The 115,343-nt window shown below is 71.6% G+C and carries 97 protein-coding genes and 2 pseudogenes (2 of these 99 running past the window's edge); 54 read left to right on the forward strand and 45 right to left on the reverse strand.

Annotation, left to right across the window (positions count from 1 at the left end; all coding sequences use genetic code 11):
- The 3 genes in view from AB0B86_RS10185 to adhE are tightly spaced (at most 40 nt apart) and all read right to left on the reverse strand, a layout consistent with a single transcriptional unit that may run on beyond the window.
- Window positions 1-113 carry the beginning of a nitroreductase family protein gene (locus AB0B86_RS10185; protein ID WP_357402258.1) on the reverse strand. 841 nt of this gene lie to the left of the window's left edge, so the window shows 113 of its 954 coding nt (coding positions 1-113); it begins with the start codon at window positions 111-113; the stop codon falls past the left edge of the window.
- A complete protein-coding gene (locus AB0B86_RS10190; protein WP_357417329.1) occupies window positions 110-670 on the reverse strand; it encodes an SRPBCC family protein in 561 nt (186 codons plus the stop codon). The genes AB0B86_RS10185 and AB0B86_RS10190 overlap by 4 nt, the downstream gene beginning before the upstream one ends.
- Window positions 671-710: 40 nt before the next feature.
- Window positions 711-3,275 carry a bifunctional acetaldehyde-CoA/alcohol dehydrogenase gene (adhE, locus tag AB0B86_RS10195; RefSeq protein WP_357402254.1) on the reverse strand — a complete coding sequence of 855 codons (2,565 nt, stop codon included), beginning with the start codon at window positions 3,273-3,275 and terminating at the stop codon, window positions 711-713.
- Between the two features lie 168 nt (window positions 3,276-3,443).
- On the opposite strand from adhE, the gene AB0B86_RS10200 reads away from it, so the two are divergent.
- The 10 genes from AB0B86_RS10200 to AB0B86_RS10245 all read left to right on the forward strand — a co-directional run bounded on the left by AB0B86_RS10200 (window position 3,444) and on the right by AB0B86_RS10245 (window position 18,535).
- On the forward strand, window positions 3,444-3,596 hold the full coding sequence (locus AB0B86_RS10200; protein ID WP_357417331.1) for a hypothetical protein: 153 nt from the start codon (window positions 3,444-3,446) through the stop codon (window positions 3,594-3,596).
- A 212-nt stretch (window positions 3,597-3,808) separates the two neighbouring features.
- Complete coding sequence (locus AB0B86_RS10205; RefSeq protein ID WP_357417333.1) at window positions 3,809-5,287, forward strand: endo-1,4-beta-xylanase; 1,479 nt, start codon at window positions 3,809-3,811, stop codon at window positions 5,285-5,287.
- A gap of 142 nt (window positions 5,288-5,429) precedes the next feature.
- A complete protein-coding gene (locus AB0B86_RS10210) occupies window positions 5,430-6,677 on the forward strand; it encodes an NAD(P)/FAD-dependent oxidoreductase (RefSeq protein ID WP_357402248.1) in 1,248 nt (415 codons plus the stop codon).
- 8 nt (window positions 6,678-6,685) lie between these two features.
- On the forward strand, window positions 6,686-7,165 hold the full coding sequence (locus AB0B86_RS10215) for a MarR family transcriptional regulator (protein WP_357402246.1): 480 nt from the start codon (window positions 6,686-6,688) through the stop codon (window positions 7,163-7,165).
- An 84-nt stretch (window positions 7,166-7,249) separates the two neighbouring features.
- A complete protein-coding gene (locus AB0B86_RS10220; protein ID WP_357402244.1) occupies window positions 7,250-8,224 on the forward strand; it encodes a GNAT family N-acetyltransferase in 975 nt (324 codons plus the stop codon).
- 99 nt (window positions 8,225-8,323) lie between these two features.
- Window positions 8,324-8,593, forward strand: a complete 270-nt coding sequence (locus AB0B86_RS10225; RefSeq protein ID WP_357402242.1) for a hypothetical protein — start codon at window positions 8,324-8,326, stop codon at window positions 8,591-8,593.
- A 94-nt stretch (window positions 8,594-8,687) separates the two neighbouring features.
- A complete protein-coding gene (locus AB0B86_RS10230) occupies window positions 8,688-8,942 on the forward strand; it encodes a hypothetical protein (RefSeq protein WP_357402240.1) in 255 nt (84 codons plus the stop codon).
- A gap of 189 nt (window positions 8,943-9,131) precedes the next feature.
- Complete coding sequence (locus AB0B86_RS10235) at window positions 9,132-12,086, forward strand: AAA family ATPase (RefSeq protein ID WP_357417336.1); 2,955 nt, start codon at window positions 9,132-9,134, stop codon at window positions 12,084-12,086.
- 99 nt (window positions 12,087-12,185) lie between these two features.
- Window positions 12,186-12,332, forward strand: coding sequence for a hypothetical protein (locus AB0B86_RS10240; protein ID WP_357417339.1), 147 nt, complete (start codon window positions 12,186-12,188; stop codon window positions 12,330-12,332).
- 14 nt (window positions 12,333-12,346) lie between these two features.
- Window positions 12,347-18,535: a S8 family serine peptidase gene (locus AB0B86_RS10245; protein WP_357417341.1), complete on the forward strand. Its 6,189-nt coding sequence runs from the start codon at window positions 12,347-12,349 to the stop codon at window positions 18,533-18,535.
- An 86-nt stretch (window positions 18,536-18,621) separates the two neighbouring features.
- On the opposite strand, the gene AB0B86_RS10250 is transcribed toward AB0B86_RS10245, so the two are convergent.
- The 5 genes from AB0B86_RS10250 to AB0B86_RS10270 are packed head-to-tail and all read right to left on the reverse strand — an operon-like array spanning window position 18,622 to window position 23,171.
- Entirely contained in the window at window positions 18,622-19,341 is a 720-nt protein-coding gene (locus tag AB0B86_RS10250; RefSeq protein WP_357417344.1) for a hypothetical protein, read from the reverse strand.
- Complete coding sequence (locus AB0B86_RS10255) at window positions 19,329-20,933, reverse strand: hypothetical protein (protein ID WP_357417346.1); 1,605 nt, start codon at window positions 20,931-20,933, stop codon at window positions 19,329-19,331. The genes AB0B86_RS10250 and AB0B86_RS10255 overlap by 13 nt, the downstream gene beginning before the upstream one ends.
- Complete coding sequence (locus tag AB0B86_RS10260) at window positions 20,930-21,808, reverse strand: ABC transporter ATP-binding protein (RefSeq protein WP_357402228.1); 879 nt, start codon at window positions 21,806-21,808, stop codon at window positions 20,930-20,932. The genes AB0B86_RS10255 and AB0B86_RS10260 overlap by 4 nt, the downstream gene beginning before the upstream one ends.
- Window positions 21,805-22,632, reverse strand: coding sequence for a hypothetical protein (locus tag AB0B86_RS10265; protein WP_357402226.1), 828 nt, complete (start codon window positions 22,630-22,632; stop codon window positions 21,805-21,807). The genes AB0B86_RS10260 and AB0B86_RS10265 overlap by 4 nt, the downstream gene beginning before the upstream one ends.
- Window positions 22,629-23,171, reverse strand: coding sequence for an RNA polymerase sigma factor (locus AB0B86_RS10270; protein ID WP_357402224.1), 543 nt, complete (start codon window positions 23,169-23,171; stop codon window positions 22,629-22,631). The genes AB0B86_RS10265 and AB0B86_RS10270 overlap by 4 nt, the downstream gene beginning before the upstream one ends.
- A gap of 85 nt (window positions 23,172-23,256) precedes the next feature.
- On the opposite strand from AB0B86_RS10270, the gene AB0B86_RS10275 reads away from it, so the two are divergent.
- Window positions 23,257-24,357 (forward strand): NADAR family protein, encoded by a 1,101-nt coding sequence (locus tag AB0B86_RS10275; protein ID WP_357402222.1) that lies wholly within the window; start codon window positions 23,257-23,259, stop codon window positions 24,355-24,357.
- A gap of 69 nt (window positions 24,358-24,426) precedes the next feature.
- Here the strand turns inward: AB0B86_RS10275 and AB0B86_RS10280 are convergent, their stop codons facing one another.
- The 3 genes from AB0B86_RS10280 to AB0B86_RS10290 all read right to left on the reverse strand — a co-directional run bounded on the left by AB0B86_RS10280 (window position 24,427) and on the right by AB0B86_RS10290 (window position 27,836).
- Window positions 24,427-25,767, reverse strand: a complete 1,341-nt coding sequence (locus AB0B86_RS10280; protein WP_357402220.1) for a glycosyl hydrolase family 18 protein — start codon at window positions 25,765-25,767, stop codon at window positions 24,427-24,429.
- 64 nt (window positions 25,768-25,831) lie between these two features.
- Window positions 25,832-26,047 (reverse strand): hypothetical protein, encoded by a 216-nt coding sequence (locus AB0B86_RS10285; protein WP_357417349.1) that lies wholly within the window; start codon window positions 26,045-26,047, stop codon window positions 25,832-25,834.
- 391 nt (window positions 26,048-26,438) lie between these two features.
- Window positions 26,439-27,836 (reverse strand): ricin-type beta-trefoil lectin domain protein, encoded by a 1,398-nt coding sequence (locus AB0B86_RS10290; RefSeq protein ID WP_357402218.1) that lies wholly within the window; start codon window positions 27,834-27,836, stop codon window positions 26,439-26,441.
- A 433-nt stretch (window positions 27,837-28,269) separates the two neighbouring features.
- Between AB0B86_RS10290 and AB0B86_RS10295 the strand changes: the two genes are divergently transcribed.
- The 3 genes from AB0B86_RS10295 to AB0B86_RS10305 all read left to right on the forward strand — a co-directional run bounded on the left by AB0B86_RS10295 (window position 28,270) and on the right by AB0B86_RS10305 (window position 30,096).
- Complete coding sequence (locus tag AB0B86_RS10295) at window positions 28,270-28,398, forward strand: hypothetical protein (RefSeq protein WP_357402216.1); 129 nt, start codon at window positions 28,270-28,272, stop codon at window positions 28,396-28,398.
- A 263-nt stretch (window positions 28,399-28,661) separates the two neighbouring features.
- Complete coding sequence (locus AB0B86_RS10300; RefSeq protein WP_357402214.1) at window positions 28,662-29,456, forward strand: methyltransferase domain-containing protein; 795 nt, start codon at window positions 28,662-28,664, stop codon at window positions 29,454-29,456.
- 19 nt (window positions 29,457-29,475) lie between these two features.
- Entirely contained in the window at window positions 29,476-30,096 is a 621-nt protein-coding gene (locus AB0B86_RS10305; RefSeq protein WP_357402212.1) for a hypothetical protein, read from the forward strand.
- A 100-nt stretch (window positions 30,097-30,196) separates the two neighbouring features.
- Here AB0B86_RS10305 and AB0B86_RS10310 read toward each other — a convergent pair whose 3' ends face one another.
- On the reverse strand, window positions 30,197-31,498 hold the full coding sequence (locus tag AB0B86_RS10310; protein ID WP_357402411.1) for a ricin-type beta-trefoil lectin domain protein: 1,302 nt from the start codon (window positions 31,496-31,498) through the stop codon (window positions 30,197-30,199).
- Window positions 31,499-31,973: 475 nt separating this feature from the next.
- Window positions 31,974-32,987, reverse strand: coding sequence for an aldo/keto reductase (locus AB0B86_RS10315; RefSeq protein WP_357402210.1), 1,014 nt, complete (start codon window positions 32,985-32,987; stop codon window positions 31,974-31,976).
- A 91-nt stretch (window positions 32,988-33,078) separates the two neighbouring features.
- Here AB0B86_RS10315 and AB0B86_RS10320 point away from each other — a divergent pair, with 91 nt between their 5' ends.
- Together AB0B86_RS10320 and AB0B86_RS10325 are read left to right on the forward strand one after the other, a co-directional pair.
- Window positions 33,079-33,660 (forward strand): helix-turn-helix domain-containing protein, encoded by a 582-nt coding sequence (locus AB0B86_RS10320; protein ID WP_357402409.1) that lies wholly within the window; start codon window positions 33,079-33,081, stop codon window positions 33,658-33,660.
- A gap of 130 nt (window positions 33,661-33,790) precedes the next feature.
- Window positions 33,791-34,459: a GntR family transcriptional regulator gene (locus AB0B86_RS10325; protein WP_357402208.1), complete on the forward strand. Its 669-nt coding sequence runs from the start codon at window positions 33,791-33,793 to the stop codon at window positions 34,457-34,459.
- A 102-nt stretch (window positions 34,460-34,561) separates the two neighbouring features.
- On the opposite strand, the gene AB0B86_RS10330 is transcribed toward AB0B86_RS10325, so the two are convergent.
- The 6 genes from AB0B86_RS10330 to AB0B86_RS10355 form a co-directional block, all read right to left on the reverse strand.
- Window positions 34,562-35,455, reverse strand: a complete 894-nt coding sequence (locus AB0B86_RS10330; protein ID WP_357402206.1) for a hypothetical protein — start codon at window positions 35,453-35,455, stop codon at window positions 34,562-34,564.
- Window positions 35,452-36,555 carry a hypothetical protein gene (locus AB0B86_RS10335; protein ID WP_357402204.1) on the reverse strand — a complete coding sequence of 368 codons (1,104 nt, stop codon included), beginning with the start codon at window positions 36,553-36,555 and terminating at the stop codon, window positions 35,452-35,454. Before AB0B86_RS10335 ends, AB0B86_RS10330 begins: the two co-directional genes overlap by 4 nt.
- Window positions 36,552-36,998, reverse strand: a complete 447-nt coding sequence (locus tag AB0B86_RS10340; protein WP_357402202.1) for a DUF4188 domain-containing protein — start codon at window positions 36,996-36,998, stop codon at window positions 36,552-36,554. Before AB0B86_RS10340 ends, AB0B86_RS10335 begins: the two co-directional genes overlap by 4 nt.
- The gene (locus tag AB0B86_RS10345) at window positions 36,995-38,536 is read right to left on the reverse strand and encodes a phenylacetate--CoA ligase family protein (protein WP_357402200.1); all 1,542 of its coding nucleotides are present in this window, start codon (window positions 38,534-38,536) and stop codon (window positions 36,995-36,997) included. Before AB0B86_RS10345 ends, AB0B86_RS10340 begins: the two co-directional genes overlap by 4 nt.
- 164 nt (window positions 38,537-38,700) lie before the next feature.
- On the reverse strand, window positions 38,701-39,261 hold the full coding sequence (locus AB0B86_RS10350; RefSeq protein ID WP_357402198.1) for a hypothetical protein: 561 nt from the start codon (window positions 39,259-39,261) through the stop codon (window positions 38,701-38,703).
- Between the two features lie 28 nt (window positions 39,262-39,289).
- Window positions 39,290-40,540 carry a S1 family peptidase gene (locus AB0B86_RS10355; RefSeq protein WP_357402196.1) on the reverse strand — a complete coding sequence of 417 codons (1,251 nt, stop codon included), beginning with the start codon at window positions 40,538-40,540 and terminating at the stop codon, window positions 39,290-39,292.
- A 264-nt stretch (window positions 40,541-40,804) separates the two neighbouring features.
- On the opposite strand from AB0B86_RS10355, the gene atzF reads away from it, so the two are divergent.
- Genes atzF through AB0B86_RS10380 form a run of 5 tightly spaced genes read left to right on the forward strand, consistent with a single transcriptional unit; the run spans window position 40,805 to window position 46,145 of the window.
- On the forward strand, window positions 40,805-42,607 hold the full coding sequence (atzF, locus tag AB0B86_RS10360) for an allophanate hydrolase (protein WP_357402194.1): 1,803 nt from the start codon (window positions 40,805-40,807) through the stop codon (window positions 42,605-42,607).
- Between the two features lie 39 nt (window positions 42,608-42,646).
- Window positions 42,647-43,336: an isochorismatase family cysteine hydrolase gene (locus tag AB0B86_RS10365; protein ID WP_357402192.1), complete on the forward strand. Its 690-nt coding sequence runs from the start codon at window positions 42,647-42,649 to the stop codon at window positions 43,334-43,336.
- Between the two features lie 9 nt (window positions 43,337-43,345).
- Complete coding sequence (locus AB0B86_RS10370) at window positions 43,346-44,038, forward strand: cysteine hydrolase (protein WP_357402190.1); 693 nt, start codon at window positions 43,346-43,348, stop codon at window positions 44,036-44,038.
- Between the two features lie 12 nt (window positions 44,039-44,050).
- Window positions 44,051-45,685, forward strand: coding sequence for a regulator (locus AB0B86_RS10375; protein ID WP_357402188.1), 1,635 nt, complete (start codon window positions 44,051-44,053; stop codon window positions 45,683-45,685).
- On the forward strand, window positions 45,678-46,145 hold the full coding sequence (locus AB0B86_RS10380) for an AtzH-like domain-containing protein (protein ID WP_357402186.1): 468 nt from the start codon (window positions 45,678-45,680) through the stop codon (window positions 46,143-46,145). Before AB0B86_RS10375 ends, AB0B86_RS10380 begins: the two co-directional genes overlap by 8 nt.
- 52 nt (window positions 46,146-46,197) lie before the next feature.
- Here AB0B86_RS10380 and AB0B86_RS10385 read toward each other — a convergent pair whose 3' ends face one another.
- Window positions 46,198-46,716: a DM13 domain-containing protein gene (locus AB0B86_RS10385; protein ID WP_357402407.1), complete on the reverse strand. Its 519-nt coding sequence runs from the start codon at window positions 46,714-46,716 to the stop codon at window positions 46,198-46,200.
- A gap of 213 nt (window positions 46,717-46,929) precedes the next feature.
- Between AB0B86_RS10385 and AB0B86_RS10390 the strand changes: the two genes are divergently transcribed.
- From AB0B86_RS10390 to AB0B86_RS10425, 8 genes are all read left to right on the forward strand, one after another.
- Window positions 46,930-47,355, forward strand: a complete 426-nt coding sequence (locus AB0B86_RS10390; protein WP_357402184.1) for a hypothetical protein — start codon at window positions 46,930-46,932, stop codon at window positions 47,353-47,355.
- A 546-nt stretch (window positions 47,356-47,901) separates the two neighbouring features.
- Entirely contained in the window at window positions 47,902-50,769 is a 2,868-nt protein-coding gene (locus tag AB0B86_RS10395; RefSeq protein ID WP_357417357.1) for an AAA family ATPase, read from the forward strand.
- A gap of 139 nt (window positions 50,770-50,908) precedes the next feature.
- On the forward strand, window positions 50,909-51,946 hold the full coding sequence (locus tag AB0B86_RS10400; RefSeq protein ID WP_357402180.1) for a hypothetical protein: 1,038 nt from the start codon (window positions 50,909-50,911) through the stop codon (window positions 51,944-51,946).
- A 176-nt stretch (window positions 51,947-52,122) separates the two neighbouring features.
- Window positions 52,123-54,399, forward strand: a complete 2,277-nt coding sequence (locus tag AB0B86_RS10405) for a TOMM precursor leader peptide-binding protein (protein WP_357417360.1) — start codon at window positions 52,123-52,125, stop codon at window positions 54,397-54,399.
- Window positions 54,400-54,450: 51 nt separating this feature from the next.
- Window positions 54,451-55,914 carry a SagB family peptide dehydrogenase gene (locus AB0B86_RS10410; protein ID WP_357402176.1) on the forward strand — a complete coding sequence of 488 codons (1,464 nt, stop codon included), beginning with the start codon at window positions 54,451-54,453 and terminating at the stop codon, window positions 55,912-55,914.
- Complete coding sequence (locus AB0B86_RS10415) at window positions 55,911-56,720, forward strand: hypothetical protein (RefSeq protein ID WP_357402174.1); 810 nt, start codon at window positions 55,911-55,913, stop codon at window positions 56,718-56,720. Before AB0B86_RS10410 ends, AB0B86_RS10415 begins: the two co-directional genes overlap by 4 nt.
- The gene (locus AB0B86_RS10420; protein ID WP_357417363.1) at window positions 56,717-58,897 is read left to right on the forward strand and encodes an NHLP family bacteriocin export ABC transporter peptidase/permease/ATPase subunit; all 2,181 of its coding nucleotides are present in this window, start codon (window positions 56,717-56,719) and stop codon (window positions 58,895-58,897) included. The genes AB0B86_RS10415 and AB0B86_RS10420 overlap by 4 nt, the downstream gene beginning before the upstream one ends.
- 24 nt (window positions 58,898-58,921) lie before the next feature.
- Window positions 58,922-61,954: an ATP-binding cassette domain-containing protein gene (locus AB0B86_RS10425; RefSeq protein WP_357417365.1), complete on the forward strand. Its 3,033-nt coding sequence runs from the start codon at window positions 58,922-58,924 to the stop codon at window positions 61,952-61,954.
- A gap of 8 nt (window positions 61,955-61,962) precedes the next feature.
- Here the strand turns inward: AB0B86_RS10425 and AB0B86_RS10430 are convergent, their stop codons facing one another.
- Window positions 61,963-62,709 carry a MerR family transcriptional regulator gene (locus tag AB0B86_RS10430; RefSeq protein WP_357402168.1) on the reverse strand — a complete coding sequence of 249 codons (747 nt, stop codon included), beginning with the start codon at window positions 62,707-62,709 and terminating at the stop codon, window positions 61,963-61,965.
- A 357-nt stretch (window positions 62,710-63,066) separates the two neighbouring features.
- On the opposite strand from AB0B86_RS10430, the gene AB0B86_RS10435 reads away from it, so the two are divergent.
- The 5 genes from AB0B86_RS10435 to AB0B86_RS10455 all read left to right on the forward strand — a co-directional run bounded on the left by AB0B86_RS10435 (window position 63,067) and on the right by AB0B86_RS10455 (window position 68,667).
- Window positions 63,067-63,429, forward strand: a complete 363-nt coding sequence (locus AB0B86_RS10435; RefSeq protein WP_357402166.1) for a hypothetical protein — start codon at window positions 63,067-63,069, stop codon at window positions 63,427-63,429.
- A gap of 148 nt (window positions 63,430-63,577) precedes the next feature.
- A complete protein-coding gene (locus AB0B86_RS10440) occupies window positions 63,578-63,952 on the forward strand; it encodes a hypothetical protein (RefSeq protein WP_357402164.1) in 375 nt (124 codons plus the stop codon).
- A 27-nt stretch (window positions 63,953-63,979) separates the two neighbouring features.
- On the forward strand, window positions 63,980-65,146 hold the full coding sequence (locus AB0B86_RS10445; protein WP_357417368.1) for a YcaO-like family protein: 1,167 nt from the start codon (window positions 63,980-63,982) through the stop codon (window positions 65,144-65,146).
- The gene (locus AB0B86_RS10450; RefSeq protein ID WP_357402160.1) at window positions 65,139-66,536 is read left to right on the forward strand and encodes a TfuA-like protein; all 1,398 of its coding nucleotides are present in this window, start codon (window positions 65,139-65,141) and stop codon (window positions 66,534-66,536) included. Before AB0B86_RS10445 ends, AB0B86_RS10450 begins: the two co-directional genes overlap by 8 nt.
- Window positions 66,537-66,546: 10 nt before the next feature.
- Window positions 66,547-68,667, forward strand: a complete 2,121-nt coding sequence (locus tag AB0B86_RS10455) for a radical SAM protein (protein ID WP_357402158.1) — start codon at window positions 66,547-66,549, stop codon at window positions 68,665-68,667.
- 44 nt (window positions 68,668-68,711) lie between these two features.
- Here the strand turns inward: AB0B86_RS10455 and AB0B86_RS10460 are convergent, their stop codons facing one another.
- Entirely contained in the window at window positions 68,712-69,863 is a 1,152-nt protein-coding gene (locus AB0B86_RS10460; protein WP_357402156.1) for a PEP/pyruvate-binding domain-containing protein, read from the reverse strand.
- A gap of 111 nt (window positions 69,864-69,974) precedes the next feature.
- On the opposite strand from AB0B86_RS10460, the gene AB0B86_RS10465 reads away from it, so the two are divergent.
- Together AB0B86_RS10465 and AB0B86_RS10470 are read left to right on the forward strand one after the other, a co-directional pair.
- Window positions 69,975-70,619, forward strand: a complete 645-nt coding sequence (locus AB0B86_RS10465) for a transcriptional regulator (protein ID WP_357402154.1) — start codon at window positions 69,975-69,977, stop codon at window positions 70,617-70,619.
- A 9-nt stretch (window positions 70,620-70,628) separates the two neighbouring features.
- Window positions 70,629-71,231 carry a histidine phosphatase family protein gene (locus tag AB0B86_RS10470; protein WP_357402152.1) on the forward strand — a complete coding sequence of 201 codons (603 nt, stop codon included), beginning with the start codon at window positions 70,629-70,631 and terminating at the stop codon, window positions 71,229-71,231.
- A gap of 24 nt (window positions 71,232-71,255) precedes the next feature.
- Here the strand turns inward: AB0B86_RS10470 and AB0B86_RS10475 are convergent, their stop codons facing one another.
- From AB0B86_RS10475 to AB0B86_RS10500, 6 genes are read right to left on the reverse strand one after another with little or no spacing between them, the layout of a single operon-like run.
- Window positions 71,256-72,098 carry an S-methyl-5'-thioadenosine phosphorylase gene (locus tag AB0B86_RS10475; RefSeq protein ID WP_357402150.1) on the reverse strand — a complete coding sequence of 281 codons (843 nt, stop codon included), beginning with the start codon at window positions 72,096-72,098 and terminating at the stop codon, window positions 71,256-71,258.
- Complete coding sequence (locus AB0B86_RS10480; protein WP_357402148.1) at window positions 72,085-72,534, reverse strand: hypothetical protein; 450 nt, start codon at window positions 72,532-72,534, stop codon at window positions 72,085-72,087. Before AB0B86_RS10480 ends, AB0B86_RS10475 begins: the two co-directional genes overlap by 14 nt.
- Window positions 72,531-73,679: a molybdopterin-dependent oxidoreductase gene (locus AB0B86_RS10485; protein WP_357402146.1), complete on the reverse strand. Its 1,149-nt coding sequence runs from the start codon at window positions 73,677-73,679 to the stop codon at window positions 72,531-72,533. The genes AB0B86_RS10480 and AB0B86_RS10485 overlap by 4 nt, the downstream gene beginning before the upstream one ends.
- The gene (locus tag AB0B86_RS10490) at window positions 73,676-74,389 is read right to left on the reverse strand and encodes a methyltransferase domain-containing protein (RefSeq protein WP_357417374.1); all 714 of its coding nucleotides are present in this window, start codon (window positions 74,387-74,389) and stop codon (window positions 73,676-73,678) included. Before AB0B86_RS10490 ends, AB0B86_RS10485 begins: the two co-directional genes overlap by 4 nt.
- Entirely contained in the window at window positions 74,386-75,066 is a 681-nt protein-coding gene (locus tag AB0B86_RS10495) for a DUF2064 domain-containing protein (protein WP_357402142.1), read from the reverse strand. Before AB0B86_RS10495 ends, AB0B86_RS10490 begins: the two co-directional genes overlap by 4 nt.
- Window positions 75,063-75,740 (reverse strand): glycosyltransferase family 2 protein, encoded by a 678-nt coding sequence (locus AB0B86_RS10500; RefSeq protein WP_357417376.1) that lies wholly within the window; start codon window positions 75,738-75,740, stop codon window positions 75,063-75,065. The genes AB0B86_RS10495 and AB0B86_RS10500 overlap by 4 nt, the downstream gene beginning before the upstream one ends.
- Before the next feature lie 156 nt (window positions 75,741-75,896).
- Between AB0B86_RS10500 and AB0B86_RS10505 the strand changes: the two genes are divergently transcribed.
- Window positions 75,897-77,243 carry a hypothetical protein gene (locus AB0B86_RS10505; protein WP_357402138.1) on the forward strand — a complete coding sequence of 449 codons (1,347 nt, stop codon included), beginning with the start codon at window positions 75,897-75,899 and terminating at the stop codon, window positions 77,241-77,243.
- On the opposite strand, the gene AB0B86_RS10510 is transcribed toward AB0B86_RS10505, so the two are convergent.
- Window positions 77,215-78,294 carry an NAD-dependent epimerase/dehydratase family protein gene (locus tag AB0B86_RS10510; RefSeq protein ID WP_357402136.1) on the reverse strand — a complete coding sequence of 360 codons (1,080 nt, stop codon included), beginning with the start codon at window positions 78,292-78,294 and terminating at the stop codon, window positions 77,215-77,217. The two genes, AB0B86_RS10505 and AB0B86_RS10510, sit on opposite strands and share 29 nt — an antisense overlap.
- 149 nt (window positions 78,295-78,443) lie before the next feature.
- Between AB0B86_RS10510 and AB0B86_RS10515 the strand changes: the two genes are divergently transcribed.
- Both AB0B86_RS10515 and AB0B86_RS10520 read left to right on the forward strand, forming a co-directional pair.
- A complete protein-coding gene (locus AB0B86_RS10515; RefSeq protein ID WP_357402134.1) occupies window positions 78,444-79,139 on the forward strand; it encodes a response regulator transcription factor in 696 nt (231 codons plus the stop codon).
- The gene (locus tag AB0B86_RS10520; protein WP_357402132.1) at window positions 79,132-80,148 is read left to right on the forward strand and encodes an ATP-binding protein; all 1,017 of its coding nucleotides are present in this window, start codon (window positions 79,132-79,134) and stop codon (window positions 80,146-80,148) included. The genes AB0B86_RS10515 and AB0B86_RS10520 overlap by 8 nt, the downstream gene beginning before the upstream one ends.
- A 9-nt stretch (window positions 80,149-80,157) precedes the next feature.
- Here the strand turns inward: AB0B86_RS10520 and AB0B86_RS10525 are convergent, their stop codons facing one another.
- Together AB0B86_RS10525 and AB0B86_RS10530 are read right to left on the reverse strand one after the other, a co-directional pair.
- Entirely contained in the window at window positions 80,158-80,910 is a 753-nt protein-coding gene (locus AB0B86_RS10525; RefSeq protein ID WP_357402130.1) for a hypothetical protein, read from the reverse strand.
- Window positions 80,911-80,993: 83 nt separating this feature from the next.
- The gene (locus AB0B86_RS10530; RefSeq protein WP_357402128.1) at window positions 80,994-82,031 is read right to left on the reverse strand and encodes an NADPH:quinone reductase; all 1,038 of its coding nucleotides are present in this window, start codon (window positions 82,029-82,031) and stop codon (window positions 80,994-80,996) included.
- 98 nt (window positions 82,032-82,129) lie between these two features.
- On the opposite strand from AB0B86_RS10530, the gene AB0B86_RS10535 reads away from it, so the two are divergent.
- The gene (locus AB0B86_RS10535) at window positions 82,130-82,471 is read left to right on the forward strand and encodes a metalloregulator ArsR/SmtB family transcription factor (protein WP_357402126.1); all 342 of its coding nucleotides are present in this window, start codon (window positions 82,130-82,132) and stop codon (window positions 82,469-82,471) included.
- A 52-nt stretch (window positions 82,472-82,523) separates the two neighbouring features.
- On the opposite strand, the gene AB0B86_RS10540 is transcribed toward AB0B86_RS10535, so the two are convergent.
- Window positions 82,524-83,054: a GNAT family N-acetyltransferase gene (locus tag AB0B86_RS10540; RefSeq protein WP_357402124.1), complete on the reverse strand. Its 531-nt coding sequence runs from the start codon at window positions 83,052-83,054 to the stop codon at window positions 82,524-82,526.
- Between the two features lie 44 nt (window positions 83,055-83,098).
- Window positions 83,099-83,626: a MarR family winged helix-turn-helix transcriptional regulator gene (locus AB0B86_RS10545; RefSeq protein ID WP_357402122.1), complete on the reverse strand. Its 528-nt coding sequence runs from the start codon at window positions 83,624-83,626 to the stop codon at window positions 83,099-83,101.
- Window positions 83,627-83,665: 39 nt separating this feature from the next.
- Between AB0B86_RS10545 and AB0B86_RS10550 the strand changes: the two genes are divergently transcribed.
- From AB0B86_RS10550 to AB0B86_RS10585, 8 genes are all read left to right on the forward strand, one after another.
- On the forward strand, window positions 83,666-84,292 hold the full coding sequence (locus tag AB0B86_RS10550) for a disulfide bond formation protein DsbA (protein WP_357402405.1): 627 nt from the start codon (window positions 83,666-83,668) through the stop codon (window positions 84,290-84,292).
- 135 nt (window positions 84,293-84,427) lie between these two features.
- Window positions 84,428-85,303 (forward strand): endonuclease/exonuclease/phosphatase family protein, encoded by an 876-nt coding sequence (locus AB0B86_RS10555; protein ID WP_357402120.1) that lies wholly within the window; start codon window positions 84,428-84,430, stop codon window positions 85,301-85,303.
- A 320-nt stretch (window positions 85,304-85,623) separates the two neighbouring features.
- Complete coding sequence (locus AB0B86_RS10560) at window positions 85,624-87,069, forward strand: family 43 glycosylhydrolase (protein ID WP_357417383.1); 1,446 nt, start codon at window positions 85,624-85,626, stop codon at window positions 87,067-87,069.
- Window positions 87,070-87,105: 36 nt separating this feature from the next.
- Window positions 87,106-88,545 (forward strand): glycoside hydrolase family 43 protein, encoded by a 1,440-nt coding sequence (locus AB0B86_RS10565; protein WP_357402116.1) that lies wholly within the window; start codon window positions 87,106-87,108, stop codon window positions 88,543-88,545.
- 53 nt (window positions 88,546-88,598) lie between these two features.
- On the forward strand, window positions 88,599-90,086 hold the full coding sequence (locus AB0B86_RS10570; protein WP_357402114.1) for an RICIN domain-containing protein: 1,488 nt from the start codon (window positions 88,599-88,601) through the stop codon (window positions 90,084-90,086).
- A gap of 265 nt (window positions 90,087-90,351) precedes the next feature.
- On the forward strand, window positions 90,352-91,053 hold the full coding sequence (locus AB0B86_RS10575; RefSeq protein WP_357402112.1) for a ThuA domain-containing protein: 702 nt from the start codon (window positions 90,352-90,354) through the stop codon (window positions 91,051-91,053).
- Window positions 91,032-92,150, forward strand: coding sequence for a Gfo/Idh/MocA family oxidoreductase (locus AB0B86_RS10580; protein WP_357402109.1), 1,119 nt, complete (start codon window positions 91,032-91,034; stop codon window positions 92,148-92,150). Before AB0B86_RS10575 ends, AB0B86_RS10580 begins: the two co-directional genes overlap by 22 nt.
- Window positions 92,151-92,282: 132 nt before the next feature.
- Window positions 92,283-93,737 (forward strand): alkaline phosphatase PhoX, encoded by a 1,455-nt coding sequence (locus tag AB0B86_RS10585; protein WP_357402107.1) that lies wholly within the window; start codon window positions 92,283-92,285, stop codon window positions 93,735-93,737.
- An 87-nt stretch (window positions 93,738-93,824) separates the two neighbouring features.
- Here the strand turns inward: AB0B86_RS10585 and AB0B86_RS10590 are convergent.
- Together AB0B86_RS10590 and AB0B86_RS10595 are read right to left on the reverse strand one after the other, a co-directional pair.
- Window positions 93,825-94,247 (reverse strand): annotated as a pseudogene (locus AB0B86_RS10590) (RICIN domain-containing protein); the annotation flags it as partial.
- Window positions 94,248-94,289: 42 nt separating this feature from the next.
- Window positions 94,290-95,699: pseudogene (locus AB0B86_RS10595) on the reverse strand (cellulose-binding protein); the annotation flags it as partial.
- 264 nt (window positions 95,700-95,963) lie between these two features.
- Here AB0B86_RS10595 and lanKC point away from each other — a divergent pair.
- The 4 genes from lanKC to AB0B86_RS10615 all read left to right on the forward strand — a co-directional run bounded on the left by lanKC (window position 95,964) and on the right by AB0B86_RS10615 (window position 102,263).
- Window positions 95,964-98,630 (forward strand): class III lanthionine synthetase LanKC, encoded by a 2,667-nt coding sequence (gene lanKC, locus AB0B86_RS10600; protein WP_357417387.1) that lies wholly within the window; start codon window positions 95,964-95,966, stop codon window positions 98,628-98,630.
- Window positions 98,599-98,688, forward strand: coding sequence for a SapB/AmfS family lanthipeptide (locus AB0B86_RS10605; RefSeq protein WP_247670285.1), 90 nt, complete (start codon window positions 98,599-98,601; stop codon window positions 98,686-98,688). Before lanKC ends, AB0B86_RS10605 begins: the two co-directional genes overlap by 32 nt.
- A 75-nt stretch (window positions 98,689-98,763) precedes the next feature.
- Entirely contained in the window at window positions 98,764-100,488 is a 1,725-nt protein-coding gene (locus tag AB0B86_RS10610; RefSeq protein WP_357402103.1) for an ABC transporter ATP-binding protein, read from the forward strand.
- Window positions 100,485-102,263: an ABC transporter ATP-binding protein gene (locus AB0B86_RS10615; protein WP_357402101.1), complete on the forward strand. Its 1,779-nt coding sequence runs from the start codon at window positions 100,485-100,487 to the stop codon at window positions 102,261-102,263. Before AB0B86_RS10610 ends, AB0B86_RS10615 begins: the two co-directional genes overlap by 4 nt.
- 27 nt (window positions 102,264-102,290) lie before the next feature.
- Here AB0B86_RS10615 and AB0B86_RS10620 read toward each other — a convergent pair whose 3' ends face one another.
- The 3 genes from AB0B86_RS10620 to AB0B86_RS10630 all read right to left on the reverse strand — a co-directional run bounded on the left by AB0B86_RS10620 (window position 102,291) and on the right by AB0B86_RS10630 (window position 105,019).
- Window positions 102,291-102,890 (reverse strand): response regulator transcription factor, encoded by a 600-nt coding sequence (locus tag AB0B86_RS10620; RefSeq protein ID WP_357402099.1) that lies wholly within the window; start codon window positions 102,888-102,890, stop codon window positions 102,291-102,293.
- A 102-nt stretch (window positions 102,891-102,992) separates the two neighbouring features.
- A complete protein-coding gene (locus AB0B86_RS10625; RefSeq protein WP_357402097.1) occupies window positions 102,993-103,598 on the reverse strand; it encodes a response regulator transcription factor in 606 nt (201 codons plus the stop codon).
- A gap of 200 nt (window positions 103,599-103,798) precedes the next feature.
- Window positions 103,799-105,019: a hypothetical protein gene (locus AB0B86_RS10630; protein WP_357417390.1), complete on the reverse strand. Its 1,221-nt coding sequence runs from the start codon at window positions 105,017-105,019 to the stop codon at window positions 103,799-103,801.
- A gap of 337 nt (window positions 105,020-105,356) precedes the next feature.
- On the opposite strand from AB0B86_RS10630, the gene AB0B86_RS10635 reads away from it, so the two are divergent.
- A complete protein-coding gene (locus AB0B86_RS10635) occupies window positions 105,357-106,652 on the forward strand; it encodes a GAF domain-containing protein (protein ID WP_357402093.1) in 1,296 nt (431 codons plus the stop codon).
- A 124-nt stretch (window positions 106,653-106,776) separates the two neighbouring features.
- A complete protein-coding gene (locus AB0B86_RS10640; protein ID WP_357402091.1) occupies window positions 106,777-107,211 on the forward strand; it encodes a glutaredoxin domain-containing protein in 435 nt (144 codons plus the stop codon).
- Window positions 107,212-107,386: 175 nt separating this feature from the next.
- Here the strand turns inward: AB0B86_RS10640 and AB0B86_RS10645 are convergent, their stop codons facing one another.
- From AB0B86_RS10645 to AB0B86_RS10675, 7 genes are all read right to left on the reverse strand, one after another.
- Window positions 107,387-109,408 (reverse strand): hypothetical protein, encoded by a 2,022-nt coding sequence (locus AB0B86_RS10645; RefSeq protein ID WP_357417393.1) that lies wholly within the window; start codon window positions 109,406-109,408, stop codon window positions 107,387-107,389.
- Between the two features lie 72 nt (window positions 109,409-109,480).
- Window positions 109,481-110,671, reverse strand: coding sequence for an LLM class flavin-dependent oxidoreductase (locus tag AB0B86_RS10650; RefSeq protein ID WP_357402087.1), 1,191 nt, complete (start codon window positions 110,669-110,671; stop codon window positions 109,481-109,483).
- The gene (locus AB0B86_RS10655) at window positions 110,668-111,732 is read right to left on the reverse strand and encodes an aldo/keto reductase (RefSeq protein WP_357417395.1); all 1,065 of its coding nucleotides are present in this window, start codon (window positions 111,730-111,732) and stop codon (window positions 110,668-110,670) included. Before AB0B86_RS10655 ends, AB0B86_RS10650 begins: the two co-directional genes overlap by 4 nt.
- Before the next feature lie 20 nt (window positions 111,733-111,752).
- The gene (locus tag AB0B86_RS10660) at window positions 111,753-113,084 is read right to left on the reverse strand and encodes an LLM class flavin-dependent oxidoreductase (protein WP_357417398.1); all 1,332 of its coding nucleotides are present in this window, start codon (window positions 113,082-113,084) and stop codon (window positions 111,753-111,755) included.
- Window positions 113,085-113,086: 2 nt separating this feature from the next.
- Complete coding sequence (locus AB0B86_RS10665) at window positions 113,087-113,824, reverse strand: ABC transporter ATP-binding protein (protein WP_357417401.1); 738 nt, start codon at window positions 113,822-113,824, stop codon at window positions 113,087-113,089.
- Window positions 113,800-114,633 carry an ABC transporter permease gene (locus tag AB0B86_RS10670; RefSeq protein ID WP_357402079.1) on the reverse strand — a complete coding sequence of 278 codons (834 nt, stop codon included), beginning with the start codon at window positions 114,631-114,633 and terminating at the stop codon, window positions 113,800-113,802. The genes AB0B86_RS10665 and AB0B86_RS10670 overlap by 25 nt, the downstream gene beginning before the upstream one ends.
- Window positions 114,630-115,343, reverse strand: partial view of an ABC transporter substrate-binding protein gene (locus AB0B86_RS10675; protein ID WP_357417404.1) — the 3' portion only. Its footprint extends 351 nt past the window's final position; only the last 714 of its 1,065 coding nucleotides appear in the window; its start codon lies beyond the right edge, outside the window — the gene reads right to left on this strand; it ends in the stop codon at window positions 114,630-114,632. Before AB0B86_RS10675 ends, AB0B86_RS10670 begins: the two co-directional genes overlap by 4 nt.

Consider the following 115,343-nt stretch of genomic DNA (forward strand, 5'->3'; position numbering starts at 1 on the left):
CGGTCCGCGTACACCCGCACGTCCCGGCCGGTGACCCGGAAGCGCCAGGGCTGGCTGTTGTGCAGCGAAGGCGCGAGCGTTGCCGCTGCCACGCACCGGGCGAGCACGTTCATGACGCGCCTTCCGCGCGCTGCTTGACACCCAACAGCATCCGACGCTCCATGATCAGACTGCCCGGTTCCATCACCAGGCGGTACGCGGTCCGACCTGGCCCCGCGCGGAGCGCCAGGGCGATCCGGTTACGGCTGATCAGCCGGGTGCCCGCCCCGTCCCGCCGCAGGTGGAAGCCCCACACCCAGGTGCCGTCGACGGACCGGAACACCAGCGTCCGCTCCGGGTCGAGGACCTCGACCCGCATGGCCGGCCCGTTCCTGCCGAGCGGTAGTTCGTCGCCGCCGGCGAGGTGCTGGAACTGCGGGAGAATCTCGTCGGCGCTGTGCATGTCGAGCCCGAACAGGTTCTCGATCCAGTCGTAGGTGTAGGCGCCACCGCGACCGCTGCCCATCTGCACGAGCCAGGGCCAGACCGCCTCGGGTGGCGCGTCGATGGTGACTGCCCGGGTGGAGACGATGTCCGGCTCGGGGAGGAACTCGTCGCCGGGCAGCGTGGCCCGCACCTCGGCTGCGGTGGCTCCCCACGTGAGCGACCGTTGGAGCACTGTTCCCTTCATGGCCTTCTCCTTCCTGAGCGAAGTGGCCCTCCCGGCCGGGTCAGCCGGCGGTCGCCGGTCCGAAGTACGCGGCGCGCATCAGTTGCTGCATGTCGTCGAGCATCGGCATCCGGGGATTGGCCGGCGCGCACTGGTCCTCGTAGGCGTTCAGTGCCTGTTGCGGCAGCGCCGCGAGGAAGGCCCGCTCGTCCACGCCGATGGCCGCGAACGACGGTTCGATGCCGACCTCGTCGCGCAGGCGCTCGATCGCCGTCGCCAGAGCTTCGACCGCTTCGGCGTCGGTCGCCGCGGGCAGCCCGAGGGTGCGGGCGATGTCGGCGAAGCGTTGCGGCGCCCGGTAGGCCTCGTACTTCGGCCAGCCGGTGAGCTTGCTCGGCACGGTGCCGTTGTAGCGGATCACGTGCGGGAGCAGGATCGCGTTGGTGCGCCCGTGTGCGACGTGGAAGGTCGCCCCCAGGGTGTGCGACATGGCGTGCACGATGCCGAGGAAGGCGCTGCCGAACGCCATGCCGGCGATCGTCCCGGCGTTGTGCATCTTCTCGCGGGCCACCGGGTCCGCGGCACCCTGATGTACGGCCCGCGCGAGGTTGCCGAAGATGAGCCGGATGGCGTGCAGGGCCAGACCGTCGGTGAAGTCGCTGGCGTAGACGGACACGTACGACTCGATCGCGTGGGTGAGCGCGTCGAAGCCGCTGTCCGCCGTGACCACCGCCGGCAGGTCGGCGGCCAGGACCGGGTCGACGATCGCCACGCTCGGCGTGAGGGCGTAGTCGGCGAGCGGGTACTTCTTTCCGGACGCGGTATCGGTGATGACGGCGAACGGGGTGACCTCGGCCCCGGTGCCGGAGGTGGTCGGGATGCACACGAGTTGGGCCAGGGCACCGAGGGTGGGGAACTTGAAGGCGCGTTTGCGGATGTCGAAGAACTTCTCCCGCAGATCGGCGAAGACCACCTCCGGGTGCTCGTAGCGCAGCCACATGACCTTGGCGGCGTCCATCGCCGAACCTCCGCCGAGCGCGATGATGGTGTCCGGGCGGAACGAACGCATGACCTCGGCGCCCCGGTCGACGGTGCGTACGCTGGGCTCCGGTTCGACGTCGTCGATGATCTGCAGAGCCACCTGCTCACGCCGGCGGTGCAGCACGGACAGCACACGGTCCACGTACCCCAGCTTGGTCATGGTGTGGTCGGTGACCACCGTGACCCGGTGCACGTCGGGCATGTCGGCGAGGTAGCGGATCGCGTTCGGCTCGAAGTAGATCTTCGGGGGAACCTTGAACCACTGCAGATTGTTCGTCCGCCGGGCGACCCGCTTGATGTTGATGAGGTCGACCGCGGTCACGTTGTGCGACACCGAGTTGTGGCCATAGCTGCCACAGCCCAGCGTCAGCGACGGCAGGAAGGCGTTGTACATGTCGCCGATGCCGCCCTGCGAGGCCGGTGCGTTCCAGATGATCCGGACGGCCTTGACGCGGCGGCCGTACGCCTCGGCCAGACCGGCGTCCCGCGTGTGGATGACGGCGCTGTGGCCCAGACCGTCGAACTCGACCATCTGCTCGGCGTACCCGAACGCCTGGTCGGGACCGGTGGCGGGCAGCAGGGCGAGCACCGGGCAGAGCTTCTCCCCGGTCAGCGGTTCGGCCGGGCCGACCCGGTCCACCGGGGCCAGGATGATCGACGTGTCCGGGGCTACCGGAAAACCGGCGTGTTCGGCGATCCAGGTCGCCGGCTGCCCGACCACGTCGGGGTTGAGCTTCCCGGAGCCGAAGAGCAGTTTCTCCAGCAGCGCCTTCTCCTCCGGCGTCGCGACGTGGGCGTGCAGTCGCCGGAACTCGGCGACAGCGGCCGGCCGGATCGCGTCGTCGATGATGACTGCCTGCTCGGAGGCGCAGATCATGCCGTTGTCGAACGACTTGGACAGCACCACGTCGTTGACCGCGCGGGCCACGTCGGCCGAAGCCTCGAGGTAGGCGGGGACGTTGCCGGCGCCGACGCCGAGCGCGGGTTTGCCGGTGGAGTAGGCGGCGCGGACCATCGCGTTGCCGCCGGTCGCCAGGACCACCGAGACACCGGGATGCTGCATCAGTTCGTTCGTCGCGGCCACCGACGGTTCCTCGATCCACTGGACGCAGTGTTCCGGGGCGCCGGCGGCGACGGCGGCGTCGCGGACCGTCCGGGCCGCTTCCGCGCTGCAGCGTTGCGCCGACGGGTGGAAGGCGAAGATCACCGGGTTGCGGGTCTTGAGGGCCAGCAGCGCCTTGAAGATGGTGGTCGAGGTCGGGTTGGTCACCGGCGTCACCGCGGCCACCACCCCGACCGGCTCGGCGATCTGGGTGATCCCGGTGATGTCGTCCTGGGCGATCACCCCGACCGTACGGATGTCGGCCATGTGGTTGGTGACGTGCTCGCAGGCGAAGATGTTCTTCACCGCCTTGTCCTCGAACACGCCGCGGCCGGTCTCCTCGACCGCCAGCATGGCGAGTTCGGCGTGCCGGCTGAGCGCGGCCACCGACGCCTTCTTCACGATCTCGTCGATCTGTTCCTGGCCGTAGGAGTCGTAGCTGGCCAACGCCTTGAGACCGTTCTCAACCAAGGTCCCGATCATGCTTCCGCCCTCCGCCGTTCCGTCCTTTCGAACGTAGGTCCGCGGTGACCGAAGCCGGCACGGCCGATGGACTCCCGAGCCCGGGACTCCCGGCCCGGGACCCTGCGGCCCATGGCCCGGACCGCAGTCGACACGTCTGATGTTTGTGCTTGCACTCTGCTGGCCTCAGTGGCTGTTCGGTCGACCGGGTCGACGGAGAACGTCAATGGATTCGGCCTGGACTCCCCGCCGACGTCGCTGGGCGCCTACGACGTCGTCGTCCACCGGGTCGCGCCGATCGTGCAGGCCACCGCCCTGGAGTCGGCTCTCGGAATTCGCTGAGACCCCGCATCGCCACCCTGCGGCGATCGCGTCGACATCACGATCGACGGCCGACGCGTCGACACGATCGGCGACTGGACACGCAAATCGAATTGATTCGATATAGCATCGCGGCAGGGCAGGGTCACTCCGCACGGGCGTACGACGCCTGTGCATTTCATCCACCGGGCGATCCGGGCAGCGGCCGGTGGTCACACCGAGGAGAAACGCAGATGAACGACGTACCCGCTCGACCGAAACACCGCACCAGGGGTGCCACCCGGCTCCTGCTGGGCGGGGCCTGCGCCCTGGCGGTCGTCGTGGCCTCGATGGCCATGGCACCCTTCGCCCGAGCCGATCTCAGTGGCCCGCCCGGCACCACGCTCCAGGCCGCCGCTGAGCGCAGTGGCCGGTACTTCGGTGCTGCCATGGGGGCGGACCGTCTCAACGACTCGGGCTTCCTGGCCATCGCCGACCGCGAGTTCGACATGATGACCGCCGTCAACGAGATGAAGCCCGACGCGACCGAACCCAACCCCGGTCAGTTCGACTTCCGTAACGGCGACGCGATCTACAACTGGGCCACCCAGCACGGCATGCGGTTCCGGGGCCACACCCTGGCCTGGCACGCCCAGCAGCCGAGATTCTGGGGGAGCCTCGGCGGCAGCGCCCTGCGGACCGCGATGATCAGCCACATCAACGGCGTCATGGCGCACTACAAGGGCAAGTTCGCCTACTGGGACGTGGTGAACGAGGCCTTCGCCGAGAACGGCAGCCGACGCTCATCGAACCTGCAGTCCACCGGGAACGACTGGATCGAGGTGGCGTTCCGGACCGCACGCGCGGCGGACCCGAGCGTGAAGCTGTGCTACAACGACTACAACATCGAGAACTGGACCTACGGCAAGACGCAGGGCGTCTACAACATGATCCGGGACTTCAAGGCCCGCGGCGTCCCGATCGACTGCGTCGGTCTCCAGACCCACTTCACCGGTGGCAGTTCACTGCCGGGCAACTTCCAGCAGACGCTGTCGAGCTTCGCGGAGCTCGGGGTTGACGTGGCGTTGACCGAGGCCGACGTCACGAACGCCTCGACCAGCCAGTACCAGGGCCTGACCCAGGCCTGCATGAACGTTCCCCGCTGCGTCGGGATCACCACGTGGGGGATCCGGGACAGCGACTCCTGGCGGGGCAACGAGAGTCCGCTGCTGTTCGACCGCAACAGCAACCCGAAGGCGGCGTACACCGCAGTCCTCAACGCTCTCAACGCCGCCTCCACCACGGTGCCCGGCACCCAGCCGACGACCCCGCCGCCGACGACGCCTCCGCCGACCACTCCGCCGCCGACCACTCCGCCGCCGACCACCCCTCCCCCGACCACTCCGCCGCCGACGACCCCGCCGCCGACGGGTGCCTGTAGCGCGACGTACCGCATGGTGAACTACTGGGGCGGGGGCTTCCAGGGCGAGGTCACCGTGGCCAACAACGGGTCCGCCACGCTCAGCGGCTGGACGGTACGGATGACGTTGGCAAGTGGGCAGACCATCGCCAACGTCTGGAACGGCATCAACACCGGCACCAGCGGGACGGTGAGCGTTCGTAACGCCGACTACAACGGATCTCTCGGCGCGAACGCCTCGACCACCTTCGGCTTCCTGGTCAACGGCAGCAGCAACGCCGCCCCCGGCAGCCTCTCCTGCACCAGCCCCTGATCGGCGACAGGTACCCACCCGCTGCCTCGGGACGCTGACCCGGGCCCGGAGCCACCGGCTCCGGGCCCGGAGCCACGTGGAGCGCGCCAGCGTCTCGGCTGGTGGTCTTGCCCAATTCATCTTAGTCATTAAGATAATTCCCATGGGCACATCGACTGACTTCTCGGTGGCAATCGCCGGCGCCGGCCTCTCCGGGCTCTGCCTCGCCCAGTACCTGATCCGCGCCGGCATCGACGTGCACGTCTACGAGCGGGACCCGAGCCCCTTCGTCCGACGGCAGGGCTACCGGATCATCCTCGACCGGTACGGCTTGGCGGCGCTGCGGGAGAGCCTGCCCCGCCAGCTGTACAACCTGGCGCTCACCACCGGCGACGAGCCCGGCGGGCACCTGCGCTTCACCGACAGTCGACTGCGCGACGCGTTCACCATCACCTTCAAGGACGAGCCGCACGCGACCCGCCAGGTCGACCGGCTCACCCTGCGCTCGATCCTGTTGTCCGGGTTGGACGGACGCATCCACTACGGCAAGGACGCGGTGGCGGTGGACAGCGGCGGCCCGGCAGGACTACGGCTGCGGTTCTCCGACGGCGGCTCCGCCGCGGCAACCGTCGTCGTGGGCGCGGACGGAGTCGGCTCGGCGCTGCGCGCCCAGCTCATGCCGGACGCGGACCCGGCGAACACCTCGATGGCGGGCATCTACGGCCGGTCGCCGCTGTGGCGCAACGGCATGAGCATGATCCCGGACGCGCTGCGCACCAGCGGGGTCCTGGCCATCGCCGACCGGCCGGGTCGCGCCTTCTTCTTCACGTCCATGCGGTTCGGCGAGAGCCCGCCGGAGGCGTTCGCGCGCCTGGCACCGGGCAGCTACGCGCCCAGCGGCTACGACTACGTCATGTGGGGTCTTTTGCTCCGGCAGGAGGAGGTGCCCGTCGGCGTGCGCGGGGACCTCTTGGCGCTGTGGAGACTGGCCTCCCGGATGAGTGCGGATTTCCACCCGGTCATCCGGCGGCTGGTCGGCACTGCCGAGCTGGATGCCACGGTGCTCAACCTCTTCGCCACCGGCCGCCGCCCGCGCCGGTGGACGGTGCCCCGGGCGACGATGATAGGCGACGCCGTGCACGTCATGCCGCCGTTCGGCGCGCACGGCGGCAACACCGCGCTCCGCGACGCCGCCCTGCTCGGCCACCGGTTGGTCGAGGCCCGGGCCAACGGCACGCCGGTGGAGGAGGCGATCGCCGGCTACCAGAACGAGATGGTGCCCTACGCCTTCCGCGCGGTCGACACCGCCGCCGGGCTGATGCGTCGCCTCACCGGAGGCGCGTCGGCACCGCACTGGGTGCTGACCCGCGTGTTACCTCGGCTGCACCGGGTCACCGTACCGGAGGCATGATTACCGTCGTGTCCCACGACTCTGCCCGCGCGTCCGCGCTCGCCGACCTCATGCGCGCCGGGCGGGAGACGTCGCGGCTGTCCATGGTGTTCCGGTACGCCATCGCGGAGCGGCTCGGCCTCACCGTGACCGACCTGGAGTGCCTGGACTACCTGACGGACGTCGGATCCGCCACCGCGGGGCAGGTCGCCGAGCGGACCAACCTCACCACCGGGGCGGTGACCAGCATGCTCCGCCGGCTCCAGCAGGCGGGCTACGTGACGGCCACGCGCGACCCGGCGGACCGGCGGCGGGTGATCGTCACCCTGCGACCGGAGCGGATCGCCGAGCTGAGGCGACCGTACGAGCGGTTCGCCGAGCGGGCCGAGCGGCTCATCGGGGGCTACCGCGCCGAGGAGGTCACGCTGCTGGTCCGGCACTTCGGCCTCATGCAGGCGATGTACCTCGCCGAGTTGGACCGGCTCCGCAGCGGCGACACCGCGCAGTGACCTGCCTGCGGCCGGCGGGAGGGCTGCCCTCCGCGCGGGCGACAGGTCCCCGCGCGCGGCGCCCACCCCCTACCATCACCGTCGATGATGATCGAGCTTTGGAATTCCGCAGCGCCAACCGATGCGGTGCCGCTGGCTGCCCTGTTCCGGCGAGTCGAGGCGGTCGCACCCGTTGGCCTGGAGCAGCATGCCGACGACGTGGCCACACGACTGGCGGCCCTCGGGCCGGACCTCACGGCGAATACCCGGGTCGGCCGCGACGACGACGGGGATGTCGCCGCCTACGGTGAGGTCGCGGAAATGGGGGTGGTCGACGGCGTGCTCCGGATCCGGCTGGCACATGTGGTCCGACCCGATGCCGGGAGCGACGTGCGGGCGGAGTTGTCGCGCTGGCTCCTCGCGCGGGCGGAGCAGGTGCGGCAGACCCACGGAACGGCGCAGGCAGCAGTCCTCGGCACCCGGTGCGCCGAGGACGATCACACCGGGCGCGAACTGCTGATCCGGCAGGGCTTCGAACTGGTCCGGCACGAGCGGGAGTTGGTCCTGTCGCTGTCGGAGCCGCCGCCCGTCGAGGTGCTGCCGCCCGGCCTGGTGTCGGGCCCCGTCGAGGAGCGTTACCAGGAGCTGGCGCGGCTGGCCCACAACGAGGCGTACGCCGACAGCCCTTCCGCCATCCAACCGGACCAGCGCAGCTGGCCGTCGCACGCCGTCGGGCACCCCCGGTTCCTACCCGAGCTGTCCTGCCTGGTGCTCGCGGAGGTGGCCGAGGCGGAAAACCCGGTGGCCGGCTTCCTGTTCGCGCTCGCCGACGACGACGAGGAATCCACAGCGGTGCTGCACTGTCTGGGCAGCCGAGTGCCCTGGCGACGCCGCGGCCTCGCTACCGCCATGATCACCCGCGCGCTCCGGCGGGCCCGGTCCGCGGGCTTTCATCAGGTACGCCTGCGGGTGAGTGACACCAACCAGGCGGCCCTCGCGCTCTACCGCACGCTCGGCTTCGTCAGCTCGGGGCGGGGGCACCCGGTGCTGATGCGGCCCCTCGGCCCCGACGCCAGCTGACGACGCGTCGCTCGACCGGCATGAGCACCGGCGAGGCGAGGCGGGTGCTCCGCTCGCCAGCGACGACCAGAGAAACCGTTGTACTACAGGGAGGTAGGCATGACCGAGCAGGCACCGACCCGGGTGGCGTTGTATTCCTTCGCCCAGCACACCAACCGGCGGGTGGCCGAGTTCCGCTGGCAACCGGGTCAGCCGGTGTCACTCGACATCCTCGACCCGCAGTGGGGTGCGCTGGCGCGGGACTTCTACGACAACGGCGTGCCGGCCGGCCCGGATCGTGTGCTGCCGCAGTCCGGCCCGGACTTCATGCGGGCCCTGCTCCAGCGGTTCCGGATGAGCTACTACAAGTTCGTGGACGAGAGCGACTGAGCCGTCGACCGCTGCTCCGGTCGCCACGGGCCCGGCAGCTGTCGACATCAGTGGTCGGGTCACGACCGCCGGCCGCTACGCGGACAATGGCGGGATGAAGCGAGACGTACGTCTGATGCGATTGACAGGTACGCGCGCCGACGGCGCGGTGGCCACCGGCGCGCGGGCCGCTGGCGCGGCCTCGGTCGGTGCCCTCGCCGTGGGGGCCCTGGCCGTCGGGGCCGTGGCTGTCGGGGCGCTGGTCATCGGGCGGCTGGCGATTCGCCGCGCGGTGGTGCGGGAGCTACGCGTCGGCCGGTTGGAGATCGACGAGCTGGTGGTACGCAGCCGACCCACTGCTGAGGGATGACCCAGTCCCGCGCCGGGCTCGGCCGCTGACCGTCGGGACCGAGCGGGTCCAGCCCGCGCCGATCGCTCGCCTCGTCGTCGCCACCGACGAGCCGGCCACGCCGACGACGCGCACTCCGGCTGCGGGTGACGGCAGCCCGGGTCGCCGCCGGTACTTGCGTCCGAGCAGCGAGAAGCGAGATCATCACGCATGCTCGACCCCTCGCCCGAGGACGCCGGAACCGCACCGACGGTCTCTGCGCCGCGTTTCGTGGGACGCGATCGGGAACTGGCAGCGCTCCGGGGCGCGGTGGCCCGGCCACCGGCGATCGTGCTCGTGGAGGGCGAGGCGGGGATCGGCAAGAGCCGACTGCTGCGGGAGTGGTTGGCGGCGCCGGACCGGCGCACCGCACTGGTCTCGGTGTGCCCACCGCTGCGCGAGTCGCTGACCCTGGGGCCGATCGTCGACGCGTTCCGTGGGATCGACAGCCCGGTGTCGCGACTGCCGCTCACCGCCCTCGCTGGCGCGTTACGGCCCCTGTTCCCCGAATGGTCCGCGGACCTGCCGCCCGCGCTCCAGGCCCTGGACGACGCCAAGGCGGCGCGGCACCGCCTGTTCCGGGCCCTTGACGAGCTGCTGCGGGCGCTTCGGGTCGACGTCCTCGTGCTCGAGGACGCCCACTGGGCCGACGAGATGACGTTGGAGTTCCTGCTGTTCGTCTCCTCCCGGCAGCACACCGACGGGCCGAGCCTGGTGGTCTCCTATCGGCCCGAGGAGGTGGACGACGGGTCGCTGTTGCTGCGGTTGACGTCCCGGTTGCCGGCCGGCGTGACCCAGCTGCGGATCGCCCTGGCGCCGATGCGACCCGACGACACGGCGGCGTTGATGTCGTCGATGTTGGCCGGCAACCAGATATCGCAGGAGTTCGCGACGTTCATGCACGAGCGGACCGGCGGCGTTCCGCTGGTGCTTGAGGAGTCGGTTCGCCTCATGTGCGACCGCGCCGACCTCGTCTTCCGCGACGGGCAGTGGGTCCGGCTGAAGCTGCGCGAGCTGCGGGTGCCGCCAACCGTGCGCGACTCCACCCGGGAGCGGGTGGGCCGACTGTCCCCGCCGGCACAGCAGGTGTTGCGGGCCGCCGCCACGTTGGCTGAGCGGTCGTCGGTGGCCACCATCGCGGTGACCGCGGGTCTGTCACCCGCCGAGTGTCGCGGCGGCATCTCGGAAGCGGCGGACGCCGGCGTCCTGGACGCGGACGACCGCGGTCGGTGGCGATTCCGGCACGTGCTGGCCGCCACCGCCGTCTACGAGGCGATCCCGTTGACCGAACGCAGACAGTTCCACCTGCTGGCCGGCCGGGCCCTGGAGGACATCCACCCGCCGCCCGTCGCACGCCTTGCCCAGCACTTCCGTGAGGCGGGCGAGACGCGGTCCTGGGCGCGGTACGCCGAGCAGGGTGCCGAGCTGGCGATGGCGTCGGGTGACCACACCAGGGCGGTCGACACGCTCGTCGACCTGATGTCGCGGGCGGTGCTGCCGCCGGCGGATCGGGCCCGGATAGCGCGCATCGCCGGAGTGGCCGCACTGGGCCGTCGAGAACGGGTCGATCAGGTCCACCACCGGGTGATCCGTACGCTGCGCTCGGTGCTCGACACCCCCGGTCTCTCCGCCCGGCAGCAGGCCGAGATCCGCAACCCCCTCGGTCGGCTCCTGATCACCGCGGGGCAGGCGCAGGCCGCGCTCGGCGAGCTCGAGCAGGCGGTGGCGAACCTCGACCATGACCCGGTCGAGGCGGCTCGGGCGATGACCTACCTCGGCTGGGCGTACGCGGGACCGTGGCCGGCGTCGACCCATCGGCGTTGGCTGGATCGGGCCGCTGAGCTCACCACCGCGTTCGACTCTCCGGCGGAGCGGCTGAACCTCGCCGGTAACCGGGCCGCCGCGTTGCTCATGCTCGGCGAAGAGGAGGCCTGGGACGTCGTCGCCGGCCTGCCCATCGACGGCGCGACCTCGGCGGAGCGCCTCGACGTGGCCCGCATCCACGCGAACGTCGGCACCGGCGCGGTGATCTGGGGCCGGTACGCCGACGCGGACCGACACCTCGCCGTGGCCATGCACCTTGCCGAGACCGAGCAGGCGTCCCGGTTGCACCACAACGTGCGACTCGAACAGGCCAACCTGGCGTGGCTCACCGGACGGTGGGAGGGTCGCGCCGAGCAGAGCGCGGCACTCGCCGACGCCGACCGGGACCGGCCGGCGCACTACCTCGGCAGCATCCGGCTCGCGGCCCGGCTGGCGGCCGCGGCCGGACGGCGGCGCGCAGCGGAGGAGCAGTTCCGCCTGGTCCTTGAGGAGTCCACCCGTCTCGGCGCGGCCGACGACACGATGGAGGCGGCCGCCGCGCTGGCCAGACTGTGGCTGGCGGACGGAAACAGCGGCCGGGCGCTGCAGATCACGAACGAGCCGATGGACACCATCCGGCGAAAGGGCATCTGGATCTGGGCGACCGACCTCGTCCCCGCCCAGATCGAGGCCCACCTCGCCGCGGGTGACGTCAAGAGCGCGACCCGCCTCGGCGAGCAGCTCGCCCGAGGGCTGCGTGGCCGTACGGCGCCCGCATCCCGTGCCGCGCTCGCGGTCTGCCGTGCCCTGCTGCTCGCCGCGAACGGAGACCACGCCCGCGCGGCGGCGGCCTACGATCGGGCGGCGCGCGCCTGGAGCGCGTTGCCGCGTCCCTACGACGCCATGCTGGCCCGGGAGCGGCAAGCCGAGGCGCTCATCGCGCTGGGCCGGATCGACCACGGCCGAGAGCTGCTTGCCGCACAGTACGAGCAGTTGTTCAGGCTCGGTGCCCGTGGTGACGCGGACCGGGTCGCACAGCGGCTGCGCGAACACGGGGCCGAGGTCCCGCGACTGTGGCGCGGCGGCCGACGAGGGTACGGCGACCAGCTCTCGCCGCGTGAGCTCGACGTGGTCCAGCTGGTTGTCGCCGGCAAGACCAACCGGGAGATCAGCCGGATCCTGGCCAAGTCACCGGCCACAGTGGATCAGCAGTTGCGGGCGGCGATGCGCAAGTTGAAGGTGACCTCCCGGACCGCGCTCGCGGTCAAGGCGGTGGAGGCCGGCGTGTTCGCGGAAGAGGACTCTCTGCACGGCTCGTCGTGAAAATTGACGTATCCGCTGGATAGCGACGGGGACTGCGCCACCCCGAGCATGGCTTGATGATCCATAGCCAGTGGGCGATACGTGCCTGAGCGACACGTCGTGCGTGACGACGCCGCCGCCATCGAACACCCGCCACCCCGCCAGCTGCCCCGCGAGCCGCCCGTCAGCGCCCCCGCCCCCGGTGACCCCGACGGTGGTGACGGTGCCGACGACCACCAGAACCACGACCCCTATCAACCCCTGTAGGTCGAAGGATTCTCATGAGACTCAAAGCCCTCGCGGCTTCGCTGGCCACAGTGGTAGGCCTGAGCCTGATCCAGGCGCCACCGGCCGCCGCCGCCGAACCGGATCCGAGCGCCGCCGCCAACAAGATCGCCTCGAACCTGAAGGACCGCTTCCGCACGTCGCCGGAGTCCGACTTCTGGATCACGTTCGACGCCAAGGCCGACCTCGAACCGACGAAGAAGATCACCGACTGGGCCGCGCGCGGTCAGTTCGTCTACGACGCGCTGGCCGCGGCGGCGAAGGACTCCCTGGCGTCCGTCTCCACCGACCTTGACCGGGCCGGGGTCACATACACCTCCTACCCGATCGCCAACGCCGTGCTCGTCAAGGGGGGCAACGAGAAGCTCGCCCTGCGGGTGGCCGCGAAGGTGCAGGTCGCCGAGATCCACGCGACGCCGCAGGTCGCGCTGGTCGAGCCCGTCGAGGAGAAGGTCCCCGCCGACCAGGCGGCCCGCCCCGCCGCCCCGAAGGCCGGCGTCCAGGCGGACACCACCACGTGGGGGCTGGACGCCATCCACGCCCCGCAGGCGTGGGCCATGGGCGCCACCGGTGCGGGCATCACCGTGTCCAACCTCGACTCGGGCGTCCAGTTCGACCACCCCGCACTGATCCACCAGTACCGCGGCACGAAACCCGACGGCACCGTCGACCACAACTACAACTGGATGGCCACCCGGGGCGCGTGCGCTGGCGCACCGTGCGACGACAACGGCCACGGCACGCACACCATGGGCACCATGGTCGGCGCGGACGGCACCGACCACGTAGGTGTCGCCCCGGACGCGCAGTGGATCGCGACGAACGGCTGCTGCGACAACAGCGGCGTCGAGTCGCTGCTGCGGTCCGGCTGGTGGCTGCTCGCCCCGACCGACGTCCAGGGAAACAACCCTGACCCGTCCAAGCGCCCCCACATCATCAACAACTCCTGGGGCCAGACGGAGGAGCACAGCTTCAACGACTTCTTCCAGGCCGTCGACGAGGCCTGGACCGCCGCGGGCATCTTCAGCGTCTGGTCGTCGGGCAACACCACGCCGTACGCGGACTGCGACACCGTCTCCTCGCCCGGCTCCGCCGAGGGTGCCTACTCCGTCGGCGCGTACGCGTCGGACGGCACGCTCGCGCCGTTCTCCCGCAAGGGCGAGGGTGAGGGTGGCCGGATCAAGCCCGAGATCTCCGCTCCGGGCGACGGCGTCCGTTCGTCCTACCCGGGTAACAGCTACACCGAGATGTCCGGCACGTCGATGGCGTCACCCCACGTCGCCGGTGCCGTCGCGGCGCTGTGGAGCTACGACCCGACCTTGATCGGTCGGGTCGAGGAGACCCGCCGGCTGCTCGCCGAGTCGGCCGTCGACGTCGACGACACCGAGTGCGGGGGCACCGCCGAGGTCAACAACAAGTACGGCGAAGGGCGGCTCGACCTCGTTCGCCTGCTCGAGCTCGCGCCCCGCACGGGCGGCACCCTGACCGGTGTGGTCACCGCCGACGGCGCGCCGGTCCCCGCTGCCGAGGTGACGATCAGCGGACCGTTCAGCCGGTCGATCGGCACCGACAAGGACGGCCGGTTCACCACGAACCTTCCGGTCGGCGACTACCAGCTCAGCACCAAGGTCTTCGGCTACCTGACCGCGACCGCCAACGTCACAGTCACCCTGGGCCAGGACACCTCGGTCAAGCTGCCGCTCACGGCCGCCGCCAGGCACGACATCAGCGGCAGGGTCATCGACGACAAGAAGCAGCCGGTCGGGAACGCTGACGTCAGCGTCATGAGCACCCCGTTGAAGCCGGTACGCACGGACGCCAACGGCGCGTTCACGATCACCGCTGTGCCGGAGGGCGGGTACAAGCTGAACGTCAAGCCCAACGCCTGCTTCTCGCCGAAGACCGTGCCGCTTACCGTCGGCGCGCAGAACGAGTCGCCGGAGATCCCCGTCGGGCTCGTCGTCGACAAGGGCGGCTACAGCTGCGCCGTCTCCGACGGCGAGTACCTGCGCGGCACCGACCCGGTAGCGTTCACCAGCGGCGTGTGGGCGACGGTGAAGCTGCCGTTCCCGATCGCGCTCTACAACGGCAGCCACGACACCCTGGGCATCGGCCTACGCGGTGTGATCTCGCCGGACACCAGCACCGGACCCGGCAGCGGCGGTGCGGGCATCTTCCCGTTCTACGTCCAGACGCCAGTCGAGTTCGCCCCCGGCGGTGGAGTCTTCACAGCGGCGACAAAGGTCAACGGCGAGGACGCGTTCGTCGTCGAGTACCGCCACGCCAAGCTCTGGGCCTATCCGGACCGGTCGGAGTACACCGAGCCGGTCAGCTTCTCGGCCACGCTCACCCGCTCCGGCACGGTGATCTTCGGGTACGGCGACGGCATCGGGTCCGACGACCCGGTGACCGCCGGCGCCCACGCCGTCACCGGCATCCAGGGCTGGGCCGGCGTCGACGGCATCCGGTTCTCCGAGAGTGCCCCGGTGCTGCGCGACGGGATGATCGTCAGCTACGACATGCCTGACTTCGGGTACCTCGACGCGACTGTCGTCGACCAGAACGACGGGCTGCCGGTGGCCGGGGCCAAGGTCTCGTTCACGAACAAGGTGGGGCTCGTCGAGACTGTCACGACAAACGCGACGGGCGTCGTGCACCGCCAGCTTCCGGTCGGCGACTACAGGATGACTGTCGACGCGCCGAACTACACCACCGCGGCGTACCCCTTCGCCCTCGACAAGCTCTACGCGAGCGCCACGATCGATGCGCGTCTGACCACGGGTGTCGCCGGTCTGAAGGCCGACGGACTCGACGCGCTGCTGGGCACCGACCAGAACGGTGCGGGCTCGCTGACGCTCACCAACAACGGCTCCGCCCCCCTGACGTACACCCTGGGTGAGGCCGCGCGCCACCCCGAGCTGGACGCCGCCGGTGCCACCGGGCGCATCGGCAAGGGTGCGGCCAGCACGATCGACCTCACCGCGTGGAAGGCCGGTGCGAGCGGCATGAAGCCGTCGAACGTCGACGGCAAGGCGGCGACGGCGAGCGCCGCGGCAGCACAGGCCGCCGCCACTGTCGGCCCGACCGCCGGCGGTGACGTGCTCACCCGCATCGCCATCCCCGGCACGATCGCGGAGAAGGAGCCCTCCGGCATCGGGTACGACGGCGACGTCTGGGTCCACGACTACAACAAGCGGACCAACACCGCCTACACGGTGACGGGCAAGCCGACCGGAAAGGTCTTCGACGCGTCGTGGAACCCCTCGTACCGGGCGTTCGACATGGCGCTGGACACCAAGACCGGTGACATGTGCCAGATGGAGGACAGCCCGGCCAGCTACATCCACTGCTTCGACCGCAGTACCGGGAAGGAGACCCGGCAGATCAAGGGTGACTGGTCCACGCTGCAGCTGACCGGTCTCGCCTACAACCCGAAGGCGGACGTGTTCTACGTCGGCGGCCGGGCGAACGGCATGATCGGCACCGTCGCCGGGACGTCGCACGACAAGCCGGGTGCGTTGCTGTCCTTCTGCGCCCCGCCGTTGCCCGAGGTGATGGGCCTTGCCTACAACCAGGCGTCCGACACCATCTGGTACACCGACCTCACCTCGAACCGGCCCACCCGCCTGCTGCAGGTCGACCCCGACGACTGCTCGTTGGTGAACGCGTGGTGGTTCCCGGGCCAGAAGGTGGGCCAGGGCGGCGGTCTCGAAACCGACGCGACCGGGGCGCTGTGGGCGGCGGACCAGATCGCCGATGACGTCGTGCTCGTCGACGTCGAGGACGACCTGGTCACCGACCTGCCGTGGCTGACGCTCTCCTCGACCGGCGGCACCCTCGCCCCGGGCGAGTCGACCACCGTCAACGTCGCGATCTCGTCGAAGGACGCCAAGCCCGGCGTCATCGGCGCGAACATCGTGGTGCGGTCCGACTCCGGACGCCAGTCCAAGACCTACGTCCCGGTGACGCTCACGACCACGAAGTACCAGGTCGGCGTCAACGCCGGCGGCGCGAAGTTCACCGACGGCTCCGGCTTCACCTGGTCGGCGGACCAGGCCGCCGGCAAGACGGCGTGGGGCTACGAGGGGAAGACGAAGGTCGCGTCCACGAAGGCCGGGATCGACGGTACGACCGACGACTCCCTGTTCCAGTCGCAGCGCACCACGACGGAGAAGCAGTTGTTCTACCGCTTCCCCGACGCGCCAAAGGGCACCTACGCGATCGACCTCGGGTTCGCCGAGATCGACAAGGTGGCCAAGGGCAAGCGGGTGTTCGACGTCGTCGTGGACGGAACGCTTGCGGAGTACGCGTACGACCCGGCGGCGGCCGTGGGGCCGAACGCCGCCGACTGGCGCAACGCTGTGGTGAAGCACGAGGGCGGTCCGCTGACCGTGGAACTGCGGGGTTCGAAGGGGCTGAAGCCGCCAACCATCGCCGCGCTGCGGGTGACGCTCGACCCGCGCGCGGAGCAGGCGGAGCCGGAGCCCCAACCCGAGCAGCCGGAGCCGGGCCCGGTGCCGGTGGCTCCCGCCGGTCGCTCGTACACGATGAAGGTGACCGACGGGCTCTACCGTCAGGGCACCGAGGAGTCCGGGTGGCGCGGCGACGACCTCTGCGGCGTGCTGTGGTTCGACAGCAGCTTCCTGTTCCCGTTCTACGACACGGCCTGGGACGGCGTGTGCGTGACGACGAACGGCACGCTGACCTTCGACCGGGCCAGCACGTCGGGAGGCAACACGGCGCTGCCGGGGCCGTACCCGATCGACGCGATCTACCCGCTCTGGGACGACCTCGTCGTCGACGACGAGGCCGGGATCTACTTCGGCAGGACCGAGGTGGACGGCTTGGCGGCGGAGGTCATCGAGTGGCGCAACGTCGCGTTCTACAACGACCGGGCCGCGCGCGTGAGCTTCTCGGTCACCCTGATCGCCGACGGGCGGATCCAGATCGGGTACGGCGACGGCGTCGGTGGCGACAACCCGCTGACCCGGGGATCGTCGGCGACGGTCGGTGTGGAGAGCCTGACCCGCAACCCCGCGGGGCAGCACTCCTTCAACCAGCCCGTCCTGAAGGCCGGCCTGGGGCTGGAGTACACCCTCCCGGCCGCCGGCACGATCGAGGGAACGGTGACCGACAAGAACGACGGCAAGCCGATGGAGGGCGCGATCGTCACGCTCAGGGGGCCGGCGGGTGAGCGGGTCATCACCACCGACGCGAAGGGCCGGTGGAAGGCGCAGGCGCTGGTCGGCGAAAACACCGTGGAGGTGTCGTCGCCGAACTACGTCACCGTCAGCCACCCGGTGACCATCGCCAAGAAGGATCAGGCCGAGGTGGTCGACACGGCGTTGACCTCGGGCATCGCCACCGTCACCGGAGGCGACTTCGACTGGCTCCTCGACAAGGGCCAGCAGGTCACTGCCGACGTGACGGTGACAAACACCGGTTCCGCCCCGCTCGAGGTGCGGGTCAGCGAGCAGAAGCGCACGAGCGACGGCGGGCACGAGTCCGCCGACCTTCCGTGGCTGACCCTCACCGGCGCGGCCGCAACCGGCTCGGTCACGCTCGCGGTCGGCGCGTCCACAACTGTCACGGCGACTGTCGACAACACCGGCGTCGAGCCCGGCGTGCTCGTCGGCGACGTGTTGGTGGCGTCGAACGCCGGCAAGGGGGAGGCGCAGTTCACGCCGGTCCGCCTGGCGACCTCGGCCTACTGGCAGGGCGTCGACGTCGGCGGATCCGGGCACGTCGGTGCCGACGGCTTCGTCTGGTCGCCCGACCAGGAGCTCGGTTCGCGGCCGTGGGGCCACGTCGGTGGCAAGGCGCGGACCACCAGGGCCGACATCGCCGGTACCGAGGACGACGCGCTGTTCCGCACCCAGCGGACCGGCGAGACGTTCAGCTACGTGTTCAAGAACACCCCCGTCGGGACGTACCGGGTCGGCCTCGACTTCGCGGAGATCGAGAAGGTGAAGGCCGGCAAGCGTGCGTTCGATGTGCTCGCCGACGGCAAGGTCGTGCTCTACGACCACGACGTGCAGGCGAAGGTGGGTGCGCAGACCGCGGACATCAACATGGTGACCGTCGAGCACGCCGGTGGTGATCTGACGATCGAGCTTCGCCGCGACAAGGGCGAGGGCGACCCGATCCTCAACGCCCTCAGCGTCCAGCAGGACCCGCGCCGGTGAGATAGCCGATCATCGGAGCCTCCCCGGCGATCCTTCGCCGGGGAGGCTCCGCAGGTCGGGGGAGTCGCGGCGATCCCGGACGGCTGTCAGCGTCCCGGAAGGCGGCGGACGGTGAGCACCCCGGCGGTCGCCAGCAACGTTCCCGCCAGGAGGTACGTCCAGCGGTCGTGGGCGGCGTCCCAGCCGTCGTCCACACCCACGAGCAGCGCCGCCGAGGCCGGCAGCAGCGCCACCACAGTCATCGCGAGCAGCAGCATCGGGGCGGCGAGTGGACTGGCAACTCCGTGCGGCGAACGTCGCCAGCCGACTGCCGACGCGAGGAACGCGACCGCCGCGACGGTGACGGCCTCACGGGTCAGGTCCGGGTACGGCAGCGACGCGGTCTCCGGCCCGGCCCGTGTCACGAGCAGCGCTGCCGCCCAGCACGCGCCGCCGACGACGGCAGCGGGGACCGCTCGTGCCAGCGCGCCGAGCCAGGCCGGAACCGGCAGGGTCTCCGCGATCGGCTTCACGGGGTCGTCGAGCGCGAACGTGACGCCGAGGCCGATGCAGGCCATCACCAACCGCAGCAACGTGAGGTGGTGGTCGAGGGGCAGGACCGACCCGGTCACGGCCGGTGGGATCACGACCGCCACACCGACGATCCCGGCCGCCAGCAGCGGTACGATCCGCGTCGCCCGCAGCGTCGGCCAGACCAGCACCGCCGCCGTCCGCAGGCGTCCGTGCCGCCTCGGCGCTGGCGCGTTGCCGGCCTGGCCCGACGCGTCGACGGCGTCCCCGGTGGGCACCCCGCTCAGTGGGCGCACAACGGCTCGCCCTGATCCGGGGACGGCGGCTGGATGGCAACCCCGAAGATGGCACCGAAGCGCTCCAGCGGTGTGCCCGGCGCGGTCAGTTCGGCCCAGTGTCGCTCGACGAGCGGCGCCACCTCGGTGGGCGACCGTCGCAGCAGCTCCAACGCTGGTGCCGCCGCCCGGTCGGGTGCCGAGATGCCGAACGGTGCGGACGGGTCGCTGAAGACGAGCGCTCCGGTGCTCGCCTCGTCCAGCGAGCGCATCCCGGCCCGGGCGGCCGGCGACGCCCGCCCGACCAGCCACACCAGCAGCGCCGACCGGGCTCCGCACAGCGAGAATCCTCCGTCGTACGCCCGCGCGGCTATCAGCCGGTAGGCGACTCCGGCGGCGAGGATGGCTGTCGCGCGGTTGTCGCCCCACACCGTGCCCACCCGTACCGCCTCCGGGGTGCCCGCCGCGGCATCCGCGGCTTTCCACCCGGCCACCACGCGCATGTCCTCGGCGACTGAGCCGATCTGGCCCGTCGGGGAGATCTCGTCGAGGACGGTCCGCTGTCGTACCGCGAGCGGCGGACCGTGCGCGGCGACGCCGTCCGGCATGACCTCGCGTACGGAGGTCACCACCGACTCCCAGCCCGGGACGAACCCGTCGAACCCGTCGAAGTAGCAGTAGGTGACGTCGTCGCGGAGGACGCACGACTGGATGTTCGCCGGCCGGTTCTCCACAGTCGCGCGGGCCGCCGCGATGCCCGGGTCGGGTCGCGACTGGGACAGCCCGCCGCCGACGGTGAGGATCAGCCCGACGGCGAGGCCGGCCGCGACCATCGACCTCCGTGCCCTGGTCCGGGCCAGAACGGCCGCGACGAGCAGCACGGTGATCCCGACCAGATAGGCGAGGTGCCGGGCCGCGGGTCGGTCGGAGACGCCGGCGGGCACCGGGGCCGCGAACTCGCTGACGTAGACCGGGAGCAGGAACCGCCAGCCGGTCCCGCTCAGGGTCGCGGAGATCGCCACGAACTCCAGCACGAGGACGAGCAGGACGAGCAGTGGGGCGACCAGCACGGAGCGGATCAGGACACCGGCGAGCACCCCGACCGAACCGAGGAGCAGCACCAGCGCCGACGGGGTCACCAACGCGGCGACGTCGACGCCCCCGGCCGCGCCCGGAAGCGCCGCGGCGACCCCGACCCGGACGGCGACGACCAGGAGGCTGAGGCCGGCCAGCGGTAGCAGTGCCAGCAGGAACCCGCCGACCCGCCAAGCGGGCGACAGCACCAGCACGTCGAAGGACACGTCGACCCTGTGCCGGTGCGCCCGCAGCGTGACCAGGTTCGCCACGATCAGCGCCGACCCGCCGAGGATCGGCAACGCGAGCAGCTGGATGACGATCAGCTCTTCGGGGAGCACCGGATATCGGTTGGCCGTGCCCGACAGCCAGCCCCACAGCCACGGGCCGAGGAACAGGAGCGCTGCCGCGATGGTGAACGGGTGTCGCAGCATCCGGAGCGCCTCGAACCGGGCGAGGGCGAGGAGCGCCTGCCGACGCCGGTGTGTGGACGACGGCGTCGGACGGGCCGGCGTGGCCACCGTCAGGGCGGCGGTCACCGCGCGCCGCCCACGGTCATCGACGCCTCCGCACCGGGGACGACGCCGACCAGCGTCAGGTAGCCGTCCTCGATGGACGGTGCGGTCAGCGCGGCCCCGGGTGGCGGGTCGCCGACGTGGCGGTGCAGCCCCGTGCCCGTCCGCCACGACGCCAGCGCCCCCGGCTGCCGCGCCGCGCTCGTCCACACCCGGCCGGCGGCGAGCCCGGCCAGCTCCGCCGGGGTGCCCGCGAACCGCACCCGGCCCCGGTCGAGGACGACGACCTCCTGGCAGAGCGACATGACGTCCTCGGTCTGGTGGGTGGACAGCAGCACCGTCCTGCGCTCGCCCAGGTCCGCGACCAGCTCCCGGAACCGCAGCCGCTGCTCCGGGTCGAGACCGACAGTCGGTTCGTCGAGGATGACGAGGTCCGGGTCGCCGACCAGGGCGGCCGCCAGCGCGAGCCGTTGCCTCATACCGCCGGACAGGGTCCGGATCCGGGATCGCCGGCGATCGGCGAGGCCGACGGCGGAGAGCACCCGGGCGACCTCGGCGTGCCGCGCCGTCCGGTGGGTGAGCTCCTTGAGGATCGCGACGTAGTCGACGAACTCGAAGGCGGTGAACGACGGGTGGAAGCCGGGGTCCTGCGGCAGGTAGCCCAGCCGGCGTCGGACCGCGAGCCGCCCGGGTGACGTGCTCGGATCGTGGCCGAAGACCCGCAGCGTTCCGCCACCGGCCGGCAGGGCGGTCGCGACGATCCGCAGCAGGGTCGTCTTGCCCGCGCCGTTCGGGCCGAGCAACCCGGTCACCCCGGTGCGCAGCGTGAACGACACGTCCTCAAGCGCTGTGGTGCGCCCGTACCGCAGCGCCAGACCGTCTGCCTGAACGGCGGTCATGAAACTCTCCTCATCGGGTTGGGGACGTGGTAGCGGTCGTAGGTGCCGCGCTGACGGGCCAGTCCCACGGCGGCGATCCCGCCGACGACAGCGACGCCTACCTGCCCGGCGAGCGTGAAGAGGAGCCGGTCGCCGAAGGTGGAGGCGACCACCGCCGCCCAGCCGCCGGCGACGACGACCACTGCCAGCCCCGCGCCGAGCCGAGCCGAGAGCAGCAGCGACAGCACGGTCAGGGCGAGCGACGGCAGGAACCAACCGGTCGCGCGCAGCCCGTACTCGTAGATGAAGAGGCTGGCCACGGCGGACAGCGCGGTGGTCGCGGAGAGGACCGCGAGGCACCGCAACAGCAGTAACCGGAACGAGCGGATCGGAGCGACAAGCGCGATCTCGTAGGTGGGATCGATGCCGGGCGCGAACGACATCCCGACCGCCACCAGCGGCAACAGCGGGGCGACGGCGAGGAACACTACCGGGTCGGTGAGCACGGCGACCGTTGCCGTCAACGCGGCCGTGACCGCTATCGCCACGAGCCACGACAGCCGCAGCGCCGGCGTCGCCGCGAGCAGCCGCGCGGTGTGGTCGGGAACGCCGACCGTGATCATCAAGCGCTCGACGGGCCCCGGCCGCGGCGCGTCCAGGGCGACGTCGAGGCGGGCCCAGCCTCCGTCGATCGCCCACCCCAGGTCCTCGGTCGCGGCGGCGGCGAGGCGTTCGCGGCACTCACCGCACGCGGCCAGGTGCGCCTCGGTGGACCACAGACCAGGGGCGGTGAGGGTACGGGTGGCGTAGGCGCGTAGATCCTCGTCGAGCAGGTGCCAGGTCATGTCAACTCCTCTCGCAGCTGCCGGCGGGCCCGCATCGCCCGCGTCTTGACGGTGCCGGCGGGGATGCCGAGCAGGACGGCGGCCTCGGCGGTGGAGAGGCCGTCGAGGACTGTGGCGCGGATGACCGCGCGCAACTCCGGGGAGAGGCGGGCGAGGGCGCCCCCGAGGTCGCCGTGCTCGAGACCGACAAGCACCGCCTCCTCGGCGGACGATTCGTCGCTGCCGCGCAGGCGGGCCAGCAGCCGGCTGAGCCGATCGCGGGAGGTGCGGCGGCGCAGCGCGTCGATGAGCCGGCGCGACGCGATCCTCCACAGCCAGGCGGCAGCGTCGGTGTCGCGAGGCCGGAACGAGGCCGCGGCGCCGGTCCACACCCCGAGGAATGTCTCCTGCACGACGTCGTCGATGAGGGCATCGTCGGCGCAGCGGTAGCACAGCCGCAGGCGTAGCCACGGCGCGTGCCGGCGGTAGAGCGCCTCGAACGCGTTCCGGTCGCCGCCTGCGATCAGGGCCAGGAGGTCGGCGTCGTCCTGGGCGGTCATGCCTACCTATCGCAGTGGGATCGAGGTTTGGTTCGCATCCCTAGCACAGCTTCCTGCCAGCGCTCGTGTCGTTAGGCTCGCCGGCATGCCGGACAGCACCGCAACGTCGCGCTTGGTTGGCGACGACGTCATCAAGGGGCGGCAACGTCTCGTCTTCGTCAACAGAGGAGATCACTACGCGCTCAGCACGCTCGGCGTCTTCGCCGACGGCGTCGTCCTCTGGCGATTCGGATCGACTGATCTCGACGGTCTGCGCGCCGCGTTCGACGACGGCACCCTGACCCTGACCCCGCCCGAGGGCGCAACGCTGATCATCACCGGCACGGCACGCGGGACCGTGCCGGCGCTGGAGTCCTGGCTGACTCCGGAGATGGTGATCGGCGAGCTGGCCGACGAGGTGGACGATCTCAACGATCGACCGGACTCGGCACGACGGTGCTGGAACGCGCTTCTGACGTATGCCACGGATCCGACAAGCGCCAACCTGGAGATCGTCCGCGAGCTGTATCAGGCGGTACCCGAGCACCGCCGAATCTTCATGCTCGGCGACATGGACCAGAACGACCTTCCGGTACGGATCCTGCTCGCCGAGGTGGGCGAGACGATCCCGGCCCGACGCTCGGACCGCACGCTCACTGTGACCCCGGAGGTCCGGGAGCGGGCGCTCGACTATTTCCGCCGGAGCGAGGTCGGTGTCGCCAGAAGCGGGGCGCGGCGGGTGGCGGACGGACCGGAGACGACAGCCCCGCTTGTCGTCGGCGGCCGCGTGTACCCGAGCGGCTGGCCGGATCCGGCGGGCTTGGAGGTCCTGCAGATCGACTATCCGGCAGCTGTCACCTTCGGCGGCCGGGACTACGCGAGCGTCATGCACGCCTACTGGGCGCTGTCCACCGACGACGGTGACTGGCACGACCGGATCGCCGCCGCCGGCCGTGGCCTCGACGCCCGGACACTCGGCGAGGAGGCGCCCCGGCGGGCGGGCTGGCCGGCGGCCCGGCTGGGCGTGATGGCCGCGTTGCTGCGGGACAAGGTCGAGCGCCATCCGACGGTGGCGGCGACACTGCTCGGCACTGGTGACGCCCGGCTGCTCTACAACGACTGGGCTTCGAGGTACTGGAGTTCCAGCGGCGCCAACTGGCTGGGACGGTTGCTGGAACTCGTCCGTTCCGAGCTGGCCACCCGATGACCGGGCCGGCCGTAGCCGGAGCACCGGCCCGGGTCCGACCCGGGCCGGTGCGGAGAAGAGCCGGGTGGCTCAGCGGCCCTGGAGGCGTTTCACGTTGTCGCCGAAGGTCCAGCCCTTCGACCCGTCCCAGTTCGCCGACCAGGTCATCAGGCCCTTCAGACCGGGCACCGAGTTCCAGGCCTGGGTGACGAGGGACGTCGACAGGTAGCCGCCGCCGGCACCGTTCTGCGCCGGCAGGCCGGGGACCTGCTTGTCGTACGGCACGCGGATGGTGGTGCCCTGGATGGTGAGGCCGTTGTTGAGGCACTGCGTCTGCACAGTGAAGCCCTGCACGGTGCCGGCGGGGTACGAGTCGCCGGCGCAGCCGTACATGCTGCCGTTGTAGTACTGCATGTTCAGCCACCAGAGCCGGCCGTTGTCGACGTACTTCTTGATGATCGGCAGGTAGGAGCCCCAGATCGAGCCGTAGACCACGCTGCCGCCGGTGACGTACGCCGTTTCCGGTGCCATCGTCAGGCCGAAGTTCGCCGGCATCCGGGCCAGCACTCCGTCGATGATCCGGATCAGGTTGGCCTGCGACGTCGACAGGGTGTTGATGTTGCCGCTGCCGGTCAGGCCGGTCTCGATGTCGATGTCGATGCCGTCGAAGTGGTAGGCCGTCAGGATCGGCACGATCGTCGCGACGAACCGGTCGGCGACGGCGGTGGAGCTGAGGTCGATGCCCGCGGCGGCGCCGCCGATCGACATCAGGATCGTGGCGCCGGCGGCCTTGGCCTGGCACATCTCGGCCGGGGTGGCCACCTTCACGCCGGCGTCCATGCCGTTTTCCCACAGGACAGTGCCGTCCGCGCGGATCACCGGGAACGCCGCGTTGATCACGTTGTAGCCGTGCTGGTTGAGCCGGCTGTCGGTGATCGGGATCCAGCCGAGTCCGGGGTGGACGCCGTTGGTGGCGCCGTCCCAGTTCTCCCAGTAGCCCTGCAACACCTTGCCGGCGGGCCGCGACTTCACCGCGCAGGTCCCACCGGTCGGCGGCGGCGAACTGGTCGGCGGCGTGGTGGGTGGCGGCGTGGTGGGTGGCGCGGTCGTCGGTGCTGGCGTGGTGGGCGGCGGAGTGCTTCCCGAACACGCGCCAAGGTCGCGCCAGAGCGACGGGGTAGCGGCGGGGTTCCAGCCGGCCCCGGGGTACGCGGTGTGGGCGACAAGTGCCTGGTAGAGCCGGCCGCCGTAGGTGACCTGGGCGCCCGTCTGGTAGGTGGTGCCCTCGGCCCAGGCCGGTGCGGTGCAGGCGACCATCGCAACGGCGTTGCCCGCGGACACCGCTGCCATGCTGCTGGGGACGAAGGCGACGGCGGCCGTGACGGTCATCGCCGCCCCGGCCAGCACTGCGACAATTCGACGGCTCCGCATAGCGCACTCTCCAGGCTTCGGCGACCTCGTGGCCTCCCCATATTGACGTCCGTGACGTTTAATATCAAGGGTTCTTTACAGTTTCCGGCAACCGCGGCGAGTGTCGCTGTTGGTCGTCATCCCCGTTGCGGGACATCGCGAAGGGGTCCTCGGGCGGGAAGCAGCCGTGGTCCTGCCCGGAACACTCCTCGTCGAGCACCGCCCCCTGCACCCAGCCGGCCGGCAACAGGCCGTCCGGCCGGCTGCTGACTCGCGCGCCGGCCGGGGTTCCACGGTCCACCAGATCGCCGTCCTGGGCGCCGGCGGCGAGCGTCCCATCCCGGTCGAGCAGGGCGTGTACGGCGTACGGCGAACCGCCTCACCGCCCCAGCCCTGCCGATCTTGGAGTTGTGGTGGCCGTATCGGCCACTTTTGCGACTTACGTCCACCACCCCAACTCCTTGATCGACCCGGGTGGGCGTGCCGGACCCGCGAAGATCGCGCTCGATCGTTGAAGGAGTGCCCTCGTTCTCGGTGCAGGCCACTGGATCGTGGATCGAGCACGATCTTGTGGCGGGGTGGCGGGGTGGCGGGGTGGCGGGGTGGCGGGTGCGATTGGACCGGGCAGGTGTGAGGTCGTGCGGGCGGGCTCAGCGTGACGCCGGGCCCGCCCGTCTCGGTTCGGCCGCTCGTCAGGCGAGGGGCGTGAGCCGGAACTGCTGGTTGGTCTGCCCGTGGCAGTCGTACAGCTGGATCGGGGCTCCGTTGGCAGTGCTCCAGACGTCCAGGCACCGGCCGGACTGGACGCTGCTGATGGTGCCGTTGGAGTTGACGTTCCACTGTTGGTTGGTCTGGCCGTGGCAGCTGTAGATCTGGACCGCCGCGCCGTTGCCGGAGCCCGCCGCGTCCAGGCACATGTTCCCGTACACCTGAAGTTGTTTGCCTGAGGTGTAGGTCCAGGTCTGGTTCGTCTGCCGGTTGCAGTCGTACAGGGTCACCCGGGTGCCGTTGGTGCGCGAGGCGTTGGGTACGTCGACGCACCGGCCGGACTGCGTGCCGACGATCTGGCTGGCGGAGCCGGGTGGGGTGGTGGGCGAAGCGGTGGGGGTCGGCGTGTTGGTGGGTGTCGCCGTCGGGGTGACAGGTGTCGAGGGCAGCAACGGGCAGGTGCTGCGGTAGGTGACCACGCCGCTGGAGTCCAGCAGCGGGCAGAGGAACTGGCTGTACCGGGCGTCGTTGTCGATGAACATCTTGACGAACGGCAGCATGGTCCGGACCATCACCGGGTTCGACCGTCCGACCATGAACCCGTGATCCGCGCCGGCCACCTCCACGTAGACGCTCTCCGTCGTGCTGGGGAGGCTGTTGTACAGGCTGGTGGCGTAGGACGGCGTGACCACAGTGTCCGCCTGCCCGGCGAAGACCATCGTGGGCACCCGGTCGTTCGCCAGGTTCGACGACGGCGAGTACGGCGCGATGCCGACCGCTGCCTTCAACGACGGTCGCCGGGTGGCCGCGCTCAGCGCGCCACCGCCGCCCATCGAATGACCGGCGACCGCCAACCGGGTGGGGTCGACCCGGTCGCGTACCGGGCTCTGCTGGGTCAGGTAGTCGAGCGCGGCGAGCAACTGGGTGCCTCGGGCCGTGTCGAAGTCGTTGCGGCTGTTGGTCTCGATGCCGATCACGACGAAGCCGTGGGAGGCCAGCCACGGCCCCATCCAGGCCAGTTCGGCGGAGAACAACGCGGTGTAACCCGGCGAGATCGCGATCGCCCCGAAGGTGCCCTGGCTGGTGTCGGTCGGGTAGTAGATCCTGCCGCCGTTGAAGCCGTACCCGGTCGGGACGCTCACCGACGTGTTGGCGAAGGGGCCGTTCACGGCGGTGACGCTGGTCCGGGTGGGGTCCGGACCCCGCTGGTACGGGTTGTCGGCGGCCGATGCCGACCCGGTGGTCACCGTCAGGGTGAACAGGCCGACCGCGGCGGCGATCCCGACCGCGGCGAGCTTGAACAGCCGGCCGCGCAACCGGGAGGGTGCTCGGACGACGTGGGCGTTCTCCGCGGGTGGGGGGTGGTGTGCAGGTCCTCGCACGGTCGGTACCTCCTGGTGGTGGGTGGGTGCTCCGGCGTTGTTCGATCGTCGGCGTTGCCGCGTCAGCGGACCCAGCCGGTGCGGCGGCCGCACAGAGCAGCGGCGACGCCCGCCGGTCGGCCGAGTTATCGGAGCAGTTCCGGAAGGGCTGGGCGGTGGTTGTCGAGCGCACCTGGTGCGGAAAGGATCATGTTAACGTTCACACTCATCGATGGCTCCCAGGCTGGCAGAAAGTTCCAGCTTTTTCAACCGGTAGTTTCGGGTTTGTTACGGCTCCGGAGGTCGGGGTGCGCGTCATCCACGGCCGGGACCTCGCCGCGGCGTCAGCGGCGGCGCCTCGGTCAACCCTCGCGGCACCGGAGTGGGTTGCTCGCCGGGTAATCCGGGAAGGGATTGACCCAGCCGCGTACCTCCTCAGTGGACGGAGACCGACATGCTGGAAAACCTCGCCGTGGTCGGCGGCCCGAAGACGCCTGTCGCCCAGCCGGTGCTGATCGGCTTCTTCGTCCTCGTCGCGGTCGCCATCGCCGTCATCCTGGTGCTGCGCTCGCGCCGCAGGTAGCGGCGCACGGCCGGCACCGGCCCGCCCCAGGCACGCCCGTCAGCGCTGCTCGCCAGGTGTGCTCCCGGGCTCCGGTGGAAGCGTGCCACCCAGGCCCACTGGACGATGCGGACACGCCTCCTCGGCCGCGGGTTGCCGGGGCGCTTTGCGGTCATCTACGGTCGACGATGCCGGAGTGAGAGGCGCTGCGACGGACCAGGTCCGCCACGCTCACCCGGGAACACCTCGGATCCAAGGGCGCCTTCCGCGATGAGGGAGGCGTGATGAGTGCGTTCGTGACCACGTGGGCGGCCGGCGACTATCCGGCCATGGCACGGCGGCTGATGCCGGTCGCCGAAGCGGTGGTGGAGTCCGCCGGCATCCGGGCGGATGACCGGGTGGTCGACGTGGCCACCGGCACGGGCAACGCGGCGATACTTGCCGCCCGAACCGGTGCCCGTACCGTCGGGGTGGATTTCGAGCCCGCGCTCGTGGAGCTGGCCCGGCGTCGGGCCGCCGAGGACGGCCTGGCTGTCGATTGGCGGGTCGGCGACGCGACCCGCCTGCCGCTGCCGGACGACTCGGCCGACGTGGTCCTGTCGGTGTTCGGCGTGATCTACGCGAACGACCACGAAGCCGCTGCCCGAGAGCTGAGCCGGGTGTGTGGCCCCTCGGGCCGGGTGCTGCTGGCCGCCTGGACACCGGGCAGTCTGATGCCGGCCATGGGCCAGGTCCTCGGCGGGTATCTACCGCCACCTCCGGCCGGTGGCGCCCCGCCGAGCCGGTGGGGTGACCGCACGTCCGTCGGGCAGCTCCTGGCCACCGCCGACCTGCGGATCACGTCGGCGGTCGTCCACCGGTTGGGCTTGAGCTTCGCCACCGCCGACGTGGCGACCAGCCTGCTCATCGACACGGCCGGGCACGTCGTCACCGAACGGGACCGGCTGGTGGCCGAGGGGCGGTGGACGGCGTTGCGCGCGGACCTGCGCGCGTTCGTCGACGACCGGGGGGTGGCCGACGGCGATCGCTTCCGGTTGGAGGCTGGGTACCTGCTGACCACGGCCGTACCCGAGCCTTGATCGATGGCAGGATCGGCGGATGCGTGTTCTCTTCGATGGCCCGGCGCCGGTCTCGTACGGGCAGATCTATCTGACGAGTGATGAGGTGCCCGATATGGAGGGCGCGTTCGCCGGGCAGGTGAACGGCCTCTGCGGTGCCGTCCAGCCGGGCAGTTTGTTCCTGATGACCGGCACGCACACCGGGCGGGTCCGCTTCACCGTCGAGGTGCATGACGTTGAGCCGCCGGCGGCAGCGCAGGAGTGGGAGGAGGTGGTGGAGGTGTCGTTTCTGCCGGCAAGCCCGGTGGCCAACCTGATTCCGTGGGGAGGCGGGAGACTCGCCCGGCTGCCGCTGACCCCGCAGGGGCAGGACACCGGCCCGCTGCCGGTCTATCGGGTACGGTACTGCGCCCTGGGCATGGACGAGGGCCATGACCCGTTCGGCGGGATCGACAGTGACGAGCTCGACGAGGACGACACCAGCTACCTGGACCGGCGGCCGGACCGCTACCTGGTGTGCCTCTGGCCGGAGGCCGGCACGGGCGGCGGTCCGGGTGACGGCCTGCCGCGCGCCGACGCGATCCTGCGCCAGACCAGTGGCGGCGCTGCCTACTGGCACGCCTGGGCGGGCACGTTGCCGGCCCCCGCCGAGTCGCGCTGAGCGGTTGGCGCGCACCCGTCGCGTCGAGGATCGCCGGTCCACCTCGCAGCGACGCGCCGCCCGGGAGCGGACCCGGGCGGCGCGTCTTCGGCAGTTGTGCCTAGTTGCGCGTGCTCCACTGCTGGTTGGCGCCACCGTGGCAGGCCCATAGGTGCAGTTGCGTGCCATTGCCCGTGCCGGAGTTGATCGCGTCGAGGCAGAGCCCCGACTGGACCCCGGTGATGGTGCCGTTGGAGTTGAGGTTCCACTGCTGGTTGGGCTGGCCGTTGCAGTCCCAGATGATGACCGCCGTGCCGTTGCTGCTGCCCGCCCCGCTGGCGTCCAGGCACTTGTTGCCGTAGACGGTCAGGGTGCGGTTGGAGGTGTGGGTCCAGCGCTGGTTGGTGCGACCGTGGCAGTCCCACAGCTGGGCGCGGGTCCCGTTGCTGGTGCTCGAGTTGGGAATGTCGATGCACCGACCGGACTGGTTACCCACGATCAGCACGTTCTGCTGCCCCGGCGGCGGGCTCGACGGCGGGGGAGTGGTGGGCGGGGACGTGGTGGGCGGCACTGTGGACCCGAACTGGCTGAAGAACCGCCACACCTCCTGCTTGACCCAGCTCCGCGCGCCGCTCTCGCAGCCGGCACACCCATCAACCGGGCCTTGCTGGTGGCCGCCGTCGAACGCGGCCCAGAGCACCGGATATCCGGCCTGGCACGAGTAGGCGGTGGTGATGTGGGTCCGGCTGCCCGGCGCTGGTTCGGGCGGGTTCTGCGCGGCACAGCCGTTGTTCCGGACGAACCTGTCCCGCAGCGACCGTCCGCTCGTGATGTTGTCGTTGATGCCGTGAATTCCCAGGTACGCCACGGGCTGGGTGCCGCCGCTGCAGCCGCTGATCGCCCCAGGGGCGGCGATGGCCGCGACCGCCCGGAACACCGTCGGTCGGGAGCACGCCAACGAGTAGCTCATCGCGCCGCCGTAGCTGAACCCGACAGAGAAGAGCTGCGTGGTGTCGACGCAGAGGGCGTTCTCGATCACCCGGACCATGTCGTCGGTAAAGGTGACGTCCTCACCGTTGGAGTTGCCCCAGCCGTTGCTGATGCCCTGCGGGGCGACGAAGATCGTCGTGTTGTTCGCCTGGGAGAGCATGCCGTAGTAGGCCCACGCGGCTCCGTCGGTGCCGCCCGAGGCGACCTGCTCGGCGGTGCCGCCCAACCAGTGGAACCCGAAGGCCAGCCGGTGGGGGTAGGTGTTGTTGTAGCTGTCGGGCAGCCGAAGGATGAAACTGCGGGTCTTTCCGCTGCTCTGGATGGTGTGGGTGCCGCTGTTCAGTCCGGGTGCCTTGCCGCAGCCGGCGGTGGTGGCCGCAGCCGCGGAACCACCGGTCATGATGACGGACGCCCCGACGGCGACCAGCACCATGAGGGCCATGGCCGCCCCTATCCAGGGGGCGGAGAGCTTACGAAGTGGCACAGTCGAACCTCCTTGGGTTTGCGTGGATTGGCGGGGCCGGACATGGCGCTGCCGACGTCCGCACTGGCATCGCGGCGGTGCGCGCCCGTCGTCCCGGCACGACGGGTGTGCCTCCTGCCGCAAGGGCGGGGATGTGACAGGCGGTCGGTACGACGCGTGCACGCGGAGCCGGTTGTCGACCGATCCGATGCCATCGCGATCCTTCCACCAGTCGAAGATCCGTTTACCGCGCGGAAATAGATTAGCATCATCGTGTGACGTATGACGTTGTCGTGGTGACGGGACGCCATGCGGACCGGCGGTCTGGACCGGCGGTCTGGACCGGCGGTCATGTCGGGTCGCGATGGCTGAGCTGCTGCGGTGCTGGTCCGAGCCACCGGGCCGGGAGGTGTGGACGGTGGCGCACCTGGATGGAGTCGCCGAGTCAAGCGGCGTTGTGCTGGCCGGTGACTGGAGGGATCACTGTGGATCGGCTGACGGCGGCCAAGCGGGCCGACACGGAGTCGGGCAGGTTGAACGCCAGGCTGGCGAGGTTCGCAGTCAGTTGATCGGCTGAGCGTGGGCCGATGATCAGCGAGGTGATCTCGGGTTTGCTCTTGATCCAGGCCAGCGCGATCGTTGGCCCGGTCGTCTCCAGTTCGGCGGCGAGGGTGGCCACTTCGTCGGCGATGTCAAAGTGGGGTTCGGCGAGCAGGCCTCTTACGAATGCGCGTGCCATCGGGCTGGGCATGGCTGCCCACTGGGCGAGTCTCGATCCCTCGGCGGGTGCGGCGCCTCGCTGGTATCGCCCGGCGAGCAGGCCGCTGCCGAGTGGGCTGTACGCGACGATGCCGAGCCCGTATTGCTGGCAGGTGGGCATGATCTCGGCTTCGATGGCCCGCATGATCAGGGAGTAGTTGGCCTGCAGGCTGACGAGGGGCATGGCGCCGGTGCGTTGCGCGGCCCATTGGGCGCCGACGATGCCTGCGGCGGTGAAGTTCGAACAGCCCAGATACCGGACCTTGCCGGAGCGTACGAAACCGTCGAGCGTCGTCATTGTCTCTTCGATCGGGGTGTCCGGGTCAGGAACGTGGCACTGGTACAGGTCGACGTAGTCGGTGCCGAGTCGGCGCAGGCTCGCTTCCAGGGCGCGTGTCAGATGTACGCGGGACAGGCCGCGGTTGTTGGGGTCGGTGCCTTGCGGCGCTGCCGCTTTGGTGGCCAGGACGACGTCGGCACGACGGTGTGCGATGGCCCGGCCCACGACTTCTTCGCTGGTGCCACCCCGGTAGGTGTCCGCGGTGTCGATGAAGTTGTGACCAGTGTCGAGGAACGCGTCGATGATGCGCCGGGCCTCGGGTTCCGGGGTTGGGGCTTGCGGGTCGCTGCCGAAGTTCATCGTGCCCAGGCAGGCTTGGGAGACGCGGAGACCGGATCGGCCCAGTGTGGTGTAGTCCATGCCACCCTCGTAGAATCGGAATCGTGATTCCGCTTGAAGATATGGAACCTGGATTCCGTTTGTCAACGGTGCGGCCCTCGGCGGCGTGGGCATGATGCGTTCCGATGCAGCACGCAACCGAACGAAAGTGCTCGCGGCGGCCGAGGCCGTCCTCGGCGAACAGGGCTTGGCGGCCCGTATGGACGAGATCGCCCGGCGGGCCGGAGTCGGGGTCGGCACCGTGTATCGACACTTCGCCACCAAGGAGGCCTTGTACGCGGCCATCGTCTCGGCCCGTGTCGACCTGCTTCTTCAGGAGGCGGCCCGGTTGCGGGCGTGTGCAGAGCCCCAGACGGCGTTCTTCACCTTCTTCGCGAGGATCGTCGCGGATGCGGCAAGCAAGAAGGCTCTGACCGACGCGTTGCAGGACGCCGGAGTGGACATCAAGGCGGAGCAGACGGACCAGCGAGCACAGATGCGCGACGCGCTGGCGGACCTCCTGCACCGCGGCCAGCGCGCAGGTGCCGTCCGTCCCGACATCGGTATGCTCGAGATACTCGCCCTGCTCCGAGGGGCCAGCATGGCGGCGGAGACCGGCGACTACTCCGGTCCGGTGCTCGATCGTGCGGTGGCCGTCCTGTTCGACGGCTTGCGGCCGTCGGTCGCTCCGACGGACCCTGTGCCACAGGTATGAACCCGCTCGGTGCGTCAGCCCGGCAGGCACGGCCGGGGGTGGCCGTGGTGCGTCAGTCCGTTCCCCCTGTGCCACCCCGGGCGACCCGCCCACACCGGCGGCGGCGGGGGCAGGTGGCAGACTCATCGGCGTGAACGACGTGGCCGCATCGCCGGTGGATGGTGCGCTGGAGAGTGTCAGCCTGGTGGACCTCGCCGTCTCTCGGCTGACCCGGGAGATCCTCAGTGGCAAGAGCGACCCGGGTGAACGCCTGGTGGAGGAGCAGCTGACCCGCCGGCTGGGGATCAGCCGGGCTCCGTTGCGGGAGGCGCTGCGGTTGCTGGCCCAGCAGGGGTTGGTCGAGCATGTGCCGCGGCGGGGCGTCCGGGTGGCCACCCTGTCGGACCGCGACGTGCGGGAGCTGTACGAGTTGCGCGACATGCTGGAACAGTTTTCGGTCCGGGCCGGGGTCCCGGTCGGCCGGGAAGGCGACCTGGCCGGGTTGCGGGCGGCCCTGGACCAGATGCGGGAGGCGACCCGGGCCGGTGACCGGATGGCGGTCGCCGAGTCGCACCGGGAGTTCCACGTCGCGCTTGTGGCGCTCGCCGGTAACCGGCAACTGTCTGCCGTGTACGGCTCGATCCTTGTGAAGTTGCAGCTCTACATGGCGATCAACCTGCGCCGGGAGGCGGAGCTGGCGCAGCCGCTGGACGGGGTCCACCGGCACGAGCGGCTGTTCGAGGCGGTCGCCGGGGGAGACCCGGAGGAGGTGCTCACCGTGCTCGCCGGGCACGGGGCGCGTTCGTACCTCGGTCGGTAGCGCTCGCGGGAGTGGGCCGGCGGCCGGAAGCGGTGGCGGTCCACGGCGTCGGGATCAGCATCGACGCGGCGGCGACGGTGCGGATGGGCCGGGGACGACCCGCTAGCGTCGGGCCGAGCGGACCGGCTCGGCGAGGGGCCGACCGACGCGAAACACCGCCAGGGGCTGCCCGTCCACCCGCTCGGCGAGCCAACCGGCCGTCGCCGGGCAGTCGATGAGCTGGCTGAGTGGGTGGACCGCCAGGCCGTGCCGGGCGAGCGTCAGCCACGTACGCAGCAGACGTCTGCCCGCGGCGACGTGGTCGGCGTCGGTGGCGAGCAGGACCAGGACGCTGCCGTCGTAGCGCAACAGACCACGACCGCTGGCGGCCAGCAACGCCGGCAGGCCCATCCGGCGGGTGACCGGGTACGCGCGAAGCGCGGTGGACAGGAACCACGCCTCGGCCCGGGACAGGGTGAGCGCCCGGTCGGTGAGTCCGTCGAGGTGGTATCGAGGGTGATGTGGGCTCAGTCGGAGCCAGTCGCGCAACTCGACGGCGACCGGCGGGGTGCCGAACATCCAACGGTCGGCGACCGCCAGCTCCGCTGCGATCTCCCGGGTCGGCACGTGCGCGATGCCGGGCCCGAGCGCGGCGATGACGGTGGCGTCGACCTGCCCGGGCGCGTATCGGCCACGGGCGACCCGACGGGCCTCGACGTCGGCGATGGTGAACGGCGTCGGGTAGCGGGTCGCCGCGGGGACCAGTTGCGGACCGGGGGCCACCGTGACGTTCAGGCCGAGTTCGGCGGAGACGATGAGGCAGGTCTCCACGAATGCGCCGATGCCGAGGGCCAGATCGCGGCCGGTCGGGTCGGAGTCGGGCAGCCGGCGGGCGGGGTCCACAGCGATGACAATCCTGTCGGCGTGGTATTCCGGTCGCCACGGCTGCGTGTTGTGCGCGCTCGGTGCCCGGTTGCAGATCGCCGCGTTGGCCCGCAACTCCTCCACCCAGCTCACGCCGCCCCCGCTCGCTCGTAGAAGGCGTACCCGTGCAGTGGCCGCCCGCCGGCGCGCCGGTACTGGGCGGCCGAGGCGACGTTCGTCCGTTCGACGAAGGTGCTGCGCAGGGTGCGGTACCCGTTGTTGGCGAGGTTGCGGTGCAGCTCCCTGGACAGCAGCGTCAGGTACCCGTTGCCCTGCTCGTCGGGCACTGTGCCCTTGATGATGAGGACGGCATCCCGCCGGTACCGGTCGCGGGTGGCGAGCAGGCGGAGCTGATTGACGACGCCGAGCCGGCCGCCGACGCTCATCAGGTACTCGGAGATGTCCGGCACGGTGACGACGAACGCGACGGGCCGGCCGGCCTTCTCCAGCCAGAGCAGCAGCGCCTCGTCGAGCAGGAACGCCAGACCGTCTGTCTGCTCGGCCAGCTGATCGGCGCTGATGGGGGTGTAGTAGCCGAGTTGGGCGAAGCTCGCGTTGAGCATCCGCCGCAGGATCGGCAGTTGGCGGTGCAGTCGCCACCGGGAGCCGCGCCGGATGACCAGCTGTTCGGCGGCGATCCGGGCGTCGTCGAAGGCGAACCCGTGGTCGTGGCCGGCGCGGGCCGGGGAACCGGCGGCGGCCGTGCCGTTGAGGTCGACAAGCCAGGTGTCCGCCTCGAAGCGGCGGTGGAAGCCGTGCCGCTCGTACATGTCCGGGTAGTAGGCGGGGTTCCACGCGGAGTCCACGAAGCCGCGGTCGGCGAAGCCGGAGGTGATCACCCCGCCGGTCTGGTTGGGCAGCAGCGCCACCGGACCGAAGAGCGGCAGGCCGTCGGCCCTGGCCTCGACGCCGTCCATGATGGCCGCGAAGACGTCGTTGTCGTCGACGAACTCGGTGTGCCCGAACAACTGTCGAGGGCCCACCTTGGCGTCGAAGGCCGCGCTGCGGTGCATGCTTGTGCGTCCCACCACCTCGCCCTGTTGGTCACGGACCAGGAACAGCTCGGCGGTGCGGCGGTGGGCTGCGATGACCGATGCCAGCAGGGGCACGTACCTGTCGGTCGGGTGGAGCCGGAGCGGGAAGTCGACGAACGCCCGCAGGTCGGCCCGCGACTGCACGGGAGCCAGTCTCATCCGCGATGCACCGCCGGGCCGGACGTCTCGGTGGACAGCGGGGTGAAGGTCGGGATGTGGGCCATGTCGTTCGACTCGGCGCGCCAGACACCGTTGCTGTAGCCCTCGGGCTCGGCGTTGTACAGCCGGATGTAGCCGCCTGTGGCGTTCTTCGTGCCGTGCTCGGTCACCCAGCACATGAGGTCGCGGTGGTGGCGGCTGCGGGCGAACTTCAGCAGCGCGTCACGGTCGCTGAAGAAGGCGATGGTGCCGAGCGTGAACGGGAACTGGTAATACACGGTGTGCCACCGGTAGCCGTCCATCCGCTTCATCTGCCGGACCATCCGGAACCACACCCGGGTGAGCGTGAGGATGGAGCGCGGCCCCCGGTAGCGGGTGGCGCCGACGAACATGGCTGTCGCCTGGCCCACCGCGGGCGCGGCCGAGAAGTCGCTGGTCCTCACACCGTCACGCCCTTTACCAGGTACACGTTCTTGATCTTAGAGGCGGCGTCGGCGAACGGTCCGGTGCCGAACTCGTGGACCGTCACCCGCAGGTCGGCGGCGGACGGATCCTCGGCGAGGGACTCGGCGAAATCCCGACTGACCTCGGCGAGGTGACGCAGGACCCCGGCCCGGCAGGTGTCCACGAGGCTTCGCCGCTCAGCGGAGTCGAGTGTCAGGTGCTCGCGAAGTTGCAGGTGCACGACCGGCCGGCTCTCCAGGTCGGCCTGCTCGGTCAACTCCAGGCAGAAGCTCTGCAGCAGGTGCGCCTGCGCATTGCCGGTGTAGAGGCCGTACTCGACGTCCTGCGGGTAGATGTTGGCGCCCATGTAGGAGATGGTGCTGTCCTTGCGGCCGTACAGGAACAGCAGCGGCAACCGCATCCGGTCCACCCGCCAGGCGCGCTCCGCGTCGGCCCGCGCCTCGGGGTCGACGATGGCGGCCACGACGTCCGGGTACGACACCAGCCGGCCCTCGTCGCCGATGTTGTAGCGGACCCGGGGATTGAGCACCGCCGTCGAGTTGATCGTGCAGAGCACCTCCTGGTCCGCTGTGGTCTCCAGGTACGTCTCGAGGGGGTTGTACTGGAAGACCATCGGCAGCCGATGCTCGTCGGCCCCGAGCAGGGCGGTGCGCAGTGCCACGTCGGTCCGCAGCCGTCGGCGGACCCAGACGCTGAAGTCGCTCTCACCGGCGATGCCGATGGTGAGGTCGCTGGCCCCGTAGCCGGAGCGCACCTTGACGAACCGTTCCTGCAGATAGTCGCGCAGCGCCTCGGTCATCCCCTCACCGCCGACCAGGCCGCTGATGCGGTATTCCGCCCACGGGAAGTCCTCGGCGTCGAGCTTGTCGCGCAGGTGCTTGAGGAACGGGGGGTACGCGGTGACGATGTAGTCGAAGCCGGGTCCGAAGTATCGCAGGGTGTCGACGATCTTCTGCAGGTCCGGACCGGTGTTCTTCACCATGGCGATCGTGGACATCGCGATGCCGGTGTTGGTCCCGGTGGCCCAGGCACCCATCGAATACGCGTTGATGACGAACCGCCGCTTCGACGGAAACACCATTGTCGCGTAGCCGGCCAGGTTCTTGTGCACCGAGCGCAACTCGCGGCGGCTGCGGATCCAGTTGAACGGCTGGCCGGACGAACCCGACGACTCGTCGACCACGCTGCCGACGATCTCGATCTCGCCGTGCCAGCACCGCTGCGCCTCCGGGTACGCCTGCACGTAGGACCGCTTGTCGGTGGGTGGGTACGTCGACAGGTCGAACCACCGGAACCGCCAGTTGTTGCGGCGCAGGAAGTCGCCGTACGCGGGCACGTCGATCGCGGCGAACTGGCAGGTCATCCAGGCGTGCAGCCGGGCGAAGCGACCGAGGTACGGACGGTACTGACGGGCGGTGAGCCGCCACATCGCCGGATGGATCCGGTACAGCGTGTAGAGCCAGGTCAGGGCGAAGCTCGCGAACCGTAGCGTCCACCGACGCAGGAATGTCACCACGCGCCCACGCTATTGGATCTTCGAGTCCGGCGCCTGACGGCGGATACTCATCTGCCGTCCTGAGTATCCGGAGCCAGCCGACGCCGGTCGGGATGGCCCGCCCGGCTCGGCGGGCCGGTGCGGGGCCGGCGCCACCAGCGCCGGCCCCGCTGTGGTCGAGTGGTTCAGGAGCTGAAGAAGGTGCACTGGAAGGCCATGTCGTCCACCCGGACGGCACCGCTGCCACCGAGCAGGGAGACCCGGACGAACACCTGGCTCGGGCCGTTCGTGTAGCTGGCCACGTCGTGCCGCCGCCAGGTGGTGTCGGTGATGCGCACGGTACGCAGCGCGAGATAGGTCCAGCTCGCCGGATCGATCACCTCGACGTTGAGCACCGCCGGCCCGCTGACCGCCCGGACGAAGAACCCGCCGCCGCAGGTGGTGGAGTGCCCGGCGGTGCGCGGTCGTACGGTGAGCAGCTTGCCCACCCCGGACCAGCCGCCGGTCGAGGTGGTGAGAATGGCGTTGTTCGAACCGGACCGGGCCGTGCCCGTGCCCAGTTCGAAGGCGCCGCTCCCGGCGCCGGAGCGGTGGAACTCCCACACCGCTGCGGGGTTCCCCTCGAACCCGTCGGTGTGCTGCCAGAGGTCCGCCTGAGCCGGGCCGACGGCCACGGTCAGGGCCACCGCCGTCGTCGTGACGGCCGCGGCGGTGAGGCGTGCGGCTCTGGTGAATGCGCTTCTCATCGCTGTCTCCTTCGCTCGTCGCCGCTCGTCACGGCGCACCGTAGATGACGACCTGGTACGCGTTTATCGCCTCTCCCACCGGCTGGTGCCAGGTCCGCGGCGAGGAGTTGCACTGGCTGCCGACCCGGTTGGCGTGCGAGTTCAGCCCGTACCCGGTGTTGCTTGCGAAGAGCGGCCCACCGCTGTCGCCGCCGAGGGTGCAGATGTTGGTCTCGATCATCTGGCGTACGGTGCCGCCCGCGCCGTTGACCGTCACGTTGGTCTTGAGCACGGTGCCGCACCTGAACCCGGTGGTCCTGCCCGAGTTGCAGACCGACAGCCCGCTCACCGCCGTCGCCCAACCGTGGATGCTCCGGCTCGTGTTGTTCCAGAGGTTGATGGTGCCGGTCGCCCAGACCGACGCACCGTTCATCCAGACCAGGCCGTAGTCGTCCTCCGGGTAGTTGCTCTCCAGCGATGGCCCGACGTCCTGCCCGTTCGGCAGGGTCCAGTGTGGGAAGCCCTGGGTGCAGTGGCCGGCCGTGATGATGTAGTTGAAGGTGAAGTCGGTGGCGGTGAAGCCGACCGAGCAGCCGCCCATCGCGTCCCCGCTGGAGATCCCGACGTTCGGCTGGATCTCACCGGTGCTGGTCTCGAACCGGACCGCCGCGCCGAACTTGCGCGCCGCCGAGCGTTGCGCGGTGTTCTTCGTCCCCGTCGCCGGCAGGCTCACCACCACCTGGTTGGTCGCCGGGTCCACCCCCCAGGTCGTGTCCGGCTCGCTCGGTGTGGCTTCCAGTGCCCGCTGGATGCTCTGGAGTTGCCGTTCGCCGCGGGCGACGAGGCGTGCCTTCGCACCGGCGGCGGTCACCTTCGCGGCAGCCGCGGCGTCGGTGACCGTGACGACGAGGTCGCCGCCGGACAGGTACGCGCCGCCCGAGCTGGCACCCAGCTCGGTGGTCAACTGGTTGGCCAGTCGCACGTTCGCGTTCTCGGCGCTGAGCAGCTTGTCGGCGGCAGCACGGCTGATGCCCCGCTGCTCGGCGATCGCCGCGGCCATGTCCGCCGCCCCACCCGCCCGGTCCCGGTCGGCGGCGCCGCCGCTGGGGGACAGGGCGGCCCGGCCGTCGGTTCGGGCCGGGTCCGCCGCGCCTCCGGGTCGGGCCGGCCGGTCGACCGGACCGGCCGCCGCCGCCGTCGGAACGAAGGCCACCGACGCCACGACGGCGAGTGTCGTGGCGAGCAGTGACCTGCGGCTTGGTCTTGTCGTACGCGGGGGGCTGACAACACGTTCTGACATGCACCGCTCCCATCACGAGGGGGACTGGTCGGCTGGGTCAGGAGCCGGACGGCCCGGACCGGACGGCAATCCTCGCAATCGGGCGGGTGCGGCGAGGGGGATGTTGGACGTGGCTGGACACGGTCGGACAGCCGGCCCGGCCGCCGACCGACTGCGGGCGCGGCATCAGGGGTGCGGCATCAGTCGTGCGGCAGCCCGAGTGCCGTCACGGCGTCGTTACACAGGGCGCGGGATTCTGAAACAGTACTGTCGACAATCGACTGTATGCCAAAGCCAGTGGGGTCCATTTCGGAGCTTCGATCGGCGTATCGCGATGGCACCCTGACCCCGACGGGCCAGGCCGAGCGCGTCCTGGACGGGCTCGCCGGACGCGACGAGGGACCGGTGTGGATCAGCACCGTCCCGGCGGACCGGCTGCGGGACCGCGCCGAGGCGCTGACCCGCCACGGCGATCCCGCGCTGCCGCTGTACGGCATCCCGTTCGCGGTGAAGGACAACATCGACGTGGCCGGCATGATCACCACCGCCGGCTGCCCCGACTTCGGGTACCGGGCGGCCGAGGACGCGCCGGTGGTGCGCCGGCTGCTCGACGCCGGCGCGATGCTCGTCGGCAAGACCAACCTCGACCAGTTCGCCACCGGGCTGACCGGCGCCCGCTCGCCGTACGGCAGTTGCCAGAGCGTCTTCGGCGGCGGGCTGATCTCCGGCGGCTCCAGCTCCGGCTCCGCCGTCGCGGTCGCCGCCGGCCAGGTCAGCTTCGCCCTGGGTACGGACACCGCCGGCTCCGGCCGGGTGCCGGCGGCGCTGAACGGGATCGTCGGCCTCAAGCCCACCCGGGGCCTGCTCAGCGCCGCCGGTGTGGTGCCGGCCTGCCGATCGCTCGACTGCGTGTCGGTCTTCGCCGCCGACGTCGGCAGCGCCGTCGAGGTGTTGCACGCCGCCCGTGGCGTCACGGCGGCCGACCCCTGGGGGCGTCCGCTGCCGGCGGAGCGGGTGGTTGCCCGCATGCCGGGGACGCTACGCCTCGGGGTGCCCCGGGCAGAAGAACTCGAATTCTTCGGCGACGCCGGGCAGGAAGCCCGGTTCGTCGCGGGGGTACAGCGGCTGCGCACCTTCGTCGGGACCTCCCGGTCGGTGCCGCTCGGCGCCTTCTTCGAGGCGGGCGACCTGCTCTACCGGGGACCCTGGGTCGCCGAGCGACTCGTCGCGCTCGGCGGCTTCCTGCGCTCGCATCCCGAGTCGGTCCTGGCGGTCACCCGGACCGTGTTGGAGACCGGGCGGCGCTACGACGCCGTCGACGCCTTCCGGGGCCAGCACCGCCTGCGCGAGCTGCGCGCACAGGTCGACCACCTCTGGCAGGACATCGACGTGCTTGTCGTGCCCACCGTCGGCACCACGTTCACGCTCGACGAGATCGCCGAGGATCCGATCGGACGCAACGCCATGCTCGGCCGCTACACCCAGTTCGCGAACCTGCTCGACCTGGCCGCGGTGACCGTACCCAACGGGTTCACCAGCACCGGCCGCCCGGCGAGCCTGACCCTGGTCGGCCCGGCGTTCAGCGACACCACTTTGGCCCGGCTGGCCGCCACCCTCACCGACGGCGGCACGCCGACCCGGACTGTCGAGGTCGGCCCACCGTCGGCGCAGCGTCCGGCGGAGCTGCTGATCGCCGTGGTGGGCCGGCACCTGACGGGTGAGTCCCGCAACGGTGAGCTGATCGGGCACGGTGCCGCCCTCGTCGACACCGCCCGCACCGCGCCGCTCTACCGGCTCTTCCGGATGGACACGCCGGACGGCGAAGGGCTGCCCGGCCTGGTCCGGGTGGCGTCGGACGGGCCGGACGGCCACCCGATCGAGGTCGAGCTGTGGCGACTGCCCGGCACCGCGGTCGGCGGGTTGCTGGCCGGGGTCCCGGCCCCGCTCTCGCTCGGCTGGGTCCGCCTCGACGACGGGCGCGACGTGCTCGGTTTCCTCTGCGAGGCGTACGCCGCCGGCCCACCGGCCGAGGACATCAGCGCCACCGGCGGGTGGCGGGCCTACCGGCAGGCCGTCGCCCGACGGTAGGGCGGACAGGCACCAGCGATGACGACAGGAGGCGGAAGGATGGGCAGCATCGGACCGGTACCGGCCAACCCCTACCCGTGGCCGTACGACGGCGCGGCGGACACCGCGCGTACCGCACTGCTCTGCATCGACTGGCAGACCGACTTCTGCGGTCCGGGCGGCTACGTCGACGCGATGGGATACGACATCGGCCTCACCCGGGCCGGCCTGCCGGCCACCGCCCGGCTGCTGGCACACGCCCGATCGCTCGGCATGCTCGTCGTGCACACCCGGGAGGGGCACGACCCGCAACTGTCGGACCTGCCGGCGAACAAGCGGTGGCGGTCGGCGCGGATCGGCGCCGAGATCGGCACGGCCGGCCCGGCCGGACGGATCCTGATCAGGGGCGAGCCGGGCTGGGAGATCGTGCCCGAGGTCGCCCCGGTGGCCGGCGAGGTGATCATCGACAAGCCGGGCAAGGGCGCCTTCTACGCCACGAACCTCGACCTGGTGCTCCGCACCCGGGGCATCACCCACCTGATCCTCACCGGCATCACCACTGACGTCTGCGTGCACACCACGATGCGCGAGGCGAACGACAGGGGATACGAGTGCCTGATCCTCTCCGACTGCACCGGCGCCACCGACAAGGCCAACCACGACGCCGCACTGCACATGGTCACCATGCAGGGCGGCGTCTTCGGCTGCGTCACCACATCCGACGACGTCATCGCCGCCACGGCCCAGTGAGGTGCGCCCATGTTGACCATTCCGGCCGCCCGACCAGGCCCGTACGCCTTCGACCTGTCGACCACAGCGCTGCTCGTCATCGACATGCAGCGCGACTTCCTGGAACCCGGCGGGTTCGGGGCGAGCCTGGGCAACGACGTGCGCCAGTTGCGTCGCGTCATCGCACCACTCGCGGCGCTGCTCGCCGACGCCCGTGCCGTCGGCCTGACCATCGTGCACACCCGTGAGGGGCACCTGCCCGACCTGTCCGACTGCCCGCCGGCCAAGCTCAGCCGCGGGGCGCCCAGCCGGCGGATAGGTGACCTCGGACCGAAGGGTCGGATCCTGATCCGCGGCGAGTACGGCCACGACATCATCGACGAGTTGGCACCGCTGCCCGACGAGCTGGTCATCGACAAACCCGGCAAGGGCGCCTTCTACGCCACCGAACTGGACGGCCTGCTCGTCGAGCGGGGCATCCGCAGTCTCCTGGTCACCGGGGTCACCACCGAGGTGTGCGTACACACCACGGTCCGGGAGGCGAACGACCGCGGGTACGAGTGCCTCGTGCTCGCCGACTGCGTCGGGTCCTACTTCCCGGAGTTCCAGCGGGTCGGGCTCGACATGATCGCCGCCCAGGGCGGGATCTTCGGGTGGGTCGCCGACTCGGCGCAGGTACGCGCCGCGCTGCCCACCACCGGAGTGTTGCAACCCTCTTCCTGACCGGGAGCAGCCATGGTCTCGACCAAGTCCACCGCCGCCCCGCTCCCGTACTGGGTGCGCGGCGACACCAACGCGTTCTTCGGCTTCGGCGTCAACGTCCTGGTCAACGTGCTCACCCTGACCGGGCTCTGCCTCGCCGTGGTGAACCTGCCCGAGGGGGAGGTGTTCGGCACCATCCTGCCGGCGCTGGGCATCGCCCTGGTCGCCGGCAACATCTACTACACCTATCTGGCCCGTCGGCTGGCCCGCCGGGAGCAGCGCAGCGACGTGACGGCCCTGCCGTACGGGCCCAGCGTGCCGCACATGTTCATCGTCATCTTCGTCATCATGCTGCCGATCTACCTGCGTACCCAGGATCCCGTGCGGGCCTGGGAGGCCGGGCTGGCGTGGGCCTTCATCATCGGCGTGATCGTGTTGATCGGCGCGTTCGTCGGGCCGTACATCCGCCGGTACGCGCCCCGGGCCGCGTTGCTCGGCACCCTCGCGGGCATCTCCATCACGTTCATCTCGATGAACCCGGCCGGGCAGATGTGGCGGATGGCCTGGGTGGCCCTGCCGGTCTTCGCGTTGCTGCTGATCGGTCTGCTCACCGACGTGAAGCTGCCGTTCAACTTTCCGATCGGGCTCGCCGCGCTGCTGCTCGGCACCGCGATCGGCTGGGCCGGCGGGGCGATGTCGGTGCCGGACGTCACGGCCGCGGCCCGGGACATCGCGATCGCCGTACCCTCGGTCAAGCTTGATCTGCTCCTCACCGGGCTGGCGGACATGGCGCCGCTGCTGGCGACGGCGATCCCGCTCGGCGTCTACAACTTCACCGAGGGCATGACGAACGTGGAGAGCGCCGCCACCGCGGGGGACAACTACAACCTGCGCAGCGTGCTGCTTGCCGACGGCGCGGGCGCGGTGATCGGGGCGGCGCTCGGCTCGCCGTTCCCGCCGGCCGTCTACGTCGGGCATCCGGGATGGAAGGCCGCCGGTGGACGCAGCGGCTACTCGATGGCGACCGGCGTGGTGATCGCGGTGCTCTGTTTCCTCGGCATGTTCGGGCTGCTCGGCGCGATCTTCCCGACGGCGGCGATCGTCCCGATCCTGCTCTACATCGGCCTGCTGATCGGGGCGCAGGCGTTCCAGGCGACGCCCCGAGCGCATGCCGCCGCCGTGGTCGCCGCGCTGATCCCGAACATCGCGGCCTGGGCCACCGGGCAGATCGACAACGCGTTGGCGGCGGCCGGTACCACCGCCGCCGCGGTCGGCGACGACGCGCTCAACGGCGCCGGGGTGATCTACGACGGGCTGCTGGTGCTCGGTCAGGGTGCGATCCTCGCCGGCCTGGTGCTCGGCGCGGTGGTGGTCTTCATCATCGACAAGCGGTTCCTCCGGGCCGCGATCTTCGCCGGCGCCGGGGCGCTGCTGTCGTTCATCGGGCTGATCCACGCCGAGCGGATCGAGTGGAACGCCAACGGCCAGGTGGCCCTCGGCTACCTCTTCGTCGCGGCGATCTGCGTGATCTTCGCGTTGGGTCGCCCGACGCCCCGCGAACCCGACCCGGATGAGGCCGAACTGGACCGGGAGCCCGGCCCGGCCGACACCGACGCCGACGCCGACCGGTCCGAGGCCGAGCGGCGGACGTCGGCAGTGAGTGGCTGAGCCGACGAGCCCGGTCGGGGGCGGCACGGCCACCGACCGGGCCGCCCAGTTCCCGACCCACCGGATCGAAGGGACCTACCGCATGGAGATCGACCGGACGGACGTGGTCGCCGAGGTGACGGCGGCCTTCGCCGACTACGAGCGGGCGCTTACCGACGGCGACGCCGAGGAGATCTGCGGGTACTTCTGGGACTCCGACCAGACCGTCCGGTTCGGCCTCGCCGACCACCAGTACGGGTTGGACGAGCAGCGCAAGTGGCGGGCCGCGCAGCCACCACTGCCGGCCGGTCGCCGGCTGGTCGATCCGGTGGTCACCACGTTCGGTGCGGACCTGGCGGTCGTGACGACCCGATTCGGGTGCGCCGGCACCGCCGCCACCGGTCGGCAGACCCAGACCTGGGTACGCCTGCCCGTCGGCTGGCGGATCGTCACCGCGCACGTCTCGGTCTCGGCGGGCTAGCCGACCCGGGCACGTGTCGGCTCGCTGGCCGCAGCTGTCAGCACCACCCCGGTCAGGCGCTTGTGAGATCGGCAGCGCCGAAGGAGACAGCGAATCGCTTGCACCAGATGGCGACGCTGCGGAAGTCGCGGGGGTCGACAGAGGACGGCAGCTCGTACACCTGGTTGCCCCTGTTGCCCTTGAGTCGGGCCAGCTCGACCCATTCGCCGTCATCGAACACGCGCCAGCCGGCAGTGCCGGGAATGACCTGTTGGTCGGTCAGCCACACCCGCAGGTCCGGGCCGTTCGAGGTGTTCAGGTCTCGAATGACCAACCGGTGGCGTCCGTCGGCGAGCCGGTGGATCTCTGCGGTGCCGGTCGTCCGGTGCTCGTGGGTGACGAATTCGCCGGCGGTCAGGATCTCGCCTCCGGCCGGTGCGGGCGACGCGGCCGTGAGGGACGGGATCGGGGAGGACGGGGCCGCGGGCGCGGCAACTGTCGAGGGCGCCGCCGCCGGGGGAATCGCGTCGTCGACGTACGTGTCGGTGAACAGCTTCCACGGCTGGAACCAGTAGAGGGCCAGTACCGCCACGACAACAGCGGCGGCGAGAGTGGCCCGAGCTACCGGCGACCGGAAGAGTCGTTCTCTCACCCCCGCAGCGTACGACCACGGCAGCCGCCCAGCCGGTCGCGAAACCCTTGCGGAACTCTTACGCCGCGTCCTTTCCGGCCATCGACGTGGTCGGTCGAGGCGTCGCGCCCCGGTCACGATCGCGGGGAAGTCCGGTCTCGCTACGCTTCACCGATGGCTCGTCTGCCAGCGACGTGGTGTGTGCCGGTCGTTCGTGCGGACTTCCGCGACGATGGTGGGTGGGAGCGGCTCAAGGACGAGATCGTCAGCCCCACGGACGAGGGCTTCCTGGCCCGTGTCGAGTTCGTCGAGGACCGTGAGCTGGTCGGTCTCGACGGTGCTGCCATCGCGGCCGGCTACCCCCGCGCCTACCCGCATCGGTACCGACACCCGGTGGTGTTCGTCGTCGACGCTGTCACCGTCTCGCTGCCGGAGCATCCGCTGCTCGTCATCAATCTGAACGACGGCGACGGGTCGGGTCCGTTCAGGACACCGCCCCGCCAGGTCCAGGCGATCGAGAACAACCTGTCGATCGCGAACATGGACTTTTTCGAGTTCGCCCGGGCGGCCGGCCCGGACGGTGTCTTTCGAGGCTTCTGAGCGCGGTGCCGGTACGGCGGTGAGCGGCCCGCCGACCAGCGCGGCCGCACGTCGAGTCCGGAGTCCAGCGTGGCCGGCGACCGGATCATCGCCACCGGGACGTCGCTGGTCTTCCCGAGACACCGGCCGGATTTCTCGCTATTTGAGATAGTCGCTGTGATTGTTTCGTATAGGCGCTGATGACTGTGCTGATATCAGGGAAGGTTCGATCTGGCAATCAGCCGGGTGTCCCGGCCCCGGCAGCGCAAGGGTGTCGTCCACTGTTCATGTCGCCACCAAACACCGACCCTGCGGTGTGCGCCAAATCGACTGATGGTGTCTCGGCCCACTGCCTGCGGGGTGATTTAATGGGTTTCAGGGATATCGTTCCACGCTTCGGGTGACCGGTCCCTTTCAACGGATTGTGACTTGCTGTGGGCACTTCTCTGGTCCCGATTTCGGATGCCGACAGGAGCTGACCACATCCGGATATTCGACATTCGCCGATGCTTCGGTATAGTGCGTTCAATCCTCTTTGAGCGCGCCGGAAAGCGTCTGATCTGCGTGATGACAACTGGGCTGGAAAATGCGTCAATCGACCCACACTTCGTGGGGCGGCAAGAACAGTTGGCGCGAATCAGGAGAGCCCAGGCCACAGTGCTCGGTCGCGGCCGGCAAATGCTCTGCGAGGTGGTGGGGGAGCCGGGCACCGGCAAGACCCGGTTCGTTCACGAGGCCGTCCGGCGGTGCGTCCCCACCATTCCCTGGGCCGTCGGGACCTGCTCGCCGGACGAGCGCGGAGTTCCCTTCCACGTGTTCCGGCACGCCTTCACGGCGGGGCAGGCACCCCCGCGCGGGCTGCGGGCGCGGTCCACCGGGGAGACCTGGGCGCAATCCGCCGCCGAGGTGCCACCGGCGCCCGCGCGGGCCTCGGACGCCCGGCGGTTCCGGACCTACCAGTTGGCCCGCCGGCTGATCGGCCTGGCGGCCCGGGACGGTCTGGTGCTGGTCCTCGACGACCTGCACTGGGCGGACGCCTCCTCCACCGGGCTGATCGCCCACCTGCTGCGCTATCCGGTGCCCGCCCCGCTGCTGCTCGTGCTCGTCTACCGTCCGCGGCAGATGGCGACACCGATGCCGTTCGGCCCACCCGACCATCGCGACCACGTCGACGGGGCAGCGACGACACACGAGCGGATCGAGCTACACCCGCTCAGCCGGGCGGAGGTCGCCCTGCTGCACCCCCGCGTCGGCCCGCCGGAGGTGCGCGCCCGCTACGACCTGACCGGCGGCAACCCCGGCTACCTTGCGGCACTCCCGATCGAGAGCGCCGACACCGACCCGACCCGTACCGTGGGCGTCCGGTTGTCCGACGCGGCGGTGGCCGCGCTGCGCCGCGAGTGGAGCGGCCTGCCCGCTGTCGACCTGGCCTGCCTACGGGCCGGGGCGATCGTCGACGCGCCCTTCGGCACGGACGTGCTCGCCGAGGTCGCGCAGGTCCCGGCGTCCCTGGCGGTCGAGGCCGGCTGGCGACTGGCCCGGCTCGACCTGATCCGCCGGGTCCCCGGCACCGGCCGCTTCGCCTTCCGGCACCCGGTGCTGCGGATGGCTGTCGCCCAGGACACCGACCCGGCGTGGCAGTCGGAGGCGTGCGCGCGGGCCCTCACCGCGCTCGTCGAGCTGGGTGCGCCACCCGCGGACCGGGCCCGCTACGCGGAGCGCCTGCTCGCCCTCCCGAACGGCCGCTGGGTCGACCGCTGCGTCAACGTGCTCTGCCGGGCCGCGCAGGAGGTCCGGCGCGAGACACCGGACGTGGCCATCCGCTGGTTGCGGCTCGCGTTGCGGGCGCTGCGGCCGACGGCCGGTCCGACGCAGCGTCGCCGGGACGTGTCACTCGCGCTGGCCCAGATCACCGGTGAGGCGGGCAACCTGGCCGAGAGCAGGGCCCTGCTCCAGGAGATCGTGCCGCTGTTCCCCGCCGACCAGGAGGGACGACGGGCCCAGGCGGTGGCTCTCTGGGCACGCGTGGAACGCCTGCTCGGCAACTACGCGGAGGCGGCGGCGATCAGCCGGCGTGAGCTGGCCGCCCTGCCGGCCGGCACCGCGTTCGTTGGCGGCTACCGACTCGCCACCGAGATCGGTGCCGCCGGCATCCTGTCCGGTCGCCCCACCGTCGGGCTGCCCGACGGTCTCAGCGGCGAGCCCGGCGGCTCGGGCGCGGACCGGGCCGGCCTGCTGGCCGTCCGCAGCCTGGCCGCCGCCCACGACGGCGCCCTCGACGACGCCCGGGGCCTGCTCGACGACGGTGCCCGGATCGTCGACTCGCTGCCGGACCGGGATGTGCGGGACCACCCCGACTGCCTCACCGCGCTCGGCCTGACCGAGTTGTACCTCGAACGGCAGGCCGACGCGGCACGGCACCTCGACCGGGGGCTGACGCTGGTCCGCGCCGCGCACCGCGACGACGGCCTGTGCCAGTTGCTGCTCGGTCGCAGTCAGGTGGCCTACCACTGCGGCGAGCTGAACACCGCCATCGCATTGGCGACCGAGGCCGGCATCGTCGCGCGGCGGATCGGCAGCCATCACCTGCTGAGCTTCGCCCTGGCGTTCGAGGCGGAGGCGACGGCGTGGCGGGGCGGCCTGCGCGACGACGACCGGGCGGTGGCGCTGGCCCGCAGCGCCACCGGCATCGCCACCGACCTCGCCACCTGGTGCGGTCGTACCGCCGCGATGGCGTTGGCGAGCGCGGCGCTGCTCGCCGGTGATCCGGCGACCTGTGCCGACCTGGTGCGGTCGGCCGGCGGCGACAGCCGGCTCAGCCGGCTGCAGAGCACCCTCCGACCCCGGTGGTTCGAGCTGCTCTGCGCCGCCGCTCTGGCCGCCGGAGACACCGACGACGCCGAACGGCAGGCCCGGCTGGCGATGGCCGAGGCCGACCAGGTCGGCCTCCCCGGGCAGCGCGGCTTCGCGGAGGCGGCGTACGGCGAGGTGCTGCTCGCCCGTGGCGAGGCGTCGGTGGCGGTGCCGCACCTGGAGACCGCTGCCGATCTGTTCCGCTCCGGCGGGATGGTGTTACGGCGCAGTCTGGCGCTGGCCTCGCTGGCTCGGGCGGCCGAAGCCGCGGACCAGACCGGGGTGGCGGCGCGGGCCCGCCGCCGCGCGCTGGAGCTGGCCGGGTGGTGCGGGACGGAGCGGGTCGCCCTGCGGCTGGCCCGCCCGGTCGGCCCGCGCGAGGTGGCCGCCCTCACCGACCGGGAGTGGCACATCGCGCGCTTGGCGGCGACCGGGGCCACCAGCCGACTGATCGGGCGGCAGCTGAACATCAGCCCCCGCACAGTGGAGGCGCACCTGACCCGCATCTACCGAAAGGCGGGCGTCGCCTCGCGGTCGGCTCTGGTCGCCTGGGTCGCCCGCCTCGACGACACCGATCGGTGACCGCGACCCCGGCCCGATGACACCGTTTCGTGCAACGTCGACAGGCCGGGCAGCACGAGGCCGCGCCGCCACCGTCGTGGCGCGACAGCCGCTCACATACTCGACTGCATCGGACGCGAATCCCGTGCACCGGTGGTGGATGGAGGACGAGATGCTGGGCAATGGATCCGTCAGCGGCCCGCGTACCCTCACCGCGCCGGTGCCGGCGACGCGGATCGCCGCCGCCACGGTGGCGCTTGTCGTGTTGGCCGGCTGTGGTGGCGAGCCGGTGGACGCGGCCACCCCTGCCCCCGCGGATCCGGCGACCTTCGGTCGGGACCGGGCCGCGCTGGTGCTCACCGCCTTCGACCAGGCCGACTCGGCGGCCTCGGTGGCCGGTGACGTCGAGGTGCTGCGGACCCAGGAGGTGCCGCCGTCGCTCGACCTCAGCATCGCCGCGGTACGCCGGGCCGCCTACAACCAACGGACGCAGCCGTCCTTCCAGCACATCAACCCGGTATTCGCGGTGCCGCCCGGCGACCCGGCCTGCTTCCTCGTCACTGCCACCCTCCGGCTGACCGGCTCGGAGCTGGCACCCACCGACATCAGCCAGTTCGTGCGCGGCGCCGACGGCCAGTGGAAACTCAGCCACAACGTGCAGGTCACCCAACCCTCACTGGTGGTCGCCCGGAGCCTCGACGGCCGGCCGGCCACGGCGGGCGGCGGTGCCCTGGACGAGACCAGCCGCCGGGCTCTCGCCGCCGAGGTGTTCGCCCGCAGCACCGGGTCCAGTACCGGCAACCGGTCCCTCGTCGCGTCGAGCCCGCTGCTCGACGGCCAGTTCGCCGGCGGCTGGGAGGTCTACGGGCAACAACTCGCCGGTGCCGGCGCGGCGGTGCGGCGGACCATGGACCGGGCGGAGTGGTCGGACTGCGCGGTGACGGTGCCGACCGGCACGCTCACCTTCCTGACGATCCACGCCACCGACACACTGCGTCCCGCGCCCGGCGGCCCAGCGACCGTCCAGATGGTGCCGCAGAGCCCGGACCTGATCGCCACCGGTCAGCGCACCGCGGTCAGCGGCAAGTCGATCCGGGTCACCCGGGTGGAGACCTTCGCGCTGCTCGTGCCGGCGCAGGCCGCCGGCACGTCGGTGCTGGGTCTCAACGACACAGCGCTGACCGTCACCGTCGGCTGACCGGCCAGCGCCGCGTCGCTCGACGCCTCGGCGGGCGCGGTCGGCGAGCGGCCACGACGCCGGCGGCGGCAGAAACCTGTGGCATCCCTCGGATCGGACGCCCGGGACCGCGACGATGGCAGCAGCCGTGATCGCCGGCGGCGTCGGCCGTCCGGTCACCAGGCTCGGGAGGAACCATGTGGCGTCCGCGCTTCCGATCGGACTACCTGCCGGTGCGGCTGCCCGACGGTCCGCTGGTGGTGCTGGGGGAGACCCGCAGCCTGCTCATCGACGACCCGGTCGCGGCGGATCTGGCCGACCAGCTCGACGGTGCCGCGCCGCTTGCCGACGTGGTGGTTCGGCTGGCCACCCGGCACCCGGTCGCCGCCGTCGCCGCCGCCCTCGCCCGGCTGCGTGACCACGGCCTGCTGGTGTCCGGCCCGGCGCACACCTCGCCGGCCGAGGCCGCCGGCTGGGACGCCCGGGGTGTCCCGCCCGAGGCCGGCCAGCGGTGGATGGCCGGAGGCGCGGTCACCATCGTGGACCTCGGCGCGCCCCGGGTGGCCGAGACCGCCGACGCGCTGCGCACCCTCGGGCTGGCCGTGACGGTGATCGGACCGGACCCGGCGGAACCCGACCCGGGCACCGCCCAGGTGCTGGTGTTGCCGGAGTCGATGCTCGACCCCCGGCTGGCCCTGACCAACGACCGTCAACTGGCCGCCGGTCGGGCGTGGACGCTGGCCCGGCCACACGGCAACGTCGTCTTCCTCGGCCCGCACCTGGTGCCGGGCCGCACCGGCTGCTGGGCCTGCCTTCGGCAACGGTGGCAGGAGAACGAACAGGTGAACGCCTTCCTCGACGGGCAACAACTGCCCGGCGCGCTGCCGCAGCCCGGCCGCGCGGTGCTGCCCGGACTGGCCACCATGGCCGCCGGGCTGCTCGCCGCCGAACTCGCCGTGCTTGCCGTCCGGGGTGCGTCACCCCGCCTCACCGGCCGGATGGTCGCCCTGGACACCCGGGATCTGAGCACGGAGAGCCACCAGCTGGTACGCCAACCGCAGTGCCCCGCCTGCGGCGACCCGGACCTGGTCGGCAAGGCCGAGCCCCGGATCGACCTGCCCCCGAGCGGCGCCCAGCCCAGTCGGGGCGGGGAATCCCGTACCCGGGAACCCGCCGAGGCGTACGCCGCGCTCGCCCACCACGTCAGCCGGTATCTGGGCGTGGTGAGTCGGCTGACCCCGCTGGAGGCGACCGACAACGGCGTCACCCACACGTACTCGGCCGGGCACAACTTCGCCCAGCCCCGCCAGCTCGCCGCGTTGCGCCGCAATCTGCGCGGACAGAGCGGCGGCAAGGGCCGGACCGACCTGCAGGCCCGGATGAGCGCGGTCGGGGAGGCGGTGGAGCGCTACTGCGGGGTGTGGCGCGCTGATCGCCCGGTGCACCGGGCCACCTACCGGCAACTCGGCCCGGACCGCGCGGTGCACCTGCGGGAGCTGCTGCTGTTCTCGGAGGGCCAGTACGCCGACCGGGATCGGCTCAACCGGGACCTGGGTCACCTGCACCGCGTTCCCCGCCCACTGCCCGACGAGGTGGAGCTGGACTGGACAACGGGCTGGTCGCTGACCCGCCAGACACCACGCGAGCTGCCCGCCGCGCACTGCTGGTACGGGCACCCGGAGCTGACCGGGCTGGGGGTGTGCTCGGCCGACTCGAACGGCTGCGCGGCCGGCGGCAACCAGTCCGAGGCGATCGTGCAGGGCTTCTGCGAACTCGTGGAGCGGGACAGCGTGGCCCTGTGGTGGTACCACCGCTCCCGGATGCCGGGGGTGGACCTCGCCTCGTTCGCCGACCCGTGGACCGCCGCCTGCGTGGACCACCACGCCACCGCCCTCGGCCGTGAACTGTGGGCCCTCGACCTGACCGCCGACCTCGGCGTACCCGCGTTCGCGGCGGTGTCCCGGCGGCTCGGTGCGGGGCCGGAGGACGTGCTTGTCGGCTTCGGCGCGCACCTGGACGCGCGGGTCGCGTTGACCCGGGCGCTCACCGAGGTGAACCAGTTCCTGCCCGCCGTGGCCAAAGGGGCGTCGGCCGGCAACCGGCACGGCGGCGACGACCCGGACACGGCCCGCTGGTTCGGCACGGTGCGGGTGGCCGACCAGCCCTGGCTGACCCCGGATCCCACCCGGCCACCGACCACCGTCGCGGACCACCCGCCGCTCACCACCGGCGACGTCGGTGACGACGTGCGGTGGTGCGTACGCCGGGCGGAGCGGGCCGGGTTGGAGGTGATCGTCGTCGACCAGTCCCGTCCGGACGTCGAGCTGGCGGTGGTGAAGGTGGTCGTGCCGGGCCTGCGGCACTTCTGGCGCCGGCTCGGTCCGGGCCGACTGTGGGACGTGCCGGCCCGCCTCGGCCGGGGCCCGCTGGCCGGCGACGAGACGTCGGCCAACCCGCTGAACGTCTTCTTCTAGTGGGGGTGCGCGGATGACAAGCGTGGTGGACCCGGTCGGTAGGCGGTCGTCGTGAGCGGGGCCGTCGGCGGTCCGCCGGTACAGGAGTCGTACCGGCTGCGCCGTGACGCGGAACTGCGCCTCGGTGAGGACGGCTCGCTGACCCTGCGGCAGACCCGCTTCCAGCTCACCCTCGAACAACCGGGGATGGGCCGGCGGGCGCTGCTGCTGCGGCTCGCCGCCGACTGGGTGAACGACGTCGAGGTCGGCCGGTTGATCAGCGGGCTGGAGGGGGAGAGCCGGGTGCTGCCCGCGCAGTTGCTGCTGCGTCGGTTGCTCGCCCACTCCTGGTTGGAGCGCCGGGTCCAGGTCGACGACCGGGCGCTGCTCGACCTGGTGCCCACCGGCCTGGGTCGGGGCAGCCTGCCGGAGAGCCGCCTGCACACCCCCGGGGTCCGCTACCGGCTCTCCCGCTTCGCCACCCTCCAGCACGAACAGGGCCTGCTGATGGCCGCGTCGCCGCTGAGTACCCTCGCGGTGGGCTGCGCCGACGCCGCCGTCGGCGCGGTGCTGGCCGCCGCCGTGCCGGGCGTCGACCCCGACGCGGTGGCCCGCACGCTCGGCGTGTCGCCGGCAGCCGCCGGCCGGGTGCTCGACGAGTTGGCCACCGCCCGGATCCTGGTCACCGACGCCGAGTTCACCGCAGAGTGCGACGACGCGCCGCTTGCCTACTGGTCACCTGAGGAGTTGCGGCTGCACCACCGCTCCCGGGCAGGTCGGCACGCGCTGCCGGTCGGCGGCACGTACCGGATGCGGGAGCGCTTCGCCCCGCAACCGCTGCGCCGCCCGTACGACGGGGGGCGGGCTGTCGAGTTGCCGCTGCCCGACCTGGCGACGATCGCCAAGGCCGACCCCGCGTTCGGTCAGGTCGTCGCGGACCGCCGCAGCGTGCGCGACCACGACGACGCGGCACCGCTGCCCCTGGACCGGCTCGCGGAATTCCTGTACCGGTCGCAGCACACGAGCGTCGTCGGCGAGGCCGGCGGGCAGGAGATCGGTCACCGTCCCTACCCGGGCGGCGGCGGGGTCTACGAGTTGGAGATCTACCCACTTGTCGCGCGCTGCGCCGGGCTCGACCCCGGGCTCTACCACTACGACGCGGTCGGACACCGGCTGGAGCCGGTCGCCGGGTGGGGACCGGCTGCGGACCGGCTGTTGGCGTACGCCCGGGCCGCCGGCGCCCTGCCCCGGCCGCCGCAGACGGTCCTGGTGGTCACCGCCCGGGTCCAGCGGCTGATGTGGAAGTACGAAGGGATGAGCTACGCAATGATTCTCAAGGACGCGGGTGTGTTGACCCAGCAGATGTATCTCGTCGCCACCGCCATGGGGTTGGCGCCCTGCGCCCTCGGCGCCGGGGACTCCCAGGCCTTCGCCGAGTTGTCCGGCCTCGACCCGCTCGTCGAGCCGAGCGTGGCCGACTTCCTGCTCGGCTCGCGGCGGGACACCGGCCCCATCGGGGCGGGGGGCCGACAGTGAAGTTCCGGCGGCAGGCGTTACGCCAGTTGGAGGCGCCCGAGCAACTGGACCGGGCGGTCCGGCTGACCACTGTGCCGAACTGGCTGGCCACCACCGCGCTGGTGATCGTCGTGGTCGCGGCGGGTGTCTGGTCGGTGCGTACGGTGGTGCCCCGGACCGTCGAGGCGGCCGGGGTGCTGATCCACTCGAACGGGATCTCCGCTCTCGACGCGCTCGACAGCGGCCAGGTCACCAAGGTGTGGGCGGCACCGCACCAGCGGGTGCCGAAGGGCACCCCTCTCTACAGCCTGCGTACATCGGACGGCAAGGTGCGGGTGGAGACCGCGCCGGGGGACGCGTACGTGGTCGCCTGGCTGGTCTCCGAAGGTGAGATCGTCACCCCGGGCACACACCTGGCCGACCTGGAACGGCTCGACACCGCCGGGGACGCGTTGCAGGCCGTGGTCTACGCCCCGGCCGTCGCCGCGCCGCTGCTGCAACCCGGGGTGCCCGTCGAGGTGGCCGCCGCGGCCGCTCCGCGCAACGTGTTCGGCACCCTGGCCGGCCAGGTGACCACCGTCGGCGCGTTCCCGGAGACCGAGGCCTCACTGCGCGCCTTCCTGGGCACCGGGCCGGACGTCCGGCGGCTGCTCGCCAGCGGCAGCGTGGTCCGGGTGACGGTGGCCCTGGCGCCCGACCCGGCGGCTCCGGGCGGCCTGCGCTGGACCAAGTCCCCGCCGCCGTTCCAGCTCAACTCGGCAAGTGAGGTGACCGCCTGGTTCACTGTGGACCGGGAGCACCCGATCGACTGGTTGCTGCGCCGATGAGCGCGCCGAGCACCACGGGCGGCACCCCGGAACTGCCCAGGATCCGGCGTCGGCGGGTCCGTACGCCCACCCTGATCCAGATGGAGGCGGTGGAGTGCGGTGCCGCCGCGCTGGGAATCCTGCTCGCGCACTACGGTCGGCACGTGCCCCTGGAGGAGCTGCGGCGGGTCTGCGGCGTCAGCCGGGACGGCTCCACAGCGGCCACGGTGCTCAAGGGCGCCCGCCGGTACGGGATGGTGGCCAAGGGTTTCCAGATGGACCTGGCCGGCCTGGCCACGGTGGCGCTGCCGGCGGTGCTGTTCTGGCGGTTCGAGCACTTCGTGGTGTTGGAGGGGCTCGGCCGTAAGGTCTTCGTCAACGATCCGGCCACCGGCCCCCGGGCGGTGACGTGGGAGGAGTTCGACGGCGCCTTCACCGGCATCGTGCTCACCATGGAGCCCGGCCCGGAGTTCCGGCCCGGCGGCACCCGTTACCGGCTGGTGCGGGCGCTGGCCGAGCGGTGGCGCGGCCCGGGCTCGGCGATCGCGCAGATGCTGCTGCTCGGCCTGCTGATCGCCGTGGTCGGTCTGACCATTCCGGTGATGGCGAAGGTCTTCGTCGACCGGGTGCTGTTGCAGGAGGACCGGGCCGCGTTCGCCGGCCTGGTGGCGGCGGTGGCGGTGGCCACCGTGCTGACCTTCCTGGCCAGCCTGCTCCAGCAACGACTTACCGTACGCGCGGAGACGGCGCTCGCTCTCGCCAGCGCCGCTCGGTTCTTCCGACATCTGCTGCGGCTGCCGCCGGCCTTCTTCGACCAGCGGCAGGCCGCCGACCTCGGCCAGCGGGTCCGGGGCAACGAGGTGGTCGCGGAGGTGCTCACCCGCCGGACCGCCACCACAGTGGTGGACACCGGCCTGGTGCTGGCGTACGGGGCTCTGCTCTGCCAGTACGACCTGCTGCTCGGAGTGTGCGCGGTGGTCCTCGCCGGGCTGAACGTCAGCGTGCTGCGTTATGTCGCCTCGACCCGGTCGACAGCCGTCGCCGGCCTGCAGGCGGACCGCAGCAAGCTGGTGACCACCGTGTACACCACGGTGCAGATGATCGAGACGGTGAAGGCCGGCGGCGAGGAGGAACGGGCGGTGGCCCGGTTCGCGGCCCGCCACGCCACCGTCGCCACCCGTCAGCAGCGGCTGGGGGTACCCACCGCGGTGCTCTCGGTGCTGCCGGCGCTTCTCGCCTCGGGTACCACAGCGGTGCTGCTCGGGTTGGGCAGCCGGCAGGTCGTCGCGGAGGCGATGAGTGTCGGTGTGCTCGTCGGCATGCAGAGCCTGGCCGCCGCGATGAACCGCCCGCTCGGCAATCTGACCGCGCTGGGCTCGCGGTTGCAGGATATGAGCGCTGACCTCAACCGGCTGCGCGACGTGGAGCGGTACCCATTGCCACCGGACCCGGACCGACCAACCCGTGCGTTGACGCCGATGGAGGGACACCTGCGCCTCGAGGAGGTCACGTTCGGCTACAACCCGCTGGGCCGTCCGCTGCTGGAGAACTTCAGCCTGGACCTGCCGCCCGGAGCGCGGGTGGCGCTTGTCGGCCGGTCGGGCAGTGGCAAGTCGACTGTCGGCCGGCTGGTTGCCGGTCTGTACCAGCCCTGGACCGGACGGGTCACGGTGGACGGTCAGGAGCGGGCGGCGGCCGACGACGGGCTCTGGGCGGCCACCGTCGCGATGGTGGACCAGGACCAACGGCTGTTCGAGGGGACGGTCCGGGACAACGTCACAATGTGGGACCTGACGGTCGCGGACGAGGACGTGGTCGGCGCGCTCACCGACGCCTGCCTCTACGACGAGGTCGCGGCCCGTCCGGGTGGCCTGGGCAGCCCGGTACGGGAGAACGCCCGCAACTTCTCCGGCGGCCAGCGACAGCGGCTGGAGATCGCCCGAGCGCTGGTGCGCAACCCGCGGGTGCTGGTGTTGGACGAAGCCACGAGCGCGTTGGACGCCGAGACCGAACGTCGGATCGATCTGCACCTGCGCCGTCGAGGGGCGACCTGCCTGATCGTGGCCCACCGGCTGTCCACGGTCCGCGACTGCGACCTGATCGTCGTACTGGACGGCGGTCGGGAGGTCGAGCGCGGCACCCATGAGCAACTGGTCGCCCGGGACGGGGCGTACGCGCGCCTGGTCCGAGATCACTGACCACGACGATCCGAGGAGACGCTGATGAGTGGCGCGGTGCAGGACTTCCCGGCCGGCAGCCTGCTCGGCTTCTGCGGGGACGGCGTACGTGAGGTCTGCCGGCTGGACGGTCCGGTGGCCGGCTGGCTGGTGACCGGGGGCGCGGCCGACCTGTTCGCGGTGCGCCGGGCCGGGCTGAGCCCTTCGCGTCGGCACCATGTGGCCCGGCTGCCCACCGGTGGGCTGGTGCCGACGTCCACCGCGATCGGTGCGTGGCAGCTGATCCTCGTGCCGCTGCCCGGCACCGAGCTGCGTGGGTTGTCCCGGCGGCACCTGTCCCTGCTGGAGCGGCACGCGCAGCTCGGTCGGGTGGCGGACGAGGGGGCGTTGCTGCGGGCGCGGACCGCCGCGACGGAGCTGGTCGCGGCGGTGGACCTGGTGTTGGTCACGGTCGCCGACGCGCTGCGCCGGGGGCAGGCGCCCCGGGAGGCGTCCACCCTGTGTGGGCGCGAGATCGTTTCGCTGGCGCAGGGGAGCGCCCTCACCTCCACCGGCGGCGCCTGGTGGCTGCGCAGCGCCGGCGGGCAGCTGCGCCGCAACGACGGCGGCCCGGCGGAGATGTCGGGGGAGCGGGAGCTGCTGCTGGTCACCGAGCGGGACTGGGTGGTGGCCGAGTCGGCGTGCGCGGTGGAGAGCCACGGCAGCTGGGACCTGCTGGTGAGCGGTCAGCTCCGGTCGGCCGTCGACCAGCACGTGGCCCGGCTGTTGCGGATGGTGGAGACCCGGATCGAGGAGGCCGACGCGGCCCTGCTGAGTGCCGTGCGGCGGCGCCGACAGACCGACGCGGCGGTGCTCGCCGCGGCGGCCCGCCGGTCCATCGGGGTGATCGGCGCGGGTGGCGCGGTGCCGGTCCCGGACACCGAGGCCGGCTTCGACAGGTACGGGCGGGCGGCCTCGGTGCTCCGGGTGGTCACCGCCGGGATGGACACCCCGATCAACGAGCCGGCCGACCGCAGCCGCGCGCCGCTCGACGACCGGGCGGCGGTGCACGCGGTGACCCGGGCGTCCAGCCTGTTCCTCCGTGCGGTGCGGTTGCCGGACCGGTGGTGGCGGCGGGACCTGGGTCCGCTGGTGGGGTGGCGGGAGGGCGACGACCCGGAGCGTCAGGTCGCGGTGCCGCTGCTGTTCCGCCGGGGCCGTTACCACCACGTCGACCCGGACACCCGGGCGTACGCCCCGATCGACGCGACGGTGGCCGCGACGTTCGCCGCCGAGGCGACCGAGGTGCAGGCGCCGCTGCCGCCGACCGCGCGGATGCGCCACCTGGTGCGGGCCGGGCTGGTCGGTGCGGCCCGGGACGTCCGGGGTCTGCTGATCGCCGCCACCTGCGTGGCGCTGCTGGGCCTCGGTGTGCCGCTGGCCACCGGCGAGGTGCTCGGCCAGCTGGCCCGGCAGGGCGAGGTGACGGGCCTCGTCGGCTTCGTCGCGCTGATGCTCAGCGCGGCGGTGGTGGCGGGTCTGGTCGGCGTGGTGCAGAACCTGCGGCTGCTGCGGTTGGACGGCCGATTGCAGTCCGGCGCGCAGTTGGCGATCTGGGACCGGCTCATGCGGCTGCCGGCCCGGTTCTTCACCGGCCGCAGCAGCGGTGAGATCGCCAACTCGATGTTGGGCATCTCGTTCGTCGGTGAGGCGTTGAGCGCGCTGCTGCCACAACTCGTCTCGGCCGCCGCCACTGTCGCGGTGACCCTCGGCATGCTGCTTGTGGTCGAGCCGGTGCTCGGTCTGTGGGGCGCGGGGATCGTCGTTGTCACCATGCTGACCTTCGGCGGGTTCGCCGTCCTGATCGTCCGGCAGCAACGGTCCGCGCTGCCGGCCGAGCACCGGGCGGCGGCGATGACCAACCAACTGCTCGGCGGCATCGTGAAGATCAAACTGGCTGCCGCCGAGACCCGGGCGCACGCGCGCTGGTCGGAGGTGGCCGCGGCGGCCCGCGCATCGCTGCAACGGGTCCGGCAGAGTCAGGCGGGCCTTGTCGCCTTCGGCACAGTGCTGCCGGTCGCCGGTCAACTGGTCCTGTTCGCCGTACTGATGGGACCGCTCGCCGGGCGGGTCGCGCCGGCCGACTTCTTCATTCTCAACGTCGGCTTCGCGATGCTGCTCGGCGCGCTGCTGGTGCTGGTGTCGGCCGGGGTCGAGGTGATCGCGGCGGTGCCCCGGCTGGGCAACCTGCGGGAGATCCTGCGTGCCGAACCGGAGGCCCGTCCGGACCGGGTGGACCCGGGCGAGCTGCGCGGCGAGGTCGCGCTGCACCGGCTCACCTTCGCCTACCAGCCGGACGAGCCGCCGGTGCTCGTCGACATCGACCTGCACGTGCGCCCGGGGGAGTTCGTCGCCATCGTCGGACCGAGTGGCTGCGGCAAGTCCACCCTGCTGCGGTTGCTGCTCGGCTTCGAACGCCAGCAGCAGGGCGCGGTGCTCTACGACGGCCAGGATCTCTCCGAACTCGACGTCCACGCGGTCCGCCGGCAGTGCGGTGTGGTCCTGCAGGATGGCCAGCTCTTCGCCGGCTCGGTACGGGACAACATCTGTGGCGCCGGCAGCTACCCCCTGGACCAGGTCTGGGAGGCGGCCCGGATGGCCGGCCTCGCCGACGACCTGGAGGCGCTGCCGATGGGGATGAGCACGATGGTGCCGTTCGGCGGCGGCACGCTCTCCGTCGGGCAGCGGCAGCGGGTGCTGATCGCCCGCGCGCTGGCCCCCCTGCCCCGGATCATCTTCCTCGACGAGGCGACGAGCGCGCTCGACAACCGGACCCAGGAGGTGGTCAGCCGGAGCACAGCGGCCCTGGCGGCGACCCGGGTGGTCATCGCCCACCGGTTGTCCACGGTCCGGGCGGCGGACACCATAGTGGTCCTCGAAGCGGGGCGGATCGTCCAGCGGGGCACCTTCGACGAGTTGATGGACGACCCGGACGGGCTGTTCCACAGGTTGGCGCGGCGGCAGCTGCTCACCGAACCGGACCGGTCGGACGCCGAGGTGGAGAGCCGGCAGGCGGACGGGCAGCCCGCGCCGGGCTGAGGGGTCGATCAGCCGTTGTCGATGACAGTGCTGTCCTCCAGGCACACGTCCGCGTCGAGGTGGTTCTCCAGCAGCTCGGCGACGTGCGCCTCGGACTGGTTCTCCACGGCGAGCCGGAACGCCTCGGTGAGCACGTTCACCACGCCCTGGGTGAGCAGCAGGGTCTCCCGGTCGAGATCGGCCCAGGACGACCGGGCGCTGCCGCGGACCAGCTCCGGCGCGAGGGTGAGCAGCCGGGCGGTGATGGCGGCGACCAGTTCGTCGGCCACCGGCCGGAGGCTGTCCAGCACCTCACTGAGGGTCTGCAGAGCCGGCACCGTGCCCACGCGTACCCGATGCAGGTCGAGGGCGGCGCGCAGCGGGCGTGGTCGGACCGTGCGGACGGTGCCGTCGGTGGTCCGGCCGATCACCCCGTGCCGGGTCAGCGCGTGGGCAAGCGCCGGACGGTCGGCGGTCAGACGTTGCAGCATCGCGGTCAGCCCGTCGGGCGCGTCGTCGCTGGCCCGGACCCCGAGCATCGCCTCGATGGAGACCAGGTTGAAGCCCTGCCGTTGCAGGGCGAGGATCGCGTCCAGCCGGCGGACGTGCGAGTCGTCGTAGAGCGCGGCCCGCCCGCGCCGCACCGGCGGGGGCAGCAGGCGTCGGGCCTGGTGGGCTCGGATGTTGCGCGGTGACATCCCGACCTTGCGGGCGAGTTCCTCCACGCTGTACCCGGCCGGGCCGCCGGGCGTCGTCGTCACCTCGTCGATGGTCACGGTGGCCTCCGGCAGCACTCGGTGACGGAACTCGGCTCCCCGTCGAACCGCTGTCACTCCTTGGCGGTCCGCCGATCGCAGCCTAGGTGCGCACACCCGGGGAATGACAGGCGAGGAATTACTACTTGTCCACAGTGGTGCCTCTCATTAGAATTGTTCGCCCGCCGCCAGCCGGTGATTCTCAATTACCCGGCTTTCGCCGCAGCGCGACCCTTTCGCGGCCACATTCGATGAAATCGCCGCGCGGTGGGCGGACCGGATCCACAGGTGGCCCACGATGAAGCGAAACCGGCGGCCCGGAACCTCCCGCGCTGCCTGTCGCCGCCGCCGGCGGTCGACAACCGAAGGGAGCAGGGTGTGACACCTGTCGATCGAGCGGTCTTCGTGGCCGCGTACAGCCGGCTGGTCGCCGACGTCTGGGCCGACCCGGTCAAGGAGCAGGCCCTCGATCGGAACCCGCGCGGGTTCCTCGCCGGCTACGGGCTGCACCTGCCCGAGGATGTGCAGGTCCAGGTGGTCCGGGACGTTGCCGACACCGATCCGGACCTGGAGGTGCAGATCGAGTCGTGGGAGCAGGCGGCGACAACCGGCCGGTTCGTGCTCTTCGTGCCGTCGCTGTTGCCGGTGGCCCAGGCGGAGCTGGCCGAGGACGAACTGGACAGCGTCGTCGCCGGCCTGGATCCGAGCTGCGCCTGCTGCTGCCCGTGCTGCTGCACCTGACACCGATGTCTGCCGCCCATCGGTCGGCACGGCAGATTCTGATGGCAGTAAGCCGAAACCGTTGATTGTCGAACCTCGATCTTCGTAGCGTTCTCGCCACAGCGATCGACCCCCGTCTCGCAGCGACCCCCGAGGAAAGGACCGAACGATGAGCAACGACGACCAGGAATATGGCGCGAGGTTCGTGACCAAGTACTCGGAACTGGTCACCGCGGTGTGGCGCAGTGACGAGGAACTGCAGCGCCTGCTCGCCGACCCGACCGGCTACGCGACGGCTGCCGGCCTGCCGGTCGCCTCCGGCTCCCGGGTCGAGGTCGACCGCGCCCAGCCCGCCACGCTCTACACCAAGGACCAGATCGTCGCCGACTGGGCCGGCACGCCCGGCCTGCACGTGCTGCACGTGCCCGAGGTGCCGCTCGTCGACCTCAACGAGCTGACCGAGGCCGAGCTGGAGACGGTCGCCGGCGGCGTCGCCCCGGTCGCCGACAACAACGTCAACATCATCGCCGTCCTCATCCTCTGAGTTTCCCCACCCCCGCCGGGAGCCTCGATGACTGACACGACCGAGACCATCGCCTTCCGATCCGGCACCTACCGGACGGCCACCGTGGAGCAGACCTGGACCCGGATCGCCGGCCTGCTCGACCGGTTCCGGATCACCCGGGTCGCCGACATCACCCGGCTCGACGAGATCGGCCTGCCGGTGCACGTCGCCTACCGGCCGGTCGGAGCCACCATGGCGGTGAGCGTCGGCACCGGCGCCACGGCGACGCAGGCCCGGGTCAGCGCGGTCATGGAGAGCATCGAGTCCTGGCATGCCGAGAACCTCCGGCCGGGGACCGTCGTCAGGTCCCCGGCCGAGGCGCTCGACCTGCCGTACGACGTCAGGTGGCTGCACCTGGCGGAACGGTCGCCCCTGACCTCCGCCGTCGAACTCGACTGGGTGGCCGGCCGGGGGCTGGTGACCGGAGCGCACTGCCTGGTGCCCCGCGCCACCATCGAACTCGACTTCACCGTCCGACGCGGCTGGGATCGCGCCCTGTTCACCCCCAGCAGCAACGGGCTGGCCACCGGGAACACTTTCGCCGAGGCCAGCCTGCACGCCCTGCTCGAAGTCGTCGAACGCGACTGCATCGCCCCGTACTGCACCGCACCGTTGGCCGAGCGCACCTACGCCGACCCGGGTACCGCCACCAACGCGATGACCCGCACCGTGTACGAGGCGCTGCTGCGGGCGGACTGCTGGGTGGAGGTCTGCGACATCACGAACGCGGTGGGCGTACCCTGCTACGCCGCCTCGATCTGGTCCCCGGACCTGCCTGTCACCTTCGGCGGATTCGGCTGCCACCTGGACCCGGAGATCGCCGTCGGTCGGGCCATGTCGGAGGCGGCGCAGTCGCGGCTGGTCATGGTCTCCGGAGCGCGGGACGACATCGACGCCACCGCGTACCACGACGTCGGCGCGCCGCCGGTGCCACCGCCCACCGTGGACCGGCCGGTCCGGCCGGTCCGCCGGGATCCGCCACCGGCGGGGGACGTGACCCAGGTGCTGCGCGAGCTGGCGTCGCGGGTGCAGCGGGTCACCGGCGTCGAGCCGTTCAGCGTCGACCTGACCCACGACGACATCGGCATTCCGGTGAGCAAGGTGTTCGCCCCCGGCCTGCGGATGTTCGACGAGCGGGCGCTCAGCGTCCGACCCGGGGTGCCCCGTGACTGACGTCGTCTTCATCGGTCCGAGCCTGCCGGCCGACGAGGTCGCTCGACTGCTGCCCGACGCGGTGGTGCTGCCACCAGTGGCGCACGGCGACCTGCTCCGCCTGGACGTCGACCCGGGCGACCGGGTCCTCATCATCGACGGGTTCTTCCTGCAACACCCGCCGGTCCGCCACCGGGAGATCCTGTACCTGCTCGACCGGGGAGTGACGGTGGCCGGCGCCGCCAGCATGGGCGCGCTGCGCGCCGCCGAGCTGTGGCCGTTCGGCATGCGGGGCGTGGGCGAGGTGTTCCGGCTCTACCGCGACGGGGTCGTCACCGGTGACGACGAGGTGGCCGTCGTGCACGGTCCGGCAGAGGAGGGCCACCGCGCGTTGAGCGTGCCGCTTGTGAACATCCGGGTCGCGCTGCGCCGGGCCGTCACGGCCGGCGTGCTCAGCGACGCCGAGGCCGAGCTGCTGCTGACCATCGGTCGGGACCTGCCCTTTCGGCGGCGGTCGTACCGGGCGTTGGAACGCACCGCGCCGCCCGAGGCGGCGGCAGTCGTGGACCGGTTTCTGACCTGGCACCGACGGCACCCCTTTGATGCCAAGAGCGCCGACGCCCGGCTGCTGCTGTCGATGGCGGCGGACGACGCGCCCGAGCTGTGCCCGGCGCACGCCGGCGACCAGCCGATCGACAACCTGCACACCCGCTTCCTGGACAGTTGGCGCTCGCGCTTCGCCGGCGAGGAGGTCGGCGGGCACTGGGTGAGCGACCGGGACGCCGCAGCGGTGCTGATGCTGCTGCATCCCGAGTCGGCGGCCTGGCACCGGCGCAGCGTGCTGGCCGGGCTGGCCGAGGTCGACATCGCCGACCCGACTGTCGAGCAGCGCGCCAGCGAGGTGGCCCGCCAGCGAGGGCTGACCGCTGGACCGCCGACCGGGTGGGACTGGCTGACCGTCCGGGAACGGGATCTCGGCGACCAGGAGGCGGTGCTGCGGATGCTGGTGCGGGCGTTCGGCACCACGCCGTACCGCAGCCTGGCGCTGTGGATGGTCGCGGCGCCGCTGCGTACCCCCGCGATGCTCGCCGCGGCGCGGCAGGTCGCGGCGACCGCGGCGTCGCTCAACGAGACGCTCGTCCCGCGTACGAATGGGCACCGCCGCCCAGGTGGCCGGCTGCACTTCCGCACCGAGGTCGTCGACGCGTACTTCGCGCGGCTGTGGGGCTGTGCCGTCGACGCCCTGGAAGCGGCGGTGTGGGACCGGGGCTTCGTGGACCTGGCGGCGTTCCGGTACGCCGCCGAACCGCTCGTTGCGTACGTCAAGGCGTTCGGTGCCCCGCGACTGCCGGCGGTGGCCACGTTCGCGTCGGAGGACACCCTGGCCGGCACAACGGCCGGGGTCAGCTGAGGAGGAGTCGATGAGCGGCACGGTGAAGGCGGCACTGATCTATCCCCCGCTTACCGATCCCACCTCGGGATACCACTCTCTGAACTATCTCGATTCGTACGCGCGGGCGCAGGGACACCTGCCGGCGGAGATCATCGACGCCAACATCGAGGCGTTCCACCACTCCTATACCCCCTCGGCGTCCGACTGGTTGCGGCGGGAGTTGTCCCGGGTCTCCACCGACGACCTGAGCGAGCCCGACGCGCTGATGGCCCGGGCGAACCAGCTCGGCCTGCCGGACCCCGATCCGGAGCGGCTGCGCCGGTCCGTCGCTGTGTTGCAGGACCCGACCCTGTTCTACGACTACCGGCACTACCAGGACGCCGTCGAGGGCGTGATCTCCTGGATGGACGCGCTCGGCACTGTCGGGTTCCCCGGGCAGTTCCACGCCGGCTTCCGGCTCCACCCGCCACCGATGATCTCGATCGGCTCGGTGGCCGCGCTCACCGACGAGGCGGTGCTCGCCCGGCTCAACCGCCCCTTCCTGCCGTACTACGAGGACGTGCTGATCCCGCGGCTGGCCGCAGGCGGGCACCAGGTGATCGGCATCAGCGTCACCTACCAGTGGCAGCTCCCGTTCGCGCTCTGGATCGCCCGACTCGTGCGGCGGGCCTGCCCGGACGTCTTCCTGATCACGGGTGGCACCGAGATCTCCGACGTCTGGAAGTGCGCGAGCAAACCCGAGTACGTCTTCCAGGTGCTCGCCGACTTCGACGCGATAGTGGTCGGGGAGGGGGAGAGCGCGTACACGGACATCCTGGACGCGGTGCAGACCGGCACCCTGCCGGCCGGGCACCCGAACGTCCGGCTGCACCCGAAGTACGGTCGCCTGCGGCAGTTGCCCCTGCGCTACGAACGCCTGGCGCAGGTGCCGGTACCGGACTTCTCCGGCCTGCCCTGGGACCTCTATCTCAGCCCGGAGCGGTTCGTCTACTACTCGCCGACCCGAGGCTGCTACTGGAACAAGTGCACGTTCTGCGACTACGGCCTGAACACCGACGGCCCCACCAGCCCCTGGCGGCAGGACACGGCGGACACGATGGTCGCGGACGTCACCGAGCTGTCGAAGTTCGCCAAGTTCATCTACTTCTCGGTCGACGTGCTCGCTCCGGCCACCATCCTGCGCTTCGCCGAGAAGGTCGTCGAACGCGGGCTGGACTTCCGCTGGGGTGCCGAGATCCGGCTGGAGAAGTACTGGTCGGACGAGCGTTGCGAACTGCTGCGGCGTAGCGGCTGCGTGGCCATCTCGGTCGGCTTCGAGTCCGGTAACCAGCGCATCCTCGACCTGATCGACAAGGGCACGAAGCCCGATCAGGCGCGGCGCACGATGACCGCGATGACCAAGGCCAACATCGGCGTACAGATGATGGGCTTCACCGGTTTCCCCACCGAGACCCGCGAGGAGGCGCTGGACAGCGTCAACTTCCTGCGTGACAACCCGGACCTGTGGACCCTCGGCGGGCTCGGCGACTTCATGCTCACACCGGGCGCCATCGTCGCCAAGGAACCGGAGCGGTTCGGCATCACGAACGTGCGGCCGGTCGAGGGGTCGGACATCGTGCGGATGCTGAAGTACGACGAACCGGTCACCGAGGCGGCGCAGGCCGAGGTCGCCCGGGCCAAGGCCGGCCTGAACCCCGGGCATTACCACCGCCCGTGGCTGGGTGCCACCGACACCCCGCACACGTTCTTCTACCACGACCGGTACGGCACCGAGGTGCGGAGCGTCCTCGCTCACGACCGGGTCCGCCACGACACCGACGAGCAGACCGAGTTCCTCGCCAACGGCTCCTTCGTGGACCGCGACGACGAGCAGGTCTGGCAGGCGTACCGGCGGATCCGCTCCGACGAGCAGGATGGCGTCCCCGGCGACCTGCCGGCGGACCGGCACCTGTTCCGCCGGGTCGACGGTCAGGTGTTCGCCCTCAACCGCAGCAGCCGGCTGTTCCTGGATCTCTTCAGCGCGCCGACCACCCTCGCCGAGGCGCAGCGCCAGCTCTGGATCGTCGAGCCGACCGTCGCCGACCGGGTCTGGCGGACCTTCATCGGCCAGCGGTTGATCCGCCGGCACCGGCTCCCGGCCGATCGATAGGAACCGGCGGGCACGCGGCCGACGGTCGCCAGGTCGTCGCCGGATCAGGGAGCCAGGGGTACGACCCGGCCGGTGCTCCCGTCCACCTCGACCGACGCGCCGTCGGTCAGGGCCGTCGTCGCGCCCGGGACCGCCAGGACGGCCGGGAGGCCCTGCTCGCGGGCGACGATCGCGGCGTGCGAGAGGAGACCGCCGATCTCGGTGACGACCGCGGCGACCACGCCGAACAGCGGGGTCCACGCCGGATCGGTGGTGCGACAGACGAGGACGTCACCGGGCCGGACCCGGGCGAAGTCGCCGGGGCCCCGCACCACGCGCGCCGGCCCGGTGGCGCGACCGGGGCTGCCCGGCGTGCCGGTGAGGGCCTCGCCTGCGTCGCCGCCGGCAGTGGGCGCGGGAGGGAGGGCGCTGGTGACCGGCCGCGACTGGAGGACCCAGATCCGGGACCCGGCAATCGCCCACTCGACGTCCTGCGGGCCGCCCAGCAGGTCGGCCGCCCGCCGGCCGAGCTGCGCGAGCCGGGTCAGCTCGTCATCGGTGAGACAGAACCGCTCCTGGTCGGCCGGTGCCACCTCGCTGGTGACAGTACGGTCGACCCGGGTCCGTTTCGTGCCGAGCGACCGACTGGTGATGTCGCCGCCGGAGAGCGTCCACGAGTCCGGGGTGACGTGGCCGCTGACCACGCTCGCCCCCAGCCCCCAGGACGCCTCGATCCGGATATCGTCGCCGGTGAACAACACCCCGGCGACGTCCGCGTCCACCAGGCGTTGCACAAGCACGGCGATCGACGGCGACCGCGGGTCGCCCTGCCGACGCCGATATGCCACCGCGCGCTCGGACCACAGCGACAACCAGCACCTGCGGACGGCCTCCGCCACCTGATCGGGCCCGCGCACGCCCAGGAACGTGTCGTGCTGCCCGGCCCCGGTGGCGTGGGCGGTGTCCTCGCTGGTCGCCGACGACCGCACGGCCAGGTAGCCGGCGCCGATCCGCGGCAACGCCCGAGTGATCTCGTCGATCAACTCCACGGGGAGGTCAGCGGTGGTCCCCGAAAAATCGGCGGTGGTCCCCACAAAAGCGGTGGTCGGCACCACGAACCCGGGTGGGACCGGCAGGCCCGCGCGCAGCAACCGGGCGAGGGCGGCGGCCTTGCCGCCGGACGTCACCGGTTCGGCGTCGGTCAGATCGATGAGCACCGGGCCCCCTTCAGCTGCCGGGGAGCCTACCCGGGCCGGGCGGAGGAGGTTCCGAGCCACACGCAGCGGGCCCCGTTGACGTCGGATGCCGGAATCTGAATGCTGACTGCCATGACGCATGCCTCAGCACCGGACCTGTCGGTTCTGCACTCCGTGCGGGTGGCCGGGTTGGCCAGCGACGCGGCGGTTTCCCGCCGCACCGGCATCGACCTGGACGCAGCCGCCGAGTTGCTGGGGGACTTCGAGGCGTACGGGTGGGTGACCCACGTCGAGTTCGCCGGCACCGGCGGGTGGACGCTCACCGAGCGCGGCCGTGAGCAGGACGCCCGGCGGCTCGGCGAGGAGCTGGACCGCACTGGCGCGCGGGCCACCGTCGAACAGGCCCACAAGGAGTTCGAGGCCCTCAACGGGCTACTGGTCCGGGCCTGCACCGACTGGCAGTTGCGGCCGGTCGAGGGTGACCGGCTGGCCTCGAACGACCACAGCGACCCGCAATGGGACGGCCGGGTGCTCGACGAACTCACAGCGATCGGCGCGGAGTTGACCCGGCTGATCGGCGTCCTCGTCAGCGTGCTGGGTCGCTTCGACGGGTACGCCGACCGGTTCGACGCGGCGCTCGCGCGGGCTCGCGCGGGCGACGGGCAGTGGGTGGCCGGGGTGGGAGTCGCGTCGTGCCACGCCGTGTGGATGGAGTTGCACGAGGACCTCCTGTCGACACTCGGAATCGCCAGGGGCACCGGACCGGAGAGCCGCTAGGGTCCCGTCATGGCTGTCCGATACCTCTACCTGGCGCGACACGGCGCGGCGGACGCCTTCGGCGAGCTCACCGACGTGGGACGCCAGCAGGCCGATTTGCTCGGTCGACGACTCGCCGGCCTGCCGATCGACGCGGTGTGGCACTCGATGCTGCCGCGTGCCGCCGGGAGCGCCCGCGAGATCGCGAAGCACCTGCCGGACGTGCCGGTCGCCGAGGCCGCCGAACTCGTCGACCACGTGCCGTACGTCCCGACCGCCGACGAGATGCCCCGCTCCTGGGCCGGCTTCTTCGACGGCTACGACGAGGCCGAGGCGGTGGCCGGCACCCGCATCGCGGAAAGCCTCGTGGCACGGTTCGCCACGGCCCCGGCGCGCACCGGGCCGGACTCACACGAGGTGCTTGTCACGCACGCGTACCCGATCGCGTGGCTGGTGCGGCACGCGCTGGCGGCCCCGCCCACCCGGTGGCTCGGCCTGGACAGCGCGAACACCGGCCTCACCGTGATCGAATACCGCGCCGGGCTGTCGCCCACGCTTGTGATGTTCAACGACCAGAGCCACCTCTCGGGTGACCTGCGCTGGACCGGGTTCTGTTCGGCCGCACGCCCCTGAGGTGTCGGCCCGCTCAGCTGCTGGTCAGGGCAGCGTGATGCCGATCTGCGTACCGGCCAGCGCCTGTCCGCACGGGCAGCCGTCCTGGCCTGGTGGCAACGCCCGTACCGCGTCGCCGAGCACGACCCGCAGGCGCTCGACGTTGCGCGCGAAGACGGTGAACACCTCCTGCTGGGTGACGCCGTGCCCGACCTCCACGCCGGAGTCGAGGTCGGTCACCAGCGACAGCGCGGTGTAGCACATTGCCAGTTCGCGGGCCAGCACCGCTTCGGGGTGACCGGTCATGCCGACGACCGACCAGCCCTGCTGGCCGTACCACACTGATTCGGCGCGGGTGGAGAAGCGCGGCCCCTCGATGACGACCATGGTGCCGCCGTCGACAGGTCGCCAATCGGCGGCGCGGGCGGCGTCGAGGACCGTGGCACGCCCGACCGGGCAGTAGGGGTCGGCGAAGGGCACGTGCACGACCCCGGGGAGTTGCCCGTCCGGGCGCCGCCGCCCGTCGTAGTAGGTCTGCTCGCGGCCGGAGGTCCGGTCGACCAACTGGTCCGGCACGACGAGGACGCCGGGGCCCAACTCCGGTCGCAGGCCGCCCACGGCCCCCGGCGCGAGCACCTGGCGGACGCCGACCGCACGCAGCGCCCACAGGTTGGCCCGGTAGTTGATGCGGTGCGGGGGAAGGGCGTGCCGCCGTCCGTGGCGGGGCAGGAACACCACAGGCCGTCCGGCGACGCTCCCGACCGACAGGGGGTCGCTCGGCGGTCCGTACGGGGTGTCGACGGTGACCTCGCTGACGTCGTCGAGGAACTCGTAGAAACCGGATCCGCCGATCACGCCGATCGGCGGGGCGGCCTTACCTGCTGACATCTGCACTTCTCCTCGCAAGCTTCGGACCGGTCCGGGCGCGCCACCGGCCGGCGATGGTGGTGACGACAAGCACGAGCACGACGACGGCCCAGACGACGGCCAGCCCGACGGTGAGCCCCAGCGGGTAGTCGCGGTCCGGTAGGCCGGGATTCGGCGGTGCCGACGGCGGTCGCCACAGCAGGGGCACCGCGATCAGCAGCAACGTGGCGCTGGCCAGCAGGCCCGCGCTGAGCCAGGCCAGGCGGAGCCGGTCGGTCACCAGCCGGCCCAGCGCCAGGCCGACAAGTCCGACGAGCGGTGCCACCAGGACGTCGTGCAGCACCGGACCGCCGAGCAGCCACGGCAGGGCGGTGCCGAGCTGGGGGCGGAGCAGCCAACCGCCGTACGCCGTCGCGACGACACCGAGCCCGAGCAGCAGCAGTCGAACGGCTCTCACCGCAGCACCTCCAACCGGGCCACCCACTTGGTCTGCAGGACACCCGGCCGGCTCGGCGCGATGAGGCGGCACGGGTAGCCGTGGTCGGGCGACAGCTCCTCGCCGTTGATGCGCAGGGCGAGCAGGGTCAGCGGGTCGCTGGCATGGGCGGCGGGGAGGGTGCTCGCGGCGTACAGGCCGTCGGTCTCCAGCGAGGTGACGCGAACCGCTCTGCCGGTGGGTGCGCCGGCGTGGCGCAGCAGTTGGGCGACGGGCACCCCGGTCCAGTGCGCGGAGGCACTCCAGCCCTCGACGCAGGCGATCGGCAGCTCCGCGGTGCGCTGCGGCAGGGCCGCCAGGTCGGCCAGGGACAGGGCGTGCCGCCCACCCGGCCAGACGATCTCCAGTTGCCAGTCCGGCGGGACGGCGATGCGCGCGGCGGCGGCCGTCCGGTTGATCGGTACACCCTGCGGCCCGGACGCGGACCGCCACGCCAGCGGGGACACCCGACGCAACCACGGCACGGTGACCCCGGCGGTGGCCAGCACGGCGATGCCGGCGGCACCGGCGGCGGTACGCAGGAACGCCCGCCGTCCGGCCGAGGCCTGATCGTCCTGCCCACCGGCGCTCCGGCGCACTGCCGTGCCCAGCGCCGCGCGGGCGACCGGGAGCTGCACCGCGACGTGCAGCAGCACCGCGCCCACCACCAGCCAGGCGACGGCGTAGTGCGCGGTCGGGAAGAAGAACCCCCACGGGTACGACTGGGCGACGTTGAACAGGCCGGTGACCAGCTCGAAGAACGCGGCGCAGACCAGGACCAGGACGGAGATCCGTTCGAGTGCGTGGGCGGACAACCGGATCGGCTGGCGCAGCGGCGGACGGACGAACAGCCGGGGGTAGACGCTCCACAGTTTGGCGAGCAGCAACGGGATCGCCGCGATGCCGGAGAGCACGTGGACACCCTGGCTGATCCGGTAGAGGTTGACCGGTCGGGTCGGCCAACTGAACCAACCCGGCGGGTGCTGGATCAAGTGGCTGAGCAGTCCGGTGCCGAAGCACAGCCCGAACGCCACCCCGAGCCAGAGGCCGAGCCGGGCGGCGACCAGCGGTGAGTGCGACGGCGCGGTGAAGTCCTCCGGGGCGGGGACCCGGGGCCGGCGGATCACTGGCGCACCAACTCGACGAACCAGCGCCTGCCGAACCGGAGCTGGCTGGCGACGCGTAGACCGGCGGCGGCGGCGGTACCGGCCACCACGTCGGCCCCGACCCGTGCCCAGGGAAACGCCGGCCCCTGGCATGCCCCGTCCCCGGACGCCCCGGACAACACGTACGCCTGCCCCTGCCACAGCCCGGCTCCCGGGGGTTCCACCTCGACCAGCAGCGTCCCGTCGGCGGCGAGCAGGGCGGCGCACCGGCGCAGCAGCCGGACCGGGTCACCGCCGATGCCGATGTTGCCGTCGACGAGCAGGGCGTGCGCCCATCTTCCCTCGCCGGGGAGGGGGTCGAAGACGTCGCGTCGCAGGGCGACCACCCCCCGGCCCTGGGTGAGCCGGACCGCCTCGGCGGAGATGTCCACGCCCAGCGCGACCAGGCCGCGCTGGGCGAGTGCCCTGGTCAGTCGGCCGGGGCCGCAGCCGAGGTCGATTGTCGGCCCCTCGCAGCGGGCGGCGATGGACTCGATCGCCGGTTCCGGTGCGCCGTGCCAGCGGCGCACCGGCAGCAGATCGCGTCGCCCGTCGGTGTGCACCAGCCAGTGCTGCGGCTGGGCCGGCGGCACCTGGGTGAACTGCGTACCGCGGGCGTCCTGGTCGGCGGGCCACCCGCCGGGCCCGCCCAGGACCACAGCGAAACCGTCGAGACTTATCGTCGAGGTCATCGGCGGGGTCCGCTCACCAGGTGGTCACCCACCGACTCGACGGCAGCCGCGAACCGGGTGCCGGGCAGGTCCGCCGCTACCGCGAGCGCGCCGGGCCAGTCGTCGACGTCCCGGTGCACCGGCAGTGTCGCCGGGTGCAACCCGTGCTCGCGCAGAGCGGCGAGGGTACGGCGACAGGTGTCGTCCGTCGACATCGGCACGTCGCGCAGCGCGCCCGCGTACGCCGGGTCGCGCAACCCCAGGGCCCACCAGCCGCCGTCGAGCGCCGGCCCGAGAACCGCCCCGTGCTCGGCGAGCAACCCCAGGGCGGTGGTGAGCACTGCCGGCCGGACCTGCGGCGTGTCCATGCCGATCTGCAGCACCGGCCGGCCGGGGAAGGCCGCACCGGTGTCGGCGTGCGCGTTCGCGAGCCGGTCGGCGAACGTGGCGCCACGCTGTGCAACGAGGTGCCAGCCCGCCAGCGCGGTGTCCAGTTCCGCGCGGCACTCGGCATCGGCGAACCGACCGGTGTGGGCCAGCACGGGAATGGTCGCCGGGGTGGCGCGTACCGCCGCGAGGGTGTCCAACAGCGCCGCCGCCGCGACCCGGGCCGCCTGGGCCGGACTCGCCGGCGGACAGAGGCGGGTCTTGGCCAGCCCGGCGACCGGTGCCTTGGCGACCACGAGCAGCACGTTCACTGTCCACCGCCGACGCCGGCGCGCAGTACTCCGGCGAAGTCCCGGGTCGCCCGCATCGTGCCCCGCACCGACCCGGAGACCTTCGACCTGGTGCCGGCGGCCCGGGGTGCGTACGCGACGTCCAGCTCGAGGATCCGCCAGCCCGCCTCGGTGGCGCGCAGCAGCAACTCCAGCGGGTAACCGAACGCGCGGTCCTGCACCCCGAGTCCCAGCAGCGCCGCGTGCCGGGCCACCCGGATCGGGCTGATGTCGTACACCGGCACACCGCGACGCCGCAGCAGCGCGGCCACCAGCGCGTTTCCCATCCGGGCATGCCACGGCCAGGCCTCCGCCGAGACCGGCCGACGCCGCCCGACGGCGAGGTCCGCCCGCCCGTCGAGCACCGCCGCGACGAGCCTTGGCAACTCGGCCGGATCGAACGAGCCGTCCGCGTCGAGGACACAGACCAACTCCGCGTCCGCCGCCAGCAGACCGGTGTGCACAGCCGCGCCGTACCCGCGTCGCGGCTCGTGGACGACCCGGGCCCCGTACTCGGCGGCGACGGCCGGCGAGCCGTCGGTGGAGCCGTTGTCGACCACGATGGCCCGGTAGCCGGGTGGCAGCCCGCTCAGTACGGCAGGCAGTGCGGCCGCCTCGTCCAGGCACGGCAGCACCACGTCGATCGTTGTGTGCATACCGGCGACGCTAGGCCCGCCCGGGGCCGTCCGGAGCGCTGTCCGTCCTTACGAATCGCTTACGCGGCAGGGGATCTTACGAGTCCCTGACGTCCCCCCGATGCGCGGCCGGATCCCTGGTCGGAGGTCGTAGCGTGGGCCGTCACCATGACCATGATGACCCGGCCGGGACGCCCCCGGTCCGCCGACCTGACCGTCCTCGGCGTGGAGGTGGCCCTGCTCGCCGCCGCCGTCGCCGTCGGCGCACTGCTCAACCACCGGGGTGTACGGCTGCATGCGGACGCCGCCCCGCTCTACGCCGAATGGCAGCCGCATCTGGGCCCCGGCACACCCGCCGCGCTGCTCGTCGCGGCGCTGTTCCTGTGGCGGGGCACGCGCCTGGCGACCGTAGTGCGGTGGCCGCTGCTGCTGGCCGTCGGCTACCTCACAGCGGTGCTCTGGACGCTGTCGCTGGCCCTCGTGGACGGTTGGTCCGCCGGGTTGACCGAGCGGCTCACCGTGCAGGCCGAGTACCTGCACGAGGTTCCGGGGGTGCGGGATGTCGGCGCCATGGTTGCCGGTTTCGCCGATCGGATCCTCGACTTCCAGCCCGATTCGTGGTCCACCCACACCGCAGGTCATCCACCGGCAGCGCTGTTGCTCTTCGTCGGGCTGGAACGGATCGGCCTGGGCGGCGGGACGGCCGCCGGGCTCGCGTGTGTGCTGCTCGGCGCCACGGTCTGCGTGTCGGTGCCGGTGGCGGTGCGGGCGCTCGGCACCGAGGACGCGGCTCGGGCGGTGTGGCCGTTCCTGGTCCTCTTCCCCGGGGCGGTCTGGGTGGGGGCCTCCGCGGACGGCATGTTCGCCGCGGTGATCGCCGCCGGCCTGGCGCTACTGGCGGTGGGTGGCCGGCCCGGGGCCGTACCCGGTGGGCTGCTGCTCGGTGTCGCGCTCTACCTGTCGTACGGGTTCGTCCTGGTCGGGGTGCTCGCGGTGGCAGTGGTGCTGCTGCGGGCCCGGGATCGCCTCGGCGTGCTCCTGGTCGCGGCGACGGCGGTCGCGGCAGTTGTCGCCGGGTTCAGCCTCGCCGGCTTCTGGTGGTTGGACGGCTACCACCTGGTGGCCCGCCGCTACTACCAGGGTTGGGCGGCGGAACGCCCGTACGGCTACTGGGTCTGGGCGAATCTCGCCGCCCTGCTGCTGTCGGCCGGGCCGGTGGTCGGGCCGGCGCTGCGGCGGGCGGTGGCCGCGGTGCCGATCCGACCACCGGCCCGGGCGGCCCTGCGACAACGGATCGCCGGCGCCGGACCCACTGTGTGGTTGCCCGTCGCGGCGGCGTTGGCAGTGCTCGCGGCGGACCTGTCCGGGCTCAGCAAGGCCGAGGTGGAGCGGATCTGGCTACCCTTCGCCGGCTGGCTGCTGGTCGCCACCGCGCACCTGCCGAGCGGGCACCGACGGTGGTGGCTGGCGGCCCAGGCCGGCACCGCCCTCGCCGTCAACCACCTACTGTGGACGGTTTCCTGACCGCGGCCGGTTCCCGCATCACCGCGGTGGTGAAGTCGGCGATGCCAGCGGCGAAGCCGACCCGGGCGGTGAAACCCAGCAGCCGGGCGGCGCGGGCCGGATCGGCCACCACGTGCCGGACGTCCGCCACCCGCCCACCCCCGACCGTGACCGGCACCGGCCCGCCCATCGCCGACGCCAGCTCGTGGGCCAACTCGCCGACGGTGTGCGGTTCACCCGAGCAGACGTTCACCGGCACCAGGGGCTCCGGAGCCGGGGTCGTCAGCGCCAGCAGGTTGGCGGCGGCGATGTCACTCACGTGCACGAAGTCGCGCCGCTGCCGGCCGTCCTCCAGGACCCGGGGCGGCTGCCCGGCGGCCAGGGCCGACCGGAAGATCGACGCCACACCGGCGTACGGGGTGTCGCGCGGCATCCGGGGCCCGTAGACGTTGTGGTACCGCAGCGCCCAGACCGATCCGCCGGTCTGCCGCGCCCAGGCGCCGGCGAGGTGTTCCTGGGCCAGTTTGGTGGCGGCGTACGTGCTGTGCGGTTCCAGCGGCGCGTCCTCGGGCACGAGACCGGGGGAGAGCGCGTGGTCGCAGCGGGGGCAGGTCGGCTCGTACCGGCCCTCGGCCAGGTCGGCGGCGCGGCGGCCGGCCGGCCGGACGATTCCGTGCGCCGGGCAGTGGTACCGGCCCTCGCCGTAGACCACCATCGAGCTGGCCAACACCAGGTGGCGTACGCCGGTGTCGTGCATCGCGGCGAGGAGGGTGGCCGTGCCGAGGTCGTTGTGCGCGGCGTACCGGGGGGCGTCGGCCGGGTCGACGCCGTGCCCGACCATGGCCGCCTGGTGGCAGACCGCGTCGACCCCGGCGAGCAGCCGGGTCAGCAGTTCCGCGTCGCGCACGTCGCCGACCACGAGGTCGTGCCGCTGCGCCCAGGGTGGCGGCGTCGCGCCGTGCGCCTCCGGTAGGAGCGCGTCGACGGCCACCACCTCGTGCCCGTCCGCGTCGAGCAGGTCGGCGACGTGGGAGCCGATGAATCCGGCAGCACCGGTGACGAGTATCCGCATTCCGGTCACCGTATGACCTCGCGGACGCCCACAGCGGCTGGCCCGAGCAGCCGTAAGAACCTCGTTAGGATTCGCCGGTGCGGTCGACGTCCGACGCCTGGCTACGCTTGGCGGATGCACAAGTCGACGGGTTGTGACGGGGGATGTTCGTGACACAACGGGTGCTGGTGGTCGACGACGACCAGACCGTCAGTGACGTCATCTGCCGCTACCTCGAACACGACGGCTTCCAGGTCAGCCACGCCGGGGACGGGGCGGCGGCGTTGGCGGCGGTGGCGCGCGAGGCACCACACCTGGTCGTGCTCGACCTGATGCTGCCCCGGATCAACGGCCTACAGGTGTGCCGGGAGCTGCGGGCCCGGCCGGACGGCATCCCGATCATCATGCTGACGGCGCGGGGTGACGAGTCCGATCGGATCCTCGGGCTGCAACTCGGCGCGGACGACTACCTGACCAAGCCCTTCTCCCCCCGGGAGTTGGTGCTCCGGGTCCGTTCGGTGCTCCGGCGCGCCGCCGGCGGGCCGCCGCCCGAGCGGCCGGAGGCGCTCACCGACGGCAGCCTGACGGTGGACACCACCTCCCGGACGGCCCGCCTCGCCGGTGCCGACCTGGCGCTGACGCTGCGTGAATTCGACCTGCTCGCGCACCTGATGCGGCACCCGTCCCGGGTGTTCAGCCGGGCCGAACTCCTGGAGCAGGTCTGGGGCTGGAACTTCGGGGACCACTCCACGGTGACGGTGCACGTCCGCCGACTGCGCGAGAAGATCGAGGACAATCCGGCCGACCCGCGGCGGATCGTGACAATCTGGGGTGTCGGCTACCGGTACGAGCCCGCCGATGCGTGACCTGCTGCTGATCTTCGCGATCGCCCTCGGTGCGGCACTGGGCATCGGCCTCGCCGGCGCACTGCTGCTGCGCGCGCTGCGGCGCAGCTCGATCACCGTGCATCTGAGCGTGCTGCTCGCCACCACTGTGGTCGCGGTCGCCGTCGGGGTGCTCGCGGTAGCGGAGGCGATGTTCCTCTCCGCCCACGACCTCGAGGTGGTGCTGATCACCGTGTCGGCGGCGGCGGTGGTCAGCCTCGCCGTCGGCGGGCACTTCGGCCGGCGACTGGCCCGCGCGGCGGTCTGGCGCGACCAGGCACGGGAGCGGGAACGGCAACTGGAGAAGGGCCGACGTGACCTGGTCGCCTGGGTCTCCCACGACCTGCGGACCCCGCTCGCCGGGCTGCGGGCCATGGCGGAGGCGCTTGAGGACCGGGTGGTGCGTGATCCGGACACTGTCGACGAGTACCACCGCCGGATCCGGCTGGAGACCGACCGGATGACCCGACTCGTCGACGACCTGTTCGAGCTGTCCCGGATCAACGCCGGAGCGCTGCGGTTGTCGTTGACGGCGGTGCCGCTCGGTGAGGTGGTGTCGGACGCCCTGGCCAGCACCGTCCCGTTGGCCGACGCCCGCCGGATCAAGCTGATCGCCAGCGAGTCGGGCTGGCCGACTGTCGCCGCGAGTGAACCGGAGCTGGCTCGGGTCGTCGCCAACCTGCTGCTCAACGCCGTGCGCTACACCCCCGAGGACGGCACCGTACGCATCGAAGCCGGTCGAGAGGAGGACCACGCCTGGCTGTCGGTCGCCGACACCTGCGGTGGCATCCCCCCGGCCGACCTTCCCCGGCTGTTCGACGTCGCGTTCCGGGGCGAACCGGCCCGCACGCCCGGCCCCGGCGACGATGGGGCGTCCGGCGGGCTCGGCCTGGCCATCGTCCACGGCCTGGTGGAGGCGCACGGAGGTCGGGTCGAGGTGCGCAACACCTCCGACGGCTGCCAGTTCATGGTCCGGTTGGCCACCGCCTGACGCGGTCTGCTACTCGTACTCCTGCCCACACCGGGCCAGCTCCGCCAGGTCGCCCCAGCCGAGGAAATCGAGTTCGTGATCGCCCGGCTCCGGCTCGTCCACCAACGCCACGACGGGGCCGGGAACCGGTATCCGCAGGCCGTCGTCCTCGCTCCAACCGCCCAGTGCTCCGGCCATCCCGCATTCCAGATACGCCTTTGGGTCGAAGTTGTACCAGCGGCGGCCCGTGGCCCGCACACGTCCGGCCGCACGGGGTGCGTCAATGCCGAGATAGGGGTGCTCGTTGAGCGGTCCCTGGTCGGCGAAGTCGGCCAGGTCCGCGATCTGCGACAGGACGATCGCTTCCCAGTGGGCGTACGTGGTCGGCTCGTCCACGTAGCGGAACGAAGCGGATCGCCAGGAGGCCTGCGGCGGCGCCGGCTCGACGATGCCCGCCGCCGTGACCATCGCGGCAACCGTGTCCAGGTCCAGCCGGACCTGACCCGACAGCGGCCGGGCGACCTGCCGCCACGCACGGAGGAACTCCTCCAGACTGCGACCGGAGGCGTTCATGCGCTCGCCCTCTCCCACAACGCGTCGGTAGAGGTCGCGGTTGGTGCGGCAGACCGGGTCGGGTGGCCCGTCGACCCAGTAGGTCTGCTTGTGCGCCACCCCGGACTCCAGCGCCAGGGCTTTGGCCAAGGCCTCCACCCGATCAGGGAAGGCACCTATCCGGACCTGGTTGCCGTTGTCATCCTGCCGCCAGAGCTCCCACACCGTCACGGCAGCACGGTAGCCGTCGGCTCTCGCCGCTGCCAGCCCTTGCCGGACCACACCGGCACGAACCCGACCATCGGTGTCGCCTGTCAGCAAACCCCTGTGGTCGTGTCCGCGACGTCCACAAGCACCTTGCCGACCGCTCCGGCTTCCACCGCTCGATGAGCGTCGGCGGTGCGGCGCAGGGGGAAGCGGAGCAGTGGCAGGCCGTGTTCCTCGCCGACCGGTAGGGCACCGTCCCGGATCGCGGCGGCGACGTCCTCGACGGCTGCGGCGCGAACCTGCGGGCCGGCCGTGTAGAGCACCAGGAACTGCAGGCGCGTGTTCAGCCGCATGTTCTGACCCACGTTCAGCTCGACCGGATGTCCACCCACGTTGGCGTACGTGGCGATCGTGCCACGGGTGCGCAGCACGGCCAGGTCCAGAGCCAGGTTCGCGCCCAACGCCACCTCGGCGACGATGTCGACGCCGTCCGGGGCGATGGCACGGATGGCGGCGGCTGGGTCGCCCTCGCGATAGGTGATGGTGTGGTGGGCTCCGGCCGCGGCGGCCAGCTTCGCCTTCTCCGGTCCGCTGACGGTGGCGATCACGGTGGCGCCGGCCCATCGGGCGAGCTGGATCACCGCGTGCCCGACGGCGCCGGCCCCGCCGGCGGCGAGCACGACTGCGCCGTCGAGTACGCCCGGGCGCAGGCGGCGTGGCCCGTCCTCGGCGACGGTGAGTGCGCGGTGTGCGGTGAGCGCGGGGACACCGAGTGCGGCGCCGACATCGAAATTGGCCTCGTCCGGCAGCGGCACGGCCTGGTCGGCGGGTACGACTGTGAACTCGGCGGCGGTGCCGGTGGGCCGCCCGGCGGCGGCCATGAACAGCCAGACGCGCTGACCGACCCGGTCGGGGTCGACCCCGGCACCGACGGCGTCGATCACGCCGGCGCCGTCGAGGTGCGGGGTGACCTCGGGGAACAGTTTGCGGTGGGTGGTGCCGGCGCGGACCTGCCAGTCGGTCGGGTTGACCCCGGACACGACGACCCGGACGCGGACTTCACCGGGTGCGGGCGTGGGTCGGTCACGCTCGACGAACTGGAGCACGTCGGGGCCGCCGTTGTCGCGGTAGATGATCGCCTTCATGATCCGTCCTATGTTCGATCTGCGTCGTACTGTTCGAGAAGGATCGAACAGTACGACGAGAGTCGTACTGTTCGCAAGATCTGGCTAGGCTTCGTCTCGTGACCGAGGTGATCGAACCCCCAATCGAGACCGTGACGATCGACGTCGTGCTCAGCGCGCTCGCCGACCCGGTACGGCTCACGCTCGTGCGCGCCCTCGCCGCCGCCGGGGACTGGGCATGCGGCAGCGACATCCTCAGGGAGGCCGGCGTCACCATTGGCAAGTCGACGGTGTCGCACCACGTCAAGGTGCTGCGCGAAGCCGGCCTGATCAGCACGCGAGTCGACGGCATCCGCCGGCTGTTCACCCTCCGCTACGACGACGTGGAACAACGTTTTCCGGGGCTGCTGACCATGCTCCGCGAGCGTGCTCCTGCCGGTGCCGCCGCCGAGCGCTCCTAGCGTCGTGTGCGATGGCTGTGGGGCGTCGGGACGCCTGACCCGGGAGCCCGGATCAACCGACCCGTTGGGCCAGCACCTGCCCGGGCCAGGTTCCGGCCAGGAACGTCTCGGTGGGGGTGAACCCGTGGCGCTCGTAGTACGCCACCAACTCGCCTCCGCCGCCCGCCCAGCAGTCGACCCGTAGCAACCGCACGCCGGCTCGTCGGGTTTCCGCCACGGCGTGGGCCAACAGGGCCGATCCCAGTTTCCGACCGGCGAATCGTCGGTTGGTGACCAGGAGGCGGACGAACAGTTCAGGTTCTTCCGCAGGCGTGATCGGTGCACGCGGATCGGGTCCGGAGCCCAACACCAGGGCCGCGGCCGGCGTCCCGCCCACTTCCGTGACGAAGGGGAGGTGTTCGGTCAGATACCGATCGACCTGTTCGGCCCGAGCGGGTATTTCCGAGAACGGTCTCGTTCCCCACTGCTCGGTGTTGCCGCGGTCGTTCATCCAGACCACCGCGGAGTCGAGCATGTCCAGTACGGCAGTCGCGTCGGCCGGGCCGGCGCGTCTGATGCGTACGCCGCCGGCGGTGTCGTCCATGGCGGCATGGTATTCGGCGAACTGGCCGATCACGACCGAGGCCCTCATCCGGTCGGACCCCCACCCCCAGCTTCGGAATCTCCGGAGTCCAGGGTCCGATTGATCGCCGCGAGCAGGCGCTCAAGGGTCCTGCGGTCGCTGTCGGTGAGGCCGCGAAGGATGGCCGCCTCGTTGGCCAGATGTTCCTCGATGAGCCGGTCGGTCACCGTCACGCCGGTCGGAGTCAGCCCGACCACTCTGCCGCGCGCGTCGGCAGCCGAGACCGAGCGGGACACCAGGCCGCGGGCGACAAGTCGGTCCACCCGCTTGGTCACCGCGCCGGTGGTCACGAGCATCCGGTGGCTCAACTGGCCCGCCGTGAGGGTGTAGGGCTGGCCCTCGCGCCGCAGCGCCGCGAGCACGTCGAAGTCGCCGTTACCGAGGTCCGCCGCGGCGAACGGCGGCCGTAGGGCCACGTCGAGTGCGGCGGCCAGCTGTTGGATGCGGCCGATGATCAGCAACGGAGTGGGGTCGAGGTCTGGTCGCTCTCGGCCCCACTGGCCGACGATCTCGTTGATCCGGTCGTCATCCACTGTTGCATCTTACCTTCCAAGGAAGATAAATTGTCTTCCGTGGAAGACAACTCGATTCAAACGTCAACTCCGGTGGTCACGGCGTACGTGGACCCGTCCTGCCCGTTCGCCTGGATCACCTCCCGCTGGCTCATGGAGGTCGCGAAGATGCGGCCGCTCGCTCTGCGGTTCGAGGTGATGAGCCTCGCGGTGGTCAACGAGCACCGCGAGCTGGAGCCCTGGTACCGCGAATTCAACGACCGGGCGTGGGGGCCGGCCCGGGTGTGCGTGGCGGCAGCCGCGCAACACGGCTCCGCCGCCCTCGCCCGGCTGTATCCGGCGCTCGGCCGCCGGATCCACGACGCCGGCGACAAGGACTTCGACAGAGTCGTCCCGCTGGCACTGGCCGAGGCCGGCCTTCCCGTCGACCTGGCCGACGCCGCCCATCGGAGTGACCTCGACCCACAGATGCGGGCCAGCACCGCCCGCGCACAGCACCTGGTGGGTGAGGACCTCGGCACTCCGACTGTCGTCGTCGACGACGTGGCCTTCTTCGGTCCCGTACTGAACGCGATCCCCCGTGGCGAGGAGGCTGTCCGGGTCTTCGACGGCGCCCGCCTGCTGGCCGGCTGCCGGGCCTTCTCCGAACTCAAGCGCGCCCGGTCCGACGGCCTCACCTTCGCCTAGCTCCACCACCGGGGGAGTCACGTATCCCCGACTCGGGCGGTCGATGTCTGGTAACCGGACGTTCGGCGTCGCGTCGACTCCGATCGATAGGGTGCGTTGGCCGCCACCGACGGCGGTTCGTGCGGAAGGACATCGATGCGTAGACCAACTGAGTGGTCGACCCGCGCCGTGGGCGCCCTCGTGGGCGCGGTCGCGCTGGCGGCGGCCCTGCTGCCGGCGGCCCCGGCGGCCGCCGCGAGCGTGACCTTCAGGGCGGCCACCCTGAACATCTACTACGGGCTGAGTCAGGCCGACTTCGCGCACGACCTGAGCCTGATCGCGTCCGAGGCCGACCTCGTCGGACTCAACGAGGTCGGCACCCGCAAGGAGTTCCTGGCGAACTGGGCCGCCGACAACGGCTGGTGGTTGTACGCGCCAGGCGGCACCAACCAGGCCGGCGAGGCATTGATCGCCAAGAAGAGCAAGTTCGACGTGCTCGACAAGGGCTCCATCTTCGTCTGTGACACCAATGGCCCGGGCGAGGTGCCGCCCGCGCGCTACAACAACTGGGTCAAGTACCGGCACAGAGCCACCGGCCGCAACGTGACCCAGATCAACGCGCACGCGGTGGCAGGCATCGAGACCGCCGGCCGGCCCGAGGACCTGCCGCGCACCAGGTGCGCCGAGGCGCAGTTCCAGGGCCTCAAGGAGTTGGCGGTCAACAAGCAGGACGAGGGCCAGGTCATCGTGAGCGGTGACCTGAACATCGACTTCAGCGCCGACCGCAGCTACGGGTACGGGAAGTTCCCGTGGCAGGTCTTCGAGGCCAACGAGCTGCCGAATCTGCGCTCCAACTACAACCTCTACGGCGAGAAGGGCACCGGGACACACGGCAACCGGCACATCGACTACGTCTACTTCTGGAAGCGGCTGCCCGCACACCAACTGATGTGGATGACCGGTTACGACATCGTCGGTGGCACCAGGTCCGACCACAACGGTGTCGTCGCCACGTTCTCCATCCAGAGCTGACCTCTTCAGCCTTCGCCGGCTGACAGCCTCAGCGCTCGGCCCGCTGTGCGTCGCTCCGCCTCGCGTTCGTGCAGGGGCGCGAGGCGCTCGGGGGGAGTGGTCAACGTTGATCCCTTGACACTGGCAGATGCGATCGCTAACACTTGTCCGCAACGCGAACTTAACGAGCCGAACACATTGTGTCGGTAGCGGCGTGACGGCTCAACGACGTCACGTTCGGCCAGGTCACCCCGTCCCAGAGCGCCAAAGGCCAGGGCCCGAAGACAGGCCACTGTTGTTAACGCTAACATAGATGATCTTGCGGAGAGGGGCGCGGACTCGTGGTTCCACGGCGTACGACAGCGGCGTCGCTGTCCGGAGCATCGGCCAAGCGACTGCGGTCCCTCCTCGTGCTCTCCGCCGTGGCCGCCGTGGCCGTCGTGGTGGTCGCCGACGGTCCGGCGCGGGCCGCCACGCTGCCGACCGGCGCCGTCTCGCTGGAGGCGGTCAACCAGTCCGGACGGTACGTGCGGCACATCGACTATCTCGGGCAGCTCGATCCGGTGAGCGCCAGCAGCGCCAACCAGGTCAAGCTCGATGCCACCTTCACCGTGGTCAACGGCCTGGCGTCGCCTGCCTGCTACTCGTTCCAAACCAAGAATGGGATGTTCCTGCGGCACCGCGACTACCGCCTCCGGATTGACAGCAACGCCGGTGACGCGGGGTTCCGGGCCGACGCCACGTTCTGCGCGGTCGACGGATCGGTCGCCGGATCGGTGGCCCTGGCCTCGTACAACTACCCGAACCGGCGGATCCGGCACCGCGACTACGCGCTCTGGCTCGACGCCTACCAGGACACGGCCGCGTTCCGAGCCGACAGCTCCTTCCGCCTCGTCACGCCCTGGGCTCCCAAGACCACCAAAGGGCCGGCGATCCCCGGCCTCTTCGCCGATCCGCACCTCGCCGTCTTCAACGGCCGCTACTACCTGTACCCGACCACCGACGGCTACGCGAGCTGGGCCGGCACCTACTACAAGGCGTTCTCCTCCACCGACCTGGTCAACTGGACCGACCACGGGGTGATCCTCGACCACGGCCCGGACGTGTCCTGGGCGGACAACTCCGCCTGGGCACCCGCGGTGGCCAGCGCCAACGGTCGCTACTACCTGTACTTCAGTGGCGGCGCGGCCAGCGGCAACACCGCCAAACACCTGGGCGTGGCGGTGGCCGACAGCCCCACCGGGCCGTTCCGCGACGCGCTCGGGCGGCCGCTCGTGCGCAGCGACCAGTTCTCCGGTGGGCAGGCGATCGACCCGATGGTGTTCACCGACGACGACGGGCAGTCGTACCTGTACTGGGGGCAGGGCGTCGGGCGGGCCGTGCGGTTGAACTCCGACCTGGTCTCCTTCGACGCCGCGCAGGTGCGGGTCGTCACCCCGTCGGGCTACAACGAGGCACCGTTCGTGTTCAAGCGCAACGGCCAGTACTACTTCATGTGGTCGGAGAACGACACGCGCAGTGAGGACTACCGGGTCGCGTACGCCACCGGTCCGTCGCCGCTGGGGCCGTGGACCCGGCGAGGGGTGGTGCTGCAGAAGCGCCTCGAGGTCGGCATCAGGGGCACCGGCCACCACTCCGTGGTCCGGGCACCCGGCACTGACACCTGGTACATCGCCTACCACCGGTTCGCCGTCCCAGCCGGCAACGGCACCAACCGGGAGACCGCCATCGACCGGATGGAGTTCAACAGCGACGGCACCATCCGGCCCGTCGTACCGACGCTCTAGCTGACCCGGATGCCCCTCCGCGAAGGAGAATGACCCATGTCGAGAGTCCTCGCGCGGCTCGGTGCTGTCGCGGTGGCCGCGTGCCTGCTCTTCACCACCTGGTCGGCGGCGACACCGAAGCAGGCGGCGGCGCTCGACCCGACCGTCGGCTACCTGATGGCGCACTTCACCGGCGAGTCGTCCACCGACCAACAGATCTACCTCGCCCACAGCACCGACGGGCTGCGCTGGACCGACCTCAACAACGGGGGTCTCGTCCTGCGGTCCACTGTCGGCACCCGCGGCGTCCGGGACCCCGCACTGGTCCGCTCGCCGAACGGCGACCGGTACTGGATCATCGCCACGGACCTGTGCATCGGCTGCGGCCAGGACTGGTCGACCTCGATCAACAACGGCAGCCGCAACCTCGTCGTGTGGGAGTCCACCGACCTGGTCAACTGGTCCGCCCCGTGGTTGCTGAACGTCGCCGGTGCGATCCCGGACGGACGCAACGCCTGGGCGCCGGAGGCGATCTGGAACCCGGACACCGGTGACTACGTCCTCTATTGGGCGACGAACGTACCGCTCAACGGCGCGACCAAGCACCGCATCTACTACGCGCGTACGGCGAACTTCCGCAGCATCACCACCCCGCAGGTCTACATCGACCGGCCTGGTAACCAAGAGATCATCGACACCCAGATCGTCGAGGTGCCCGCCGGCGTGGGCGGCTACCGGTACGTCCGGGCCTCCCGGGACGGCCAGATCGCCATCGAGGGCAGCAACTCGATCCTCGGCACCTGGACCAGCCTGGGGAACCTGTCCGGCATCGGGCTCACCGGCGCCCAGGTCGAAGGCCCGATGTGGATGAAGTTCAACGCCCGCAACGAGTGGGTGCTCTACCTCGACCAGTACGCCTCCGGGCGCGGCTACCTGCCGGTGCTGACCACCAACCCGTCGAGCCCGGGCAGCTACCGACTCCCGGCGTCCGGCTCGTACGCAATGGGTGGCACCAAGAAACGGCACGGGACGATCCTCAACCTGACCGCCGCCGAACAGGACCGGGTGCTCGCCCGCTGGCCCACCACAGCGGTCAACCGGATCCAGTCGTACAACTTCCAGGACCGCTACGTCCGGCACTACGACTACGACGTCCGCATCGACCCGAACCCCAGCCCGGCCCAGGACGGCCAGTGGCGACTGGTGCCCGGCCTGGCCGGCTCCGGCACGGTGTCCATCCAGTCGGTCAACTACCCGGGCTACTACCTGCGCCACTACGGGTTCGACTTCCGGTTGGAGGCCAACGACGGCACCGCCACCTTCGCCGCCGACGCCACCTTCCGGCGGGTCGCCGGTCTGGCCAACTCGTCGTGGACGTCGTTCCAGTCCTACAGCCACCCGGACCGCTACCTGCGGCACTACGCCTACCTGCTCCGGCTCGACCCGGTCACCGACGCGCAGAGCCGCGCCGACGCCACCTTCCGCGTGACCAGCTGACCTCTCCGCACCCGTCGAACCCGGAGAGACGAGATCTAGTGATTGGACAGCCCATGGAACGGATCAGCCGGTCGATGCGCCGGACAGTGATCGCCCTGGTGGCCGCGATGACGGCGACGGTTGGCATCGTCGTCGCGTCGTCGCCGGCCACCGCCGCCACCAACCAGTTCCGCGGCATGAACTGGGCCGTGTTGGGCGACAACTTCAAGACCACCCCGCTCGTCGTGCAGGGCCTGAGCTCGTCGGACAGCAACGCCACGGTGCGGGCCAAGGCCAACGCCCTCTACGACGACATGGCCGCCACCATGGGGGTCAACACCGTCCGGCTGCCGATCAACACGCACACGGTGGGGACGGCGTGGTGGGAGGCGTACCGGGGAGCCATCGACGCCGCCAGCGAGCGCGGGTTCAAGGTCATCCTCGCCTACTGGGAGGACGGCGCCGCCTCCGGTGGCCGCATCACGAATCTCGGCGCGTGGAACGCGATGTGGTCGACGGTGATCAACAACTACGGCTCGAACCCCAACGTCTACTTCGAGCCGATGAACGAGCCGCACGGCTACAGCTCGACGGAGTGGCGCAACGTCGCGGCCAACTGGCTCAGCTCCCACCCCTCGGCGGTGCCCGGCCGGGTGCTGATCGGTGGCACCGGCTTCAGCCAGGACCTGCGTGACATCTGCACCGACAGCCGCTTCAACGCGACACTGCTGTCCTTCCACTACTACGCCTTCTTCTACGGCGCGATGACCTACGACGCCTTCCGCAGCCACATCCAGGTCCGGCTGGGCAACTGCGCCTCGCGCGCGGTCGCCACCGAGTTCGGCGCACCGATGAACGACGGCCGCAACTACGCCGACGCGGGCAGCACCGACAACTTCGTGCGCTACATCCGGGCCATGGCCCAGGTCATGCGCGACAACCAGATGGGCGGCACCTACTGGCCGGCGCTCGGCGGCAAGACCGGCACCATCGGCTACGACTGGTACTCGATGTACGCCATCAGCGGCAGCGGCACCGACCTCAACCTGACCGTCCGCAACACCTCCGGCGCGGACCGGATCCGCTACGGCTGGGGCGACACCATCGGCGGCGGCGACCCGACGACGCCACCGCCGTCGACGGGAACCTTCTACCGGGTCACCGTGCGGCACAGCGGTAAGGCCATGGACGTCCAGCAACCGAACACCGACAACGGTGCGCGCGTCGGCCAGTACACCTACGGCGGCAGCGCGTGGCAGCAGTGGCAGTTCCAGGACGCGGGCAGCGGCTACTGGCGCATCGTCAGCCGGCACAGCGGAAAGTGCCTCGATGTGGTGGGCGCGTCGACCGCCGACGGCGCGGAACTCATCCAGTACACCTGCGGTAGCGGCACGAACCAGCAGTTCCAGATGGTCGCCAACGGCAGCTACTTCCAGTTGCGGGCACGGCACAGCAACAAGTGCGTGGACGTACCGGCCTCGTCGACAGCGGACGGCGTGGTCCTCAAGCAGTACACGTGCAACACCGGGCCCAACCAGCAGTGGTCGCGCACGACCGTCTGACAGTCATCTCGCCTGGCCACCGGTACGGCCCGCACATCCCGAGCACCGGGCTGCGCGGGCCGTACCCATGTCGTCGCCACCTCGCGTACCGGGCTCGCCCCGCACCGGTGGGGATGGACCACAGTGGAATCCGGACACCTCCAAGGTCGGCTTCCGCGCCGACCACGGGTACGGTTTCGGTGCCCGACAAGCACGGGTGTCGGCGGTACGTGGCCGGGTCGGCAGCGGCCGGCCCGGTGGCGGTGGGCCGTGGGAGGGAGCGAGGGTGACACAGCGCAGAGCACTTGTGGTTCGGGGCGGATGGGAGGGGCACCAACCGGTCGAGGCGACCGAGTTGTTCATCCCCTTCCTCGACCGTAGCGGCTATGCCGTCCGGGTCGAGGAGTCGACGGAGGTCTACGCCGACGCCGCCGCGATGGCCGACACCGACCTCGTCGTGCAGTGCATGACGATGTCGCAGATCACCGCCGACCAGGCGGCGGGCCTGAGCGCGGCGGTCAGTGCCGGTACGGGTTTCACCGGCTGGCACGGCGGCATCGTTGACTCGTTCCGCGCGTCCTCGGAGTACCTGCATCTGGTGGGTGGCCAGTTCGCTACCCATCCGGGCAAGGAGCCGTGCGAGCGCCACGGTGGCGCGGAGGACAACTTCCTGCCGCACACGGTGCACGTCACCGACCTCGGCCGGGAGCACCCGATCACCGCTGGTATCGAGGATTTCGACCTGGTCACCGAACAGTACTGGGTGCTGCACGACGACCTGATCGACGTACTGGCCGTCACGACCCACCCCACCCAGGCGTGGCATCCGTGGCACCGGCCGGTCACCTCACCGGCGATCTGGACCCGGCGCTGGGGTGCCGGGCGCATCGTCGTGACGACTCCGGGACACAGCGTGGACGTGCTGGAGCACGCGAGCGTGCGTACCGTCATCGAGAGGGGGATGGTGTGGGCGACCCGCACCGCGTAGGCATCGTAGGTCTCGGGGTCATCTCCCGCGCCTACCTGGACACCCTCGCCAACCACCCCGCGGTGCGGATCACCGCACTTGCCGACCTGGACGCCTCCCGGTCGGCCGCCGTCGCCGCCACGATCCCCGGCGCCGAGGCGATGAGCGTCGAACGGCTGCTCGCCCGCCCGGACGTGCAGACGGTGCTCAACCTGACCATCCCCGCGGCGCACGCCGACATCTCGCTCGGCGCGATCGACGCCGGCAAGAACGTCTACGTCGAGAAGCCGCTCGCCGTGACGTTCCCGGACGGTGGCTCGATCATCGACCGGGCCGCGTCGGCCGGCGTACGCGTCGGGTGCGCGCCGGACACCGTCCTGGGCACTGGTACGCAGACGGCGCGGGCCGCGATCGACGACGGCCTGATCGGACGCCCGATGTCCGCGTCGGCAGTCATGGTCACCGCCGGGCACGAGCGCTGGCACCCCAACCCCGACTTCTACTACGCCCCGGGCGGCGGCCCGTTGCTGGACATGGGGCCGTACTACATCTCGGCGCTCATCCACCTGCTCGGGCCGGTGCGCGCGGTGGTCGGAGCCGCCAGCCGGCTGCGCGACGAGCGGGTCATCGGCTCGGGCCCGCGTACCGGTGAACGGATCCCGGTCGAGGTGGAGACCCACGTGACAGGCGTGCTCGAACACACCAACGGCGCGCTCTCCACAATCACCACGAGCTTCGACGGGGTCACGACGACGGCCGCGCCGATCGAGGTCCGGGGGGAGGGTGGCACGCTCGCCGTACCCGACCCGAACTACTTCGACGGCGAGGTTCGCCTCTTCCCGCTCGGCGGCACCGAGTGGCGCGTGCTCGAACCGCGGGCCGGCTACGTCGAGTCGTCCCGCGGCATCGGCCTGATCGACCTGGTGAACGCCGACGGGCAGCGTCCGGCGCGGGCCGGCGGCGACGTCGCGCTGCACGTGCTGGAGACGATGACCGCCCTGCTCCGGTCGGCCGCCGAGGGCCAGCGGATCGAGTTGACGACAGTGGTGCGGCGGCCGGTACCGGTTCCGCTCACCGGGGTCGAGCAGTGGCAGGGGTACCAGACCTCCGGAACCTGACGTCACGGCGGGGGAGCGGCAGTGATTCTTAACTCCGATGTCATCTCTCGAACCCTCAGGCGACGTGTCGGTGTCTGCGCGCAGGAGTTGGCTGTCAGCCGTCGCACGTACCCTGACCAGGAGCTGATTCGAGTGCCTTCCTCCCGTCGTACCTTCCTCGCGGGTGGCGCTGCCGCCGGCGTGGGCCTTGCCGTCGCCGGTGGGCTGCCGTCCCTCGCCCAGGCCAGCCCCGGCCGGCCGCACCCGCCGGTCAAGGGCGGTCCCGTGCCGTTCCCACCGCTCGTGGACGACCCGAAGGGGATCCTGGCCCTGCCCAAGGGCTTCAGCTACACGGTGGTCACCCGCACCGGCGTCACCCGGCTCGACAGTGGTCAGGGCATGACCCCGGCCGACCACGACGGCATGGCCGTGTACGACGCCGGCCAGGGCCGCTACACCCTGATCCAGAACCACGAGATCGACCCGGGTGCCGAGTTCGGCGTTCCGCACGTCAAGGGCACCGTGTACGACGCGGGCGCCGTCGACGCCGGCGGCTGCACGGTGATCAAGACGGACCGTGCGGGCCGGAACCTCGGTGAGTTCGTCGCCCTCTCCGGCACCATCTCCAACTGTGCCGGTGGACCGACCCCGTGGGGCACCTGGCTCACCTGCGAGGAGACCGAGGACCGGGCCGGCGACGAGTGGGAAGAGGCCGGCCGGACCGGCACCTACCAGAAGGACCACGGCTACGTCTTCGAGGTCTGGGCCGACGGCAGCGCGGACCCGCGGCCGATCAAGTGCCTGGGGCGCTACTCGCACGAGGCCCTGGCGATCGACAAGGACCGCACCAACATCTACCTCTCCGAGGACGCCGACGGGCCCAACGGCCTCTTCTACCGCTGGTCGGCGCCGCACGGCGTCAAGATCGGTCCCGGCGTGCTCACCCGCCTCGCCCCGAACGCGGGCGTTCTCGGCGCGATGCAGATCATCATGGACGACGGTTCGGTGCTGCCGGACGTCGCCTACCTGACCTCCGCCCAGTTGGGCCGTCCCTTCCCCGTCCGGTGGATCGAGGTGCCGGACCGCGACGCGCGGCACACGTCGGTGCGTGAGCAGTTCGCCGACGGTCAGGTCACCCGGGGCCGCAAGTTCGAAGGGGTGTGGAGCACCGACGAGGGTGTGTACGTGGTCAACTCCTACGCCTGGGGCGAGGGTGACCTGCCGGCCGACGCCGCACCGCACGACGGCATGGTCTGGTTCTACAACTTCCGGACCCAGACCATCCAGCTGGTGACGTACTTCCCGCACCAGAAGGCGTCGGAGGAGGGCACCCCGGTCAAGTACAACGACCTCACCTTCGACGGCCCGGACAACGTGTCGGTCACCCCGTGGGGCAGTCTGGTGCTCGCCGAGGACGGCAGCGGGGCCTCGCACGTGCTCAGTACGACTCCGGGCGGCCCGACCTACGCGATCGCCCGCAACCAGCTGAACGATTCGGAGTTCTGCGGGCCGACGTTCACCGCCGACGGCCGGGTGCTCTTCGTCAACATGCAGGACCCGGGCCTCACCCTGGCCATCACCGGCCCGTGGGAGAAGTACCTGGGCTGACGTGGTCGGACCGCGGCGCGCGTGACAAGCGCTGGTACGGCTCCGGGCCGACAGTGTGCGGTCGGCCCGGAGCCGTGCGGTGGACCGTCAGCCGACCTGGACCAGCCGCCAGTTGTTCCTGGTGCTGCCGTTGTCGGTGTACTGGACGGCCTGGGCGCCCCAGCTGCTGGAACCGTTGAGGATGGCGAGGACCTTGCCGCTGTTGACGTTGCGGATCCGGTAGGAGCCGTCGCTGTTGGCCACCAGCGTCCAACGGTGGTCGGCGGTGCCGTTGTCGGCCCACTGAAGGACGCGGGCGTTGTCGGCGGTGGACATGTTCTCGACACCGAGGACCTTGCCGCTGTTGGCGTTGCGGAAGCGGACCGCGCTGCCGTCGACGATCCGGACCCAGTTGTGGTCGGCGGTGCCGCTGTCGCCCCACACCACGGCCAGACCGCCGTCGGCGGTGGACATGTTCTGCACGCCGAGCACCAGACCGGTGTCGACGTTCACCAGCTTGTAGGTGTCCCCGGTGCTGGTGCCGCCGCTCACGCTTGTCACGAAGGTCATCACGCTGCGGGCGGGGAGCGTGACGGTGAGGGAGCCGTTGGACATGGTGAGCGCGCCCTGGGGCGCGACGGTCCGGCTCCCGTCGGTCAGCCAGTTCGAGACACTGCCGGACGCTGTGGTGTTCGACAGGGTGAACTGCTGGCTCACCGCCGAGGTGTTCTTGTTGACGGCGACGATCACCACGGTGTCGCCACCCCGGTACGCCGAGACGTAGACGTTCGACGCCGGGTTCGCCGTCGCGTCGATCCGCACGTAACCGGGGCGGACGAACCTGGCGAAGTGCGCCATCATCGCCCCGCGCTTGCTGATCTGGCCGTCCTCGCGCATCGGGCCGTAGCTGCGCCGCAGATACCACCAGACGTACGCCTGGAACTCGGCGTCGACCATGGCGCGGTGGATGTGCTCGCCCACGTCGAGCGCCTCGGGCCAGGCGTCGCCGGAGTTCGTGTTGCTGTTGGGGTAGTAGACCTCGGTCATCCAGAGTTCCTTGCCCGCGCCCTTCTGCTTGAACAGGGGGTAGGCGAAGTTCGAGTACGAGGTGCCGTAGAGGTGCGCCCCGATGATGTCCACGTTCGCCAGCGCCGTGGCGTCGTTGAGGATCGGGTCCGACACGGACTTCACGTACTGGAAGGACTCGGGGGCGATGACCCTGGTGCTGATCGAGCCGGCGTTCTCCTTCAGGAACCGGAGCATCTCGGTGGACGTCCACCACGTCCACTCCGCCGCGTAGTCGGGCTCGTTCTGCACCGAGATGGCGTAGAGGTTCACGCCGTTGTTCCGTAGGTGCGTCGTGAAGTCGTTCAGGTGCTGGGCGTACGCGGCGTAGGAGCTGTATCGCAGGCGTCTCGCGTTGGTCTGGCTGCCCCGGGTGAAGGTCTCGATCATGCTGGCCGGGGGATTCCACGGTGACGCGAAGACGGTGACTCCGAGCTCGGCCGCGCGCCGCGCCGTGGCCAGGTCGGCGCTCCAGTCGGCCTGGTTCTCGCCGACGGGGATCCGCAGCAGCGAGAACCCCAGCCGGCCCTCGCCGGTGCCGAAGGCGGTTTCCCGCTGGCTGGCGGTCAGGTCGCCGATCCAGGCTGCGTGGGCCATCGCGCCGAAGCCCCGGATCGTCTGCCGTGACGCCGACAGATTGATGTTCGCCGCCGCCGCTGAGGCGGCCGTGGCACCCGCGACCGCAGCGACAGTCGCGACCGGCACCGCCCCCATGGTTGTCAGGACGGTCCTGCGACTCACCAGTTTGCGCTCGCCGCGCATCGGCTCGTACTGATCCTGCGTCATGTCTCGTCCTCCTGGCTGGTGGTGGTACGCGCGCTCGCGGTCGCCTCGACCGCTCCGGCACTGCTCTGCCGCGTCGCCGCCGGTTGACGGGATCCCGATGGCGATGACCATTCGATGTCGATCGAATGACATAACTGTTAACGCTAACAACGATGGGAGTCTAAATTTGGATCACGCCGCAGGTCAAGAACCAGCAGGTCGGTGAGGAGCTGAGCGCTCTGCGTCACCGGGTTGTTTGTCGGTCGATCCGCCCGGCCCGCTCCTGACTAATGTCATGGTCGCCTGTGCGCCCCGCATCGAAGGCCGTGACTATGTGCACTGGGGTCCACCACGTCCCGTCGGCGAGACTCGATTCAACGCCGGAACACCAGCCGGCCGAGTCGAAGGGGCGGGACAGTGGACGAACGTTACGACAGCTACTGCGCCGCGGACCCGCTGTTCTACGACTCGCTCGGCAGCGCCGTCGCCCAGCCGGTCTTCCCGGCCGCCGAACGGCCGCTGCCGACCGGATGGCGCAGCGAGCCGCTCGACGACTGGCTGATCTACGCCCCGGACGGCGGTTCGCTGCCGCAGCAGGGCTGGAAGATCCACATCTCGGCGGGTCTGCCCAACGCCGAGCGGGTGCTGGACACCGTCTGGGACTACTGCGTCCCGCGCGGACTGTCCTTCAAGTTCCTGCGCGGGCCCCGTACGCTGCTGCTGCGCAACTCCAAGTACGCCGCCCGCGCCGCCAGTGGCAAGTTCGTCACTGTCTACCCCCGCGACGACGCGGAGCTGGAACTGACCTGCAAGGAGCTCGACGAACTGCTCACCGGCGAGACCGGGCCGTACATCCTCAGTGACCTCCGCTACGGCAACGGGCCGGTGCACGTGCGCTACGGCGGCTTCGCCGCCCGCTACTGCCACTCGCCCGACGGCCAGGTGGTGCCGGCGATCGAGGACGACTCCGGCACGCTGGTGCCGGACCGCCGCGAGCCCGTCTTCCACGTACCGTCCTGGGTCACCCTGCCCGACTTCCTCGGCCCGCACCTGGCCGCCCGCAATGACACAAGCACCAACCAGGTGCCGTACCGCATCGAGAAGGTCATCCACTTCTCCAACGGTGGTGGGCTGTACGTGGGCCGGGATCTGCGTACCGACACCGAGGTGGTGTTGAAGGAGGCCCGACCGCACGCCGGCCTGGACGCCGACGGCACGGACGCCGTCGCCCGGCTGGCCCGGGAGGCCGAAGCCCTACGGCAGCTCGCCGACCTGCCGCAGGTGCCGCGGGTGCACGACGAGTTCGAGCTCGGTGAGCACCGGTTCCTCGCGCTCGAGTTCATCGAGGGCCGACCACTGAACAAGGTGCTCGTCGACAGGTACCCGCTCATCGACGCCGACGCGACGGACGACGACCGGGCGGCGTACGCCGACTGGGCCCGGCACATCCACGAGCAGGTCGAAGCCGTCATCGCGGCGATCCACGAGCGCGGCCTGGTCTACGGCGACCTGCACCTGTTCAACATCATGATCCGGCCGGACGACCGGGTCGCCCTCGTCGACTTCGAGGTGGCAGCCCCGATCGCCGGACACCGCCGCCCCGGGCTGCGCAACCAGGGCTTCGCCGCCCCGCGCGACCGCAGCGGCCCGGCCGTCGACCGGTACGCCCTGGCGTGCCTGCGGTTGGCGCTGTTCCTGCCCCTGACCCAGCTGGTGCGGCTCGCACCGGCGAAGGTGAACCACCTGGCCGACGTCATCGCCGCGAACTTCCCGGTGCCGAGGTCCTTCCTCGACCCCGCGGTCGCCGAGATCACCGGTGGCCCCCGGGCCCGGACCGAACCGAGCGGGGCCCAGCGCGCCGATGACTGGCCCGCCACGCGCGACCAACTGGTCACGGCGATCCGGGCCAGCGCCACCCCCGAGCGCGACGACCGGCTCTTCCCCGGCGACATCGAACAGTTCCGCAGCGGCGGCCTCAACCTCGCCCACGGAGCGGCGGGAGTGCTCTACGCACTCGACAAGAGCGGTGCCGGCCGGTGGCCCGAGCACGAGGACTGGCTGGTGCGGCGGGCGACAGCACCGCCGTCCGGCACCCGGTGCGGCTTCTACGACGGGCTGCACGGCGTCGCCCACGCGCTCGAACACCTCGGACGCCGGCAGGACGCGCTGGACGTCGTCGAGATCTGCCTACGCCAACCCCTGGACGGGCTCGACCACAGCCTGGCGAGCGGCCGGGCCGGAATCGCCCTGAACCTGGCCGAACTGGCCGCGCGTACCGGCGAGGTGTCGTTGCGCGACGCCGCATGGCGGGTCACCGAACGGGTGATCGCAGATCTGACCGACGACCCGGGGCCGGACATCAGCGGCGGACACAACCCCTACGCCGGGCTGCTACGCGGCCGGACCGGACCCGCTCTGCTGCTGGTGCGGCTCTACGAGCTCAGCGGTGACGACGGGCTGCTGGAGCACGCCGCCACGGCGCTACGCCAGGATCTGCGCCGGTGCGTGCTGCGCCCGGACGGTGCGCTGGAGGTCAACGAGGGCTGGCGGACCATGCCGTACCTGGCACACGGCAGCGTCGGCATCGGGCTGGTCCTCGACCAGTACCTGCGGCACCGCGCCGACGAACAGTTCGCCGAGGCGAGTGCGGGCATTCGCCGCGCGGCCCGGTCACCGTTCTACGCGCAGTCCGGGCTCTTCGCCGGTCGGGCCGGCATCATCGCCTACCTCGCCGCCTCGACCGACGACGCCGACCGCCGGGAACTCGGCGCGCAGCTGGCGCGGCTGAGCTGGCACGCGCTGCCGTACCGGGACGGGATCGCGTTCCCCGGCGAGCAGTTGCTGCGACTCTCCATGGACTTCGGCACCGGCACCGCCGGCGTGCTCTACGCGCTGGCCTGCGCGCGGCACGACGAGCCGCCGGTGCTGCCCTTCCTCGCGCCCCTGCCGGGAGCGCGCAGAGACTCCCCCGCCACAGCGGGGGCGACAGATTCGACGAATGGATGGAAGGGAGGTGAACGACATGGCGCTTCTGGACCTCCAGGGCCTGGAGATGGCTCCGGCCGACCGCACGGGTGGCGGTAGCCGGGCGAGCCTGCTGCTCTGCGGCGACAGCTCGCTCTCCGTCACGACCTGCAACTGATCCATCGCAGAACGCGGTCGCCCTGGGCGGGTAGACGTGCCCACCCAGGGCGACCGCGTAGCAATGGGAGGACCCATGCCGACGTTCGACGCGGGGGATCGGCTGCTGCGGCGGACGGTCCGGGCCGGCGGCGGCTGGACCGGTGGACTCGCGGTGGTCGCGCTGCTCGGCGCGGCCGCCGAACTGTTGCTACCCGCGGCCCTCGGCCGCGCCGTCGACGCCGCCCTCGGTGGGGGCTCCGGCTGGTGGGCGGTGGCCGCCGGTGGTCTGGTCGTCGTCCTCATCGGCGTCGACACCCTCACGGACCTGACCAGCGGGTTCGGTGCGGCCCGCGCCACCGCCGGGTTGCGCCGGCAGCTGCTGCGGCACGTGTTCGCGTTCGACGTCCGCACCACCCGCCGCTATCCGGTGGGCGACCTCGTCGGCCGGTTGGTCGGCCAGGCCGCCGACGCGGGGCAGGCGGGCAACGCCACGGTGCTGGCCGTCGTGGCGGTGCTTCCGCCGCTCGGCAGCGTCGTCGCGCTCGCCATCATGGAACCGGTCCTCGGGATCACCCTGCTCGTCGGACTCGGCCTGCTCGCCGTCCTCATGCGCGCCTTCGTGGCCGACGCCTCGACCGCCACCGCCGGCTACCAACGGGTGCTCGGCGCCATCGCCGGTCGGCTGCTGGAGTCGCTCAGCGGCGCCCGGACCATCGCCGCCGCCGCCACCGTCCAGCGCGAAGAGGACCGGGTGCTCTCGGCCCTGCCGGAGCTGGACCGGCACGGCCGGCGTAGCTGGGACCTGCTCGCCCGGGCGAGCGCGCGCACCTCGGCCGTGGCACCACTGCTGCACCTGAGCGTCGTCGCGGTCGGCGGGTACGCCCTGACCGCCGGCTGGCTCACGCCGGGCCAACTGGTCGCCGCGGTCCGGTACGCGGCCATGGGCGCCGGGCTCGGTGGCGTGCTCGCCACCCTCAACCACCTGGTCCGCAGCCGCGCCGGGGCACACCGGGTCGCCGAGCTGCTGCAACAGCCCGTCACAGCGGTGGGTGACCGGCCGCTCCCGCCCGGCGGTGGCGCCCTGCGACTGCGCGGGGTGCGCGTCCACGCCGACGACGGCCGACCCATCCTGGACGGCGTCGACCTGGACGTACCGGCCGGCGCGACGGTGGCCGTCGTCGGGGCGTCAGGTGCCGGCAAGTCGACACTGGCGGCCGTGGCGGGACGACTGCACGACCCCGACGACGGTGAGGTACGCCTCGACGGGGTGCCGCTGCGCGACCTCGACGAATCGGCGTTGCGCCGGGCCGTCGGCTACGCCTTCGACCGACCGGTGCTCGTCGGTGCGACAGTGCACGACGCGATCGGGTTGGCGCTGCCTGCCGAATCGCACCCGGTGACCGACCGGAGTCCGGCCACCCCGGCGGTCCTGCGGGCGGCCCGTCTGGCGGCGGTCGCCGACGTGATCGACCGGCTGCCGGACGGCTACCGCACCCCCCTGGTGGACACCCCGCTCTCCGGCGGCGAGACCCAACGCCTCGGCCTGGCCCGGGCGTTCGCCGCCGAGCGGCTGCTCATCCTGGACGACGCGACGTCCAGCCTGGACACCGCTACCGAACACCGGATCACAGCGGCGGTGCTCGGGCGGGCCGGCTCGCGTACCCGACTGGTGGTCACCCACCGGCCGGCGGTGGCCGCCGCAGCCGACCTCGTCGCCTGGCTGGACGGCGGTCGGCTGCGCGGACTGGCGCCGCACCGGCAGCTCTGGGCCGACCCGGTCTACCGGGCTGTCTTCCAACCGGCCGGCGGTGGCTCATGAGCCGACCCGGCGTCCGGCGGGTGACCTGGCAGGCGCTGCGGGCCCGCCGGGGCGATCTCGCCCGGCTCGGCGGCTGGTCACTTGTCGAGTCGCTGCCCGCCCTGCTCTCCGGCCTCCTGATCGCCCGCGCCGTCGACGAGGGCTTCCTGGCCGGACGTCTCCTCGACGGCCTGGCGTGGATGGCGGCGCTCGCCGTGGCCGTGCTTGTCGGTGCCGCGGCGACCGGCCGGACGTACCGGTGCCTCGGCGCCGTGGTCGAGCCGTTCCGCGACGAGGTGGCTGCCCGGGTGGTCCGGGGATCGTTGCGCGACGCCACCCGGGCGGGTGGTCGCCCGGACAGCGCCGCGGTGACCCGACTGACCCACCAGATGGAGATCGTCCGCGACACCTTCGCCGGTCTGCTGATGGTGACCCGCGGCTTCCTCTTCTCCGCCGGCGCCGCCCTGCTCGGCCTTCTCGCCCTGGCCCCGGTGGTGGCGGTGCTGGCTGCCGCGCCGATGGTCGTCGGTCTGGCCGTCTTCCTCGCCGCGTTGCCGGCGATGGCCGCCCACCAGCGCGCCTACGTCCGGGCCGGCGAGCAGCTCGGCCAGTCCGCCGCGGCGGCGCTGGCCGGCCACCGCGACGTGCGTGCCTGTGGTGCCCAGGCACGCGCGACATCCGACGTGGAACGCCGGGTGTCGGCGCAGGCCGCCGCCGAACGCACTCTCGCCCGGATGGCGGCGGTCCGCAGCCTCAGCCTCGGCATCGGCGGCTGGTTGCCGCTCGTGGTGCTGCTCGCCGCGGCTCCGTGGCTGGTCCAGCGTGGAATGACAGCGGGCGCGGTGCTGGGCGCGTTGATCTACGTCTCCACCGGGCTGCAACCCGCCCTGCACACCCTGGTGCAGGGCCTCGGTGGTGGTGGGCTGCGGTACGCGGTCACCCTGGAGAACATCCTGCGCAACGGCGCGGTGCCCGACGTCCCTCGCCAGCCCGACCCCGCCACCCGGACACCGCCCTGCCGCCCCGCGACCGGCGCGGCCGGCCGCCCGCCGGCCGTCGACGTCCGGGGGCTGACCTTCGGCTACGGTCCGCGCGCCCGGCCCGTGCTGCGGAACTTCTCGTTGACCGTGGCCGACGGGGAGCACCTCGCCGTGGTGGGACCGAGCGGCGCGGGTAAGTCCACACTTGCCGCACTACTGGCGGGGCTGGTGCCACCGCAGGCCGGTACGGTCCACCTGCTCGGTGCGCCGGTTGCCGACGCTGAGCCGGAGTTGCTCGCCGGCATGCGGGTGCTGGTGCCGCAGGAGGCGTACGTCTTCACCGGCACTCTCGCCGACAATCTCCGCTACCTGCGGCCGGACGTCGACGATCAGACGCTTGACGCCACCCTCGACGCGCTCGGTGCGGGCCCGCTGGCGAGCCGGCTGGGTGGGCTCGGTGCGCCGGTCACGCCGGCCCTGCTCTCCGCCGGGGAGCGGCAGCTCATCGCGGCGATCCGGGCCTGGCTGGCACCCGCCCCGCTGGTGATCCTCGACGAGGCGACAGGTCACCTGGACCCAACGCTGGAGGCGACAGTCGAGAGCGCCTTCGCCCGGCGGCCCGGCAGCCTCGTGGTGATCGCGCACCGGATCAGTTCGGCGCTGCGCGCCGATCGGGTGCTGGTCCTCGACGGCGACGAACCCGTGCTCGGGACGCACGGGCAGTTGATGGCCCGCTCGGCCACCTACCGTGCGCTCGTCGGCTGCTGGGACGATCCGGTGTTGCCGCCCCGGACGGCACCGGCGCGGCGGGGCTGAGCCACCGGCCCGACCCGGCGGTGCCGGTCAGATCCAGCCCGCCTCTCCGGCCATCCGTACGGCCTCCACGCGGGTGCGTGCGCCCACCTTGCGGGCGATCCGACCGAGATGGTTGCGGACGGTGCCACGGGTGAGCCCGAGCGAAGCCGCCACCTCCGCGACCGGCGCACCCTCCGCCGTCAGCCGCAACACCTCCGTCTCGCGGTCGGTGAGCGGGCCGTCCGAGCGCAGCGCCGCCACGACGAGATCGGCGTCGAGCACCGGCTCCCGGCGGGCCAGCCGCCGAATCCCGTCGATGATCCGGTGGGGGGCCGCGTCGCTCGGCAGAATGCCCACGGTCCGGGTCGGGCAGAACATGCCGCGCAGCCGCCGGGCCCGCTGTGGGTGGGCCAGAATCAGGACGGGGCACCGCCCGAGGCGGTTCGGCTCGGCCGCCTCGACGAGGTCGAGGTCGGCCACCACCACGTCGGGTCGTTGGGCCCGGACGGCCGCGGGAACTCCGTCGCCGCGATCGACCTCCGCTACGACGTGGATGTCGTTCTCGGCGGCGAGGACGAACGACAGCGCGCCAAGCACCAGGGCGCCGTCCATGGCGAGCAGGGTACGGATCACGATGAGCCTTCCCACACTCCGATGGTGATCACTCAACGTCAATATTCAAACACGCGGCCGTCGGGTCCGCACGGCGAGGGACGGGCCCGGCCACCCGCGCCGGACCCGCCCAGCCGGCTACAACCAGCCGTTACTCCGCGCCCGCCACACCGCCTCCAGCCGGTTGCGCGCCCCCGTCTTGCGCAGGATCACCGACAGGTGGTTGCGTACCGTGCCGTGAGCGAGGAAGAGGCGGGCCGCGATCTCCTTGAGCGGCAGACCCTCGGCGGCCATCCGCAGCACGTCCATCTCCCGCGCTGTCAATGGGATCTCCGGAGGGCTCAGCACGGCCACCGCCGCGGCCGGGTCGATCGCCCGTTCCCCGGCCGCCAGCGCCCGGATCGCCCGTACCAGCTCCGCCAGGGAACTGTCCTTTCCGACCAGGCCACGCGCGCCCGCCGCCAGCGCCGCCTCCACCAGGGTGGGGCTCCACCGGGGGCTCATCGCCAGCACGGCGGCGTGCGGCACAGCGGCGCTGATCTGCGCCACCACCGCCACCGGATCGGGCAGCTCCGGCGTCAGCGCCAGCACCACCACCTGGGGCTGGCACCGCCGGACCACAGTCAACAGCTCGCCGACGCCATCGACGTCGGCGACCACTCTCATGTCCTCCTCACCTGACAGCGCGGCGCAGAGCGCTCCGCGCAACAAACCCATGTCCTCGGCGACGACAACGTGGATCACCACGTTTCTCCGATCTCAGGTACGCGTCACAACGGCCACCGATCCCGGAACAGTCACGGGTTGGTCAGGGCGGTCGTGCGCGACGGACGGATAGGCACGGCCCGTGGCACCGTCACGGCGGACGGGCCCGGGCGCCTGTCGACCAGACCAGCGGGTGGAACGGCCGCGCGGGCCAATCTCCCCGGGTCGGTCGAGCCGTCTCAGCCCGGGCGGGCGATCGGAGCTGGAGCCCGGCTCCCGACGAGAAGTGGCACGAGGTCGCCGGGCTGCCCGGCGCCGACGGGCGACTGCCGGTCGGCCGGCCGGACCAGTCCCGGTGCGGGCCGCGACCCGTCGTCGGCGCCGGCGGCGTCCTGGTCGGCGGGCGCGACGGGTTGGCCCGGCAGGCCGCTGACCGGATCCGGGCGTGCGGCGAAGTGCCCCGTCGAGGCCCTGAGGCCCGGGGGCGCGGGTCCGACGACGGACATCCACTGTGGCCCGGCCGGGGGTGGCACCGCCGCGGCGCGTACCGCAGTGATCGCCGTGACCGTCGATTCCGCCGCTGGCGCTTGTGGCGCTTGTGGCGTCGGCGTGGTCTGCGGGGGCGGCGGGTCGGTCGTCGGCGCGAGGGCCGGCCCGCGCGCCGCGGGAGCGGGCGGCGGAGGTGCCGCCGGGACGACGATCGCGTCGAGCGCCGGTGCCAGCACGGCACCTGTGACCTGACAGAGCCTCAGGAGGACAGGCCGGATCGGCACCACACGCAGGACGTCCACGACGTGCGGCACCGGGGCGCGCAGGACGTCCACGACGTGCGGCACCGGGGCGCGCACGATGTCCACGACGTGCGGCAGTGGGGCGGTGAGCAGGTCGGCCGCTGGGGGCCCGGTCGGTCCGGGCGTTGCGGGCAGGTCGGGCGCGGCGACGGCCGGCTGTCGTACCGGACCGGCGGGCGGGCGCGGCGGGTGACCGCGGCGCTCCGGACGATGAACCGCGCGAGCGGGGGAGACCTGCCGAAGTCTCTCGTGCTCCGCTGCGGATGTGTCGACCCGGGACAGCGGCACGGCCACCGGCGACACGCCCACCGAGCGGTCAGACACCGGCGCGGGCGTCGCGGCACGGGGGGTGCCGACGCCACCGATGGCACCGGTCGACGAGGGGTCCGAGTCACGTCCACCGCGGTCGTCGGCACCTGCGGCCCGCTGGCGGTCGAGGTCGGGGCGGGCCGCCTCCGCGAGCCGCACGACCGGCTCGACCAGACCGCCGATCGCCAACTGCGGCTCGGCACCGGAGCCGCCGCGCATCCCGTCGGCGGCGGCCGGCCCCTGGAACAGGGCGGCCAGCAGGAAACCGGCCCCGACGGCGACCGCGAACAGCACCAACCGCCGGGTGAGCCCGCGCAGTCGGTCGGCCACGAGTGGCGCGGATCGACCCGGCGCGGACATCGGCGCGGTTCCGTTGACGGGACTTCGCACGCGGGCACGACCCCTTCCCTCTGGATTGCTGACCCATGGTAGCGATGCAATCACCTATCTGCATCCGGTGATACGTCCGATGAGGTTGTCGAACGACGCCACGCCGCGTCGCCCGGTCTCGGTCGAGGTGGCTGTGTCGACGCCGCCGGCCGCCGCACGTGCCGAACCTGCGTGCGTTCGCCGTCGGTCCGTCCCGCCGGTAGGCTGCATCGGCGGCGTCAACAATCTCCGCACACCTGACGAGCACCGTCACCGAGCGACGCAGCATCGAGGCAATGCCGCAACCGGACGAGAGGCGGACCACGACGTGACGGCGGTACCCGACCAACTGCCCACGGCCGCGGTCCCGGTGGACGCCGGACAGGGCGGGGCGGACGAGGATCTGCGGGCGTTGTTCGGGCAGTCCACCGCCGTCTTCGCCTCGCTGGCGGGACCGGAGCATGTGGTGGAGACGGCGAACCCGGCCTTCTTCGCCACCATCGGCGAAGAACGGGCCCGAACCGGTGTCGCACTCGCGGACCTGATGCCCGAGCTGGCCGGTCAAGGCTTCGTCACGCTGCTGGACCAGGTCTACCGCACGGGTCAGCCGTACACCGGCAGCGACGTCCTGGTCATGCTGGGCACCGGAGCGCAGGCGCGGGAGGCCTTCTTCGACTTCACCTACGAGCCGCGCCGGAACGCCGCCGGTCAGGTCTGCGGGATCCGGGTGCTCGGGGTGGAGACCACCCAGGTCAAGCAGGCCCAGCGGCTGATGGCCGAGCACCGCGCCCTGGTGGAGCAGATCGCCCGTCAGGCACCCCTGACCGAGGTGCTCGACGGGATGGCCCGCTGTATCGAGAACCTCGCACCGCAGCAGGTGCTGGTCTCCGTCCTCCTCGCCGATCCCGACGGTCGGCACCTGCGGCACGGCGCCGCACCTAGCCTCCCCGACTTCTACAACGAGGCCATCGACGGGATCGCCACCGGGGAAGGCGTCGGGTCCTGTGGCACGGCCGCCCACCGCCGGCAGCCGGTGATCGTCACCGACATCAGCACCGACCCGTTCTGGGACGACTTCCGGCACCTGGCCGAGCGGGCCGGCCTGTCGGCCTGCTGGTCCACGCCGATCCTGGCCCGCGACGGCGGCCTCCTCGGCACCTTCGCCATGTATCACCGCACCCCGCGCGCCCCGCAGGACTCCGACCTCGCCCTTGCCCGGGTCTTCGCCGGCACCGCCGCCCTGGCCATCGAGTGTCACCACAGCGAGCAGGCACGCCGGGCCGCCGAGGATCGTGCCAGGTCAGCCCATGACGAGCTGGCCAGGGTGGTACGCGTGGAACGGGAACTGCGCGCCGAGGCCGAGAAGCGTGCGACAGTCGCCGCGGAACTCGCCGCCCGGATGCGCGCCGCGGCGGCCGCTCAGGCTGCCATGCCACACCCGGAGCACTGCGAACTCGGCGGCGCCCTGGGTTGCACCGACGCAGCCGAGATCAAGATCGCCGATTCGTGGGGCGACGCGGCGTGGGGCTGCTCTGCGCACGTCGAGGAGGCCATCCTCAACGTACGGTCGGTCTTCATCGCCAGCGAAGAGCTTGGCGGTCTGGCCGCGTACCTCAGGCGTTAGCCGGGTCGAGCCGTTCGGTGGCGCCGCCGGGACCACCGCTCCCGGCGCGACCACCCGTGCCCGGCGGCGGCGAGCCGCACAGGTGGCGCGGTCGGCGACCCGGCTGCGGGGTAGTGTCCGCGTCGTGCTGCGGCGGTGGATTCTGGCGATCGTGATGGTGGCGTGCGGCGGGCTGGCCCTGGTGGCGCAGCTGGCCGCCGGTCTGCCCGCCGTCGGCGGCGTCGAGTTGGTGGTCTTCCTGGCACTGGCATTCGTGCTGTCGCCGTGGGCGTTCCCCCGCCCGGTGGACGCCGCCGAGGCGCAGCGGGCCAGCGCGGCGGATGGGCGACCGGTCGTGTACTGGCGTCCCGGTTGTCGTTACTGCCTGCAGCTGCGGTTCTCGCTCGGCCGGCTCGCCCGGCGGGCGCACTGGGTGGACATCTGGCGCGACCCGGCGGGTGCCGCCGCGGTCCGGGCGGTGGCCGGTGGCAACGAGACGGTGCCTACCGTCGTGCTCGGCGGCCAGGCGGTGGTGAACCCCGACCGGGCCTGGCTGCGCGAGCAGCTCCGGTCGGGCTGAGCGCGCCGCGGGCCGACGGCCAGCCCGGCTCGCTGATCACCTGGCAGGACCCCGGGTACCTCGCCCAGCGCTACGGGCTGACCGAGGAACAGCTCGCGCCACTGCACGCCCCAGCCAAGATCGCCGCCACGGTCGACGGGTCCTGAGCCCGGCCCGGGGGCGACCGGTCACCGGGTCACGGGCAGGGCTCGCCCGCGCAGACGTCGATGACCCTGCCGGTGAGCAGGAACGCCGCCTTCTGTCGCTGTGCGGCGGCCTGGGCGCGCGGGAACTCGTGCGGATCGTCGCCGTACTGCGGCCCGACCGGGGCGAGATTGGTCGGCGGTGGTGCGTGTGCCGCACCGCTGTTCCAGATCACGATGGCCGAGCCCGGGTAGGGATAGCCGCGGATCGGCCTGATGCCCCAGTACGGCGTCACGTCGAGCGACAAGCCGTCGGCCAGCGCCGGGGTGTGCAGGCGGGCGCCGATGGTGCGGGCCTGCACCTCCGCCGCGGCGGGCGAGACCTGGTGGTCACCGAAGGCCACGTGCATCAGCACGCGGTGCGCCGGGGTGCCCGGCAACGGCCGGTCGGTCAGGTGCTGGGCGTACCCGTTGGCCTCGGCGCGGTCCCACACCATCTGGAGCAGCCCGAGGATGAGCTGCTGGTCTACCTTGTCCGGGTAGTAGCCGTCCATGATCGTTTGGAACGGGGCGAAGTCGACGCTGCGTTGCAGCAGCGTCGAGTAGTTCATCCCGGGTACGCCGAGCACCGACCTGGTCCAGTCCTGGGCGACGGCGGTGAGCGCACCACCGTTGATGCCGCCCTGGCTGTTGCCGTCGTAGTGCAGACCGCCGGCCAGGTCGAGCAACTGTCGCCCGGCGGCGTCCCGGAACGCCGGGTGCGCGGCGAACCCACCCGGGTGGATCATCGAGCGCCCGAGGAAGAGGAAGTTCAGGAAGCTCTGCTGCAACCTGTCGGCCACCGCGGGGAAGGCACTGAGATCGCCGAACGCACCTGCCACATAGGGCACGTCGCCGGCTGCCATGCCGATCCAACTGGTCGCACAGAAGGTGAAGTCGTACGTGTTCGACATCGTCTTGACGTTGCCGGCGTTGATCTCGGTCGGCCGGCCGAGCAGGCCGTGGCCGTAGAGCGACAGGTGAGCGGGCCGCGCGGCGGAGGCGCTGCGCGGGATGTTGCAGACGAAGTCGGCGGCCACCGTCACCCCGGATGGCGTGGGCCGGGCGTCAGGTGTGGGTGGCGCTCCGCCACCGCCGGCCGGTCCGTAGTGCAGCCGGGAGCCGGGCCCGCCGTCGCCGGTCAGATAGGACGGTACGGCGACGGTGCCGACCACCTGCCGGGCGATCAGCGGATCCTGCTCGGCGGGGAAGTCGGTCACCTGGTTCACGGAGAACGTCGGAGCGGCCCGGCCCAGGGTGGCGAAGGCGTCGTCCCGGATCGCCAGCATCCGCCCGGTCAGGCCGTGCCGGCTGGCGACTGTGAAGTCCCAGGCGAGGTAGAGGCTCTGCCGTTGGACGCCGGCCCGGGCCAGGTCGGCCACCGCGCGCCTCAGCTGCGGCCCGCGGGCGTCCCGCTTGCCGATCCCGGCGACGTACGCCGTGAACGCCGCCGGGGCCGGCAGCAGCGACCCGTTGCCGTCGCGCATCCGGCGCAGCCCGACGACATACCGGGTGCTCTCGGTCAACGCCACAGCCGGTCGGATGATCAGTAGTTGCCGCTCGGGCTGGTCCTCGGCGTGCGCGTCCAACTCGGCCCAGTACGGCGTGCGCTGCCCGGTGCGCGCGTTGAGCAGCACGATCGGCGCGTCCGGCGCCAGCGATCGGCCGATGTCGGTGACCGGGGCGATCCCGGTCGCGGCGGCGTCGAGTCGGGGTACGTGCACCAGGATCGGCGAGCCGGGGCTGAAGCCGTCCTGCCGGTTCCACTCCGTCGGGTCGATGGGGGTTCCCGCCACGTTCGCGGGCATCGCCGAGGCCGCGAACCGTACCCGCCTGCCGGTGGGGCTGGTCCGGTCCGCCACCGTGAAGTAGTCGTTCGGGAACGGCAGTAGGCAGGCGGCCGGGTCGACGGGATCGCAGGGCCGGGCAGCTGGTCCGCCGGCCGCCGCCGGGGCGGCGGTGGGCGTGCCGAGCGCGAGGGTGCCCACCGTCACCAGCACGGACACGGCGAGTCGGAGCCGACTGGGTGTGCGCACTCGGGGCTCCTCCGCCGTCTGTGGATCGATGGTGTTCTTCCTACGCTCGTGAAGGAATCTCAGCAAGGGTGGTTACGGAACCCGGGGCGCGACTGCCGGATGACGGCCCGGGTGCGCGGCGGCCGTACCGCGCAGCAGCGGCAGCAGCCGCGTACCCTGGCGCTCGATCTCCGGCAGGTAGGGCGTGTCGGAGAGCACGAAGTGCGTGACGCCGAGCTCTCCGTACCGGCGCAGTGACCTCGCCACGTCCTCGGCCGAGCCCACCAACCACGTAGTGCCGGCCCCGCCACCGCCGTGGCGGCCGGGCGCGGTGTAGAGGTTGTCGTCGAGCACGTCCCCGCGTGCGGCGAGGTCGAGCAGCCGTCGCTGCCCGACGGCGGCCCGCCAGCGCGGGTGGCTGTCGACGCCACCGGCGCGCTGCGCCAGGTGGGCGACCTTCGCCTCGGCGTCGGCCCACGCCTGCTCGGTGGTGTCCCGGACCAGTGTGGTGATCCGCAGTCCGAACTCCAACGGGGCGTGCGTGCGCCCAAGCTTCTCGCTGAGCCGCTTCAGCCGATCGATTCGCTCGGCCACGCCGTCGAGCGGTTCGCCCCAGAAGAGCTGGACGTCGGCCTCGGTGGCGGCCACCTCCTCGGCGGCGGCCGAGGCGCCACCGAAGTACAGCGGTGGGTGCCTGCGCTCCCCGCGGACCACCGGTCGGGGGGTCAGGGCGGAGTCGGTGACGCGGTAGTGCTCGCCGCGACAGGTGACGGTGTCCTCGGTCCACAACCTGCGTACGAGCTGGATGAACTCTCTGGTCCGGGCGTACCGGGTGGCCTGGTCGCCGTCGGTGTCGCCGTACGCGGCCAGATCGTCCTTGCCCGACACGATGTTGATGAGCACCCGCCCCTGGGTGAGGTGGTCCAACGTCGCTGCGGCGGCGGCGAGGTTGGCCGGATGCCAGTAGCCGGGCCGGATGGCGATAAGTGGTTGGAATGTCGTGGTGCGGGCGGCCAGGGCGGTGGCGACGGTGAAGGTGTCGGGGCGGCTCCAGCCGGTGCCGATGAGTGCGCCGGACCAGCCGTGCCGCTCGATGGCCTGGGCGTGCCCGGTCAGGGTGTCGAGGCTGTTGTGGTGCGCGACGACGTCGTCGCCGCGATGGCCGGGTTCGACCTGGTTGGGGATGTACCAGAGGAACTTCGGGCTCATCAGTCGTGCCTTCTGGCTGCTCGGCGGGGGAGCCGGTGCCGCCGCGTCGGCGGGCGGTGGTCGGTGGCCGGTCACCGGGCCACCTCGGCGCGGTGCGGCGACGGCGCGCCGCGCCGCCGGTACGCCGGGTCGCTGAGCGACGATGGCTGATAGCCGGCGTCGGCCGGGTTCAGCGTGGTGCCCGGCGCGACGATGGCGTCGATGCGGTCCAGCACGTCGCTGGAGAGGCTCACCTTGGCCGCGCCGAGCTGCGACTCCAGCTGGGTCAACGTGCGCGGGCCGATGATCGCCGAGGTGACGGCCGGATGCTCCAGGACGAACGCGATCGCCAGGTGGATCAGCGACAGGCCGGCCTCGTCGGCGAGGGTGGCCAGCTTGTCGACGGCGGCGAGCTTGGCGGCGTTGGCCGGCCGGGTCGGGTCGAACCGGGCCGGGAGCCGGTCGGCCCGCCGGGAGATCGGGGCGTCGAGCCCGCTGTGGTAGCGCCCGGAGAGCCAACCGCCGGCCAGCGGGCTCCACGGGATCACCGCCAGCCCGTAGCGCTGCGCCACCGGCAGCACCTCGCGTTCGATCTCGCGGGCCAGGATGGAGTACGGCGGCTGCTCGCTCACCACCCGCTCCCGGCCGCGCCGCTGGGCGAGCCACTGGCCCTCCACGATGGCCGACGGCTCGAAGGTGGAGGTGCCGACATAGCGGATCTTGCCCTGGCGGACCAGGTCGGTAAGCGCGCCCAGGGTCTCGTCGAAGTCCGTCTCCGGCTCCGGCCGGTGCACCTGGTACAGGTCGATCCAGTCGGTGCCCAGCCGGCGCAGACTGTGCTCCACGGCGCGGATGATCCAGCGGCGGGAGTTGCCTCGGTGCTGCGGGTTGTCGCCCACCTGGCCGTGAAACTTGGTGGCGAGAAAGATGTCGTCGCGACGGCCACCGGCGAGGGCCTTGCCGACGATCTCCTCCGACTCGCCGTGCGAGTAGACGTCGGCGGTGTCGATGGCATTGATGCCCGCGTCGAGCGCCCGGTGGATGATCCGGATGCCGTCCTCGTGGTCGGGGTTGCCCCGTTGACCGAAGTTCATCGCGCCGAGCGTCAGCGAGCTGATGCGTACGCCGGTGCGGCCGAAGGGCCGTTGGTCGACCATGGTTCGTCCTCTCCAGGTGCTCAGTGGGCAGCGGCGGTGAGCCGCCGGGCGGACCTGTTGGCCGGGCGGGGCAGCCCGTAGTGGTCGCGCAGGGTGGTCCCGGTGTACTCGGTGCGGAACAGGCCCCGGCGCTGCAGGATCGGCACCACGTGGTCGACGAACGCCTCCAGCCCGGACGGCAGCACCGGCGGCATGATGTTGAAGCCGTCGGCGGCGCCGCTGCGGTACCACTCCTCGATGGCGTCGGCGACCTGCTCCGGGGTGCCGGCGAAGGTGCGGTGCCCGCGTCCGCCGCCGAGCCGGCCGATGAGCTGGCGGACGGTCAGGCGTTCCCGCCGGGCCAGGGTGACGATCAGCGTGTACCTGCTCTTGGCGCCCTCGATCTCGTCCTCGCTGGGCAGGTCGGCGGGCAGTTCCCGGTCCAGGTCGAGGTCTTCCGGCGCGACCCGCAGCGTGGTGGCGAGCTGGGCCCTCGCGTACTCGGGTTTGATCAGCCGATCCAGCTCCTCCGCGAGCGCGTGGGCCTGTGCCTCGGTGGCGCCGACCGCCGGCACGATGCCGGGCAGGATCTTGACGGTGTCCGGGTCGCGGCCGAACTGCGCGGCACGCCGCTTGAGGTCGCGGTAGAAGGCCTGCGCCTCGGCGAGCGTCTGCTGTGCGGTGAAGACGGCCTCGGCGTAGCGGGCGGCCAACTCCTTGCCGTCCTCGGACGATCCGGCCTGCACCAGCAGCGGGTAGCCCTGCGGTGAGCGGGGCACGTTGAGCGGGCCGGCCACCCGGAAGTGCCGCCCGACGTGGCGGGGTGGGTAGAGCAGGGCGTCGTCGCCCCATCGGCCGGCGTCCTTGTCCCCGAGAGGCGCGGCGTCGTCCCAGCTGTCCCAGAGCTTCAGCGAGACCTCGAGGAACTCGGCGGCTCGCTCGTACCGGTCCCGGTGGGCGGGCAGCTCGTCCAGGTTGAAGTTGCGGGCCGCGTCCACGCCGGCGGTGGTGACGATGTTCCACCCCGCCCGGCCGCCGCTGATGTGGTCCAGCGACGCGAACCGGCGGGCCAGGTTGAACGGCTCGTTGTACGTCGTCGAGGCGGTCGCGATCAGCCCGATGTGCTGGGTCGCGCCGGCCAGCGCGGTGAGCAGCACCGTCGGTTCGAGTGTGCCGGCCGGCCGCCGGCCGATGCTGTTCCAGAGCACCGGGCTGTCGGCGAGGAAGAGCGAGTCGAGCTTGCCCCGCTCGGCGATCCGCGCCAGCCGGGTGAAGTGCCCGACGTCGGTCTGCGCGAACGGGTCGCTCTCCGGCAGCCGCCAGGCTGCCTCGTGGTGGCCGACGCCCATCAGGAACGCGTTGAGGTGCAGCATGGTCATCCTTCCGTCGGGTCGACGCCGAGTGCGCGGAGCAGGGTTTCGCGGTACGCGAGGAAGCGGGGCTGTCGGTACGAGCGTGGCGCCGGCAGGTCGATGGTGAGGTCGACGGCGATCCGACCGGCGTCGAGCAGCAGCACCCGGTCGGCCAGGGTGATCGCCTCGTCGACGTCGTGGGTGACGAGCAGGACCGTGGGCCGGTGCCGGGCGCACAGTTCACGTAGCAGGCCGTGCATCCGGAGCCGGGTCAGCGCGTCAAGCGCACCGAACGGCTCGTCGGCGAGCAGCAGGTCCGGTTCGGACACCAGCGCCCGGGCCAGCGCCACCCGTTGCTGCTCGCCACCGGACAGCTCGTTCGGCCAGGCCCGTTCCCGCCCCGCCAGGCCGACCTCGGCGAGCGCCGCGTGGCCGCGCGGGGAGGCGTCCGGCCCGCGCAGGCCGAGAACGACGTTGTCCAGCACCCGCTGCCACGGCAGGAGCCGGGCGTCCTGGAAGACGACAGAGGAGTTCTCCGGCACCTCGACCAGGCCCGAGCCGGTGGCGTCGCCGTCCAGGCCGGCGAGCGCACGCAGCAGGGTGCTCTTGCCCGAGCCGCTGCGGCCCAGCAGTGCGACGAACTCGCCAGCGCCGATCTCCAGGTCGAACCCGTCCAGGACGGCCCGACTGCCGAAGCCACGTCGCAACCCCTCGACCCGGACGGTACGGGTGGCGGTCAGTCCGCCATGGTGCGTCGCCACGACAGGGCCCTCCTCTGCACGAGTCGGACGGCACCGTCGGACAGCAGCCCGAGCAGTCCGTACAGCACGAGTCCGACGATGATCACGTCGGTCTGGCCGTACTCGCGGGCCAGGTCCATCATGTAGCCGATGCCGCTCGTCGAGTTGATCTGCTCGACGACCACCAGGGACAACCACGCCCCGACGACCGCGAACCGCATGCCGAGCAGGAAGCCGGGCAGCGCCCCGGGGAGCACGATGCGGCGGATGAAGGCGCTGCGCCGCAGTCGCAGCGACTCGCCGAGCTCGACGTAGCGGCTGTCGATGGTGCGCAGCCCGTTGTGGGTGTGGATGTAGACGGGGACGAACACGCCGAGCGTGATGGTGATGACCTTCATCTGCTCGCCGATGCCGAACCAGAGCACGAGCAGCGGGATCAACGCGAGGGCCGGGATGGCCCGCTTGATCTGGATCGGACCGTCGAGAACCGCCTCACCCCAGCGGCTCAGGCCGGCGAGCACCGCCAGCGCGGTGCCGGCGACGGTGCCGATGGCGAGGCCCAGGCCGGCGCGCTGGGCCGACACGACCAGGTTGTCCTGAAGCCGCCCGTCAGCGATGAGGTCACCCGCCGTCGTCACCACGGTCCAGGGCGCCGACAGGGTCCGGGGGTCGATCCAGCCGGCGATCGAACCGGCCGTCCACACCGCCAGGAGCAGAAGCGGGCCGATCGCCGCCCCGAACGGGATGTCGCGACCCGGCTTCAGCCGACGTCGGCGGCTGGTGGCAACGCTGCCGGCCGGCCGGGGCCGGATCAGTGTCGAGACTGTCACTTGGCACCTCCCACAGTGAGGGCCTGCGCGGCCACGGATTCGTACCGCAGGTCGTAGAGGCTCTCGGCCTTGAGGGGCTTGCGGCCCGTCTCCCTGGCCAGCAGGTCGATGGTTTCCTGGTGCCGGCCGATGGCCTCGGTCCACCGGGCCGGGATGTCGGCGATACCGGCGTTCTCGACCAGCCACCTGCCGTCGTCGTGGGTCAGCCCCTGGTCCTTGACGTAGTACCGCTCGATCCACTCGTCGGGGTTGGCCTCGCGCCACCGCCAGGCCCGCGCCCACGCCTGCACGTACTCGCGGATCGCGGCCGCCTTGGCCGGGTCGGCGAGTACGGACACCGGCGCGTACAGGTGACCGGGGTCGTCCCGCAGTCCGTGCGCGATAGCTGTCGCGCCGTCCCGGCCGTACCTGCTCTCGTAGCGTTTGATCTGCACGCCGCCGATCGGCGCCACCTCGACCTGGCGGCTGGCGAGCGCTGTCACGTAGACGTCGCCGGTGCTGGGCAGCTCGATCAGCTTGACGTCCTTCTTGCCGAGCCCGGCCTGCTGGAGGACCCGCAGCACCAACGCCCCCTGGGCCTGCCCGGGGCTGTACGCGATCTTCCTGCCCCGCAGGTCGGCGAGGGTGGCGACCCGGGCACCGGGTGCGACGCCGAGTCGATAGAGGGCGTGGTTGAGGGGGTCCTGGCGGTACTTCGCGGCGACGATCTT

Source organism: Micromonospora sp. NPDC049047, assembly GCF_040649135.1.
Lineage (GTDB): Bacteria > Actinomycetota > Actinomycetes > Mycobacteriales > Micromonosporaceae > Micromonospora.

Bases quoted from the DNA above. Each gene is read 5' to 3' on its own strand.
- AB0B86_RS10370 (WP_357402190.1), top strand. From the start codon at position 43,346: ATGTTGACCATTCCGGCCGCCCGACCAGGCCCGTACGCCTTCGACCTG.
- AB0B86_RS10310 (WP_357402411.1), bottom strand. From the start codon at position 31,498: ATGGTGCTGGTCGCCGTCGGGGCGTCCGTCATCATGACCGGTGGTTCC.
- AB0B86_RS10280 (WP_357402220.1), bottom strand. From the start codon at position 25,767: ATGCGGAGCCGTCGAATTGTCGCAGTGCTGGCCGGGGCGGCGATGACC.
- AB0B86_RS10375 (WP_357402188.1), top strand. From the start codon at position 44,051: ATGGTCTCGACCAAGTCCACCGCCGCCCCGCTCCCGTACTGGGTGCGC.
- AB0B86_RS10490 (WP_357417374.1), bottom strand. From the start codon at position 74,389: ATGACCTCGACGATAAGTCTCGACGGTTTCGCTGTGGTCCTGGGCGGG.
- AB0B86_RS10540 (WP_357402124.1), bottom strand. From the start codon at position 83,054: ATGGACGACACCGCCGGCGGCGTACGCATCAGACGCGCCGGCCCGGCC.
- AB0B86_RS10510 (WP_357402136.1), bottom strand. From the start codon at position 78,294: ATGCGGATACTCGTCACCGGTGCTGCCGGATTCATCGGCTCCCACGTC.
- AB0B86_RS10475 (WP_357402150.1), bottom strand. From the start codon at position 72,098: ATGTCAGCAGGTAAGGCCGCCCCGCCGATCGGCGTGATCGGCGGATCC.
- AB0B86_RS10390 (WP_357402184.1), top strand. From the start codon at position 46,930: ATGGCTCGTCTGCCAGCGACGTGGTGTGTGCCGGTCGTTCGTGCGGAC.
- AB0B86_RS10305 (WP_357402212.1), top strand. From the start codon at position 29,476: ATGCGTGTTCTCTTCGATGGCCCGGCGCCGGTCTCGTACGGGCAGATC.
- AB0B86_RS10210 (WP_357402248.1), top strand. From the start codon at position 5,430: ATGGGCACATCGACTGACTTCTCGGTGGCAATCGCCGGCGCCGGCCTC.
- AB0B86_RS10395 (WP_357417357.1), top strand. From the start codon at position 47,902: ATGACAACTGGGCTGGAAAATGCGTCAATCGACCCACACTTCGTGGGG.
- AB0B86_RS10220 (WP_357402244.1), top strand. From the start codon at position 7,250: ATGATGATCGAGCTTTGGAATTCCGCAGCGCCAACCGATGCGGTGCCG.
- AB0B86_RS10455 (WP_357402158.1), top strand. From the start codon at position 66,547: ATGAGCGGCACGGTGAAGGCGGCACTGATCTATCCCCCGCTTACCGAT.
- AB0B86_RS10530 (WP_357402128.1), bottom strand. From the start codon at position 82,031: ATGAAGGCGATCATCTACCGCGACAACGGCGGCCCCGACGTGCTCCAG.
- AB0B86_RS10405 (WP_357417360.1), top strand. From the start codon at position 52,123: ATGTGGCGTCCGCGCTTCCGATCGGACTACCTGCCGGTGCGGCTGCCC.
- AB0B86_RS10245 (WP_357417341.1), top strand. From the start codon at position 12,347: ATGAGACTCAAAGCCCTCGCGGCTTCGCTGGCCACAGTGGTAGGCCTG.
- AB0B86_RS10315 (WP_357402210.1), bottom strand. From the start codon at position 32,987: ATGGACTACACCACACTGGGCCGATCCGGTCTCCGCGTCTCCCAAGCC.
- AB0B86_RS10350 (WP_357402198.1), bottom strand. From the start codon at position 39,261: ATGAGAAGCGCATTCACCAGAGCCGCACGCCTCACCGCCGCGGCCGTC.
- atzF (WP_357402194.1), top strand. From the start codon at position 40,805: ATGCCAAAGCCAGTGGGGTCCATTTCGGAGCTTCGATCGGCGTATCGC.
- AB0B86_RS10295 (WP_357402216.1), top strand. From the start codon at position 28,270: ATGCTGGAAAACCTCGCCGTGGTCGGCGGCCCGAAGACGCCTGTCGCC.
- AB0B86_RS10235 (WP_357417336.1), top strand. From the start codon at position 9,132: ATGCTCGACCCCTCGCCCGAGGACGCCGGAACCGCACCGACGGTCTCT.
- AB0B86_RS10610 (WP_357402103.1), top strand. From the start codon at position 98,764: ATGCCGACGTTCGACGCGGGGGATCGGCTGCTGCGGCGGACGGTCCGG.
- adhE (WP_357402254.1), bottom strand. From the start codon at position 3,275: ATGATCGGGACCTTGGTTGAGAACGGTCTCAAGGCGTTGGCCAGCTAC.
- AB0B86_RS10555 (WP_357402120.1), top strand. From the start codon at position 84,428: ATGCGTAGACCAACTGAGTGGTCGACCCGCGCCGTGGGCGCCCTCGTG.
- AB0B86_RS10275 (WP_357402222.1), top strand. From the start codon at position 23,257: ATGCCGGACAGCACCGCAACGTCGCGCTTGGTTGGCGACGACGTCATC.
- AB0B86_RS10630 (WP_357417390.1), bottom strand. From the start codon at position 105,019: ATGTCCGCGCCGGGTCGATCCGCGCCACTCGTGGCCGACCGACTGCGC.
- AB0B86_RS10270 (WP_357402224.1), bottom strand. From the start codon at position 23,171: ATGACCGCCCAGGACGACGCCGACCTCCTGGCCCTGATCGCAGGCGGC.
- AB0B86_RS10655 (WP_357417395.1), bottom strand. From the start codon at position 111,732: ATGGTCGACCAACGGCCCTTCGGCCGCACCGGCGTACGCATCAGCTCG.
- AB0B86_RS10190 (WP_357417329.1), bottom strand. From the start codon at position 670: ATGAAGGGAACAGTGCTCCAACGGTCGCTCACGTGGGGAGCCACCGCA.
- AB0B86_RS10355 (WP_357402196.1), bottom strand. From the start codon at position 40,540: ATGTCAGAACGTGTTGTCAGCCCCCCGCGTACGACAAGACCAAGCCGC.
- AB0B86_RS10565 (WP_357402116.1), top strand. From the start codon at position 87,106: ATGTCGAGAGTCCTCGCGCGGCTCGGTGCTGTCGCGGTGGCCGCGTGC.
- AB0B86_RS10520 (WP_357402132.1), top strand. From the start codon at position 79,132: ATGCGTGACCTGCTGCTGATCTTCGCGATCGCCCTCGGTGCGGCACTG.
- AB0B86_RS10615 (WP_357402101.1), top strand. From the start codon at position 100,485: ATGAGCCGACCCGGCGTCCGGCGGGTGACCTGGCAGGCGCTGCGGGCC.
- AB0B86_RS10505 (WP_357402138.1), top strand. From the start codon at position 75,897: ATGACCCGGCCGGGACGCCCCCGGTCCGCCGACCTGACCGTCCTCGGC.
- AB0B86_RS10465 (WP_357402154.1), top strand. From the start codon at position 69,975: ATGACGCATGCCTCAGCACCGGACCTGTCGGTTCTGCACTCCGTGCGG.
- AB0B86_RS10570 (WP_357402114.1), top strand. From the start codon at position 88,599: ATGGAACGGATCAGCCGGTCGATGCGCCGGACAGTGATCGCCCTGGTG.
- AB0B86_RS10300 (WP_357402214.1), top strand. From the start codon at position 28,662: ATGAGTGCGTTCGTGACCACGTGGGCGGCCGGCGACTATCCGGCCATG.
- AB0B86_RS10445 (WP_357417368.1), top strand. From the start codon at position 63,980: ATGACTGACACGACCGAGACCATCGCCTTCCGATCCGGCACCTACCGG.
- AB0B86_RS10440 (WP_357402164.1), top strand. From the start codon at position 63,578: ATGAGCAACGACGACCAGGAATATGGCGCGAGGTTCGTGACCAAGTAC.
- AB0B86_RS10470 (WP_357402152.1), top strand. From the start codon at position 70,629: ATGGCTGTCCGATACCTCTACCTGGCGCGACACGGCGCGGCGGACGCC.
- AB0B86_RS10400 (WP_357402180.1), top strand. From the start codon at position 50,909: ATGGAGGACGAGATGCTGGGCAATGGATCCGTCAGCGGCCCGCGTACC.
- AB0B86_RS10265 (WP_357402226.1), bottom strand. From the start codon at position 22,632: ATGACCTGGCACCTGCTCGACGAGGATCTACGCGCCTACGCCACCCGT.
- AB0B86_RS10605 (WP_247670285.1), top strand. From the start codon at position 98,599: ATGGCTCCGGCCGACCGCACGGGTGGCGGTAGCCGGGCGAGCCTGCTG.
- AB0B86_RS10365 (WP_357402192.1), top strand. From the start codon at position 42,647: ATGGGCAGCATCGGACCGGTACCGGCCAACCCCTACCCGTGGCCGTAC.
- AB0B86_RS10335 (WP_357402204.1), bottom strand. From the start codon at position 36,555: ATGAGACTGGCTCCCGTGCAGTCGCGGGCCGACCTGCGGGCGTTCGTC.
- AB0B86_RS10260 (WP_357402228.1), bottom strand. From the start codon at position 21,808: ATGACCGCCGTTCAGGCAGACGGTCTGGCGCTGCGGTACGGGCGCACC.
- AB0B86_RS10205 (WP_357417333.1), top strand. From the start codon at position 3,809: ATGAACGACGTACCCGCTCGACCGAAACACCGCACCAGGGGTGCCACC.
- AB0B86_RS10320 (WP_357402409.1), top strand. From the start codon at position 33,079: ATGATGCGTTCCGATGCAGCACGCAACCGAACGAAAGTGCTCGCGGCG.
- AB0B86_RS10420 (WP_357417363.1), top strand. From the start codon at position 56,717: ATGAGCGCGCCGAGCACCACGGGCGGCACCCCGGAACTGCCCAGGATC.
- AB0B86_RS10660 (WP_357417398.1), bottom strand. From the start codon at position 113,084: ATGCTGCACCTCAACGCGTTCCTGATGGGCGTCGGCCACCACGAGGCA.
- AB0B86_RS10225 (WP_357402242.1), top strand. From the start codon at position 8,324: ATGACCGAGCAGGCACCGACCCGGGTGGCGTTGTATTCCTTCGCCCAG.
- AB0B86_RS10230 (WP_357402240.1), top strand. From the start codon at position 8,688: ATGAAGCGAGACGTACGTCTGATGCGATTGACAGGTACGCGCGCCGAC.
- AB0B86_RS10500 (WP_357417376.1), bottom strand. From the start codon at position 75,740: ATGCACACAACGATCGACGTGGTGCTGCCGTGCCTGGACGAGGCGGCC.
- AB0B86_RS10425 (WP_357417365.1), top strand. From the start codon at position 58,922: ATGAGTGGCGCGGTGCAGGACTTCCCGGCCGGCAGCCTGCTCGGCTTC.